Origin of the sequence: Micromonospora sp. CA-263727 (assembly GCF_050942455.1) — a bacterium.
Lineage (GTDB): Bacteria > Actinomycetota > Actinomycetes > Mycobacteriales > Micromonosporaceae > Micromonospora.
Genome location: NZ_CP192031.1, coordinates 3,840,625 through 3,955,967 on the forward strand (window position 1 = coordinate 3,840,625; position 115,343 = coordinate 3,955,967).

General features: G+C 72.2%; 98 protein-coding genes (2 of these 98 only partly in view). 41 read left to right on the forward strand and 57 right to left on the reverse strand.

The genetic code is table 11. The annotated features are described in order from the left end of the window. Window positions 1-891, reverse strand: partial view of a D-alanyl-D-alanine carboxypeptidase family protein gene (locus ACQPYA_RS16900; protein ID WP_433528043.1) — the 5' portion only. It extends 402 nt beyond the left edge of the window; 891 of the gene's 1,293 nt are visible here — the first part of the coding sequence; the start codon lies at window positions 889-891; the stop codon falls past the left edge of the window. Window positions 892-1,207: 316 nt separating this feature from the next. Between ACQPYA_RS16900 and ACQPYA_RS16905 the strand changes: the two genes are divergently transcribed. The 3 genes from ACQPYA_RS16905 (at window position 1,208) to ACQPYA_RS16915 (ending at window position 5,840) form a co-directional block, all read left to right on the forward strand. Beyond that, window positions 1,208-2,470, forward strand: coding sequence for a hypothetical protein (locus ACQPYA_RS16905; RefSeq protein WP_433528044.1), 1,263 nt, complete (start codon window positions 1,208-1,210; stop codon window positions 2,468-2,470). Between the two features lie 159 nt (window positions 2,471-2,629). Then, entirely contained in the window at window positions 2,630-3,361 is a 732-nt protein-coding gene (locus ACQPYA_RS16910; protein WP_433528045.1) for a class I SAM-dependent methyltransferase, read from the forward strand. A gap of 205 nt (window positions 3,362-3,566) precedes the next feature. After that, window positions 3,567-5,840, forward strand: coding sequence for an ATP-binding cassette domain-containing protein (locus tag ACQPYA_RS16915; protein WP_433528046.1), 2,274 nt, complete (start codon window positions 3,567-3,569; stop codon window positions 5,838-5,840). 80 nt (window positions 5,841-5,920) lie between these two features. On the opposite strand, the gene ACQPYA_RS16920 is transcribed toward ACQPYA_RS16915, so the two are convergent. Next, a complete protein-coding gene (locus ACQPYA_RS16920) occupies window positions 5,921-6,352 on the reverse strand; it encodes a protein-tyrosine phosphatase family protein (protein WP_433528047.1) in 432 nt (143 codons plus the stop codon). Window positions 6,353-6,407: 55 nt separating this feature from the next. After that, complete coding sequence (locus tag ACQPYA_RS16925; RefSeq protein WP_433528048.1) at window positions 6,408-7,214, reverse strand: DedA family protein; 807 nt, start codon at window positions 7,212-7,214, stop codon at window positions 6,408-6,410. A gap of 83 nt (window positions 7,215-7,297) precedes the next feature. Here ACQPYA_RS16925 and ACQPYA_RS16930 point away from each other — a divergent pair, with 83 nt between their 5' ends. Next, complete coding sequence (locus ACQPYA_RS16930) at window positions 7,298-8,005, forward strand: nitrilase-related carbon-nitrogen hydrolase (protein WP_433528049.1); 708 nt, start codon at window positions 7,298-7,300, stop codon at window positions 8,003-8,005. Window positions 8,006-8,018: 13 nt separating this feature from the next. Here the strand turns inward: ACQPYA_RS16930 and ACQPYA_RS16935 are convergent, their stop codons facing one another. The 6 genes from ACQPYA_RS16935 to ACQPYA_RS16960 all read right to left on the reverse strand — a co-directional run bounded on the left by ACQPYA_RS16935 (window position 8,019) and on the right by ACQPYA_RS16960 (window position 12,500). Next, on the reverse strand, window positions 8,019-8,297 hold the full coding sequence (locus ACQPYA_RS16935) for a hypothetical protein (protein WP_433528050.1): 279 nt from the start codon (window positions 8,295-8,297) through the stop codon (window positions 8,019-8,021). Continuing rightward, window positions 8,294-9,571 carry a protein kinase domain-containing protein gene (locus ACQPYA_RS16940; RefSeq protein WP_433528051.1) on the reverse strand — a complete coding sequence of 426 codons (1,278 nt, stop codon included), beginning with the start codon at window positions 9,569-9,571 and terminating at the stop codon, window positions 8,294-8,296. Before ACQPYA_RS16940 ends, ACQPYA_RS16935 begins: the two co-directional genes overlap by 4 nt. Window positions 9,572-9,820: 249 nt before the next feature. Continuing rightward, on the reverse strand, window positions 9,821-10,048 hold the full coding sequence (locus tag ACQPYA_RS16945; protein ID WP_433528052.1) for a hypothetical protein: 228 nt from the start codon (window positions 10,046-10,048) through the stop codon (window positions 9,821-9,823). A 2-nt stretch (window positions 10,049-10,050) separates the two neighbouring features. Beyond that, window positions 10,051-11,106, reverse strand: a complete 1,056-nt coding sequence (locus ACQPYA_RS16950) for a LacI family DNA-binding transcriptional regulator (RefSeq protein ID WP_433528053.1) — start codon at window positions 11,104-11,106, stop codon at window positions 10,051-10,053. Window positions 11,107-11,241: 135 nt separating this feature from the next. Beyond that, window positions 11,242-12,123, reverse strand: a complete 882-nt coding sequence (locus ACQPYA_RS16955; protein ID WP_433533521.1) for a helix-turn-helix domain-containing protein — start codon at window positions 12,121-12,123, stop codon at window positions 11,242-11,244. Window positions 12,124-12,260: 137 nt separating this feature from the next. After that, window positions 12,261-12,500, reverse strand: a complete 240-nt coding sequence (locus tag ACQPYA_RS16960) for a DUF397 domain-containing protein (RefSeq protein WP_433528054.1) — start codon at window positions 12,498-12,500, stop codon at window positions 12,261-12,263. A gap of 261 nt (window positions 12,501-12,761) precedes the next feature. Between ACQPYA_RS16960 and ACQPYA_RS16965 the strand changes: the two genes are divergently transcribed. Beyond that, the gene (locus ACQPYA_RS16965) at window positions 12,762-13,409 is read left to right on the forward strand and encodes a GGDEF domain-containing protein (protein WP_433528055.1); all 648 of its coding nucleotides are present in this window, start codon (window positions 12,762-12,764) and stop codon (window positions 13,407-13,409) included. A 35-nt stretch (window positions 13,410-13,444) separates the two neighbouring features. Here the strand turns inward: ACQPYA_RS16965 and ACQPYA_RS16970 are convergent, their stop codons facing one another. Further along, complete coding sequence (locus ACQPYA_RS16970; RefSeq protein ID WP_433528056.1) at window positions 13,445-13,927, reverse strand: type II toxin-antitoxin system PemK/MazF family toxin; 483 nt, start codon at window positions 13,925-13,927, stop codon at window positions 13,445-13,447. Window positions 13,928-14,023: 96 nt separating this feature from the next. Then, window positions 14,024-14,404 (reverse strand): DUF2267 domain-containing protein, encoded by a 381-nt coding sequence (locus tag ACQPYA_RS16975; protein ID WP_433528057.1) that lies wholly within the window; start codon window positions 14,402-14,404, stop codon window positions 14,024-14,026. Window positions 14,405-14,867: 463 nt separating this feature from the next. On the opposite strand from ACQPYA_RS16975, the gene ACQPYA_RS16980 reads away from it, so the two are divergent. The 5 genes from ACQPYA_RS16980 (at window position 14,868) to ACQPYA_RS17000 (ending at window position 18,468) form a co-directional block, all read left to right on the forward strand. Further along, entirely contained in the window at window positions 14,868-15,323 is a 456-nt protein-coding gene (locus ACQPYA_RS16980; protein WP_433528058.1) for a hypothetical protein, read from the forward strand. Beyond that, window positions 15,316-15,897 (forward strand): hypothetical protein, encoded by a 582-nt coding sequence (locus ACQPYA_RS16985; protein ID WP_433528059.1) that lies wholly within the window; start codon window positions 15,316-15,318, stop codon window positions 15,895-15,897. The genes ACQPYA_RS16980 and ACQPYA_RS16985 overlap by 8 nt, the downstream gene beginning before the upstream one ends. A gap of 117 nt (window positions 15,898-16,014) precedes the next feature. Continuing rightward, window positions 16,015-16,554 carry a hypothetical protein gene (locus ACQPYA_RS16990; protein WP_433528060.1) on the forward strand — a complete coding sequence of 180 codons (540 nt, stop codon included), beginning with the start codon at window positions 16,015-16,017 and terminating at the stop codon, window positions 16,552-16,554. Then, window positions 16,548-17,816 (forward strand): MAB_1171c family putative transporter, encoded by a 1,269-nt coding sequence (locus tag ACQPYA_RS16995; RefSeq protein ID WP_433528061.1) that lies wholly within the window; start codon window positions 16,548-16,550, stop codon window positions 17,814-17,816. The genes ACQPYA_RS16990 and ACQPYA_RS16995 overlap by 7 nt, the downstream gene beginning before the upstream one ends. Window positions 17,817-17,853: 37 nt before the next feature. Further along, window positions 17,854-18,468 carry a phosphoesterase PA-phosphatase gene (locus ACQPYA_RS17000; protein ID WP_433528062.1) on the forward strand — a complete coding sequence of 205 codons (615 nt, stop codon included), beginning with the start codon at window positions 17,854-17,856 and terminating at the stop codon, window positions 18,466-18,468. Here the strand turns inward: ACQPYA_RS17000 and ACQPYA_RS17005 are convergent. The 8 genes from ACQPYA_RS17005 to ACQPYA_RS17040 all read right to left on the reverse strand — a co-directional run bounded on the left by ACQPYA_RS17005 (window position 18,370) and on the right by ACQPYA_RS17040 (window position 26,116). Then, on the reverse strand, window positions 18,370-19,044 hold the full coding sequence (locus ACQPYA_RS17005; RefSeq protein ID WP_433528063.1) for a hypothetical protein: 675 nt from the start codon (window positions 19,042-19,044) through the stop codon (window positions 18,370-18,372). The genes ACQPYA_RS17000 and ACQPYA_RS17005 overlap by 99 nt on opposite strands. Next, a complete protein-coding gene (locus ACQPYA_RS17010) occupies window positions 19,041-19,790 on the reverse strand; it encodes a winged helix-turn-helix transcriptional regulator (RefSeq protein WP_433528064.1) in 750 nt (249 codons plus the stop codon). The genes ACQPYA_RS17005 and ACQPYA_RS17010 overlap by 4 nt, the downstream gene beginning before the upstream one ends. A gap of 45 nt (window positions 19,791-19,835) precedes the next feature. Next, on the reverse strand, window positions 19,836-20,699 hold the full coding sequence (gene pstB, locus ACQPYA_RS17015; protein ID WP_433528065.1) for a phosphate ABC transporter ATP-binding protein PstB: 864 nt from the start codon (window positions 20,697-20,699) through the stop codon (window positions 19,836-19,838). Window position 20,700: 1 nt separating this feature from the next. After that, window positions 20,701-21,615 (reverse strand): phosphate ABC transporter permease PstA, encoded by a 915-nt coding sequence (gene pstA / locus ACQPYA_RS17020; RefSeq protein ID WP_433528066.1) that lies wholly within the window; start codon window positions 21,613-21,615, stop codon window positions 20,701-20,703. Beyond that, a complete protein-coding gene (gene pstC / locus ACQPYA_RS17025; RefSeq protein WP_433528067.1) occupies window positions 21,616-22,605 on the reverse strand; it encodes a phosphate ABC transporter permease subunit PstC in 990 nt (329 codons plus the stop codon). 86 nt (window positions 22,606-22,691) lie between these two features. After that, window positions 22,692-23,768: a phosphate ABC transporter substrate-binding protein PstS gene (gene pstS / locus ACQPYA_RS17030; RefSeq protein WP_433528068.1), complete on the reverse strand. Its 1,077-nt coding sequence runs from the start codon at window positions 23,766-23,768 to the stop codon at window positions 22,692-22,694. Between the two features lie 202 nt (window positions 23,769-23,970). Next, complete coding sequence (gene phoU, locus ACQPYA_RS17035) at window positions 23,971-24,615, reverse strand: phosphate signaling complex protein PhoU (protein ID WP_433528069.1); 645 nt, start codon at window positions 24,613-24,615, stop codon at window positions 23,971-23,973. 139 nt (window positions 24,616-24,754) lie between these two features. After that, window positions 24,755-26,116 carry an MGH1-like glycoside hydrolase domain-containing protein gene (locus tag ACQPYA_RS17040; RefSeq protein ID WP_433528070.1) on the reverse strand — a complete coding sequence of 454 codons (1,362 nt, stop codon included), beginning with the start codon at window positions 26,114-26,116 and terminating at the stop codon, window positions 24,755-24,757. A 322-nt stretch (window positions 26,117-26,438) separates the two neighbouring features. On the opposite strand from ACQPYA_RS17040, the gene ACQPYA_RS17045 reads away from it, so the two are divergent. Next, window positions 26,439-32,750, forward strand: a complete 6,312-nt coding sequence (locus ACQPYA_RS17045) for a DNRLRE domain-containing protein (RefSeq protein ID WP_433528071.1) — start codon at window positions 26,439-26,441, stop codon at window positions 32,748-32,750. Between the two features lie 230 nt (window positions 32,751-32,980). Next, entirely contained in the window at window positions 32,981-35,758 is a 2,778-nt protein-coding gene (locus ACQPYA_RS17050) for a cation-translocating P-type ATPase (protein WP_433528072.1), read from the forward strand. A gap of 17 nt (window positions 35,759-35,775) precedes the next feature. Here ACQPYA_RS17050 and eccB read toward each other — a convergent pair whose 3' ends face one another. Next, window positions 35,776-37,155, reverse strand: coding sequence for a type VII secretion protein EccB (gene eccB / locus ACQPYA_RS17055; protein WP_433528073.1), 1,380 nt, complete (start codon window positions 37,153-37,155; stop codon window positions 35,776-35,778). A gap of 106 nt (window positions 37,156-37,261) precedes the next feature. Between eccB and ACQPYA_RS17060 the strand changes: the two genes are divergently transcribed. Together ACQPYA_RS17060 and ACQPYA_RS17065 are read left to right on the forward strand one after the other, a co-directional pair. Further along, window positions 37,262-37,981: a spermidine synthase gene (locus tag ACQPYA_RS17060; protein WP_433528074.1), complete on the forward strand. Its 720-nt coding sequence runs from the start codon at window positions 37,262-37,264 to the stop codon at window positions 37,979-37,981. A 26-nt stretch (window positions 37,982-38,007) separates the two neighbouring features. Beyond that, on the forward strand, window positions 38,008-38,265 hold the full coding sequence (locus ACQPYA_RS17065) for a hypothetical protein (RefSeq protein WP_433533723.1): 258 nt from the start codon (window positions 38,008-38,010) through the stop codon (window positions 38,263-38,265). 22 nt (window positions 38,266-38,287) lie between these two features. On the opposite strand, the gene ACQPYA_RS17070 is transcribed toward ACQPYA_RS17065, so the two are convergent. Both ACQPYA_RS17070 and ACQPYA_RS17075 read right to left on the reverse strand, forming a co-directional pair. After that, entirely contained in the window at window positions 38,288-39,436 is a 1,149-nt protein-coding gene (locus ACQPYA_RS17070) for a fatty acid desaturase family protein (RefSeq protein WP_433528075.1), read from the reverse strand. A gap of 16 nt (window positions 39,437-39,452) precedes the next feature. Continuing rightward, complete coding sequence (locus tag ACQPYA_RS17075; protein ID WP_433528076.1) at window positions 39,453-40,544, reverse strand: ferredoxin reductase; 1,092 nt, start codon at window positions 40,542-40,544, stop codon at window positions 39,453-39,455. An 84-nt stretch (window positions 40,545-40,628) separates the two neighbouring features. Here ACQPYA_RS17075 and ACQPYA_RS17080 point away from each other — a divergent pair, with 84 nt between their 5' ends. Further along, entirely contained in the window at window positions 40,629-41,858 is a 1,230-nt protein-coding gene (locus tag ACQPYA_RS17080) for a PucR family transcriptional regulator (RefSeq protein ID WP_433528077.1), read from the forward strand. Window positions 41,859-41,880: 22 nt separating this feature from the next. Here the strand turns inward: ACQPYA_RS17080 and ACQPYA_RS17085 are convergent, their stop codons facing one another. Continuing rightward, complete coding sequence (locus tag ACQPYA_RS17085; protein ID WP_433528078.1) at window positions 41,881-43,455, reverse strand: Na+/H+ antiporter; 1,575 nt, start codon at window positions 43,453-43,455, stop codon at window positions 41,881-41,883. 185 nt (window positions 43,456-43,640) lie between these two features. On the opposite strand from ACQPYA_RS17085, the gene ACQPYA_RS17090 reads away from it, so the two are divergent. Next, complete coding sequence (locus ACQPYA_RS17090; RefSeq protein WP_433528079.1) at window positions 43,641-44,351, forward strand: GNAT family N-acetyltransferase; 711 nt, start codon at window positions 43,641-43,643, stop codon at window positions 44,349-44,351. 9 nt (window positions 44,352-44,360) lie between these two features. Here the strand turns inward: ACQPYA_RS17090 and ACQPYA_RS17095 are convergent, their stop codons facing one another. The 9 genes from ACQPYA_RS17095 to ACQPYA_RS17135 form a co-directional block, all read right to left on the reverse strand. After that, window positions 44,361-45,146, reverse strand: a complete 786-nt coding sequence (locus ACQPYA_RS17095; RefSeq protein WP_433528080.1) for an IclR family transcriptional regulator — start codon at window positions 45,144-45,146, stop codon at window positions 44,361-44,363. Continuing rightward, the gene (gene pcaC, locus ACQPYA_RS17100; protein ID WP_433528081.1) at window positions 45,143-45,523 is read right to left on the reverse strand and encodes a 4-carboxymuconolactone decarboxylase; all 381 of its coding nucleotides are present in this window, start codon (window positions 45,521-45,523) and stop codon (window positions 45,143-45,145) included. The genes ACQPYA_RS17095 and pcaC overlap by 4 nt, the downstream gene beginning before the upstream one ends. After that, window positions 45,520-46,302: a 3-oxoadipate enol-lactonase gene (gene pcaD, locus ACQPYA_RS17105; RefSeq protein ID WP_433528082.1), complete on the reverse strand. Its 783-nt coding sequence runs from the start codon at window positions 46,300-46,302 to the stop codon at window positions 45,520-45,522. Before pcaD ends, pcaC begins: the two co-directional genes overlap by 4 nt. Further along, a complete protein-coding gene (gene pcaB, locus ACQPYA_RS17110; RefSeq protein ID WP_433528083.1) occupies window positions 46,299-47,636 on the reverse strand; it encodes a 3-carboxy-cis,cis-muconate cycloisomerase in 1,338 nt (445 codons plus the stop codon). Before pcaB ends, pcaD begins: the two co-directional genes overlap by 4 nt. After that, a complete protein-coding gene (gene pcaG, locus ACQPYA_RS17115; protein WP_433528084.1) occupies window positions 47,611-48,180 on the reverse strand; it encodes a protocatechuate 3,4-dioxygenase subunit alpha in 570 nt (189 codons plus the stop codon). Before pcaG ends, pcaB begins: the two co-directional genes overlap by 26 nt. After that, on the reverse strand, window positions 48,173-48,913 hold the full coding sequence (pcaH, locus tag ACQPYA_RS17120; protein WP_433528085.1) for a protocatechuate 3,4-dioxygenase subunit beta: 741 nt from the start codon (window positions 48,911-48,913) through the stop codon (window positions 48,173-48,175). Before pcaH ends, pcaG begins: the two co-directional genes overlap by 8 nt. A 14-nt stretch (window positions 48,914-48,927) precedes the next feature. Then, on the reverse strand, window positions 48,928-50,109 hold the full coding sequence (locus ACQPYA_RS17125; protein WP_433528086.1) for a thiolase family protein: 1,182 nt from the start codon (window positions 50,107-50,109) through the stop codon (window positions 48,928-48,930). Window positions 50,110-50,185: 76 nt separating this feature from the next. Next, entirely contained in the window at window positions 50,186-50,953 is a 768-nt protein-coding gene (locus ACQPYA_RS17130) for a CoA-transferase subunit beta (protein WP_433528087.1), read from the reverse strand. 76 nt (window positions 50,954-51,029) lie between these two features. Continuing rightward, window positions 51,030-51,848 (reverse strand): CoA transferase subunit A, encoded by an 819-nt coding sequence (locus ACQPYA_RS17135; RefSeq protein ID WP_433528088.1) that lies wholly within the window; start codon window positions 51,846-51,848, stop codon window positions 51,030-51,032. A 303-nt stretch (window positions 51,849-52,151) separates the two neighbouring features. Between ACQPYA_RS17135 and ACQPYA_RS17140 the strand changes: the two genes are divergently transcribed. The 14 genes from ACQPYA_RS17140 (at window position 52,152) to ACQPYA_RS17205 (ending at window position 68,745) form a co-directional block, all read left to right on the forward strand. Then, a complete protein-coding gene (locus tag ACQPYA_RS17140) occupies window positions 52,152-53,114 on the forward strand; it encodes an ABC transporter substrate-binding protein (protein ID WP_433528089.1) in 963 nt (320 codons plus the stop codon). Next, on the forward strand, window positions 53,111-53,947 hold the full coding sequence (locus ACQPYA_RS17145; protein WP_433528090.1) for an ABC transporter permease: 837 nt from the start codon (window positions 53,111-53,113) through the stop codon (window positions 53,945-53,947). Before ACQPYA_RS17140 ends, ACQPYA_RS17145 begins: the two co-directional genes overlap by 4 nt. A 73-nt stretch (window positions 53,948-54,020) precedes the next feature. Next, window positions 54,021-54,815: an ABC transporter permease gene (locus ACQPYA_RS17150; protein WP_433528091.1), complete on the forward strand. Its 795-nt coding sequence runs from the start codon at window positions 54,021-54,023 to the stop codon at window positions 54,813-54,815. Continuing rightward, window positions 54,812-55,675: an ABC transporter ATP-binding protein gene (locus tag ACQPYA_RS17155; protein ID WP_433528092.1), complete on the forward strand. Its 864-nt coding sequence runs from the start codon at window positions 54,812-54,814 to the stop codon at window positions 55,673-55,675. The genes ACQPYA_RS17150 and ACQPYA_RS17155 overlap by 4 nt, the downstream gene beginning before the upstream one ends. Next, window positions 55,672-57,285: a thiamine pyrophosphate-dependent enzyme gene (locus ACQPYA_RS17160; RefSeq protein WP_433528093.1), complete on the forward strand. Its 1,614-nt coding sequence runs from the start codon at window positions 55,672-55,674 to the stop codon at window positions 57,283-57,285. Before ACQPYA_RS17155 ends, ACQPYA_RS17160 begins: the two co-directional genes overlap by 4 nt. Before the next feature lie 33 nt (window positions 57,286-57,318). Continuing rightward, window positions 57,319-58,779, forward strand: coding sequence for a benzaldehyde dehydrogenase (locus ACQPYA_RS17165; RefSeq protein ID WP_433528094.1), 1,461 nt, complete (start codon window positions 57,319-57,321; stop codon window positions 58,777-58,779). 16 nt (window positions 58,780-58,795) lie between these two features. Next, window positions 58,796-59,602: an IclR family transcriptional regulator gene (locus ACQPYA_RS17170; RefSeq protein WP_433528095.1), complete on the forward strand. Its 807-nt coding sequence runs from the start codon at window positions 58,796-58,798 to the stop codon at window positions 59,600-59,602. Window positions 59,603-59,637: 35 nt separating this feature from the next. Beyond that, window positions 59,638-60,780, forward strand: coding sequence for an MFS transporter (locus ACQPYA_RS17175; RefSeq protein WP_433528096.1), 1,143 nt, complete (start codon window positions 59,638-59,640; stop codon window positions 60,778-60,780). 125 nt (window positions 60,781-60,905) lie between these two features. Then, window positions 60,906-62,075, forward strand: a complete 1,170-nt coding sequence (locus tag ACQPYA_RS17180; RefSeq protein ID WP_433528097.1) for a 4-hydroxybenzoate 3-monooxygenase — start codon at window positions 60,906-60,908, stop codon at window positions 62,073-62,075. Between the two features lie 311 nt (window positions 62,076-62,386). After that, the gene (locus ACQPYA_RS17185; protein WP_433528098.1) at window positions 62,387-63,850 is read left to right on the forward strand and encodes a PepSY-associated TM helix domain-containing protein; all 1,464 of its coding nucleotides are present in this window, start codon (window positions 62,387-62,389) and stop codon (window positions 63,848-63,850) included. A gap of 221 nt (window positions 63,851-64,071) precedes the next feature. Beyond that, the gene (locus tag ACQPYA_RS17190; RefSeq protein WP_433528099.1) at window positions 64,072-65,937 is read left to right on the forward strand and encodes an adenylyl cyclase; all 1,866 of its coding nucleotides are present in this window, start codon (window positions 64,072-64,074) and stop codon (window positions 65,935-65,937) included. A gap of 145 nt (window positions 65,938-66,082) precedes the next feature. After that, window positions 66,083-66,757, forward strand: coding sequence for a response regulator transcription factor (locus ACQPYA_RS17195; protein ID WP_433528100.1), 675 nt, complete (start codon window positions 66,083-66,085; stop codon window positions 66,755-66,757). Window positions 66,758-66,764: 7 nt separating this feature from the next. Beyond that, entirely contained in the window at window positions 66,765-68,357 is a 1,593-nt protein-coding gene (locus ACQPYA_RS17200) for a HAMP domain-containing sensor histidine kinase (protein WP_433528101.1), read from the forward strand. Continuing rightward, window positions 68,350-68,745 (forward strand): PepSY domain-containing protein, encoded by a 396-nt coding sequence (locus tag ACQPYA_RS17205; RefSeq protein WP_433528102.1) that lies wholly within the window; start codon window positions 68,350-68,352, stop codon window positions 68,743-68,745. Before ACQPYA_RS17200 ends, ACQPYA_RS17205 begins: the two co-directional genes overlap by 8 nt. A gap of 97 nt (window positions 68,746-68,842) precedes the next feature. Here ACQPYA_RS17205 and ACQPYA_RS17210 read toward each other — a convergent pair whose 3' ends face one another. Next, window positions 68,843-70,015 (reverse strand): acyl-CoA dehydrogenase family protein, encoded by a 1,173-nt coding sequence (locus tag ACQPYA_RS17210; protein ID WP_433528103.1) that lies wholly within the window; start codon window positions 70,013-70,015, stop codon window positions 68,843-68,845. Window positions 70,016-70,150: 135 nt separating this feature from the next. Here ACQPYA_RS17210 and ACQPYA_RS17215 point away from each other — a divergent pair, with 135 nt between their 5' ends. After that, a complete protein-coding gene (locus ACQPYA_RS17215) occupies window positions 70,151-70,795 on the forward strand; it encodes a TetR/AcrR family transcriptional regulator (protein ID WP_433528104.1) in 645 nt (214 codons plus the stop codon). 283 nt (window positions 70,796-71,078) lie between these two features. Here ACQPYA_RS17215 and ACQPYA_RS17220 read toward each other — a convergent pair whose 3' ends face one another. Further along, window positions 71,079-72,356: an MFS transporter gene (locus ACQPYA_RS17220; protein ID WP_433528105.1), complete on the reverse strand. Its 1,278-nt coding sequence runs from the start codon at window positions 72,354-72,356 to the stop codon at window positions 71,079-71,081. A gap of 131 nt (window positions 72,357-72,487) precedes the next feature. On the opposite strand from ACQPYA_RS17220, the gene ACQPYA_RS17225 reads away from it, so the two are divergent. The 3 genes from ACQPYA_RS17225 to ACQPYA_RS17235 all read left to right on the forward strand — a co-directional run bounded on the left by ACQPYA_RS17225 (window position 72,488) and on the right by ACQPYA_RS17235 (window position 76,389). Then, window positions 72,488-74,143, forward strand: coding sequence for a hypothetical protein (locus ACQPYA_RS17225; RefSeq protein WP_433528106.1), 1,656 nt, complete (start codon window positions 72,488-72,490; stop codon window positions 74,141-74,143). A gap of 80 nt (window positions 74,144-74,223) precedes the next feature. Next, window positions 74,224-75,303, forward strand: a complete 1,080-nt coding sequence (locus ACQPYA_RS17230) for a hypothetical protein (RefSeq protein ID WP_433528107.1) — start codon at window positions 74,224-74,226, stop codon at window positions 75,301-75,303. Window positions 75,304-75,306: 3 nt separating this feature from the next. After that, the gene (locus ACQPYA_RS17235; protein WP_433528108.1) at window positions 75,307-76,389 is read left to right on the forward strand and encodes a hypothetical protein; all 1,083 of its coding nucleotides are present in this window, start codon (window positions 75,307-75,309) and stop codon (window positions 76,387-76,389) included. A 184-nt stretch (window positions 76,390-76,573) separates the two neighbouring features. Here ACQPYA_RS17235 and ACQPYA_RS17240 read toward each other — a convergent pair whose 3' ends face one another. After that, window positions 76,574-78,682: a cellulose binding domain-containing protein gene (locus ACQPYA_RS17240; protein WP_433528109.1), complete on the reverse strand. Its 2,109-nt coding sequence runs from the start codon at window positions 78,680-78,682 to the stop codon at window positions 76,574-76,576. Between the two features lie 318 nt (window positions 78,683-79,000). Here ACQPYA_RS17240 and ACQPYA_RS17245 point away from each other — a divergent pair, with 318 nt between their 5' ends. Next, a complete protein-coding gene (locus tag ACQPYA_RS17245) occupies window positions 79,001-80,077 on the forward strand; it encodes a glycoside hydrolase family 19 protein (RefSeq protein WP_433528110.1) in 1,077 nt (358 codons plus the stop codon). 40 nt (window positions 80,078-80,117) lie between these two features. Here the strand turns inward: ACQPYA_RS17245 and ACQPYA_RS17250 are convergent, their stop codons facing one another. The 6 genes from ACQPYA_RS17250 to ACQPYA_RS17275 form a co-directional block, all read right to left on the reverse strand. Then, the gene (locus ACQPYA_RS17250; RefSeq protein WP_433528111.1) at window positions 80,118-81,746 is read right to left on the reverse strand and encodes an acyl-CoA dehydrogenase family protein; all 1,629 of its coding nucleotides are present in this window, start codon (window positions 81,744-81,746) and stop codon (window positions 80,118-80,120) included. 53 nt (window positions 81,747-81,799) lie between these two features. Beyond that, a complete protein-coding gene (locus tag ACQPYA_RS17255; RefSeq protein ID WP_433528112.1) occupies window positions 81,800-82,681 on the reverse strand; it encodes a bifunctional helix-turn-helix transcriptional regulator/GNAT family N-acetyltransferase in 882 nt (293 codons plus the stop codon). A gap of 87 nt (window positions 82,682-82,768) precedes the next feature. Further along, window positions 82,769-84,022 (reverse strand): MFS transporter, encoded by a 1,254-nt coding sequence (locus ACQPYA_RS17260; RefSeq protein ID WP_433528113.1) that lies wholly within the window; start codon window positions 84,020-84,022, stop codon window positions 82,769-82,771. Between the two features lie 131 nt (window positions 84,023-84,153). Continuing rightward, on the reverse strand, window positions 84,154-85,308 hold the full coding sequence (locus ACQPYA_RS17265) for a glycoside hydrolase family 26 protein (RefSeq protein WP_433528114.1): 1,155 nt from the start codon (window positions 85,306-85,308) through the stop codon (window positions 84,154-84,156). Further along, a complete protein-coding gene (locus ACQPYA_RS17270; RefSeq protein WP_433528115.1) occupies window positions 85,296-87,167 on the reverse strand; it encodes a glycosyltransferase family 2 protein in 1,872 nt (623 codons plus the stop codon). The genes ACQPYA_RS17265 and ACQPYA_RS17270 overlap by 13 nt, the downstream gene beginning before the upstream one ends. 93 nt (window positions 87,168-87,260) lie before the next feature. Then, entirely contained in the window at window positions 87,261-88,433 is a 1,173-nt protein-coding gene (locus ACQPYA_RS17275) for a glycosyltransferase family 39 protein (protein WP_433528116.1), read from the reverse strand. Window positions 88,434-88,647: 214 nt separating this feature from the next. Between ACQPYA_RS17275 and ACQPYA_RS17280 the strand changes: the two genes are divergently transcribed. The 3 genes from ACQPYA_RS17280 to ACQPYA_RS17290 all read left to right on the forward strand — a co-directional run bounded on the left by ACQPYA_RS17280 (window position 88,648) and on the right by ACQPYA_RS17290 (window position 93,770). Further along, window positions 88,648-90,039: a glycoside hydrolase family 43 protein gene (locus ACQPYA_RS17280; protein ID WP_433528117.1), complete on the forward strand. Its 1,392-nt coding sequence runs from the start codon at window positions 88,648-88,650 to the stop codon at window positions 90,037-90,039. A 79-nt stretch (window positions 90,040-90,118) separates the two neighbouring features. After that, on the forward strand, window positions 90,119-92,860 hold the full coding sequence (locus ACQPYA_RS17285) for a beta-L-arabinofuranosidase domain-containing protein (protein WP_433528118.1): 2,742 nt from the start codon (window positions 90,119-90,121) through the stop codon (window positions 92,858-92,860). Between the two features lie 463 nt (window positions 92,861-93,323). Further along, the gene (locus ACQPYA_RS17290) at window positions 93,324-93,770 is read left to right on the forward strand and encodes a non-reducing end alpha-L-arabinofuranosidase family hydrolase (RefSeq protein ID WP_433528119.1); all 447 of its coding nucleotides are present in this window, start codon (window positions 93,324-93,326) and stop codon (window positions 93,768-93,770) included. Here the strand turns inward: ACQPYA_RS17290 and ACQPYA_RS17295 are convergent. After that, complete coding sequence (locus tag ACQPYA_RS17295) at window positions 93,721-94,449, reverse strand: DUF2470 domain-containing protein (protein WP_433528120.1); 729 nt, start codon at window positions 94,447-94,449, stop codon at window positions 93,721-93,723. The two genes, ACQPYA_RS17290 and ACQPYA_RS17295, sit on opposite strands and share 50 nt — an antisense overlap. Window positions 94,450-94,486: 37 nt before the next feature. After that, window positions 94,487-95,197 (reverse strand): DUF2470 domain-containing protein, encoded by a 711-nt coding sequence (locus ACQPYA_RS17300; RefSeq protein WP_433528121.1) that lies wholly within the window; start codon window positions 95,195-95,197, stop codon window positions 94,487-94,489. 48 nt (window positions 95,198-95,245) lie between these two features. Between ACQPYA_RS17300 and rpsD the strand changes: the two genes are divergently transcribed. Continuing rightward, window positions 95,246-95,854 carry a 30S ribosomal protein S4 gene (rpsD, locus tag ACQPYA_RS17305; protein WP_433533522.1) on the forward strand — a complete coding sequence of 203 codons (609 nt, stop codon included), beginning with the start codon at window positions 95,246-95,248 and terminating at the stop codon, window positions 95,852-95,854. 170 nt (window positions 95,855-96,024) lie between these two features. Here rpsD and ACQPYA_RS17310 read toward each other — a convergent pair whose 3' ends face one another. From ACQPYA_RS17310 to chvE, 12 genes are all read right to left on the reverse strand, one after another. Beyond that, entirely contained in the window at window positions 96,025-97,014 is a 990-nt protein-coding gene (locus ACQPYA_RS17310; RefSeq protein WP_433533523.1) for a LacI family DNA-binding transcriptional regulator, read from the reverse strand. 296 nt (window positions 97,015-97,310) lie between these two features. Beyond that, window positions 97,311-98,813, reverse strand: a complete 1,503-nt coding sequence (gene araA, locus ACQPYA_RS17315; RefSeq protein ID WP_433528122.1) for an L-arabinose isomerase — start codon at window positions 98,811-98,813, stop codon at window positions 97,311-97,313. Window positions 98,814-98,840: 27 nt separating this feature from the next. Then, window positions 98,841-99,830, reverse strand: coding sequence for a galactofuranose ABC transporter, permease protein YjfF (yjfF, locus tag ACQPYA_RS17320; RefSeq protein WP_433528123.1), 990 nt, complete (start codon window positions 99,828-99,830; stop codon window positions 98,841-98,843). Beyond that, window positions 99,827-100,888: an ABC transporter permease gene (locus ACQPYA_RS17325; protein ID WP_433528124.1), complete on the reverse strand. Its 1,062-nt coding sequence runs from the start codon at window positions 100,886-100,888 to the stop codon at window positions 99,827-99,829. Before ACQPYA_RS17325 ends, yjfF begins: the two co-directional genes overlap by 4 nt. 67 nt (window positions 100,889-100,955) lie before the next feature. Next, window positions 100,956-102,518, reverse strand: coding sequence for a sugar ABC transporter ATP-binding protein (locus tag ACQPYA_RS17330; RefSeq protein ID WP_433528125.1), 1,563 nt, complete (start codon window positions 102,516-102,518; stop codon window positions 100,956-100,958). Between the two features lie 189 nt (window positions 102,519-102,707). Then, window positions 102,708-103,685, reverse strand: coding sequence for an ABC transporter substrate-binding protein (locus tag ACQPYA_RS17335; protein ID WP_433533524.1), 978 nt, complete (start codon window positions 103,683-103,685; stop codon window positions 102,708-102,710). Window positions 103,686-103,828: 143 nt separating this feature from the next. Beyond that, window positions 103,829-104,509 carry an L-ribulose-5-phosphate 4-epimerase gene (locus ACQPYA_RS17340; protein WP_433528126.1) on the reverse strand — a complete coding sequence of 227 codons (681 nt, stop codon included), beginning with the start codon at window positions 104,507-104,509 and terminating at the stop codon, window positions 103,829-103,831. 156 nt (window positions 104,510-104,665) lie between these two features. Next, a complete protein-coding gene (araB, locus tag ACQPYA_RS17345; RefSeq protein ID WP_433528127.1) occupies window positions 104,666-106,351 on the reverse strand; it encodes a ribulokinase in 1,686 nt (561 codons plus the stop codon). 466 nt (window positions 106,352-106,817) lie between these two features. After that, window positions 106,818-108,062, reverse strand: coding sequence for an ROK family protein (locus ACQPYA_RS17350; protein ID WP_433528128.1), 1,245 nt, complete (start codon window positions 108,060-108,062; stop codon window positions 106,818-106,820). A gap of 149 nt (window positions 108,063-108,211) precedes the next feature. Continuing rightward, window positions 108,212-109,462 carry a multiple monosaccharide ABC transporter permease gene (gene mmsB / locus ACQPYA_RS17355; RefSeq protein ID WP_433528129.1) on the reverse strand — a complete coding sequence of 417 codons (1,251 nt, stop codon included), beginning with the start codon at window positions 109,460-109,462 and terminating at the stop codon, window positions 108,212-108,214. Next, window positions 109,459-110,997 (reverse strand): multiple monosaccharide ABC transporter ATP-binding protein, encoded by a 1,539-nt coding sequence (gene mmsA, locus ACQPYA_RS17360; protein ID WP_433533525.1) that lies wholly within the window; start codon window positions 110,995-110,997, stop codon window positions 109,459-109,461. Before mmsA ends, mmsB begins: the two co-directional genes overlap by 4 nt. A 105-nt stretch (window positions 110,998-111,102) precedes the next feature. Further along, on the reverse strand, window positions 111,103-112,239 hold the full coding sequence (gene chvE, locus ACQPYA_RS17365) for a multiple monosaccharide ABC transporter substrate-binding protein (protein ID WP_433528130.1): 1,137 nt from the start codon (window positions 112,237-112,239) through the stop codon (window positions 111,103-111,105). A 510-nt stretch (window positions 112,240-112,749) separates the two neighbouring features. Between chvE and ACQPYA_RS17370 the strand changes: the two genes are divergently transcribed. Next, window positions 112,750-113,097: a nitroreductase/quinone reductase family protein gene (locus ACQPYA_RS17370; protein WP_433533526.1), complete on the forward strand. Its 348-nt coding sequence runs from the start codon at window positions 112,750-112,752 to the stop codon at window positions 113,095-113,097. A 319-nt stretch (window positions 113,098-113,416) separates the two neighbouring features. On the opposite strand, the gene ACQPYA_RS17375 is transcribed toward ACQPYA_RS17370, so the two are convergent. Further along, window positions 113,417-114,565, reverse strand: coding sequence for a serine hydrolase domain-containing protein (locus ACQPYA_RS17375; protein WP_433528131.1), 1,149 nt, complete (start codon window positions 114,563-114,565; stop codon window positions 113,417-113,419). Between the two features lie 38 nt (window positions 114,566-114,603). Between ACQPYA_RS17375 and ACQPYA_RS17380 the strand changes: the two genes are divergently transcribed. Next, window positions 114,604-114,768 (forward strand): hypothetical protein, encoded by a 165-nt coding sequence (locus ACQPYA_RS17380; protein WP_433528132.1) that lies wholly within the window; start codon window positions 114,604-114,606, stop codon window positions 114,766-114,768. Here ACQPYA_RS17380 and ACQPYA_RS17385 read toward each other — a convergent pair. Continuing rightward, window positions 114,765-115,343: the 3' portion of an NAD(P)-dependent alcohol dehydrogenase gene (locus ACQPYA_RS17385; protein ID WP_433528133.1), read on the reverse strand. The gene runs 375 nt beyond the window's last position; 579 of the gene's 954 nt are visible here — the last part of the coding sequence; its start codon lies off the right edge, out of view — the gene reads right to left on this strand; its stop codon occupies window positions 114,765-114,767. The two genes, ACQPYA_RS17380 and ACQPYA_RS17385, sit on opposite strands and share 4 nt — an antisense overlap.

Consider the following 115,343-nt stretch of genomic DNA (forward strand, 5'->3'; position numbering starts at 1 on the left):
CCCGGGATACCGGAAGATCAGCTGGTTCCCGTTCTGGATCTGGAAGCCCTTGGCGCGCAGCGACTTCTGTGCCGGGATCCTGGTGCGCTCGGTGAGCACGTACCGGCGGAAGGTCGGATCGGCGAAGCAGGCACGGGCGATCAGCGCCAGGTCGTACGCGCTGGTGAACTGGCCCGGGGCGTCCAACCCGGACGGGGTGACCGCGTGGGTCTGCAGGGCGCCCAGCCGGCGGGCCTGCTCGTTCATCTCCCGCACTCCGCCGGCTGTCCCGTCCGGCCCGCCGCCGAGGCGGGCCAACGCGTTCGCGGCCTCGTTGCCGGATTGCAGCAGCAGCCCCAGCCAGAGGGTCTCCACCCGGTAACGGCCGTCCGGGAGCAGCCCGACCGCCGAACTGCCCGGCGCGATATCAAGGTCCTTGCGGGTGATGGTGACGACCTGCTCGGGGTCGAGCCGCGGCAGCATGGTCGCGGCCAGCAGCAGCTTCTGCACGCTGGCCGGGGTGGCGTACTCGTGCGGGCCGCAGCCGCCCAGCACCGCACCGGTGTCCAGGTCGGCCAGCAGCCACGAGGTCGCGGTCACCTTCGGCGGGGTGGGCACGCCCGGCGGAACGACGAGTCCGGGGGTGGCCAGCGCGTCGCCGCCGACCACCTGGTGCTCCGGCACGGACGGCGGCGGGGTCGGCCGGGGCGACCGGACCACCTTCGGCGCGACCGCCTTCGGGCAGCGCAGCGCGGTCGAGGTGGGCCCAGCACCCGGAGCCGGCGCGGCGGCGGGCGGCGGCGTGGCGGGAGGTGTCGGCGCACCGACGGTCACCGCCGCCGCACCGGGAGTCGCGGGCATTGCCGCGATCGCGACGACGGCGGCGGTGACGGCCAGGGCCCGGACTCTCATGAACACGCAGACTAACGGCACGATCGGCGATGCCGGGCGCCCCGCCGGTAGCGCGATCCGGCGTGTTCCGGCAGCGATCCGCACCGACACCGGTTGAACCGATCGTCACTGCCCCCCGTATCCACGGCCGAACCGAGGCAACGTCCGGACCTGGCACGGGAGCGCTCCCGACGCCCGGTCCGACTTCACCGGGAGGGGTCCTCGGCAGACCGGGCCGGGCCCGCGCTGCCGGACTCTTTCCGGGCATCCATGGCGCATCAGCCAGTGTGCAGCCGACGTCGTCGGCCCACCCGGCGGTCAATCATGAGGAGAGAGCATGGTCAGGCGTACGCAAACGCAGCGGAAGCACGCCGCTCTGAAGCTTGGCGGGGTCGGCGTGCTCGCCGTCGTGCTGCTGGGGGCGGGTTTGACGCTGGCCTCCGCCGCCGACGGCGCCGGGGCGCAGACGGCGAACTGCCCGACCGTCCGCGACAAGCTCTCCGGCGTGCCGGCCGCCGCGGTCGCCGGCGTCGAGCAGGAACTGGCCAACCTCGACAAGCAGATCCAGGAAGCCAACGCGCGCCTGGCCGAGCAGGCCGCCAACCCGCAGGGCGGCGCGAACTTCATCCAGAACGCCATCCTCGGCCCGCTGGCCAGCAAGCGGGTCGCCGCCCTCGACCGGATCGGGATCAACATCTCCCGCGTCGGTGGCCAGCGGCCCGACCTGAGCAGCCTGGCCACCTGCGGCCTGAACGCGGCGGGGGTGAGCAGCCAGCTCAACGGCAGCACCGGCGGCCTCGGTGACACGGGCAACGCCGGCAACGGCAACCAGGGCGGCGCCGGCAACGGCAATGCGGGCGCGGCCGGGGCCCAGACGGTGAACTGCCCGACGGTCCGCAACCGGCTCTCCGGCGTGCCGGCCGCCGCGGTCGCCGGCGTCGAGCAGGAACTGGCCAACCTGGACAACGAGATCGCCGACGCCAACGCCCGCCTGGCCCAGCAGGCCGCCAACCCGCAGGGCGGCGCGAACTTCATCCAGAACGCCATCCTCGGCCCGCTGGCCAGCAAGCGGGTCGCGGTGCTCGACCGGATCGGGATCAACATCCAGCGGGCCGGCGGACAGCGGCCCGACCTGAACAGCCTGGCCACCTGCACCCTGAACGCGCCCGGCGTGCCCAGCGCGGTCAACGGCAACGCCGGCACGGGCAACGCCGGGAACGGCAACGCGGGCAACGGAAATGCCGGCAACGGCAACGCGGGCAACGCCGGGAACGGCAACACCGGTGCCGGCAGCGGCGTCGCCCAACGGGTGAACTGCCCGGGTGTCCGGGACCGGCTGCCGGCCGTACCGGCCCAGGCCGCCGCCGAGGTCCAGCGCGAACTCGCCAACCTCGACACCCAGATCGCGGAGGCCAACGCCCGCCTGGCACAGCTCGCCGTCCGGCCCGAGGGTGGCCCGAACTTCGTCCAGAACGCCATCGTCGGACCGCTCAAGGACAAGCGGGTCGCGGTGCTCAACCGGATCGCCACCGCGATCGGTCGGGTCGACGGCAACCGCCCCGCCGACCTGGTCAACCTGGCGCCCTGCTCGGTGAGCTGAGGCTGATGAGCTGAGGCGGGTGGGCGGCGGCCGGGAGTCGCCGCCCACCCGCCCGCGCTGCGCGGTTGTTCACAAGTGGTTGACCGGCGGCTCACTCTCCGACTACAACCGCAGCAACGCTCGACCGGATCCCCCGGCGGCGGTCGCGAGGTGGTGGCCGTGGCTCTGATCTCCTACGACGACACCGATGCCGCCGCGTTCGCCGCCAGCCGCGAGCTGGCGCGGGGCGGCCTGCACCGCTGGCGGTACGCCGTCCAGCAGCACCTGCGGCCCCGGACCGGGTCGACCCTGCTGGATCTCGGCGCTGGCACCGGCGCGTGGGCGGGCGCGTTCGCCGAGTGGTACGGCGTCCGGGTGCTCGCGGTGGAGCCGGCCCCGGCGATGCGCGAGCGCTGCCCACACCGCCCGTTGCTGGCCGGGGACGCCACCGCGCTGCCGCTGGCCACCGCCAGCCTCCACGGCGCCTGGCTGTCGACGATGATCCACCACGTGGCCGACCTGGACGCCATGGCACGCGAGCTGCGCCGGGTGCTCCGGCCGGGCGCCCCGGTGCTGATCCGCTCGCCCTTCCCCGGGCGGCACCAGCGCATCGCGCTGTTCCACTGGTTCCCCGAAGCGGTCCGGGTCCTCGACGCGTACCCCGGTCTGGCCCGGGTCCGGGCGGCCTTCGCGCGGGCCGGTTTCCCGGTCAGCACCGTCGAACCGGTCGCGCAGACCACCGCCGACTCGCTGGCCGACTACGCGGGCCGGATGGACCGCCGGGCACACACCCCGCTCCAGCTGATCACCGACGCCGAGTTCGCGGCGGGGATGGCGCGGCTGCGTGCGGCGGCCGGCACCGCCCCGGGCGGGCCGGTCATCGATCATCTCGACCTGCTGGTGCTGCGCTGAGTTCACCACGCCAGGCGCGCCCGCGCCGGCCAGAGCGTGGCCCCGGGCCGTCCCCGGGCACCTTCTCCTCCCTACGGTTTGAGACTTGCCGTGACATTCCTGCCGAGAATCCAGCGATAACGCTGGAAAAGTCTCCACGGGCAGGTCAATGAGACACTTGAACCCGGCCAGGCCACCCGAAATCCAGTTCTCGCGAAGGGTTCGCATGCAGCAGCCAGCACGGTCCGCCGCCGACAGCCACGACGCGATCGAGGTACGCGGGGCGCGGGAGAACAACCTCGCCTCGATCTCGGTCGACATTCCCAAGCGCCGGCTGACCGTTTTCACGGGGGTCTCCGGGTCCGGCAAGTCCTCGCTGGTCTTCGGCACCATTGCCGCCGAGTCGCAGCGGATGATCAACGAGACCTACAGCGCCTTCCTCCAGTCGTTCATGCCGAACGTCTGCCGGCCCGACGTCGACTCGTTGCGCAACCTCACCCCGGCGATCGTGGTCGACCAGGAGCGGATGGGCGCCAACTCCCGCTCCACCGTCGGCACCGTCACCGACGCGTACGCGATGCTGCGCATCGTCTTCAGCCGGCTCGGTGACCCGCATGTCGGCGGGGCCGGCGCGTTCAGCTTCAACCTGGCCGAGGGCATGTGCCCCACCTGCGAGGGCCTCGGCCGGGTCTCCGACCTCGACGTCAACGAGCTGGTCGACGTGGAGAAGTCGCTCAACGACGGCGCGATCACCGTGCCGAACTTCGCGGTCGACACCTGGTACTGGCAGACCATCGTCGCCTCCGGCCTGTTCGACCCGGACATCAAGCTCCAGGACTTCACCCCGCAGCAGTGGGCGGACCTCCTGCACAAGCCGGCCACGAAGATCAAGGTTGGCAGCGCCAACCTGACCTACGAGGGTCTGATCGTCAAGGTGCGCCGGCTCTACCTGGCCAAGGACCGCGAGTCCATGCAGCCGCACATCCGGGCCTTCGTCGACCGGGCGGTCACCTTCACCACCTGCGCCGACTGCGGCGGCACCCGGCTGGGCGCCGCCGCGCTCTCCTCCCGCATCGCCGGTCACAACATCGCCGAGTGCGCCGCCATGCAGATCAGCGACCTGGCCGAATTCCTCCGGGGCATCGACGACGAGTCGGTCGCCCCGTTGACCGGTAACCTGCGGGACCTGCTGGACTCGCTGGTCGAGATCGGCCTGGGCTACCTCAGCCTCGACCGGGAGTCCGCCACCCTCTCCGGCGGCGAGGCGCAGCGGGTCAAGATGGTCCGGCACCTCGGCTCCAGCCTCTCCGACATCACGTACGTCTTCGACGAACCCACCGTCGGCCTGCACCCGCACGACATCGCCCGGATGAACGACCTGCTGCTGCGGCTGCGGGACAAGGGCAACACCGTGCTCGTGGTCGAACACAAGCCGGAGACCATCGCGATGGCCGACCATGTGGTCGACCTCGGCCCGGGCGCCGGCGCCGCCGGCGGCCGGATCTGCTATACCGGCGACGTGGCCGGCCTGCGCCGCTCCGACACGCTCACCGGCCGGCACCTGGACCATCGGGTACGGCTGCGCGAGCCGGTCCGCACCCCCACCGGCCAACTGCCCATCCGCCACGCCGACCTGCACAACCTGCGCGACGTCAGCGTGGACATCCCGCTCGGCGTGCTGACCGTGGTCACCGGGGTGGCCGGCTCGGGCAAGAGTTCACTGGTGCACGGCTCACTGCACCGTCGCGACGGGGTGGTCGTGGTGGACCAGTCCCCGATCCGGGGCTCCCGGCGCAGCAACCCGGCCACCTACACCGGCCTGCTCGATCCGGTACGCACCGCGTTCGCCAAGGCCAACGGGGTGAAGGCGGCACTGTTCAGCGCCAACTCCGAGGGCGCCTGCCCGACCTGCAAGGGCATCGGGCTGGTCTACACCGACCTGGCCATGATGGCCGGCGTCGCCTCGGTCTGCGAGACGTGCGAGGGCCGGCGGTTCACCGACACGGTGCTCACCTACCGGCTGCGCGGCCGGAACATCAGCGAGGTGCTCGGCATGTCGGTCGCCGAGGCCCGGGAGTTCTTCCCCAGCGGGCCCGCGCGGGTGGTCCTGGACCGGATGGCCGATGTCGGGCTGAGCTATCTCACCCTGGGGCAGCCGCTGACCACCCTCTCCGGCGGCGAGCGGCAGCGGCTGAAGCTGGCCATCCACATGGCCGACAAGGCGAGCACGTACGTGCTGGACGAGCCGACCACCGGCCTGCACCTGGCCGACGTCGACCAACTGCTCGCGCTGCTCGACCGGCTGGTCGACACCGGCAACACGGTCATCGTCATCGAGCACCATCAGGCGGTCATGGCGCACGCGGACTGGCTGATCGACCTCGGCCCGGGCGCCGGCCACGACGGCGGCCGGATCGTCTTCACCGGCACTCCCGCCAACCTGGTCGCCCAAGGCGACACCCTCACCGCCCACCACCTCCGCAACTACCTGACCACCTGATCCCCCCACCCCGCGCCTGGGCAGCGCTGGTCATGAGGTCAGCGGCGGTTTCGAGATCAGACCCGCCGCTGACCTCACGATCAACGGGAGGGTCGGGGAAGGTGGCGCAGCCAGCGGCGTTGCCAGGGTGTCTCGACGGCCTTGGGACGGTAGGCGGCCCGGACCCAGTCGACCGCCCGGTCGGCGGGCAGCCCGTCGAGGATCGCCAGCGCCGCCAGGGCGGTGCCGGTCCGGCCGGTGCCGCCCCGGCAGGCCACCTCCACCCGCTCGCCGGCGTACCCGCGGCGCAGCGCCTCGCGCAGGGCGTCCAGGGCGTCGGCGCGGTCCACCGGCACCCAGAAATCCGGCCATCGGATCCGCCGGTGCGGCCAGGCCGGGGTGGGTCCGGGCGCGAGCAGCAGGCTGAAGTCGGCCGGCGAGGCGGGATCGGCGACACGCCGCCCGCGCACCCGTACGCCGCTGGGCAACTCGACCACACCGACGTCGTCCGCCCAGCCCCCTCCGCCACCCATCGCACCAGTATCCGCCCGCGCCACGATCACCCGCTCGGCAGGGCCACGACGACCGTCAACGGGCCTCGCGGTCGGGGCGGTGCTGGTCGTCGGCCCAGGCGCTGCGGTAGAGGGTGCCACGCCCCTGCGGGTCGGGCACGCCGGCCGGCGCCGACTCGACCAGCGCCTCGCTCGTGTCGTCCGACCGCAGGCCACCGGCGCGCCGCGACCGGCGCATCCGGGTGACCACGAACCAGACCAGACCAGCCACGCACGCGACGATGACCAAATTCTGTAGCACCCCGGCGTAGCCCTCGACCAGATGCCAGTTGTCCCCGAGCAGGTAGCCGGCCAGCACGAAGGTGCTGTTCCAGATCAGGCTGCCCAGCGTGGTGTAGGCCACGAAGGTGAGCAGCGGCATCCGCTCCACTCCGGCGGGAATGGAGATCATGCTCCGGAAGATCGGGATCATCCGGCCGAAGAAGACGGCCTTGACGCCGTGCCGCAGGAACCACTCCTCGGTCCGGTCGATGTCGCTGAGCTTCACCAGCGGCAGCTTGGCCGCGATCGCCCGCGTCCGCTCCCGCCCCAGCACCGCGCCGATCCAGTAGAGCGCCAGCGCACCCAGCACCGAGCCGAGCGTGGTCCAGAAGATCGCCCCGACCACGCTCATCCGCCCCTGCGCCGCGACGAACCCGGTGAGCGGCAGGATCACCTCGCTGGGAATCGGTGGGAAGAGGTTCTCCAACGCCACGGCCAGCCCTGCTCCCGGGCCGCCGAGCCGCTCCACCAGATCGGTGACGAAGCCGACCATCCCGTCCTCGGGGGGCGCGGACTGGCCGACGACGCCGGCAGCGGACGGGGCGTACGGGGACTGAGTCATGTCCACCACGCTACGAACTGAAGCTGGGAGCCGCTCAGCCGGCCGTCGACTTCGTGGGCGCGGAGCCCGTAGGCTGCGCTCTCGTGGGAGAGCAGTCCACGCGGGGTCCACTGAGGATCGCCGTCGCCCAACCGTCCTGCCGGGCGTACGACGTCGCGGCGAACGTGGCGGCGCACGCGGCGCTGGTCCGCGCGGCGGCGGCCCGGGTGGTGGTGTTCCCCGAGCTTTCGCTGACCGGTTACGAGCTGGACGCCGAGCCGGTCGAGGTGTCCGACCCGCGGTTGGCGCCGCTGGTGCGGGCGTGTGCCGAGACGGGGACGCTGGCCCTGGTCGGCGCGCCGGTGACCGGCGAGCACATCGGCACCCTCGCCGTGCGGGGCGACGGCGCGCGGGTGGCGTACCGCAAGATGTGGCTCGGCCCGGTCGAGGCCCGCCGGTTCACGCCGGGCCCGGCGCCGGCCGTGCTGGCCGTCGACGGCTGGCGGCTCGGCCTGGCCATCTGCAGGGACACCGGCGTCGCGGAGCACGCGGCCGGCACCTGCGCCCTCGGGATCGACGCCTATCTGGCCTCCGTCCTCGAGTCGGCCGCCGAGGCGGCGGTGCCCGACGAGCGGGCGTTGCGGATCGCCACCAGGCACCGGGTCTTCGTCGCGGTCGCGAGCTTCGCCGGATCGACCGGCGGCGGCTACGCCGCGGCGGCCGGCCGGTCGGCGGTCTGGGCACCGGACGGTGCGCTGCTCGCCCGGGCCGGCACCGCACCCGGCGAGTACGTGCACGCCACCCTGACCTGACGACGCACGCCGGTCAGTCCTCGTCGTCATTCCCGGACGTCGTCGCTTCGAGCCGGTCGATCAGGTTGCCCAGGCGGTCGGCGAAGTCGGCCGGAACCCGGCCGCGCTCGACCTCGTCGTCGAGGCGTTCCCGCAGGTCCTCGACCCGCTTCTCGCGGTCCTTCGGCTTGCCTCCGGCCAGCTTGGTGAGTTCCTTGCGCAGCTTCTCGGCGGCCTTGCCGTCGATCTTGCCGGCCAGCTGCGCCTCGGCGAGCAGCGCGACGAACTCGGCCGCGGCCTGCCGCAGGCTCACCGGTTCGGGCCGGGCCGTCGACGGGGTGGCGCTGGGTCGCGGCGTGGCCGGTGCGGTGGACGGCGGCGTAACCGGCACGGTGGTGGGCGTGGCGGTGGGCGTCTCGTCGCCCCGGTCGCCGAGGACGAACACCACGCCGAGGCCGATCGCCAGACCGGCCACGACCAGCACGGCGACCGGCGGGCCGGAGCGCCGCGACCGGCCGGGGCGGGCACCGGGCGGGTCGCGCCACGCGGCGGAACGCCGGTACCGGGCCAGACGTCGCCCTCCGCACCGCGCGGCGGAGCGCCGGTCCCGGACCACGGGTCGGCGTCCGCGGCACGGGCCGGAGCGCCGGCCGGCACGACGGCGGCGGCGGACCACCGGCCGGCGCGATCGATGAGGGTCGGTGGCTGCGCGGGTCCCGGCTCCACCGGGACGGGCGCCCCGGCCGGTGTGGAGATGATCGGCAGGACGGCGGTGGAGGACCCCGCCTCGCCGGTCGCGCCGGCCCGGAGCCGGGCGGCCAGCTGCCCGGCGGTGGGCCGCCCGGCCGGGTCGGCGTCGAGGCAGGCCAGCACCAGCTCGGCGATCTCCGCCGGCAGCCCCGGCACCTGCGGCGGCGTCACGGGCGGGCGGTGGTTGTGCACCGCCAGGGCCTCCTCCCAGCTGCTCACCGGCAGCGGGACGGCACCGGTGAGGGTGCGGTAGAGCAGTACGCCGAGGGCGTACACGTCGCTGGCCGGGTTCGGCGCCCCGGCGCCCAACCGCTCCGGCGCGGTGTACGCGGGCGTACCCATCATCGGTTCGCCGGGCCGCCCGGTGCCGGTGTGCTGCGGCCCGGCGAGCGCGGCGATGCCGAAGTCCAGCACCTTGGCGCCGGTCTCGGTGAGCATCACATTGCCCGGCTTGACATCCCGGTGCACCACCCCGATGCGGTGTGCGGCGGCCAGCGCGGCGGCCACCTGGGTGGCCATCCGGAGCGCCGGTGGCCAGGGCAGCGGGCCGTCGGCCAGCCGGTCGGCGAGGTTCTGCCCGTCGACCAGTTCCATCACCAGGTACGGCACCACCGTCCCGCCGTCGAGGGTGGCCTCCCCGTAGTCGTACACCTGGGTGACGTGCGGGTGGGTGAGACGGGCCGCGGCGCGGGCCTCCCGCCGGATGGTGGCCCGCAGATCCGGGTCGACGGCGAACGTTCCGGCGAGGACCTTCACCGCGACCGGCCGGCCCAGCACCTCGTCGTCGGCGCGCCACACCTCGGACATGCCACCGAGGCCGATGCGCTCGTGCAACACGTAGCGACCGTGCAACCGTAGGTGGGGCGTGAACGGCGACATGGCCGCCCAGTCTGCCTGGTCCCCGCCCGGCCCACCACCCGCCCGGTTCCGGTTGTGACCCGCGACGGCTCCGTCGCCTCCGCGCCCTGGGTCGAGGCCCCTGGCCGACCTGCGGCGGGCCCCGCCGACGGCCGGCCGCGCTCCGCCTCGGCTCGACCGAGGACCTCGACCCGGGGCCTAGGCCGGCCAGGGACCTCGACTCAGGACCTAGCAGGCGCGGGCCCGGATGTTGCCGGCGCAGCTGGGCGGGGCGGAGAGCGGGGCGGGCTGGATCTGGTCGGCGAGCCGGCGCAGGGCGCCGGCCGCGAGACGGCGGGAAGCGGCGAGCCGCGCGGTGCGGGGCGGCTCAGCGTGGACCGGCGCGTCCGGTCGGGCCGAGTTGACGTGACGCGTGACCGCGTCGACGGCGATGACGAGGCCGACGGGCTGTTCCATGGTCAACTCCTCAGGACGGGTCCGGAGCTGCTCCGGACGACGAGCGTGGTGGGTAGCAGGATCTGACCCGCCGAGACGTCCGTGGGCGGATCGAACAGGAGATCGGCGGCGGTGCGTCCCTTCGCCTCGCCGGGTTGCCGGACGGTGGTCAGGCCGGCCGACGCGGCCTCGGGAATGTCGTCGAAACCGGTCACCGACACGCTCCGGTCCTCCTCGCCGCTGGCGCGCAACGCGTCGAGCGCGCCCAGGGCAAGGACGTCGGAGCAGGCGAGCAGCGCGGTGCACCGCTCGGGGCCGACGTCCAGCGCACGGATGGCCGCGGCACCGGAGGCCCGGGTGTTGTCGGCGGCGGAGAGCACCGTCAGCTCGGACCAGGCGACACCGGCCGCCGCGAAGGCATCGGCGAAGCCGGCGAGGCGGTCACGGGTGGTGGGATGCGGCACGTCGGTCACGGCGGCCACCCGCGGTCGCCCGACGGTGCCGTCGCACAACACGTCGTCGGCGAGCAGGGCGACCCGCCGATGGCCGAGCTCGACCAGGTGCTCGGCGGCCGAGCGGGCCGCGGCCCGCTCGTCGATGCCGACCCATCGGTCACCCTCGGCAGGACGCGAGGAGGTGGTGACGAACGGCAGCCCCCGGCCGCGGATCGTGTCGATGATCCCCTCCTCCTCGCCTGCGCAGTAGACGCAGAAGCCGTCGACGGCGGCGTTCTCCACCGCCTTGCGCGCGCCGGCCAGGTCGGCGGGCAACGGCACCAGCAACAGGTTGCTGTCGTGCCGCTCGGCCGCCTCGGCGACCCCGGTGAGGAACTGCACCGCGAAGGGGTCGGTGAAGGCGTACGACAGCCGCGAGGTGAACAGCACCCCGATGGCGCCGACGAAGCCGCGCCGCAGCGAGCGAGCGGTCGGATCCGGTCCCGGATAGCCCATCTGCCGCGCGGTGTCGAGAATGCGCTGCCGCAGCTCTGCGGAGAGCTGGTCGGGGCGGCCGTAGGCGTTGGAGACGGTGCTGCGCGAGACACCGACGGCCTCGGCGACGGCCCGCAGAGTCGGCTTCACCGGCCCCTCCCCGTTCTGGATCGATTCAGTCTGGATCGATCCAGAGATTAGCCGCACGGCCCTGAGGGTGTCAATGCCCATGACTTCCGGGCCCGCGCGCGGGCTCCGCCCGCACGCGTCAGCCCCGCCGGCCGGTCACCGGGAATCGAGCTCGACGATCATCCGTTCGAGGATCTCCGGCGTACGCTCGGGCGGCTCGGCCTCGACGCAGAGCTGCTCCATCGCCACCGCGTAGTAGTCGAGGTCGTCCCGCTTGTCCAGGTAGATCGCGCTGGTCAACTGCTCGATGTAGACGATGTCGGGCAGATCCTTGTCGCCGAAGCGCAGGATGGTGAAGGCGCCACCGGCGGCGGCGTGCCCACCGGCGGCGAACGGGATGACCTGCAACCGGACGTTCGGCGTCCGGGTGGCCTCAAGCAACGACTCCAGTTGACCGCGCATCACCCGGGGCCCGCCGATCGGCCGGCGCAGCGCCGCCTCGTCGACGACCGCCCACAGCCGCGACGGGCGCGGTCGGCGCAACACCTCCTGGCGGCGCATGCGCAGGTCCACCCGGCGGTCGATCTCCTCCGGCCCGGCCCGGCCGTGACCGAGCAGCACCACGGCTCGGGCGTACTCGCGGGTCTGCAACAGGCCCGGGACGAACTGGACCTCGTAGCTACGGATGAGCGCCGCCGCGGCCTCCAGGCCGAGGTACGACTGGAACCACGGTGGGAGCACGTCGCCGTAGCGGTGCCACCAGCCCGGATTGTTCGCGTCCCGGGCCAGCTTGAGCAGGGCCATACGCTCCTGGTCGGCAGTGACGCCGTAGAGGGTGAGCAGATCGGCGACGTCGCGCTCCTTGAACCCGACCCGCCCCAGCTCCATCCGGCTGATCTTCGATTCGGAGGAACGGATCTCCCAGCCGGCGCTCTCCCGGGTCACCCCACGCGACTCCCGCAGCCGGCGCAGCTGGGCACCAAGCATCATCCGCAGCACGGTAGGGCCCGCCGCCGGGCCCTCCTCGGCGGAAACCATGGTCACCTGCCGCCCTCCGCATGCCGTCAGCGACCGAACCGGTGGACCGGCGCGGCCGACGTGTAAGCATGCCATGAACCTTCAGTGAGGTGAACCTCCGTCCCGGGCGTGGCGAATCCCATCAATGGGATGGCAGGTCAGCCGATCAGATGATCGAAGTCGCCGTCCCGGGCACCGAGCACGAACGCGGTGATCTCGTCCACGGTGTAGATCAGCGCCGGGCCCTCGGGGTGCCGGGAGTTGCGCATCGCGATCCCCGCTCCCCCGGGCAACTCCGCCAGTTCGACGCAGTTTCCACTGGGATTGCTGCGCCGGCTCTTCTGCCAGGCAAGGGGAGGCAACTGGTGGACGGGTACACCGTTGGGCGGCTGCTGCATGGGGCCTGTTCTCTCCGGGAGGCGCCGGCGCCGTGGGAGGAGCGGTAGCGGCACGAGGGGCGAAGTCAACTAAATCATCCTGCACATGCACGTGCATCTGCTATTGCATCTGCAATGGACAGCGAGCATGATAACGCATGTGCGCGGTGCTGAGCCGCTCACATTCTGTTACGCGAACCTGGCCGCCACCAGGGGAAACGAGGTGTCCGCCAGCGCCCGTCCGCCGGCGCTGGGACGCGCGTCGCAGCGAGGGGAGAGAGCGTGCCGGATCCGCTGACCGTCGCGTCCGGCATCTGCGCCATGGGCGCCCTGCTCTCCTCCTGGCAGTTGGGCCGCCGCGCGGTGCGCGCCGAGGCCGAGATCGGCCGCCTCCAGGCCGAGCTCACCGCCGAACGACACGCCGCCAGCCATGACCCGCTGACCGGCCTGCCCAACCGACGCGCCTTCTACCGCCTCGCCGCCACGCTGCTCACCGACAGCGCCGGCCGCCCACTGATCGCGGTGGTGCTGGACCTCGACGACTTCAAGATGATCAACGACCGGTACGGGCACGCCGCCGGCGACAAGGTGCTGATCAGCGTCGCCGAGCGGCTGGCCACCTTCGCCGGCGACAACCTGGTGGCCCGGCTCGGCGGCGACGAGTTCGCCGGGCTGCTGGCCAGCCCGACCGTCGATCGACGGTGGATCGAGCACGCCACCCGGCGGCTCTGCGACATGCTCGCCGCACCCATCCCGATGGGCCCGCTCACTCTCCAGGTGACCGCCTCGGTCGGGCTGGCGCCGGTGCACGGGACCCAGCTCACCGAGGCGCTCGACCGCGCCGACGCGGCGATGTACCAGGCCAAGGGGCTCGGGACGTCCCGGCCGGGCCGGGAGCTGCGCGGCACCGCGCACCTCGCCGAATGCTGACCCTCACCCGCGGCAGAGCTACCGCGGCGCCGGTGTCAGTGCCAGCCGTAGCCGGCGCGCAACGCCTGGCCGACCCGGTCGAACCGGGCCCGGTCCAGCACCGCGCCCTCGCGCCGGATGCCGTCCTCCCGCATGGTCAGCACCCGGTCCAGCCGCACCCAGCTGGGCCGGTTCTCCCGGTCCCACTCGCCGGGGCCGAGGGCGAGCCAGTGCCGCTCACCATCGCGGTCCCGCTGGCTGGAGAGCATCAGCCCGAACAGCGTCCGGCTGTGCCGGCCCACCACCAGCACCGGCCGGTCCTTGCCCTGCCGGGGGTCGTCCTCGTAGGACACCCAGGTCCAGACGATCTCGCCCGGGTCGGCCTGCCCGTCGGGCTCCGGGGCGTACGACAGCTCGCGGCGCTGCAACGCGGTGACCTGGCGGGTCCGCGCGACCCTGGCCGGGGTCGGCCCGGCACGCCGGGGGGTCGGGATCGCCGCGCCGACGCGGGCCGCCATACTCCTCAACAGACCTGCCACGGCGGCAGCCTATCCGCTGCCGCCGGTCCCGGCGTCGGCGGGGACGCCGGGCGTCCGGGTTCTCCCCGCGCCGCGGGGTGGTTCCGCCGTCGCGCGCTACGGCCGGGGCTCACCCGGGCCGGCGTTCGGGTCGATCATGCCGTCGGCGGCGGTGGGCAGCCGGGCGACCATCTCCCGGAACTCGCCGACGGTGACCGCCTCGCGCAGCGTCGCGAAGACTGCTGCCGCGCCGGCGCCCGCCGTCTGCTGGTCCACCCCGGCCCGCCGGCCCACCTGATACAGGAAGTCCGCGGGCGACGACCCGGTGTCCGGGGCGTCGCTCAACTCGGCCGGCAGGTAGCCGGTCGGGTCGGTCGTCGGATCGCTGGCCATCCGCTCCACCACGGTCTGCAACACCGCGCGCGCGACGGTGGCGGCCTGGTCGGGCGGCAGGCCGGAGCGGCGCGACACCGCGTCGACGAAAAGCGGAAACCGCACGGCGTCCTCCCGTCGTCAGCGCCGCGCTGGTTACCCCGGCCCGTCACCGGTAAACCGGCGCACCACGCGGGCCCGGGCCGGCCACGACCGCAGGAGAGACAAGTTTCCGGCAAACGAGGAGCGCGCGGCGCGCCGAGTTGGTCGGCACGCCGCGCGCCCGGAACGGGCCCGATGCCGACCGGGCGAAGCCGAGGGCTCCACACCGGCGGGCAAGGAGATCGCCCCGAGGTCTTCCGACCGGCGTACGCCGGCTCGCGCCCGCACGTCGCGCCCCCGTTCCACACCACGTGCCCGCGCGGCGGAAGACCGCACTGGCAGCCAGCCGTGCCAGGATCGACCGATCCGGGCACGCGGGTTGCCAGAGTGATCATTATCGTACGCGTACAGTTAGGACTCTTGTCAACGCTTGATTCCAGATCGAGCCCTCGTGTAAATCTGGTGTTCCGCTGCGCGAGGAGTCCCCATGCCTGAGGCCCCCGACCGACCCGGCGAGACCTTCGCCGAGCGCCTCGACTGGCTGTTCCGCACCACCCGGGACTCGACCGGCAAGCCGTACAGCGTCCGACACGTGGCCGGCGAACTGACCCGGCGGGGGTGCCGGATCTCCCACACCCACCTGAGCAACCTCCGGCAGGGGCGGTCGCCGGATCCCCGGCGGTCGGTGGTGGAGGCCATCGCCGCCTTCTTCGGCCGGCCCCCCGCCTTCTTCACCGGCCGGCCCGCCGGCCCGGATCCACACTTCCTGGTCCACGCGCTGGCCGATCCGCACATCGAGCAGGTGGCGATGCGACTGGTCGACGCCCGCCTGTCGCCGGAGGGGCACGCGGCCGTGGTGGCGATGATCGAGCAGGTGCAACGCCTGGAGGCCGCCGCCCGCAGCCGGCGCGACGCAGGCGAACGGCCCGCCAGCGGTGGCTGAGACCGAGCCGGCCCGCCGCGTGGCACCCCGGGCCGCCCCGGGCTGCGTACGCCTCGCCCGGTGGTGGCGGCGGGAGGACGCCACCACCCCCCGGTACGCCCACCAGGTACGCCGCTGCGACCATCTGCTCCACGGCCTGGTCGTGCCGCGCCCCTTCGCCCTGGCCGACTTCGTCGCCGAGTTGGCCCGCCAGCGCGGACGACCGCTGGTGGTACGGGCCGTGCGGACCCGGCGCGCCGAGGCCCGGGCCGTGTGGTGTCGCGGCACCCGCGCCGACCACATCCTGGTCAGCTCGCCCCGTTCCCGGCTGCACCGCGACCACCTCGTGCTGCACGGCATCGGTCACATGCTCTTCGGTCACGTGGGAGGTTCCGCCGCCGACGCCGGTCTCGCTCCGGCGCCCGGCGCGCTCCGGCGCGTGGTCCACACGCTCGACGAGGAGTGGCAGGCCGAGGTTTTCGCCACCCGGGTGCAGCAGTTGGCCGGCCGGCGGGCCGGTGACCCGCCACCGGCCCCGGAGGCCGTCCTGGCCCGGCTCTCCGCCACTCTGGAGGGTCGGCCGACCGCCCGCTGAGCGTCACCGACACCGGGATCACGCTGTTGACGAATCGTGTCAGGTCCGCCACTCTCGGACGTTGCTTCCGGTCGCCGCGACAGCTGGCGGGCCGCCGGAGCGTCCGAGGGGGAAGTGATGCGACGTCATAGCGGTGACAGCCTGAGTGACCTGCGGGATCAGTCGATGCGGTTGCTGGCCGCGCTCAGGCTGCCCGCCACCTTCACCTTCGCCCAGCTACACGAACGGGTCGAGCGGCACCGGGAACGGTCGGTGCACCTCATCCCCCGCCACCTACCGGCACTGGCCCCACACGGCCTCTGGGTGGCCGGCGAATTCGCCGACTACGTCTTCTACGACGCCGACGCCAGCACGGTGCGACAGAGCCTGATCATCGGCCACGAGTACGGCCACATGATGTTCGACGACGCCTCCGTGCCCGGCGACCTCGAACACCTCACCGCCATGCTCATGCCGTCGGTGGACCCGACCGTGCCGCGGGTGATGCTGGCCCGCAGCGCGTACGACGAGCCGATCGAACGCCGCGCCGAGCTCTTCGGGACCATCGTCGTGCAGCGGGCGGAGTCCTGGTCGGAGATCCCGGCCACGGAGCCGGCGGATCCCGAGCTCTCCGCGCGACTGATCGCGACGCTGGAGGGGCGGGCCCCACGGTGGTGAGTGTCGTCCGCGGCGCGATGATCGTGGTGCTCCTGGTCTGCTGGGGCCTGAGCCTGTACAAGCTGCGCGACCTGGCCCGGGACCGGGGCAACCTGTCGCTGCGGGTGCTCTGCCTGGCCCTGCTGACGATCACCGTGTCGATGACGATCCAGCCGTTCATGCCGATGATCGACCAGTTCCTCGGCGTGCTGGACGCCGCCCGGCTGATCTCCAACTGCCTCACCCTGCTGTGCACCACCGCCGCGCAGGCCTTCCTGCTCTACATGACCAGCGACGACGCCGGGACCCGCCGGAGCGTACGGCGCCGGAGCGTGGCCCTGGCCGTCACCGTGGCGACGATGGTCGCCCTGTTCGCGGTGACACCGCCCGCGGCCGGGCTCTCCGATCCCCGGGTACGCGACGGCGAGTACTACGGCGAGCCCTTCTACGCGCCGTTCCTCTACGTCTACCTGGCCTACCTGGGCTGGTCACTGGTGCAGGTGGTGATCCTGGCCAGCCGGTACGCCCGGATCGCCCACCGGCCGTTGCTGCGCTTCGGGCTCTGGCTCATCGTGGTCGGCTCGCTCTGGGGGCTGGCCTACGTGTCGGCCAAGCTGGCCGCGGTCGCCGTGGGCATCCTGCGGCCCGAGTGGGGCCTCGCCGTGGACGGGGTGGTGGTGCTCAGCTTCACCATCTCGATCCTGCTGGTGCTGATCGGCTCCACCATCGGATCCTGGGGGCCGATGGTGGGGCTGGACCGGCTGTGGGAGTGGGCAGGGGCGCTGCGCGACTACCACCGCCTGCACCCGCTGTGGCGGCGCATCCACGAGGTGGTGCCGCAGATCGCGCTGCTCCCCCCGGCGACCGGGTTGCGCGGGGCGCTCGCCGTCGCCCGCGACGCCTCGCTGCGCCGGGTCAGGATCACCGTCGAGATCCTCGACGGGTACGCGAGCCTGCGCCCGTGGATGTCCGACGCGGTCGCCGCGCAGGCCGAGCAGCTGGCCCGGCAGCACGGCCTGGCGGGGCAGCAGCAGGCGGCCGTCGTCGAGGCGGCCGTGATCGGCGCGGCGCTGCGGGCCCGGCGGGACGGTCTGCCCGCCGCCGACGGGGCCGGGCAGCGACCGGACCCGTTCCCCGGCCCCGGCGCCGATCTCGGCGCGGCCGACCAGGTGACCTGGCTGGCCCGGGTCGCCGGGGCGATGTCGACACCCCTGGTCACGATGATCGTCGCGGAGTCCGGTCCGCGCCCCGGAACCGCCCCGGCCCAAACCGCCGAACGGTAGACCCGCCCGCCTGCCCGCGCCGTCGAAAGGTAGATCTGTGCCCACCGCCGTCGACCCGACCACCCGCCCCGCCACCGACCGGCTGGCCCGGGCCGTCACCGAGGTGTTCGCGCCCGCGGTGTTGGCCGCCGTCATGCCCTTGGTGGTCGCCGTGCAGAGCACCGCGCCGGCCGTCGCGGTCGGGCTCGGCTGGGCCGCGCTGGCCGTGCTGTTCTGCTCCGCCGTCCCGTACGGGATCATCTGGCTGGGCGTACGGCGGGGCCAGCTGACCGACCACCACATCGGCGAACGCAGCCAGCGCCGCCGGCCCCTGGTCTACGGTCTGGTCTCCGTGCTGGTCGGCCTGGCGGCGCTGATGCTGCTCGGCGCGCCCGGCCCGCTGGTGGCCATGGTGGTGGTGATGTTTGCCGTCGGGGCCGCCGTCACCGTGGTGAACCAGGTCTGGAAGTTGAGCGCTCACGCAGCGGTGAGCGCCGGTTCGGTGGCCGTGCTGATCATCCTGTTCGGCCTGGTGGCGGCCCCGCTGGTGGCCCTGGTCGCGCTGGTGGGCTGGTCACGGGTCCGGCTGGGCGACCACACCCTCGGCCAGGTGCTCGCCGGCGCGACGGTCGGCGCGCTCGTCGCCGCCCCGATCTTCGTGCTGCTCGGCTGAGCCGGCCACCGCGGTTCCATCGTCCGGGGCCCGCTCCTCGGCCGCCCGCGCCCGGCGGGCCTCCCGCCAGCGGGCCGCCCGACGGGCGTCCACGGTGTAGCAGAGTTCCCGCGGCGCCTCCGGCCGTCCGGTCACCCGGGCGAACGGCAGCCCCCGGCCCGCGTAGTCGTAGTGCGCCTTCAGCAGCCGGGTCAGCCCCGCCATCGCCCCGATGATCTTCTTTCGGGGCCGCCCGGTGGCCTGGGCCAGATCCCGCACGGTGAACAGCCGGTCCGGCTCCGCCGCGAGCGCGTCGAGCACCGCCGCCACCGTCCGGTGGGTGGCGCTGCGCCCCTGGCCGAGCCGACGCAGATCGTCCACCGTCCAGTCCGTCGTCGGCTCGCTGCGCTCCGGCTCTGCGCGACGGCGGGGCGCCGGCGTGACCCGCTGCCGGGCGTCGAGGTCGGCCAGCAGGCGGGCCACGTGCGGGATGTACGCCAGCGGCACCGCCACCAGGACCATGCCCTCCGGGGTGGCGCCCGGGGAGCCGCCCACCACCGCGGGCGGGTACGGCGGCTCGCCCGGCAGCAGCTTCACGAGGTCGTCGGCGAGGCGGCGGCCGGCGCGGGCACGAACCGGTACCCCAGGCCGCGGACGGTCACGATCATCGGCGCCTGGTTCCCGTCCAGCGCGAGCCGCCGGCGCAGCCGCTTGATGTGCACGGTCAGGGTGTTGGAGGTCTCGTCGGAGACCCCGCCCCAGACGGCGGCGAGCAGCTGCTCCCGGGTGACGGTCCGCTCGGCGTGGCTCATGAAGAAGTAGAGGAGCCGGAACTCCTTCATCGGCAGGGCCACCGCCCGCCCGTCCAGGCGCACCTCGAAGGTCGCCGGGTCCACCCGCAGGCCGCCGAGTTCGATCGGCGGGTCGAGCGCGCTGGCCGTCTCCGGACGGATCGCCCGCAGGATGGGCAGCACCTCCTCGGCCCGGTACGGGCGCCGGACGCAGGCCGTCGCGCCGGCCTTGAGCGCGGCCACGGCGACCCCTCCGTCGTCGTCGCCCACCCCGGCCACGGTCGGGATGCCGGCCCGGCGGGCCAGCAGCCGCACCAGCTCCGTGCTGCTCATGGTGGCCAGCCCGGCGGCGACGACCGCGGCGTCCGGCTGGAGGGCGCCCGCGGCCAGCAGCGCCTCGGCGGCGTGCGGGTAGTGGTGTCCGCGTACCCGGTGGTCGGCCAGCTGGGCGACCAGCGCGGCGCCGACGCTCTCGTCGTCGTCCACCACGAGCAGCACGAAACGCCCGTCGGATCGATGGTCACCCCTGGCGGCCTCGACGAGGTTGTTCATCACATACCGGCTCCGGTTCAGGTTCAGGTTCAGGTGCGGTCGGCCTCAGCCGAAGCGACCGGTGATGTAGTCCTCCGTACGCTTGTCGGCGGGGTTGGTGAAGAGCTTGCCGGTCTGGCTGAACTCGACCAGCCGGCCGTGCCGCACCTGCTTGGCGTCCACCTCGGCGGTGAAGAACGCGGTGTAGTGGCTGACCCGGGCGGCCTGCTGCATGTTGTGCGTGACGATCACGATCGTGTAGTCGCTGGTCAGCTCGAACATCAGATCTTCGATCTTCGCGGTGGCGATCGGGTCGAGCGCCGAGCAGGGCTCGTCCATGAGGATGACCTCGGGCTTGACCGCGATCGTCCGGGCGATGCAGAGCCGCTGCTGCTGACCGCCGGAGAGCGCCAGGGCGCTCTTGCGGAGCTTGTCCTTCACCTCGTCCCAGAGCGCGGCCTTGGTCAGCGCCTCCTCGACGTGGTCGTCGAGCCGGCCCTTGATGCCGTTGATCCGCAGCCCGTACGCGACGTTGTCGAAGATGGACTTGGGGAACGGGTTCGGCTTCTGGAACACCATCCCGATCCGCCGGCGGACCTGGATCGGGTCGACGTCCTTGGCGTACAGGTCCTGGCCGTGGAAGAGCACCTCGCCGCTGACCCGGGCCCCGGGGATCGGGTCGTTCATCCGGTTCAGCGCGCGCAGCACCGTGGACTTGCCGCAGCCCGACGGCCCGATCATGGCCGTGACCTGGTTCTGCTGGACCGGCATGGAGGTGCCCCGGACGGCCTCGTAGCTGCCGTAGTAGACGCTGACGTCGTTCAGCTGCATCACCGGTGCGGTGGACGGCACGACGCCGGGCGCGGTGGTGCCGGGGGCGTGGACCGACACGGACGGTCGGGTGGTCAGGTCGGAGTCGTTTCGGGCCATGTCAGCGCTCCTTGATGGCGAACCGGCTTGCGATGAGTCGAGCGATGATCGTGAAGCCGAGCACGATCACGATGAGCGTCAGGGCCGCGCCCCAGGCGCGATCCTGGGCGGCCTCGAAGGGTTGGCTGGCGTTGCGGAAGATCTGCGCGGGCAGCGCCGTGTTGAAGCCGTCGAAGAGGTTCGAGTTGGGCGCGAACACGATGCCCGTGACGATGACGATCGGGGCGGTCTCGCCGGCCGCACGGGCGACGGCCAGCAGCGAGCCACTGGTGATGCCGGAGATCGCCGCCGGCAGCACCACGGTCAGCGTGGTCTTCCACTTGCGGGCGCCGAGCGCCATGCTCGCCTGCCGCAGCTCGTCGGGGACCAGCCGGAGCATCTCCTCGCTGCTGCGGATCACCACCGGCAGCATCAGGCAGGCCAGCGCCAGCGCGCCGGCGAAGCCGGTCTGCTGGCCGACGAGCAGCACCCAGGAGATGTAGATGAAGACGCCCATCACGATGGAGGGCACGCCGGTCATCACGTCGGCCATCAGCCGGATCAGCCGGGCCAGCGGCGACTGCCTGCCGTACTCGTTGAGGTAGATGGCGCCGAAGACACCCAGCGGGATCGCCATCAGCGCGGCCATCCCGGTGATGAGCAGCGTGCCGACGATCGCCGGCGCCATGCCGCCGCCGTCCCGTCGGTACGAGTTGGGGATGTCGTCGGTCAGGAAGCTCAGGCTCATCATCCCGGCGCCCTTGATGACGACCTCGTAGGTCACCAGGGCGAGCGGGACGACGGCGAACAGCACGGCGGCCCAGATGGCGGCCGTGGCGAGGTGGTTGCTGAACCGGCGGCGGCCGGACAGGGCCGCCCGGGTCAGGTCGGGACCGCCGGCTCCGGCGCGGGTGGCGGGTGGTGCGGTGACGGTCATTTACCTGCTTCCCTTCATCCGCGCCTCGGCCCGGCGGACGATCACCTGGGCGAGCACGTTGATCAGTACCGTCATCGCGAACAGCACCACGCCGAGGCCGATCAGCGCGGCCGTGTAGGTGCCGGTGGACTCGCCGAACTGCTGCACGATGACCGCGGCCATCGTGTTGCCGGGCGCGAACAGGTTCGCCGTGATGTTCGTCGAGCCGCCGATGACGAGAGCCACCGCGATCGTCTCGCCCATCGCCCGGCCGAGGCCGAGCATCACCGCGCCGACGATGCCGCCGAAGCTGTGCGGGAAGACCGCGCCGCGGATCATCTCCCAGCGGGTCGCGCCGAGCGCCAGGGCGGCGTCCTTGTCGGCGCGCGGCACGGTGCTGAACACCTCGCGGCTGATCGAGGTGATGATGGGCGTCACCATGATCGCCAGAATGATGCCGGCGGTCATGAAGTTGCGCCCGCTGCTGACCGGGCCGAAGAGGTTGCCGAGCACCGGGATGCCGCCGAAGACGTCGTGGAACCACTGGTAGACCGGGACCAGGGCGGGGGCGACGACCAGGATGCCCCAGAGGCCGAAGACCACCGACGGGACGGCGGCCAGCAGGTCGATCACGGTCACCGCGGGGCCGCGCAGCCGGCGCGGCGCCAACTCGGTGAGGAACAGCGCGATGCCGATCGAGACCGGCACCGCGAACAGCAGGGCGATCAGCGACGAGAGGGCGGTGCCGTACGCGAACGACAGCGCCCCGAAGATGGCGTCGCCGGTCGCCGGGTTCGGGTCCCAGATCCGCTCGGTGATGAACCGCAGGCCCATCGCGTCAAAGGCGGGCCAGGCCTCCCGGACGGTGGTGATCAGGATCAGCCCGAGGATGGCCAGCACCAGCACGCCGGTGCCGAGCGTCCACCAGGAGAAGACCCGGTCGCCGAGGGCGCTGCCGCCACGCTGGGCCAGCGTCGACCGGGAGTCGGGGGACTTGGTAGTTAGGGTCATCTTCACTCCAGCTCAGGTACCCCTCTGGGGACGGGATCGAAGTGATCCCGTCCCCAGGTGGAACGCCCTAGCGATCTTGATCCGGATCAGCCCTGGATCTTGTCGACCTGGGCCAGCGCCTTCTCCTTGAGGGAGGCCGGCAGCGGCGCGAAGTCGATCTCCTTGGCCAGGTCCTGGCCGTCGTTGAGCAGGTACTTGAGGAAGCCCTTGACCAGCTCCGCCTTGGCGGCGTCGCCGTAGGAGGCCTTGACGATGATGAAGGTCGGGGCGGTGATCGGGTACGAGCTGGCGCCGGCGGCGTCGAGCGGGTTGTAGCTCAGGTCCGCCTCGATCGCGGCGCCCTCCAGGCCGGCGGTGGTGCCCTCCAGCGACGGCTCGACGAACTGGCCGTCCTTGTTCTTGATGGCGGCGAAGTTCAGCTGGCTGGCCTTCGCGTCGCTCAGGTCGACGTAGCCCACGGCGCCGTTGGTCTGCTTGATGATCTGCGCGACACCGGTGTTCTTCTCGCCGCCCTGGGTGCTGGCCGGCCAGGCCACGGTGTCACCGCTGCCGAGCTTCCAGGCGTCACCGGCGGCGGCGGTCAGATACTTGGTGAAGTTGTTCGTGGTGCCGGAGCCGTCCGAACGGTGCGCCACGACGATCGGCGTGCTCGGCAGCTCCACGCCCGGGTTGTCCGCCTTGATGGCGGCGTCGTCCCAGGTCTTGATGTCGGTCTGGAAGATCTTGGCGAGCGTCACCGGGCTCAGCTGCAGCTTGTCGACGCCCTGCAGGTTGTAGGAGATCGTGATCGGCGCCGCCACCGTCGGTACGTAGAGGAACGACCCGGCGGCCACGCCGTCGGTCTCCTTCACCAGGCTGTCGGTGCCGGCGAAGTCGACCAGACCCTCACCGAACTGCTTCTTACCGGTGCCCGAGCCGGTCGCGTTGTAGGTGACCGTCACGTTGGAGGCGACGCCCTTGAAGGCTTCGATGACCTCTTGGTAGTACGCGTCGGGGAAGCTCGCGCCGGACGCCTTCAACTCGCCGGACAGGCTCGCGTAGGCGCTGTCGCCGCCGCTTCCGCCCGGCTCCGTGCTGTTGTCATTGCTACCACAGCCGGTAAGCGCGAGCGCGGCAAGCGCGACGCCGGCAAGGACGCGCCGCGAAAGCACGTTGCGGTTCACCAGGTAAGCCTCTCTATCGGGGTGCATCAGCCCGTCCGGGCCGTACGCGAGTCAAGCTAGGAGGCAGAGGTAGCCGGACTCCCGGCGCCAGATGAACGGAAAATGAACTTGGCGGCTCCGGTGATGGCCGACGGGCGACGGGATGTGACGTTCCGGAGGCGAGCGCGCCGGATGCCCGGAATGGGCGGGTGAGACGTGCCTCTCAGAGGCGGATCGTCCCGGTCACCAGGTAGACCACCTGCCGTGCCACGTTCACCGCGTGGTCGGCGTACCGCTCGTAGTACCGGCCGACGAGGGCCAGGTCGATCGCCGACTCCACCCCGTACGGCCAGGCGGAGACGAGCATCGACAGCAGGCGTTCCTGGGCGGCGTCGACCTCGTCGTCGTCGAGGCCGAGTTGCATCGCGTCGAACCGGTCGCGGGTGGCCAGCACGACGGCGGTCTTGTCGGCGATCCGGGCCGCCGCGTCCGCCATCGAGGTCAGCAGCGGCACCGCCGGTTCCGGGACCACCCCCACCGGGTGTCGCATCAGGACGATCTTCGCGACGTGCACCGCGAGGTCGCCCATCCGTTCCAGGTCGCCGGCCATCCGCAACGCGCAGAGCACCAGGCGCAGGTCGGAGGCGACCGGCTGGTGCCGGACCAGCACCTGGGGAATCATCGCCTCCACGTCGGACCGTGCGGCGTCGAGCACGGCGTCGCCGTCCAGCACCGCCTGGGCCGCGCCCCGGTCGACGTCGAGCAGGGCCCCGCTGGCGCCCCGGATCGCCGCGCTGGCGTCCCGGCTCATCGTGGCCAGCACACCGGTGAGCCGGTCGAGCTGCTCGTCGTAGCTGTCCCGACCCATCGCGCCTCCTCCGTCCATCCGGGCCGGTGCCGACCCGCGAGCGGGGCACCGGCCCCGGCGGGCCGGCCCCCGGTCCTGGCCAGCAACCTACCTGCCGCGCGCCCGGCCGGCGGTGCGAGCGACCGGCGGCGGGTCGCTCTCACTCGGCGAGCACGTCGAGCAGCAACGCCGCCGTCCAGCCGAACGCCGGGGAGCCGAGGCCGGCGCCGGTGTCCGGGTGGAAGTACTCGTGGCATCCGGCCGTCTCGGCCAGCCCGATCATCGAGGCGCGCAGGCCGGCGGCCAGCCGGGTCTGCCCGTGCGCGAGCAGGCCGTGCCGGACCAGCCAGTTGATGTTCATCCAGCTGGGGCCGCGCCAGTAGCGCAGCGGCTCGAAGTCGGCCGCGGTGCGGTCGTGGCTGGGCAACGGCCGTTCCATCCCGGCGGCGAGGCCGAACCGGGCCGAGGTGGCCTCCACGAGCACCGCCTCGACCTGCCGTGCCGGCAGGTCGGGCAGGATCAGCGGCGCCAGCCCGAGCACCGTACGGGCCGGCGTCAGCCGGCCGCTGCGCAGGTCACGGGGATGGAAGGTGCCGGTCGTCGGGTCGTGGAGCCGGTCCACCACGGCCGTGGTGATCCGGGCCGCCCGCTCCCGGTGCGGGCCCGGATCGGCGCCGATCTCGCCGGCGATCTCGGCGAGCGCGTGCTCGGCGGCCCCCATCGCCGCGTTGAACAGCGGACACTCCACCAGGAAGGGATGCCGGTCGGCCAGGCCGTCGTCCCGGTAACCCGCCGCGCGGTATGCGGTGACGATCGCGATGTAGCGCGCATAGTCCAGGTCGGTGGGGCGGTGCGCGGCCGCCGCGTGCACGGTGTCCCGCCGACGGTACGCGCGCAGCACCGCCGCCTCGGCGGGCACGGCGGCCAGCGGGGCGTCCCAGGCGGGGCTGTTGTCCAGGCCGGATTCCCACGGGTGCACGATGCTGGCCAACCCGGCGCCGCCGACGTCGCGGCGGGTGGCGAGGTAGTGCTGCTGCGCGACCAGCCGCGGGTAGAGCCGGCGCAGCGCGGCGCGCCCGTCCGCCGACGGCGCGCGGCGGTACGCGTGCCAGGCGGCCAGGGCGTGCACCGGCGGCTGGACCAGCCCCGAGGTGGCCACCCGGGGTGTCCCCTCGACCGTCGCCGAGGCCCAGAACCCGGGTCCCGGGAAGTAGGCCCCGCCGGGCACCACCGGGTTGAAGACGATGTGCGGCACCCGGCCGTCGAGCCACTGGGCCCGGAACAGGCTGGTCAGCTCTTGCCAGGCGTGGTCGGGGCGGACGTGGGCCCAGCCGATCGCGATGAAGGCGGAGTCCCAGCTCCACTGGTGCGGGTACAGGGTGCGCGACGGGACGGTGTGGTCGTGCTCCCAGTTGCCGTCGAGCGTGCTCACCGCCAACTGCCAGAGCCCGGCATGACGCCGGGGCACGCCGCCGCCCGGGACACCGCCGGGCGGCGCCGGTCGGGCAGTCCAGTTCACCATGAGTCACTTTCCGATAGCGCCGCCGCTCCAGGATAGGCCAGGAGCCGGCCGGAACACCGCTTCGCCACCCGGGACCTGCGCGCCGCAGAGTATCCACAGTGGATTTAGACCATGAAGCATGTCAATCTGGACCGACCCGGCGAAACATATGAGCCACATCTATGTGGCTAATTCGCCGGCAAGAGTTCAAGTATTGCTCAAGAAGCGCCCGGAGCAGATTCCCAACCTCCCGGACAGACCACAGACTCGACGCGCCGGTGCGGGGGCAACGGCCCGGATGTCTGAATCGCTGCCCCGGCACCGCCCAGACACGGGAGGAAATTTGACGAACACATGGCGCGTACCCATCGCCCTCGCCATGGCCACGGTGCTGATGGCCGAGACCACGGTGGCCGTCGCGGCACCGGCGCGGGCCGCGGCCCCGCCGGCCCCGACCGCGGCGGTGGAGAACCCCCGCCGAGGACCGGCGGAGGCCCAGGACGAGGCGTCCGCGAGGCTGATGGCCCGCATCCAGGAGCGCCGGATCGAGATCCTGGACGCCCGGACCGGGGACACCAGCAGCTGGGCCAATCCGGACGGCACGGTGACGGTGGAATCCTTCACCGGCCCAATCCGGGTACGCGACGACAAGGGCGCCTGGCACCCGCTGGACATGACGCTGACCGTCGTGGACGGCGTGGTGCGGCCCCGGGCGGCCGCCGCCGAGATCACGTTCTCCGCCGGCGGCAGCCGAGCCGCCCTCGCGCAGGTCACCCGCGGCGGCAGGACGCTCGGGGTCGACTGGCCGGGGAGGCTGCCCGAGCCGGTGTTGGCCGCCAACGTCGCCACCTACCCGAACGCCGTCCCCGGCGGTGACCTGGTGGTGACCGCGCTTCCGGAGGGCTTCTCGCACTCCGTGGTGCTGCGCGAGAGGCCGACCGGGCCGGTCGAGTTCCGGCTGCCGGTCGCCAGCGAGAACCTGGTCCTGGAGGAGGCGGCCGGCAAGCGGCTGCGCTGGAGGGATCACAGGGGCAACGAGGTCGCCACCGCACCGCCACCGCTGATGTGGGGATCCTCCGCGAACCCGGGCTCCGCCGATCCCGAGCACACCGCCGTCATCGACACCACGGTGGAGAAGGCCAAGGACGGCAAGGGGCAGGTGCTGGTCCTTCGACCCAGCCAGAGGTTCCTCGCCGACCCCGACCTGGTCTACCCGGTGACGGTGGATCCCACCAACACCCTGACCGGCCCGACCACCGACACCTGGATACAGCACTCGGCGTACCCGAACAGCCAGCGCGGCTCGACCGAACTGAAGGCCGGCACGTACGACGGGGTGCAGAAGGCCCGTTCGTTTCTCAAATTCAACACCGCCAACTACACGGGTAAGAAAATCGTCTCGACCGAGCTGAGGCTGTACTCCTACTATTCGTCGACCTGCGCCACCACCGGCTCCGGGGTGGAGGTGCGCCGGATCACCGCCAACTGGGACCCGGCGGCGATCTCCTGGTCGGCGCAGCCGGCCACGACCGCCACCGGCGCGGTTACCAGCAAGGCGGCCAAGGGCTACAGCTCCGCCTGCCCGGCCGGGCACGTGTCGTGGAACGTCAACTCGATCGTGCAGGCGTGGGCGGACGGACAGCCCAACTACGGCATCCGGCTGGCCGCGGTCACCGAGACCGACGTGCTCACCTGGCGTCGCTACCGGTCGGCGAACTACGTCCCGGACGCACACGACCCGAGCGTCGAGCCCTCGCTGACGGTCACCTACAGCTCCTACCCGGCCGTGCCGGCCAGCCTGGCCGTCTCGCCGTCCCAGGTCAACGCCTACAACGGCGTACGGTACGTCACCTCGCTGACGCCGAAGCTCTCCGCCAAGGTCAGTGACGCCGACGGCGGCACGGTGCGGGCCCAGTTCGAGGTCACGCCGAACCCGACGTACAACGACACGACCTACACGTACACCGCGACCAGCGGCGCGGTGGCCTCCGGGTCGGCGGCCAGCCTGGCCATCCCGGCAGCCAACCCGTTGCCGGCCGGCAAGCGGCTGCGGTACCGGGTACGTGGCTACGACGGCGCGAACTACGGGCCGTGGTCCAGCTACGTCTACTTCACCATGAACACCGCCAAGCCCGGGGCGCCGACGATCGACTGCGACGCTTACCCGAAGGAGACCTGGGCGGACCGCCAGGCCGCCGGCGCCGAGTGCACCTTCAGCACCACCGCCTCCGACGGCCAGGGCTACCTGTGGGGGTTGAACGACCCGACCACGCCCAAACGGATCGACGACACCGTCCGGGGAACCGGCGGCGAACCGCTCACCGTCACCATCAACCCGGCCGACGGCTGGCACACCCTCTACGCCAGGACCGTCGACTCGGGCGGCAACATCTCCGACGGCACCACCGCCTACAGCTTCGGGGTCGGTGCCGACGGTGCGGCGCTGCTCAGCCCCGGCGAGGGCGACCGGCCGGCCCGCCGGACAAAGCTGGCCGCCCGGGGCAAGCCGACCTACACCCAGGTCACCTACCAGTACCGCCGCGGTGAGACCGACACCTGGACGAACGTGCCGCTCGGCGGCGTGACCCGGGACTCGAACGGTCTGCCGCTCACCGCGTGGCCGGTCGCGCTCACCGGCGGCGTCGCGCCGGACCTGACCTGGAACGTGACCGACTCCTTCGCCGACGACGGTCCCGTCGAGGTCCGGGCCGCCTTCACCGACGGCGCCCGGACCGGCTACTCAGTGCCCCACACCATCACCGTCGACCGCGACGCCGGCACCGCCCCGGACGAGGAGATCGGCCCCGGGTCGGTCAACCTGCTCACCGGCGACTACGGCATCTCGGAGTCGGACGTCTCGCTGTTCGAGCTGTCGGTGACCCGTTCGGCGTCCTCGCGGCGGCCGGATGCGGGGTCGCAGCAGGAGGGCCAGGCGCCGATCTTCGGCCGGGAGTGGACCTCCGGGACCACCGCGGAGATCACCGACTCCGACTGGGTGTACCTGAAGAAGACCTCCGCCACCTCGCTCGTGCTGGTCGACGTCGACGGCGAGGAGTTGGGCTTCGCCGCCACCAGCAACGGTGGCTGGAGGCCGGAGCCCGGTGCGGAGGAGTTCACCCTCACCGGCGCCTTCACCGGTTCCTTCACCCTGAAGGACACCGACGGCACGGTGACGGTCTTCACCCGACCGGACAGCACGGCCACCACCTGGCAGGTCGCCAGCAGCAGCCTGGACGGCCTGGCGAACTCCACCACCACCGTGGTTTCCGAAGTGGTGACCGTGGACGGCAAGAAGCTGGTCCGACCCAGGCGGATCATCGCACCGACCTCGGCGGTGTCGGCGTCGACCTGCACCGCGACGCCGTCCACCAGGGGCTGCCGGGCGCTGGAGTTCACGTACGCGACCACCACCACGGCCACCGGTGGCGCGTTCGGTGACCACGCCGGGCAGGTCAAGGAGATCCGGGCCTGGGCCACCGCCCCGGGGGCCTCGGCCGCGACGGCCAGGACCGTCCAGGTGTACGCCTACGACACGTCCGGCCGGCTGCGGGAGACCTGGGATCCGCAGATCAGCCCGGCGTTGAAGACCGCCTACAGCTACGACAGCGCGGGCCGGGTCACCCAGCTGACGCCCCCCGGCGAACTGCCCTGGACGTTCACCTACGGCAACGCCGGTCAGGCCGCCACCTCCGGCGACGGCATGCTGCTGAAGGCGTCCCGCCCGGGGCTGAAGCGGGGAACGGCCGACGTGGTCGAAGGGGTCGCCGCCACGAGCGTCGTCTACGACGTGCCACTGACCGGCGCGACGGCACCGTACGGCATGGGCCGCGCCGACGTGGCCGCGTGGGGACAGACCGACGTCCCCACCGACGCCACCGCGGTCTTCCCGGTCGATGTCACGCCGCCCGGTCACGCCGGCTCCGCGCTCGCCGCGACGGACTACCGGCGGGCCACCGTCACCTACGCCGACGCCTCCGGACGTGAGGTCAACGCCGCCGCGCCCGGCGGGCACATCTCCGCCACCCAGTACGACCACTTCGGCAACACGATCCGCCAACTGACCGCGGGGAACCGGGCCGTCGCCCTGGGCCTCTCGGCGCAGGACCGCGACGTGCTGATGGACCTGGGCATTCTCGACCTGTCCACGGTCGAACGGGCGGAGCTGCTCTCGACCGTCTCGGTCTTCAACACCACCGGAACCCAGGAGTTGGAGAGCCTCGGTCCGCTGCGCCGGGTCACCCTGACCGCGGATGTCACCTCCGGCGGCGGCGTGCTGCTCGCCGCCGACGAGTCGGTGGTCGCCCGCAGCTGGACGGTCAACAGGTACGACGAGGACCGGCCCACCGACGGCACCGCCAAGGTCGAGGACCAGGTCACCACGGTCACCGAGGGCGCACAGCTGCTGGACTTCCCGCACCTGCACCTCGAAACCCGGGTCACCAGGACCGGCTACGACTGGGTGAAGGGGCTGGCCACCAGGACGATCGTCGATCCGACCGGCCTGGCTCTGACCACCACCACCGAGTACGACGGGCAGGGCCGTACCACCAAGCAGATCCTGCCCGGCGGGACCGGCGCCGACGCCGCGACCCGGGTGACGACGTACTGGTCGGCCACCGGCACCGGCCCGTGCGCCGGCCGACCGGAGTGGGCGGACCTGGTCTGCACGGTCGCGCCGGGCGGCGCGGTCACCGGCGGCGGAGCCAACCCGACCCAGCTTCCGACCACCACCACCGAATACGACTGGTGGGGCAACGACGCCAAGGTCACCGAGACCGCCAACGGGGCCACCCGGACCACCACCACGACGTACGACAACGCCGGTCGTTCGCTCACGGTGACGGTTGCGGGCGGGCTCGGCCCGGCCGTCCCGGCGACGACCACCGAGTACGACCCGGCGACCGGGACCGCGGTCCGGACCGTCTCCGCCACCGCGGGGACGATCACCAAGGTGTTCGACCGGCTCGGTCGGGAGATCTCCTACACCGACGCCGACGGCGGTGTCACGACCACCGAGTACGACCTGCTGGGCCGGACCGTCAAGGTCACCGACAACGCGCCCTCCACGGTCACCTTCAGCTACGACCACAGCGCCGAACCGAGAGGGCTGGTCACCGGGAGCGTCGACTCGCTCGCCGGCGCCTTCTCCGCCAGCTACGACGCCGACGGGTCGGTGGCCACGGAGAAGCTGCCCGGCGGCCACACCCTCACCGTCACCGAGGACACCGACGGCAACACCACGTCGCGGGTCTACACCCGGGACAGCGACGGCGAGGTCATCCTCGCCGACACCGTCGCCGAGTCCGTCCACGGTCAGGTCGTCCACCACGTGGGCTGGTCGGCACAGTCGTACCGGTACGACCGGGCCGGCCGCCTGATCACCGTGCACGACTCGGTCGACGACGTCTGCACCCGGCGCAGCTACGTCTTCGACCGGCGGACCAACCGCACGTCGTCGACCACCGCCACCGACGGGTCCGGCGGGTGCCCCACCGGCGGGGGTGACACCGTCAGCCACAGCTACGACAGCGCGGACCGGCTTGTCGACAGCGGCTACCGCTACGACGCGTTCGGCCGCACCACCGAGCTGCCGGGCAGCGTGCTGAGCTACTACGTCAACGACCTCGCCCACCGGCAGGTAGCCGGCGGCCGGCGTCAGACGTGGCAGCTCGACGCCGCCCACCGCTTCCGCTCCTGGACGGTGGAGAGCGGCGACGGCGACACCTGGACCCGGACCTCGTCCAAGGTCAACCACTACGACGGCGACGGCGACAGCCCCCGCTGGATCGTCGAGGACGTGGCCACCGGCGCGCTGACCCGCAACGTCGAGTCGGCCAGCGGGGAGTTCGCCGCGACCACCGGCAGGACCGGCGACACCGTCCTCCAGCTGTCCAACATCCACGGCGACGTGGCGCTCCAGCTCCCGCTGGATGCCACCAGGCCGCCGGTCGTGCTGGACAACGACGAGTACGGCAACCCGCGGGCCGGGCAGCCGGCCACCCGGTACAACTGGCTGGGCGCCAAGCAACGCTCCGCCGAGACCCTGACCGGTCTCACCCTGATGGGGGTACGCCTCTACCACCCGGTCACCGGCCGGTTCCTCACCGTCGACCCGGTCTACGGCGGCAACAACAACGCCTACGAGTACGCCAACGGCGACCCGGTGAACCGATTCGACACCAACGGTCAGTGGAGCTGGGCCAAGAAGAAGCTCAAGGCGGCCGGCAAGAAGATCAGCAAGACCGCGAAGGCGGTGAAGCGGAAGGTCACCAGCCACATCAAGAAGCACCGCAAGTTCTACGGCTGGGCGGCGGTCGTGGGCGCCGGCATCATCGGCGGCGCCTGTGTGGCCGCCACCGCCGGCATCTGCGCCGGGGCCGGCGGCCTGCTGATCGGCGGGGCCATCGGCGCGCTCGGCGGCGCCGCCCAGTACCGGATCGCGAACAGGCGACGGACGAGGGGCGGCTACATCGGCCACATGGCCCGGGGCGCCGCGGGTGTGGTCGCCGGCGGCGTCTACCTCCGGATCCGGACCGTGGGCGCTCCCCAGACGGCGAAGCGCTGGGCCGACGGATTCCGCCGCGAGTCCAAGTTCGGCAAGCACCGGCGCAAGGTGAACCAGCACTGGAGATTCGGCACCCGCTGGATCCGCTGACCCAGCCGCCCGATCGACGCAGGGGTGGGGCTCCGGGTGACCCCGGCCCCACCCCTCGTCCAGCTGCCGCCGTTGTCAAGGGCCAGGCCCAGTTCGGCCGTTACCAGCGATGACTCCCACGCCCGGAATTACCATCAGTGGATGGGACCAGCAGCGCTTGACGAGCCGCCGCCCCGGATCGACCTTTCCCGGCTGCCGGCTGTCCACGTCTCGGCGCGGCTCGCGCTGCTGTGACGCGTCGCCCCGGCGCAGGGGCCGCGCCGTCGCAGCGGCGGGGCCGGATCCGGCCCACCGGGAAGACGCCCGAGGATCCGGGCGACGGCCGGTGGCACGCGCTCCCCGTCGACGAGGTCGAGCGGCTCCTGGAGACCGGTGGCCGAGGGCTGGCCGCCGCCGAGGCGGCGCGGCGTCGGGAGCGGTACGGGGCCAATCGCCTGGCCGAGGAGCGGGCCACCCCGGCGGTGATCGTCCTGCTTCGCCAGTTCCGCAGCCCGCTGATCCTGATCATGCTGATCGCCTTCGTCATCGTGCTGCTGCTCGGGGAGTATCTGGATGCCGCCGTCGTCGCGGCGGCGCTGGCCCTCAACGCCATCGTCGGCTTCACCCAGGAACGCAAGGCGGAGCGGACGGTGCGGTCCCTGGCCCAGTTGGTGGTGCCACACGCCCGGGTCATCCGGGACGACGGGGAACGCGAGATCGACAGCGCGGACCTGGTGCCCGGCGACGTCGTCCTGCTGGAGTCGGGGGCCCGGGTCCCGGCCGACCTGCGGCTGACCGTGGTCAACGCGCTGAAGGTCGACGAGTCGCAGCTCACGGGCGAGTCGGTTCCGGTGGACAAGGACACCGGGCCGGTCGACGCCGAGGCGCCGGTCGCCGACCGGCGCTCGATGGGATACAGCGGGAGCGTGGTCAGCAGCGGGCGGGGCACCGGCGTCGTCGTGGCGACCGGCGCCCGCACCGAACTCGGCACGATCGCGGGACTGATCCATCACGAGGGCATCCCGGCCACCCCGCTACAGCACGCCATTTCCGGGTTCGCGAAGCTCGTCGGGGTCGCCGTGCTGGCCGCCTCGGCGCTGGCGTTCGTCAGCGGCCTGCTGTTGGGCGAATCCGTCCGGGACATGTTCACCGTGGCAGTGGCGCTCGCCGTGGCCACCGTGCCCGAGGGGCTGCCGGTGGCGGTCACGATCACCCTGGCCATCGGGGTCCGGCGGATGGCCCGACGCAACGCCATCATCCGGCATCTGCCGGCCGTGGAGACGCTGGGTTCCACCACCGTGATCGGCTCGGACAAGACCGGGACGCTCACCGAGAACCGGATGACGGTCCGGGAAGCCTGGGCCGGTGGCCGACGCTTCCAGTTCGGCAGCGTCGGGTTCGAGGGGAGGTCCGACCCGGCGACCGTGGCGGCGATCGGTGACTCCCGGGCGCTGCGACTGACCCTGCTGACCGGCGTGCTGAGCAACGAGGCCGATGTGGCCCGCCGGGACGGCCGGTTGGCCACGGTCGGCGACCCGACCGAGGTGGCGATGCTGACGGTGGCGCTGGCAGCCGGCTTGGACCCCACCGTCGTACGGCGCGAGCACCGGGTGCTCGCCGATCAGCCGTTCGAGCCGGCCCGGCGCTACTCCGCCAGCGTCCGCACCGAGGCCGGCCGCGACACGCTGTACGTCAAGGGCGCACCGGAACGGATCGCCGGCATGTGCGCGCGGATGCTGACCGCCGAGGGCACGGCGCCGTTCGACGAGGGCGCGGTCAGCCAGGCGGCCCGGGACTTCGCGGCCGACGGCCTCCGGGTACTGGCGTTCGCGTACCGGCAGGTGGCGGAGGGCGAACGGCAGGTTCTCGACCAGGAACCCGACGACCTGATCTTCTGCGGCCTACAGGCGATGGCCGATCCGCCCCGGGCGGGAGTGCGTGAGGCCATCGCCCAGTGCCGGGACGCGGGCATCCGGGTACTGATGATCACCGGCGACCACGCGACGACGGCCGGGGCGATCGCCCACCAGCTCGGGATCACCGACAAGCCCACGCAGGTGCTGGAGGGCACCCAGCTGCGGCGGCTGCCCAGCGGGGAGTTGCCGGACGTGGTCGCCGGCACCTCGGTCTTCGCCCGGGTCTCCCCGGAGCAGAAGCTGTCGATCGTCTCCGCGTTGCGCGACTCGGGACAGGTGGTGGCGGTGACCGGTGACGGCGTCAACGACGCGCCGGCGCTGCGGGCCGCCCAGATCGGGGTGGCGATGGGCCGCGAGGGCACCGACGTCGCCCGGGAGGCCGCCGACATGGTCCTGGCCGACGACAACTTCACCACCATCGTCGGGGCGGTACGGGTCGGCAGGGTGACCTTCGACAACATCCGCAAGGTCTCGTTCTTCCTGGTCTCCACCGCCGTCGGGCTGGCCCTGGCGATCCTGATCGCACTCTGGGCGAAGTGGCCGCTGCTGATGGTGCCGGCCCAGCTGGTCTGGCTGAACATCGTGACCAGTGGCCTACAGGACCTCGCGCTGGCCTTCGAGCCCGGCACCGAGGGGGTCCTGCGTCGCCGGCCCCGTGGGGCCCGGGAGGGCATCATGTCCGGGCTGCTCTGGGAACGGACGATCGTCTCCGGCGTGGTGATGGCCGCCGGCACGCTGTGGATGTTCCACCGGGAGCTGACCGCCACGGGCTCGCTGGAGTACGCCCAGACGGTGGCGCTGAGCACGATGGTGATCTTCCAGGCGTTCCAGGCGGGCAACGCGCGCTCCACCTCCCGGTCCCTGCTGCGGATGAGCCCGTTCTCCAACCGGTTCCTGTTCCTCGCAACGGCCGGGGCGGTGGCGCTGCACGTGGCGGCCCTGTACCTGCCGCCCACCCAGTTCACGCTCCGGGTGGAACCGTTGCGGCTGGAAACCTGGGCCATGATTGTCGCCGTGGCGCTGTCGATCCTGGTCGTCGTGGAGGCGCACAAGGCGATCCGCCGCCGGTGGCCGGTCAGGCCACGCCGGGAAGATCGGCCCGGGACGGCCTGAGCCGAGACCGGCCACTCTCAGGCCGCCTGCCGGGCCGCCTCCGGGTCCAGGGTCGCGCCGGCGGGAACCAGGCTGACCAGGGCCGCCGGCAGGCGTACCGGGGTCACCTCGCCGTAGCCGAGCATGGCGGGCACCCCGGCGCCGGCGAGGACGTACCGCCGGCCGAGGTCGGTCACCACGGAGATCGCGCCGCCGGGCGCGCCGGGCGCGGGCGCGGACTCGACCAGGACGCCCCGGCCCGGCGCCACCAGCACGTGGTCTGCCGCCGTCGCCCGGGGCGCGCCGGTGACGGTACGCGGTGCGGCGGTCAGCTCCGGCAGGTCCACGCCGTGCCGCAGCTCGATCGGCCCGCCGTCGTCACCGACCCGGGCGCACAGGGTCGGTGAGTCCACGGTGGCCAGCCGGGGTGGCGCGGTCGGTGGCGCGCCGGGCCCGGTGGGGGCGAGATCGGCCAGTTGGGGCAGGGTGGCGAAGCGTCCGAGGCTGAGCTGCTCCGGCTCCCGCTGGCCGGTGCGGGCGAGCAGCAGACCGGCCTGCAACTCGGTGATGCCGGCGAGCCCGTCGCGCAGCACCACGGCGTGCTGCCGACCGCCGCCGGAGTTGCTCACCAGCAGCACGTCCCCGACCCGGGCGCCGGCGACCCGGGCGGACCGCTCGCCGAGGCCGGGCAGCTCCGGCGGGGCCAGGTCGTCGCCGGCCGGCACCGTGTTGAGCAGGGCGGCGGCGACCGGGACAGCCCGGGCCCGGGTGGTCGCCAGCGCGGCCAGCACCCGGTCGGCGTCGCGGATCAGGTGTCGCCGCTGGTGCCGGAGCAGGTGCAGCCGGCCGTCGGGGTCGCGCAGCAGCAGCGCCGCCTCGCCGAGCGGCCGGCCGCCGGCGCCGTCGACACCGATCAGCAGCGCCGACCGGGACTCCCGCCGGCCGGCCTCCGTCGCGGCGACCGAGCAGACCGTCCACGGTGCGGCGGAGAGCCGGCCCGCCGCCGGCAGCGAGTCCGGCGCGTCGGCGATGCCCAGCGGCAGGCCCCGGGGCACGCCGTCGATCGACCGGCGGGAGACCAGCACGGTCCTCGGCCGCTCGGCTCCGGTGATCAGCAGCGCTGACGCGTAGTTCAGCACCGGGTGCAGTTTCTCCTCGCGGTAGACGAACCGGGCGCCGGACTCCCTCTCCACGATGACCGCGCCGGAGTCGCGCCAGGTGCCGCCGCCACCGGTGAGAAGGCCGTAGAGGGCGGAACCACCCAACCCGATGGCCGCCACCAGTACGCTGGCCAGCGCCGCGCCAGCGAGCCGGCGGAAGGGCGACTGCGCCGGGTCGGTCTCGCGCATCACCAGCGCGGCCACCGCCCGCTGGATGGTGAACTGGTAGGAGTGCAGCTGGTCCTGCCGCGACGGCATGGCGTCCTCTCCGCGAGACGGTCGGCGCACAGGATATGCGCTGTGTCGATGTCCCGAGGACCGTGCGTCGCCGCCGGGCGTCCGGCCGCCCGGTAGCATCCGGCCGGTGAGCGTACGTTTCGAGGAACTGGCCTGGCGGCCGACCCCGATCGGCGAGATCAGCCTGCGCCGACGCCGGGACCCGCGACTCGACCTCGACGTGTACGAGGTCAAGCTCGATGACGAGTTCCTGATGTCCAGCCTTTTCACCGCCGGTGAGATCGAGCTGGCCCGGCTGGGGTTGGCGGCGGTGGCCGGGCCGCGTCTCGACGTGGTCGTCGGCGGGCTGGGGCTGGGCTACACCGCCCGCACCGCGCTGGCCGACGACCGGGTCACCGAACTGCTGGTGGTGGAGGCGGTCGAGGACGTCATCGACTGGCACCGGCGCGGTCTGCTGCCGTTCGCCGCCGGGCTCGCCACCGACCCGCGTACCCGTCTGGTGCGGGCCGACTTCTTCGCCCGGGTGGCCGACGGGAGCGGCCTCGACCCCGACGCCCCCGGGCGACGTTTCCACGCCGTCCTGCTGGACGTCGACCACTCCCCCCGGCACCCGCTGCACCCGAGCCACGCCGCCTTCTACACCGCCGGCGGGCTGCGCCGGCTGGCCCGGCTGCTACACCCGGCCGGGGTCTTCGCGCTCTGGTCGGACGATCCGCCGGACCCGGCCTTCGAGGCGGTCCTCGCCGAGGTCTTCGCCACCCACCGCAGTCACGTGGTGACGTTCGCCAACCCGCTGACCGGCGGCGAGTCGGCGAACACCGTCTACCTCGCGCAGAACCCGGCCTGAACCACGCCTGGGCCGGGCCGTCCGGCATGATCCGGGCGCAGCCGGGTAAGAGCTGGACCGGCAGGCCGCCCGTACCGACCAGCGGGCGGCCGGTACGGGAGGTGGAGATGCGTGCCCTGTTCTGGGTCGTCGGCGTGGTCGCCGGTGTGCTCGTCCTGCTCGGACTGCTTCTGGAGGCGGTCCGCTGGCTGCTCGTCATCGGCGTCATCGCGCTGGCCGCGGTGATCGTGCTGGCCTTCCTGCGGGGCCGCCAGTCCGCGCACAACTACCCCAGCCGGCGCTGACGCGGGCAGCGCACAGGCGGGGTCAGACCCCGGCGGTGGCGAGGGCGGGGGCCGGGCGGTCGTCGGGGGTGGCGGCGGCGGGGCGACGCGGGTTCGGCAGGGCGAGCCGGAAGACCTTCTTCCATGCCGAGAAGACCTGTCGGGGCAGCGACCCGGTGGTGTACTTCAGTCCGTACCGGTCGAAGAGCGCCCGCACCTCGGGGGCGATCTCCTGGTAGCGGTTGCTCGGCAGGTCGGGGAAGAGGTGGTGCTCGATCTGGTACGACAGGTTGCCGGTCATGATGTGCATCAGCCGGCTGCCGCTGATGTTGGCCGAGCCGAGCATCTGCCGCAGGTACCACTCGCCCCGGGTCTCGCCCTCGATCGAGGTCTTCGAGAAGGTCTCCACGCCCTCCGGGAAGTGCCCACACATGATCACCGAGTGGCTCCACAGGTTGCGGATCAGGTTCGCGGTGAACGTGGCGGCCATGGTGTGGAAGAACGACGGCCCGGAGAGCAGCGGGTGGATCACGTAGTCCTTGAGGACCTGGCGGCGGACCTTGCGGCCGGCCGCGCGGAGCCTGGCCCGGAACCCCGGGTCCTTGTGCAGCCCGTCCTTCAGGTACTTGCCCAGCTCCAGGTCGTAGGCGGCGACGCCGTACTCGAAGAAACAGGCGTTGACGAAGTTGTAGAACGGCTGGCCCAGGTAGGCGGGGTGCCAGGGCTGGTCCTCGTCGACCCGCATGATGCCGTAGCCGAGGTCGTTGTCCTTGCCGACGACGTTGGTGTAGCGGTGGTGCAACTCGTTGTGCGACTGCTTCCACTGCTCGGCGGGGGTGGCGTGGTCCCACTCCCAGCTGGTCGAGTGGATCTTCGGGTCCCGCATCCAGTCCCACTGGCCGTGCAGGATGTTGTGCCCCATCTCCATGTTCTCCAGGATCTTCGCCACGGAGAGGCCCGCGGTGCCGAGGATCCAGGCCGGCGGGAAGATCGAGAACAGCAGCACGACCCGGCTGCTGATCTCCAGCTTGCGCTGGGTCCGGATGATCTTCCGGATGTACGCGGCGTCCCGCTCGCCCCGGGAGTCGATCACGCGCTGTCGGATGGCGTCGAGTTCCTTGCCGAGGGTCTCGATGTCCTCGGCGCTCAGGTGGGCGATCGGGTTGTCGGCCTTGTTCTGGATGACGGTCACGGCGGCGGGTCTCCGATCAGATCTCGATTTCGCAGGGCCCGGCGGCGGCCGACACACAGGTCTGCACGCGTACGCCGTCGCCCGGCAGGGCGGTGGTGAGTTGGCCGTTGCGCAGGTCGCGGACCGCGCCCTGACGCAGTGGCAGTACGCAGCCGAAGCAGATGCCCATCCGGCAGCCCGAGGGCATCAGCACCCCGGCGTTCTCGCCGGCGTCCAGCAGCGGGGTCGCGCCGGTGGCCTCGACGGTCACCGACGAACGGGTGAAGGTGACCGTTCCGCCCTCACCGGTGGTGATCACGGTCGGTCGGAACCGCTCGGTGTGCAGCCGCTCGGCCTGCCCGCGGGCGGACCAGTGCGCCTCGGCCGCGTCGAGCAGCCCCACCGGGCCACAGGCCCAGGTCTGGCGGGCCAGGTGGTCGGGGACCAGGGAGTCGAGTTCGGCGACGTCCAGCAGGCCCTCGACGTCGGTGTGCCGCTCCACCAGCCGGATGGCGCCGTCGTCGGCGAGCTGGCGCAGTTCCGCGCCGAAGACCACGTCGGCGGCGGTGGGGGCCGAGTGGACCAGCACCACGTCGCTGCCGGCGAGCGCGCCGGAACGCAGCATCCCGACCACCGGGGTGATGCCGCTGCCGGCGGTGAGGAAGAGCACCTGCGGCGGCACCGGGTCGGGCAGGACGAAGTCGCCCCGGGCCTGGTCGAGCTGCACCACCGTGCCCGGCCGGATGCGCCGGACCAGGTGGTTGCTGACCACACCGTCGGGGATCGCCTTGACCGTCACCGAGATCGGGTCGGTGCGGCGGCCCGGGGGTGAGGTCACCGAGTAGGCCCGCCACTGCCGTACGCCGTCGACGTCGACACCGAGCCGGACGTACTGGCCCGGGCGGTGTCCCCGCCAGCTGCGTCCGGGCCGGATCAGCACGGTCGCCGCGTCCGGGGTCTCCGGGTGCACGGCGACGATCCGACCGCGCAGGTCGGCGCCGGCTCGCAGCGGGGCGACCAGGTCGAGATACTCCCCGGGCAGCACCGGCGTGGTCACCGTCTCGACGAGCCGCCACAGGCGCTGCCGGAGGGACCTCGCCGTGCCCGGTCGCGGGACGGTGGCGGTCATAGGACGATGTTCGCGGCGCCGTGGCATAAAATCTTGGCCAGCGAAGGTAAAGCGATCCATCCCTTTTGTGCGGGGAGAACAACCGTGGCGGAATCCTCCGGAACCACTCATCGGGCGGCCCGCATCGAGCTGGACCAACGGGTGGCCCGCGAACTGCGTGACCGGCTGCCGCTGGTCGCCGAGCGGACCGTCACCGCGATCACGGCCGAGGTGCCCAGCTACTCCGGCACCCTGACCGGCCAGATGCGGGACAAGATCGAGAACGCGGTGCAGATCGCGTTGGGCACGTTCCTCCAGTTGCTCGAACGATCCCAGGGCAGCGACCCCAGCACCCCGCTGGTCCCGGCGCTGGAGGCCGCGTACGCCCTGGGCAGCGGCGAGGCCCGCTCGGGCCGCAGCGTGGACGCGCTGCTGGCCGCGTACCGGGTCGGGGCCCGGGCCTCCTGGCGGGACATGGCCGCGGCCACGGTGGCGATCGGGTTGCCCGCGGCCACCGTCGCCGAGTTCGCCGAGCTGATGTTCGCCTACATCGACGAACTCTCCGCGGCCAGCGTGGCCGGGCACGCCGACGAGCTGGCCAGCGTCGGCCGGGCCCGGCGGCGGAACCTGGAACGGCTCACCCAGCAGCTGCTCGCCGGCGATCCCGAGGACACCCTGGTACGCAGCGCGGAGCGGGCGCACTGGCCGCTGCCGCAGACCCTCACCGTGGCGCTGCTGCCGCAGGCGAAGCTGCGCGGGGCGCTCGCGCTGCTCGACGAGCACACCCTGGAGAGCAGCGAGGAGCTGCCGGCCGGCGACTCCGACGAGGAGACCGCCGTGCTGCTCGTACCGGACGTGCACGGCGACCGGCGGCGGCAGCTCGCCCGGGTGTTGCACGGACGCCGCGCGGTGCTCGGGCCGGCCCGCCCGTGGCTCCGGGCCTGCTCGTCCTACCGGCGGGTGATCCGGGTGGTCGCCCTGGGCATCGCCCAGCCCACCGACGGTGAGCCGCTCGACACCGACCGGCACCTGGCCGAGCTGCTGCTCAGCGCCGACGTCGAGGCCCTCGCCGACCTGCGCGCCCGGGTACTGCAACCACTGGCGGCGCTGCCCGCGGCCACCGCGGAGCGACTCACCGAGACGTTGCGCTCCTGGCTGCTGCACCAGGGGCGGCGCGACGACGTGGCCGCCGACCTGTTCGTCCACCCGCAGACCGTGCGCTACCGGATGGGCCAGCTGCGCCAGCTGTACGGCGAGCGCCTCAACGACCCACGCAGCCTGCTCGATCTCACCGTCGCGCTGGCGCTACCGATCGGCGTCACGCCGGCAGGTTGAGCGGGCCGGACAGGGCGGGGCGTCATTCGAGGGTCGTCGGCCCCAGCAGCCGGATCTCCTCGACGTCGAGTCTGGCCTGCAACTCGCGGAGCACGGCATCGTCGATCTCGCGGTGGTCACGCATCCGGGTGACCTCGCGCCGTTTGTGATCGAGCGCGGCCAGCCGGAGCCGGCGCTCGACCTCGCGGGCCGCCGCCGACTCCTCCTCCTGCTCGGCCTGCACGGTGCCGAGGTGGTCCTCGTACTCCGCCTGGAGCCGCTGCGTGACGTCCGGATCGGCGCCGACCCGATCGGCGATGTCCGGCAGCGCCGTGAGGGTGGCCCGGGTCGCCTGCGCCTGCGCCTGCCTCGTCTCGTCGGCGTGTTCCGGGTCACCGGAGAGCCTGGCCCAGCGCATCACCAGCGGCAGGGTGGCGCCCTGGACGAGCATCGTCAGCAGGATCACCGTGGCGACACAGAAGATGATCAGGTCGCGTTCCTTGACCGGCTGGCCGTTGGCGGTGGTCAGCGGGACGGCGAGCGCCGCCGCGAGGGAGACCGCGCCCCGGAATCCGGCCCAGCCGGCGACCGTACGCACCCGCCAGTTCACCCACCGGGCGCCCCTGGCCCGACGCCGGTCCACCAGCCAGGCGACGGCGGCGGTCAGGTTGATCCAGAGCATCCGTACCGCGAGCAGCACAGCGGCCACCACGAGCGTGATGACGATCGCGCGCATCAGCGAGGTGCTGGTCACGGCCCGGACCGCCCGCGGGATCTGCATGCCCACCAGCACGAAGAGTCCGCCGTTGATGAGGAACGTGGTGAGGTCCCAGAACCCCAGCGCGAGCACCCTCGACCGGGCCCGGATCACCCGGGGGCTGGCCACGACGAGCATCAGCCCGGCCACCACCACCGCGAGCACGCCGCTCTCGTGGATGGCCTCGGCCAGGAAGAAGGCGGCGAACGGGGTCAGCACGCTCAGCGCGCCCTCCCGCAGCGGGTCGTCGAGGCGTTTGCGGACCAGGATCACCACGAGGCCGACCAGTAGGCCGGCCGCGATGCCGCCGAGGAACGACAGTCCGACCCGCCCGACCAGCTCGAAGGCGTTCGGGAACGCACCCCCGCCGAGGAGCCCGAGCGTGACGGAGAACAGCACCAGGGCGGTGCCGTCGTTGATCAGGCTCTCCGCGTGCAGGGTGGTGAGCAGGCGTCGGGGCATCCGCTTGGCCAGGCCGGCCACGGCCGCGGCGTCGGTCGGGGCGAGCACCGCGCCGAGCACCCAGGCCGCCGCCGGGTCGACGCCGAGCCGCTGCACGACCAGCGACACCGCCACCATCGTGACGGCCACCAGCCCGATCGCCAGCAGGGCGATGAAGACGACGTTCGCCCGGATCTCGCGCAGGCTGCTGGTCAGGCTCTCCCGGTAGAGGATGGCGGGCAGGAACAGCAGCAGCACCACCTCGGGTTCGAGCATGACGTGGCTCAAGGCCGGGATCAGCGCCAGCAGCGCGCCGAAGCAGATGAGCAGCACCGGCGGCGCGACCCGGTACCGGCCACCGAGCGTGGTGCCGACGAGCACGGTGATGCCCAGCGTGATGATCAGCAGCAGTTCGCTCACGTCACCCCCGTTCGCCGCCCCTCACATGGTGGTACGCCGGGCGGCCGGGAAATCGCCGTTTGCACAGACCACGGCCATCTGGGCGGCCCGCTGCGGCGGGCGGGACAGGTGGGCGCTCTAGGATCGCCTCGACCATCACGACGAGTCCCGCGCCCACCGGGCCGGACCGGCCGATCGGGAATGAGATGACGGGGACGATCACCGACAGGATCCTGGACAACCCGGTGTGGGCGGCCCTGACCGGCGCGCAGCGGGGGCTCGCCGAGCGGCACGGCGAAGCGGCGCGCTACCACCGGGATGTCTCACCGTTCCACGCGATGGCCGACACCGACGATCCGGCCGCCTGGGCCGACCTCGCGGCGTTGGCCGGTCCGGGGGCCACCGTCTGGATGGCCGGCGGCACCGGATGGCTGCCCGCCGGATGGACCGTGGAGCAGCAGATCGAAGGGGTGCAGTTGGTCGACGTCGCGGCCGAGACCGCCGGCGATCCCGAGGCGCTGCGGCTGACCAACGCCGACGTGCCGGAGATGCTGGATCTGGTCGCCCGCACCCGGCCCGGGCCGTTCCTGGCCCGCACCATCGAACTCGGCCACTACCTGGGCATCCGGCGGGACGGGGTGCTCGTCGCGATGGCCGGCGAACGGATGCGGCTACCCGGGTGGTCCGAGATCAGCGCCGTCTGCACCGCGCCCGAGGCGCGCGGTCAGGGTCTGGCGGGCCGGCTGATCCGGGCGGTCGTGGCCGAGATCCGGGCCCGTGGCGAGCGACCGATGCTGCACGCGGCGGCGGAGAACACCGGCGCGATCCGGCTGTACGAGGCGCTCGGCTTCACGTTGCGCCGGCAGATGCTGTTCTGGTCGGCGCGGACGCCGGGCGCCGGCCCCGCGGCCACCTGACCGGCGTGCCTACCGGCCCGGGCCGGCCCCCAGGTCCTCCTCGATGCGCTTGGCGGTGGCCAGCAACGGGGGCAGCAGCTCCTTGCGGATCATGTCGAACGAGCCGCGGCTGGCGTGGGCGGAGACGTTGACCGCGGCGATCACCGTGCCGTTGTCACCGTGGATCGGTGCGGCCAGCGAGCGCAGCCCCTCCTCCAGCTCCTGATCGACGATCGCGTACCCCTGGGCGGCGATCCTCGTGAACGTGGCACGCAGCTTGGCCGGGTCGGTGATGGTCCGCCGGGTCAGCGGCCGTAGCTGTGCCGCGGCGAGATAGTTGTCCAGCCAGTCGGCGGGCTGCGCGGCGAGCAGCACCCGGCCCATCGACGTGGCGTACGCGGGGAACCGGGTGCCGACGCTGATCCCCACCGTCATGATCCGCTTGGTGGGGACGCGGGCGACGTAGACCACCTCGTCGCCGTCGAGGACCGACACCGAGCAGGACTCGTGGACCTGCGCGACCAGCGCCTCCATGTGCGGCTGGGCGACCTCCGGCAGGCTCAGGCTGGACAGGTAGGCGTAGCCGAGGTCGAGGATGCGCGGACGCAGCGAGAACAGCCGCCCGTCGGTGTGCACGTAGCCCAGCTCGACCAGGGTGAGCAGGAAGCGGCGCGCGGCGGCCCGGGTCAGCCCGGTGGCCCGGGCCACCTCGCTGAGGGTGAGCTGCGGATGCTCGGCATCGAAGGCCCGGATCACGGCGAGTCCCCGCTCCAGCGACTGGACGAACTCTCCGGATCGCGCCGCCTCGTCGGTCACTTGACCTCCTGCCGCAGAGTTTCCTGGGCCACCTTGAACGCCCGGTTCGCCGCCGGTACGCCAGCGTAGACGGCCACCTGGAGCAGAACCTCACCGACCTCGTCCGGCGTCAGTCCGTTGCGCAGCGCGGCCCGTACGTGCATCGCCAACTCCTCGTCGTGGTGCAGGGTGGCCAGCACGGCGAGGGTGATGCAGCTGCGGGTACGCCGGTCCAGGCCGGGCCGGGTCCAGATCTCGCCCCAGGCGTACCGGGTGATCAGGTCCTGGAAGTCGGCGGTGAACCCGTCGGTGTTGGCCACGGCGCGGTCGACGTGCGCGTCGCCGAGCACCTGTCGGCGGACCGCCATCCCGGCCTCGTGTCGCTGCTGGTCGGTCACGGGGTCACCCCGCCTTCCGGGTCGAAGTGGGCCGTCAGCAGCCGGGCGACAGCCTCGGGTTGCTCGACGTTGGCCAGGTGCGCGGCGTCGTCGAGAATCACCAGCCGGGCGGAGGGGATCCGCCCGGCGATGTCCCGGGCGTGCGCCGGCGGGGTCGCCGGGTCGTCGGCCGCGCCGATCACCAGGGTCGGGGCGCGCACGGTGGCCAGCGCCGCGCGCAGGTCCATGTCGGCGATCGCCTCGCAGCAGGCGGCGTACCCGGCCGCTGGCGTGGCGGTCAGCATCTGCCGGTACGCGGCGACGGTGTCGGGCCGGGCGGCGGCGAAGGCCGGGGTGAACCAGCGTTCGACCACCGCGTCGGCGATGGTGTCCAGCCGGCCGGCGCGGACCGTGGCCGCCCGGGTTCGCCACCCGTCGGCCGGGCCGAGCGACGCCGAGGTGCAGAGCAGGGCGAGCCGGTCGATCCGCTCGGGGGCGTGCGCGGCCAGCCACATGCCGACCATGCCGCCGAGAGAGAGCCCGGCGTAGTGGACCCGCCGCAGGTCGAGGTCGTCCAGCAGCCGCAGCACCTCCCGGCCGAGCAGCTCGATCCGGTACGGCCCGGCCGGCACCGCCGAGCGGCCGTGCCCGAGGTGGTCGTACCGGATGACCCGGAACCGGGTGGCCAGCGCCACGACCTGCGGCTGCCACATTGCGCCGGTGGTGCCGAGCGAACTGCCGAGCAGCAGCACCGGCGCGTCCGGCGGCCCGTCCACGGTGGCGTGCAGCAATGAGGTCATGACTCACCACCGTGCAGGTCAAGGGCACGGTCGACCAGTTGGCCGGCCGAGCCGAGCCAGCCGGCCGGGTCCAGCGCCGAGTCGACGTCCCGCTCGGTGAGGTGGGCCCGCAGCTCCGGGTCGGCCAGCAGCGCCGCCCGGAACGGGGGGCGGCCGGCGGCGCGGCGGACCAGGTCGTGGGCGGCGGCGCGGCCGAGCGCCGGCGCGAGCCGGGCGGCGACGGCCTCGGCGAGCAGCAGGCCGCCGGTGGCGTCCAGGTTGGCCCGCATCCGCTGCGGGTCCACCCGCAGCCCGGTCAGCATCCGGGCGGTGCGGGCGGCGGCCCCGCCGGCCAGGTGCAGCAGGTCGAGCAGGGGCTCCCATTCGGCGTGCCAGCTGCCGGCGGCCCGTTCGTGCTCGTGCCCGGCGGCGGCGAACAGGGTGCCGACGAGCCCGGGGCCGCGCCGGGCCGCGGCGGTGACCAGCACCGAGTCGACCGGGTTGCGTTTGTGCGGCATCGCCGAGGAGCCGCCGCGCCCGTCGCCGCCCTCGGCCACCTCGCCGATCTCGGTCTGGGCGAGCAGGCCGACGTCGAGCGCGACCTTGCCGGTGGCGGCGAGCAGCCCGCCGAGGGCCGCGGCCAGGTCGAGGACGGGTTGGCGGCGGGTGTGCCAGGGCAGCGGGCTCGCGGCGAGGCCCAGCTCAGCGGCGAACCGCTCGACCATCGCGGGCCCGGCCGGCCCGTACGTGGCGAGGGTGCCGACCGCCCCGCCGAGCTGCGCGGGCAGGGCGGCGCGTACCCGGTCCAGCCGGGTTTTCGCCTCGACCAGGCCGAGCAGCCAGCCGGCCGCCTTGAGGCCGAAGGTGGTGGGTGCGGCCTGCTGGCCGAGGGTGCGGGCGACCATCAGGGTGTCGCGGTGGGTCCGGGCGAGCCGGGCGGCGGCGTCGGCGGCGGCCTCGACGTGCCGCAGCAGTGGCCCGGCGGCTCGGGCCGCCACCAGCGACAGGGCGCTGTCGAGCACGTCCTGGCTGGTGGCGCCGTGGTGCACCCAGGGTCGGGCCGGTTCGGCGACCGCGGCGGTCAGCTCCCGCACCAGCGGGACGACGGGGTTGCCGGCGGCCTCGGCCGCGACGCCGAGGGCCGCCGGGTCATACCGCTCGGCCCGGCACCGGTCGGCGATCTCGGCGGCGGCCGACGCGGGCAGCAGCCCGGCGTCGGCGGCGGCCCGGGCCAGCGCGGCCTCCACGTCCAGCAGCGCCTGGAGCAGGCGGCCGTCGCCGAGTTCGGCGTCGACGTCCGGCGTGCCGGACAGGTTGCGCAGCAGCCCGTCAGAGGGCGAAGAAGACGGTTTCATGCTCTCCCTGAAGACGGATGTCGAACTGGAAGCCGTCCGGTGCCGGGCGCGCCACGAGCGTGTCCCGGCGGGCGGGGTCGACGGCGCGCAGCACCGGGTCGGCGCTGTTGGCCGCCTCGTCCGGGAAGTAGATCCGGGTGACCAGGCGGTGCAGCAGGCCGCGGGCGAAGACCGACAGGGTCAGATGCGGCGCCTCGGTCTCCCCCTCGGCGGCGGGCAGCGCTCCCGGCTTGACGGTGAGCAGCGCGTACCGCCCCTGCCCGTCGGTCTCGGCGCGGCCGAAGCCGCGGAATCCGGCGACCGAGGGTGGCCGGGCGCCGCGCGGGTCGTCCGGGTGGTCGAAGCGGCCCTCCGGGTCGGCCTGCCAGCTCTCCACCATCGCGTCGACCACCGGGACGCCGGCCCCGTCGAAAATCCGGCCACGAATCCAGAACGCCTGCGGCGTGCCCTCGGGTACGACGTACGGGCCGTCGGGCCAGCGCAGGCCGATGCTCAGGTACGGCCCGACGGTCTGGGCGGGCGTGACGCCCCGGCGCTCACTCATCGTCGTCCTCGTCCTCGAAGGGGGTAGCGTCCCGGCCCCGCAGCACGATGTCGAACTCGTAGGCCAGGGCCCACTCGGGCCGGGTGGCGGCGTGGTCGTACCGGGCGATCATGCGTTGCCGCGCGTCCTCGTCGCGGACCGAGTTGAAGATCGGGTCCTGGAAGAACAGCGGGTCGCCCGGGAAGTACATCTGGGTCACCAGCCGCTGGGTGAAGGCCCGGCCGAAGAGCGAGAAGTGGATGTGCGCGGGCCGCCACGCGTTGTCGTGGTTGCGCCACGGGTAGGCGCCGGGCTGCACGGTGACGAACTCGTAGCGGCCCTGCGCGTCGGTGAGGGCACGCCCGACGCCGGTGAAGTTCGGGTCCAGCGGCGCCGGCCAGTTGTCGACGACGTGCCGGTAGCGGCCGGCCGCGTTGGCCTGCCAGACCTCGACCAGGGTGTGCGGGATGGCCCGGCCGTCGCCGTCGAGGACCCGGCCGTGCACGACGATCCGCTGCCCGAGCGGCTCTCCGTCGTGCTGGCGGGTCAGGTCGTGGTCGAGTGCGCCGAGGCGGCCCTCGCCGAGCAGCGGCCCGGTGACCTCGGTGAGCCGCTGGGGCAGATAGGTCAACGGCTGCTGCGGGGCGCGGATCACCGTGGCGCGGTAGCCCGGGCTGAGCAGGAGCGGATGGGCGTCGACATCGTCGCGCCGGTAGCTCGGCAGCACCAGCTCGCGGGGGGTGTCCTGGGTCATGGCTGCTCTTCCCCTCAGGCTTCCAGTACGACGGCCAGGCCCTGGCCGACGCCGATGCAGATCGCCGCGAGGCCCCGGCCGCCACCCCGGCGGTGCAGCTGCCAGGCCAGCGATCCGAGTATCCGTGACCCGGAGGACCCGAGGGGGTGGCCGAGGGAGATGGCGCCGCCCTGCGGGTTGACGATCTTCGGATCGAGGTCGGGCCACTGGGCCAGGCAGGCCAGCGACTGCGCGGCGAAGGCCTCGTTGAGTTCGACGACGTCAAGGTCACTCCAGCCGAGGCCGGCGCGACGCAGGGCCTCCTCGGCAGCGGCCACCGGGCCGACGCCGAACAGGTGCGGTTCGATCGCGGTGACGGCCCGGGAGACGACCCGGGCCAGCGGCGCGCGGCCGATGCTCTCCGCGCCGGCGGCGTCGGCGAGCAGCAGGACGCTCGCCCCGTCGTTGAGCGGGGAGGAGTTGCCGGCGGTGACCGTGCCGTCGGGCCGGAAGACCGGCTTGAGCCGGCCCAGCGCCTCCAGCGTGCTGGTCGGCCGGATGCTCTCGTCCCGCGCCACGTCGGTGTCGGGCAGCAGGGCGACCTCGTCGGCGTAGCCGCCGTCCTGCCAGGCCCGGTCGGCGAGCTGGTGGCTGCGCAGCGCGAACTCGTCCTGGGCGTCGCGGGTGATCCCGTAGCGCTCGGCGAGGATCTCGGCGCCCTCGCCCAGCGGCACCGTCCACCGCTCAGGCATCCGGGGGTTGACCAGACGCCAGCCCAGCGTGGTGGAGTGCAGCATCTCGTGACCGCGTGGGTAGCCCTGCTCGGGCTTGGCGAGCACCCAGGGCGCCCGGCTCATCGACTCCACTCCCCCGGCGAGGCAGATCGAGGCGTCGCCGAGAGCGATGGCCCGGGACGCGCCGATGACCGCCTCCAGCCCGGAGCCGCAGAGCCGGTTGACGGTGGCGCCGGGCACCGACGGCGGCAGGCCGGCCAGCAGGACGGCCATCCGGGCCACGTCCCGGTTCTCCTCGCCGGCGCCGTTGGCGTTGCCGAGCAGCACGTCGTCGATGCGGGCCGGGTCGAGCCCGGGATTGCGGGTGACGATCTCGCGCAGCACGTGGGCGGCGAGGTCGTCGGGGCGTACCCCGGCCAGGCCGCCGCCGTAACGACCGATCGGGGTGCGGACGGCGTCCAGCACGTACACGTCACGGGTCATGCCGCCACCTCGCTCCGCTCGGCGTCGTCCTGACCCCATCCCGGGCTGAACCGATGATTCGCTCGCCACGGCTCGCTCATGCCGCCGCCTTCATCGTCGCTTCCAGGGCGCGCAGCACGGCGAGTTCGTCGGCGGTGGGCGGCTGGCCGGTGGCCAGTTCGTCGGCGACGGCGAGGGGCCAGCCGGTGGCCGCGCGGGCCTGCTCGACGGTGACGCCGGGATGCAGCCGGGTGAGGGTCAGTTCGCAGGTGCCCGGGTCGGCCTCGAGGACGCCGAGGTCGGTGATGACCGTGCGGGGTCCGCCGCCGCGCAGGCCGAGCCGTGCCCGGTCGCCCGGGCCGGCGCCGTAGCCGACCGAGGTGACGAAGTCGACCCGTTCGGTGAAGGTACGCAGGCTCTGCCGGACGATGACCACCACCTCGCCGCAGGAGGCGGCGATCTCCGGTGCGCCGCCGGCGCCGGGCAGGCGCACCTTCGGGTCGGTGTAGTCGCCGCCGATGACGGTGGTGTTGATGTTGCCGTACCGGTCGAGTTGCGCCGCGCCGAGGAACCCGACGTCGATGCGGCCGGGCTGGAGCCAGTAGTTGAAGACCTCGGGCACGGAGACCACCGCGTCGGCGGTGTCGGCGAGGATGCCGTCGCCGATGGAGAGCGGCAGCCGGTCGGGCTTCGCGCCGAGGCAGCCGGACTCGTAGATGAGCACGAGGTTGGGGGCGTGGGTGGCGCGGGCCAGGTTCGCCGCGGTGCTGGGCAGGCCGATCCCGACGAAACAGGCGGTGCCGTCGCGCAACTGCCGGGCGGCGGCGACGGTCATCATCTCGTCGGCGGTGTAGCTTCCGCTCACGCCGCCACCTCGCTTCGCTCGGCGTCGGCCTGAGCGTTCAACGCGCTGTGCTGCCGGTTCGCTCGCTGACGCTCGCTCACGCCTGCACCTCCGCCGTCATCACGTGCTGGTCGATCCAGTCCCGGAAGGTGTCGCGGTCCCGGCTGATCGCGTCCCAGGCGACGTAGAAGTCGTTGTCGCGGACGGAGTAGCCCTGGGCGTACGACGGGTGTGCGCCGCCCGGCACGTGTGCCACCGCGGTGAGCGCCCAGCCGGGCAGGATCACCTGCCCAGGCACCGGTTCGAGTTCGTCGACCAGCTCCTCGACGGTGACCAGGGACCGCTGCGCGGCCAGCACCGCCTCCTTCTGCACGCCGGTGATGCCCCACATCTGGACGTTGCCGGCCCGGTCGGCGCGCTGGGCGTGCACCACGGCGACGTCGGGGCGCAGGGCGGGGACCGCGGTCAGCGTCTCCCCGGTGAAGGGGCAGTCGATGGTGCGGATGTTGGTGGTGTGCCGGGGCAGGTCGGTGCCGGTGTAGCCGCGCAGCACGGCGAAGGGCAGGCCGGCAGCGCCGGCCACGTACCGGTTGGCCATCCCCGCGTGACTGTGTTCCTCCAGCTCCAACGGCGCCGGCCAGGAGTTCTGCACGGCGTCCCGGAAGCGGTGCAGCGAGCCGACGCCGGGGTTGCCGCCCCAGGAGAAGACCAGGCGGCGCGCGCAGCCGGCGCCGATGAGCTGGTCGTAGATGACGTCGGGTGTCATCCGTACCAGGGTCAGCTCGCGCCGCCCCTGCCGGATGATCTCGTGGCCGGCGGCGAACGGGATGAGGTGGGTGAACCCCTCAAGCGCCACCATGTCACCGTCGCGGACCAGTTCCGCGACGCCGTCGGCCAGCGAGACGAGCTTCGCCATGGGCCTCCCCGCCTCCTGCGATTCGTTGCCCGCAAACGCTGTTCGGTATGCGGACTCACGTACTTATCTCGAACGTAATGCCCCGCAACGCGATCCGTCAACGCGCTCCGGACGGCGGAGTTCGCGGCGACGACCCCGTTGCAGAAATGTTGCGGCGACCCGTTGACGTGAGCCAGGCCACGTGCAAACGTTCTAGATGAGAACAGCCGTTCGGCTTGCGAACAGCTTGGGAAGCTCCTCCCGACCAGCATCGACCACCACCTCCGGTCCCCTCCACGGACCGCCGGACGCGGGAGTACCTGCATGCGCCGTCTAGTCGTATCCGCCATAACCGCCGCCGCCCTGCTCGCCTCCGTGACCGCCTGCGGCTCCGACGCCGACGAGCCCGGCGACGGTGCCGGGGGCACCACGAAGGTCAAGGTCGGCGCCATCCCGATCGTCGACGTGGCACCGCTGCACCTCGGCATCTCGAAGGGCTTCTTCGCCGAGCAGAACATCGAGGTCGAGGTGGTCAACACCACCGGCGGCGCCGCCGCAGTGCCCGGTGTGGTCAACGGCGAGTTCGACTTCGCCTTCGGCAACGTCGTCTCGCTCATCGTGGCCCGCTCGCAGAAGATCCCGCTGAAGGCCATCGCCGAGGGCAACTCCTCCACCGGCGAGCAGGGCAAGGACTTCGGCGGGATCGTCGTACCGGCCGACAGCCCGATCACCAGCGCGTCCGAGCTGGCCGGCAAGACCGTCGCGGTGAACAACCTCAAGAACATCGGCGACACCACCGTGCGCGCCTCGATCCGCAAGGCCGGCGGCGACCCCTCCGGCGTCAAGTTCGTCGAGCTGCCCTTCCCCGACATGCCGGCCGCGGTGAACGGCAAGCGGGTCGACGCCGCCTGGATCGTCGAGCCGTTCTTCACCGTCGCGCAGGACCAGGGCGCCAAGGTGATCGCGTCCAACTTCGTGGACACCGCGCCGAACCTGACCATCGCCGCGTACTTCACCACCGAGAAGACGGTCCAGCAGAAGGCGGACCTCACCAAGCGGTTCACCGCTGCCATCGAGAAGTCCCTGGCGTACGCGCAGGAGAACCCGGCCGAGGCCCGCGCGGCGCTGCTCACCTACACCCAGATCGACCCGGCCGTGGCCGAGAAGATCACCCTGCCGGGCTGGTCCGGCCAGATCAACCGCGACTCCGTGCAGACCATGGCCGACCTGATGCTCGCCGACGGTCTGATCAGCGAAAAGGTCGACATCGCGGAGCTGCTCCCGTGACATCCACCCTCGCCCCGCCGGCCCGCAGCACGCGGGCCGGCGGGGCCGGCCAGACCCGACTGCCCGGCGGCACCGCGCTGCTCGGGGTGCTCGGGTTCGCCACCTTCCTCGCGCTGATCGAGGCGGTGCCGCGCGTCGGCCTCGTCTCACCGGACTACCTGCCGCCGGCCAGCCGCATCGGCGTCGCCCTGGCGGACCTGGTCGGCGAGTCCACCTTCTGGACCGCCCTCGGCGACACCGTACGCGGCTGGTTCCTCGGCCTGGTCATCGCCGTGGCCCTCGGCATCGTCGTCGGATTCGTCATCGGCACCGTGCCGGTCCTGCGCGAGGCCACCGCCTCCACCATCGAGTTCCTGCGGCCGATCCCCTCGGTGGCGCTCATCCCGCTGGCCGTGCTGGTCTTCGGCACCGACCTGCGGTCGGTGCTGCTGCTGGTGGTCTACGCCGCGTTCTGGCAGGTGCTGGTCCAGGTCCTCTACGGGGTGCAGGACGTCGACCCGGTCGCCCAGGAGACCGCCCGGACCTTCGGGCTCGGCCGTCTCGCCCGGGTCCGGCACGTCACCTGGCCGACCGCGCTGCCGTACGTGCTCACCGGCGTGCGCCTCGCCGCCGCCGTGGCCCTGATCCTCGCCATCACCGCCGAACTCGTCATCGGCGCGCCCGGCCTGGGCAACGAGATCGGCGCCGCGCAGTCCGGCGGCGCCGTCGCCCGGATGTACGCGTTGATCGTCGTCACCGGGCTGCTCGGCGTGGCCGTCAACGTGCTGGCCCGCCGGCTGGAGCGCTGGCTGCTGGCCTGGCACCCGTCGGTCCGCCGCGAGGTGACGGCATGAACGAGCGTCAGCGAGCGAATCATCAACGCAGCGGTGTTGCTCAGGCCGACGCCGAGCGAAGCGAGGTGGCGGCATGACCCTCGCCCGCCGGGTCACCCGGGCCAGCGTCGCCGCCCTGGCGCTGCCGATCGTGCTGCTGGCCGTCTGGTGGGTGCTCACCGCCGACAGCGAGAGCTACTACCTGCCGCCGCTGTCGGAGATCCTGGCCAGCATCGCCGACGTCTGGGTGCACTCCGGCCGGCTCGGCACCGACGTGCTGCCCAGCCTGCTGCGGCTGTTCGGCGGCTTCACCCTCGCCGTGCTGCTCGGCGTGGGGCTGGGGGTGGCGATCGGGTCGTCGCCCCGGCTGCGGGCCTTCTGCGAGCCGGTGCTGGAGTTCCTCCGGGCCATCCCGCCACCGGTGCTGGTGCCGGTGCTGATGCTCTTCGCCGGCATCGGCGACACCATGAAGGTGCTGGTGATCGTCTCCGGCTGCGTCTGGCCGATCCTGCTCAACACCGTCGAGGGGGTCCGCGCCGTCGACGAGGTGCAGGTGGAGACCGCGCGCTGCTACGGGGTACGCGGCCCGGCCCGGCTCTGGCACCTGGTCATCCGCTCGGCCAGCCCGCAGATCGTCACCGGCATGCGGCAGGGCCTCTCCATCGGGATCATCCTCATGGTGATCAGCGAGATGTTCGCCGCCAGCAACGGGCTCGGCTTCAGCATCATCCAGTTCCAGCGCTCCTTCGCCGTCACCGAGATGTGGACCGGCATCCTGCTGCTCGGTCTGCTCGGTTTCCTGCTGGCCACCGCCATGCGAGTCTTCGAGCGACGCGTCCTGAACTGGTACTTCGGCCTGCGGCAGGCCCAGCGAGGAGGAAACAGATGAACGAGAGCCGCACCGAGGCGCTGCTGGACGTGCGCGGTGTACGCAAGGTGTACGAGGGGCACGGCCGCAGCGTGGAGGCGGTCCGCGACCTGACCTTCGCGGTCGCCAAGGGCGAACTGGTCTGCGTGGTCGGTCCCTCCGGCGCCGGCAAGACCACCCTGCTCAAGTGCATCGCCGGCCTGCTCGCGCCGACCTCCGGCGAGGTGGTGCTGGAGGGCGAGTCGGTCGACGGGCCGCCGCCGGGCATGGCGGTGGTCTTCCAGGAGTACGGCCGCAGCCTCTTCCCCTGGATGACCGTGCGGGGCAACGTCGAGCTGCCGCTCAAGCAGAAGAAGCTGCCGAGGGCGCGCCGGGCGGAGCTGATCCACCAGGCGCTGGACGCGGTCGGGCTGGCCGACGTGCACGGGGCCTACCCGTGGCAGCTCTCCGGCGGGATGCAGCAGCGGGTCGCCATCGCCCGGGCCATCGCGTACGAGCCACACATCCTGCTGATGGACGAACCGTTCGCCGCGGTCGACGCGCAGACCCGCGCGGACCTGGAGGATCTGGTCCGGTCGCTGTGGCAGCGGCTCGGGGTGACCACGCTCTTCGTCACCCACGACATCGACGAGGCGGTCTACCTGGGCCAGCGGGTGCTGGTGCTCTCCGCCTCGCCGACCGTGGTGATCGACGACGTCACCGTCGACCTGCCCGCCGAACGCGACCAGCTGTCGACCCGCTCGTCGGCCCGCTTCGCCGAACTGCGGGCGCACGTCTTCGCGCAGATCCAGCGGGCGAAGACGTACCACCGCGCCAGCAGCGCGGCGACCGGTGACCCGGCCGTGGCGGTCGCCGACCCGATCCCGACGGTGACCGCGTGACGACCGTCCGGGAGGCCACCCTCGACGTGCTGCGCCAGCTCGGCATGCACCGGGTCTTCGCCAACCCCGGCTCGACCGAGGTGCCCTTCCTCACCGATCTCCCCGACGACCTGGAGTTCGTCCTGGCCCTGCACGAGGGCTCGGTGGTCGGCATGGCCACCGGGCACGCCCTCGCCACCGGGCAGCCGGCCCTGGTCAACCTGCACACCACCGCCGGGCTCGGCAATGCCGTCGGCGCCCTGGCCACCGCCCGGGTGAACCGCGCCCCGCTGGTCGTGCTCGTCGGCCAGCAGGACCGCCGGCACCTGGCACTGGAGCCGTTCCTCGCCGGGCGGCTCGACGGGCTCGCCGGGGCGTACCCGGTCTGGGTCAACCAACCGGTGCTGCCGCAGGACGTGCCGGCGGCGGTGCGGCGGGCCTGGCACGAGGCGGTGGCGCACCGCGGCCCGGCCATCGTGGTGGTGCCGATGGACGACTGGGCGGCGCCGGTCGACCCGTCGCTCGGCCTGGCCGCCCCGCTCACCGTCCGGCGCGCCGATCCCGGCGCGGGTCCGGCCGCCGAGGAGCTGGCCCGGCTGCTCGACGCCGCCGCCAGCCCGGTGGTGGTGGTCGGCGCCGGGGCCGACGACCGGCGCACCTGGGACGCCCTCGTCACGCTGGTGGAGCGGCTGGGCGCGCCGGTATGGCAGGAGCCGTTCGGGGCCCGCGCCGGTTTCCCGCAGGACCACCCGAACTTCGCCGGACACCTGCCGGCCGGCCGGGCCCGGCTGCGCGCGGCCCTCGACGGGCACGACGTGGCCCTGGTGGTGGGCACCGGCGCGTTCCGGCAGTACCCGTTCCAGCCCGGGCCGCTGGTGCCCGACGGGCTCACCGTCGCCGTGGTCTCCGACGACCCGGACGAGCTGCACCACAGCCGGGCCGAGCTGGCCGTGCTGGCCGACCCGGCGACGCTCTGCGCGGCCGTGGCCGAGCAGCTCGGCGCGCGTACCGCGACGGCCCCCCGGTCCGGCTCACTGCCGGCGACCCGGGAAGTGATCGTCGCGCCGCCGGCCGACGGCGAGCCGATGCGGCCCGAACACGTCTTCGTCGCCCTCGCCCAGCGGCTGCCCCGCGACGTCGTGCTGGTCGAGGAGACCCCGTCCAGCCGGCCCGACCTGCACCGGCTGCTGCCCGCCCGGGAGCCCCGGGGCTTCGTCAGCGCGGCCATGGGCGGCCTGGGCTTCGGCCTGCCCGCCGCCGCCGGGCTGCGGCTGGGCGACCCGTCGCGGCCGGTGGTCGCGGTGCTCGGCGACGGCTCCTCGCTCTACGGCATCCAGGGCCTGTGGAGCGCCGCCCGGTACGGCTGCGGCGTGCTCTTCGTGGTGCTCTCCAACGGGCGGTACGCCATCATGGACCGGCTCGCCGAAAGGGCCGGCGGCAAGGCGCCCTGGCCCGCCTTCGACGAGGTCAGCGTGCACGACCTGGCCCGCGCGCTGGGCTGCCCCGCCCGCCGGATCACCGGCCACGCCGACCTGCTGGCCGTCCTGGACGAGGTCGTGCCCACCCTGGCCGACCGCACCGAGCCGCTGCTGCTCGACGTGCCGGTCGCCGACGGGTACGTCGAACCCTGAACATCTCGGCACCACCTGGCAAGGAGGATCACGATGACCCTGCTCGACACCGGCACCTGGCACGGCACCGTCTACAGCGATGGCTGGGTGGAGGCGGCCGGCGGCACGGCGCCCGTCCGCTCACCGGCCACCAGAGAGGAGATCGGCCGGGTCGGCGTGGCGGACGCCACCGACGTGGCACGCGCCTGTGCCCGGGCCGCCGAAGCACAGCGTGCCTGGGCCGCGACCAGCTACCTGGAGCGGGCCGCCGTGCTTCGTCGGGCCGGGGCGTTGTGGGAGCAGCACGCCGCCGAGGTCGGTGACTGGCTGGTCCGCGAGGCCGGGTCGATTCCGCCGAAGGCCGGCGTCGAGACGGCCACCGCGGCGCAGGAGTGCTACGAGGCGGCGGCCCTGGCCGCGCACCCGCTCGGCGAGATCATCCCGAGCGCCCAGCCCCGGCTGAGCCTGGCCCGCCGGCTGCCGGTCGGCGTGGTCGGCGTCATCTCGCCGTTCAACTTTCCGCTGATCCTGGCCATCCGCTCGGTCGCGCCGGCGCTGGCGCTGGGCAACGCGGTGGTGCTCAAGCCGGACCTGCGCACGGCGGTCTCCGGCGGGCTGGCCCTCGCCCGGGTCTTCGAGGAGGCCGGGCTGCCCGAGGGGCTGCTGCACGTGCTGCCCGGCGGGGTGGACGCCGGGGAGGCGCTGGTCGCCGACCCGCGGGTACGGGTGATCAGCTTCACCGGCTCGACCGCCGCGGGCCGCAAGGTCGGCGAGGCCGCCGCCCGCCACCTCAAGCGGGCGCACCTGGAGCTGGGTGGCAACTCCGCCCTGGTGGTGCTCGACGACGCGGATCTCGACCTCGCCGCCTCGGCCGGCGCGTGGGGTTCCTTCCTGCACCAGGGGCAGATCTGCATGACCACCGGCCGGCACCTGGTGCACGAGAGCCTCGCCGAGCGGTACGTCGAGGCGCTGGCCGCCAAGGCCGACCACCTGCCGGTCGGCGACCCGGCCAAGGAGCAGGTGGCGCTCGGGCCGATCATCGACGAGGCCCAGCGCGACAAGATCCATGCCCTGGTCACGGCGAGCGTCGACGCGGGGGCCCGGCTGGCCGCCGGCGGCACCTACGACGGGCTGTTCTACCGCCCGACCGTGCTCGCCGACGTCACCCCGACCACTCCGGTGTACGCGCAGGAGGTCTTCGGCCCGGTCGCCCCGGTGGTCGCCTTCGCCGACCTGGACGAGGCCGCGGCCCTCGCCAACGGCACCGAGTACGGGCTGTCGCTGGGCGTCCTCAGCCGCGACGTGATGAAGGCGATGGCGCTGGCCGACCGCATCCCGAGCGGCATCGTGCACATCAACGACCAGACCGTCGGCGACGAGGCGGTGGCCCCGTTCGGCGGGGTCGGCGCCTCCGGCACCGGTTCCCGGTTCGGCGGGGCGGCGGCGAACGTGGAGGCGTTCACCGAGACGCAGTGGCTGACCATGCAGGGCGACATCACCCGGTACCCGTTCTGAGGGGAGGGAGAGCACCGTGGCGGGCGGGACCCGCTCCCCGGGGGCGTCGGTGACCTCGCGGGTGTTGGCCATCCTCGGCGCGTTCGACGTGGCCCACCCGGCCCTGGCGCTCAGCGACATCGCCCGGCGGGCCGGGCTTCCGCTGGCCACCACGCACCGGCTGGTCGCCGAACTGGTGACCGGCCGGGCGCTGTCCCGGGCCGCCGACGGCACCTACATAATCGGCGTACGGCTGTGGGAGGCCGGGCTGCTGTCACCGCTGCACACCCGGCTGCGCGAGGCGGCGCAGCCCTTCCTCCAGGAGCTGTACGCCACCCTGCGGGAGAACGTGCACCTGGCGGTCCGCGACGGTGACGAGGCGCTGTACGTGGAGAAGGTCACCGGGCACCGGTCGGTCCCCACCATCTCCCGGGCCGGTGGCCGGCTGCCGTTGCACGCCACCGGGGTCGGCAAGGCGCTGCTGGCCTTCGCCCCGCCGGAGGTGATCGCCGCGCACCTGCGTCGTCCGTTGCGCCGCTGCACCGCGTACACCGTCACCGAACCGGGCCGGCTGGCCCGCGAGCTGGCCGGGATCCGGGAGCGGGGCTGGGCGCGTACGCACGAGGAGATGACCCTCGGCTCCTGCTCGGTCGCCGTCCCGGTGCCCGACGCCGACGGTACGATCCTGGCCGCGATCGGGGTCGTCGGGCACAGCCTCGGCGCCGCCCCGCAACGGCTGGTGCCGGCGCTACGGGCCGCCGCCGAGCAGGTGGCCGACCGGCTGGCCGAAACGCACGAAACGATGCCCCCGTACGCACCGGCGCGACGACGGGCGAGCGCGTGAGTGGTTTCCGTGCAGCCCCGGGTAGCGTCGGCACGGTGGCGGGGTCGGGCGCGCTGCTCGGTGTCGTCCTGCTCGCGCTGAACCTGCGGGCCGCCATCGCGGTGCTCTCCCCGCTGCTGCCGGACGTGCAGGCCGACCTGGACCTGGGCAACTTCGCCGCCGGCCTGCTCACCACGCTGCCGGTGCTCTGCTTCGGGTTGTTCGCGCCGCTCGCCGCGCTGCTGGGCCGCCGGATCGGGATGGAGGCCGCGCTGCTGGCCGGGATGCTCGGCATCGTGGCGGGCAGCGTGGTCCGCACCGTGCCCGGCATCTGGTGGATGATCGCCGGCACGGTGGTCATCGGCGCGGCGATCACCATCGGCAACGTGCTGGTGCCCGGCATGGTCAAGCAGGACTTCGCGCGCCGGCAGGGCACCGTGACCGCGCTGACCACGGCGGCGTTGACCGGCGGCGCGGCGGTCGCGGCGGCGGTCGCCGCACCGCTGGCGCACACCGGGATCGGCTGGCGGGGCACCCTGCTGCTGGTGGGCGCGCTCGCCGCGGTCGCCGCGGTGGTCTGGGCGCCGCAGCTGCGCCGACGCCACCGCGCCGGCACGCTCACCCTCGGTGGCGGCTCGGTACGGCGCTCCCCGATCACCTGGGCACTCGCCGCGTTCATGGGCATGCAGTCGCTGACCTACTACGCGCTGCTGGCCTGGCTGCCGACGATCCTGCGGGACGGCGGCGTCTCCCCGGCCGACGCCGGCTGGGCGCTCGGGCTGTTCAACCTGCTCGGCATCGCCACCGCCGTGGCCGCGCCGGCGGTGGCCGGCCGGCTGCCCGACCAGCGCCTGCTCGGCGTCGGCGTGGCGGCGGCGTGGACGGTGGGACTCTCCGGCCTGCTGCTGGCCCCGGCGCTGTACCTGTTGTGGGCGGCCGTGACGGGGCTGGCGCAGGGCGCGGGAATCGGTCTCGCGCTGGCCCTGATCGTGTTGCGGGCCGGTGGCCCGCAGTCGGCCCGGCAGCTGTCCGGGACGGTGCAGTCGGTCGGCTACCTGGTGGGCGCCGCCGGGCCGCTGCTGCTCGGCGGGCTGCGCGACGCCTCCGCCGGCTGGAACGTGCCGCTGGCCGCGCTCTGCTTCGCGGCCGTCACCATGGGCACGGCCGCCTGGTGGGCCGGCCGGGACCGGCAGCTCTGACCAAAATGATCAAGTTGGTTTTCCACTGAGCGGAAACCGGCAGCGGCGGCGTCCGCCGCCGGCGGGCAGGCTGATGACCGGGGCGGCAAGGTCGCCGCCATCATCAGGACGTCAAGGAGGCAGGGATGCGCACCCAGGTCGGCATCGTCGGGGCGGGACCGGCCGGTCTCATGCTGTCGCACCTGCTGCACCGGCAGGGCATCTCCTCCGTGGTGCTGGAGAGCCGCAGCCGGGAGTACGTGGAACAGCGGCTTCGCGCCGGGGTGCTCGAACAGGGCTCGGTCGACCTGCTCCGGGAGACCGGGCTGGGCGCGCGCCTGGACCGCGAGGGGATGCGGCACGAGGGCATCGAGCTGCGCTTCGACGGCGAGTCGCACCGGGTGCCGATGACCGAACTGACCGGGCGGGCGATCACCGTGTACGGGCAGCAGGAGGTGGTCAAGGACCTGATCGCCGCCCGGCTCGCCGCCGGCGGGACGATCCTGTTCGAGGCCGAGGCGGCACGCCTGTCCGGCCTGGAGTCCGCGCCCGCGGTGCACTTCCGGCACGAGGGCCGGGAGGAGGAGCTGCACTGCGACTTCGTGGTCGGCTGCGACGGCTTCCACGGGGTGAGCCGGGGCGCGGTGCCGGACGGGGTGCTACGCACCTACGAGCGGACGTACCCGTTCGCCTGGCTGGGTGTCCTCGCCGCCGCGAAGCCCGCGGTGGACGAACTCATCTACGCCCACCACGAGCGCGGTTTCGCCCTGTACAGCCTGCGCTCGCCGGAGATCTCCCGGCTCTACCTCCAGGTGCCCGCCGACGAGGAGATCGCCGACTGGCCGGACGAGCGGATCTGGGCCGAGCTGCGGACCCGGCTGGAGACGGTGCCCGGCTGGACGCTCAACGAGGGGCCGATCCTGGAGAAGGCGATCACCCCGCTGCGCGGCTTCGTGGTCGAGCCGATGCAGTGGCAGCGGCTCTACCTGGCCGGCGACGCCGTGCACATCGTCCCGCCGACCGGGGCCAAGGGCATGAACCTCGCTCTCGCCGACGTCGCGCTGCTCGGCGACGCCTTCGCCGCCTGGTACGCCGACGGCCGCACCGACCTGCTCGACAACTACTCGGACACGGCGCTGCGCCGGGTCTGGCGGGCGCAGCAGTTCTCCTGGTGGATGACCTCGATGCTGCACCGGCTCAACGCCGACGACCCGTACGAGGCGAAGCTCCAGTCGGCGACCCTGCGCTACGTGACCACCTCCCCGGCGTACGCCACCAGCCTGGCGGAGAACTACGTCGGCCTACCCCAGGTGTGAGGCCGGGCCCCGCCGCGCGGGGTCAACGGGCAGGGGGAGAGCGCCGAGGGGCAGGTCTCCCATCGATGTGATTTCACCGAGAAATATTTATTTCTCGGTGAAATCAGGCTCCTGACGACATCCGCCACCGGCCATGCATCCGCGCCGTGATGGGCCGGGCGAATGATCTCGGGCGGGACTCCGGGAACTGGCGGGGGCCGGTCTGCGACTAGGTGCTCAGGCGGCGGGCATCCGGGCGAACGGCGACAGCACTGACCCGAGGGGCACGGGCCAGCTTCACACGTACACCTCTATGTCGATCGGAAAAGTGCATGTCTCTGACGGAATTGTCCGGCGCGTCGGCGCCGGAGCCCTCCCCCGGCCCGGAACCGGCCGCCGCCGGCGCATCCGCTGCCCGTCCGCAACGACGCCCGTCGCCGCTGGCGGCGCTGCTGGTCCGCCTGCACTTCTACACCGGCATTCTGGTCGCCCCGTTCCTGGTGGTGGCCGCGCTGACCGGCCTGGCGTACACCGTCACACCGCAACTGGACCAGCTTCTCTACGGAGACCGGCTCACCGTGGCGGCCGTCGGCGAGCAGCCGAGGCCGCTGGCCGAGCAGATCGCCGCGGCGCGCGCCGCCCACCCGGACGGCGACCTCACCGCGGTCTCCCCCGGCATCGACGACCGGACGACGCAGGTGGTGTTCGCGCTGCCGGAACTGGGCGAGAAGCAGCACACCGTCTACGTCGACCCGTACACGGGCGAGGTGCGGGGGCAGTTGACCACCTGGTTCGGCTCCACCCCCGCCACCACCTGGCTGGACGACCTGCACCGCAACCTGCACCTGGGCGACCTCGGCCGGCACTACTCGGAGATCGCCGCCAGCTGGCTGTGGGTCCTGGTGCTCGGCGGGGTGATCCTGTGGTGGCGTCGCCGCCGCAACGGCCGTGGCCGGGTCAAGCACCTGCTGGCCCCGGATCTCTCGGCGGCCAAGGGTGTCCGGCGGACCCGGGGCTGGCACGCCACCACCGGCGTCTGGCTCGCCGTCGGGCTGCTGATGCTCTCGGCGACCGGGCTGACCTGGTCCCGGTTCGCCGGGGAGAACTTCGCCGCCGGGTTGGCCGCCCTCGACGCCAGCCGGCCCGGCCTGTCGACCAGCCTGACCGGCGCACCGGCCGACGGCGGCGGGGAGCACCAGCACGGTGGCGCGCCACCGGCGGCGGCCGACCCGGCGACCTTCGACCGGGTCCTCGCCGTGGCCCGCGACGCCGGATTGTCCGGACCGGTCGAGATCAGTCCGGGCGAGCCCGGCACCGCCTGGAGTGTCGCCCAGACCGACAACCTCTGGCCCGTCGGGCGGGACCGGGTGGCGATCGACCCGGACAGCAGCGCGGTGACCGCCCGCAGCGACTTCGCCGACTGGCCCTTCCTGGCCAAGCTCAGCGCCCTCGGCGTCCAGGCCCACATGGGCCTGCTCTTCGGCGTGGTCAACCAGATCCTGCTCGCCGCGCTCGCCGTCGGCCTGCTCTGCGTCATCGTCTGGGGCTACCGGATGTGGTGGCAACGCCGGCCCACCCGCGCCGACCGGCGCGCCCTGGTCGGGGTGCCGCCGGCCCGGGGCGGCCTGCGCGGGCTGCCACTGTGGGCGCTGCTGGTCGGCGTGCCGGTGACCGTCGCGGCCGGCTGGGCGCTGCCGTGGTTCGGCGTGACCCTGCTCGGTTTCCTGGTCCTAGACGTCGTGCTGGGCGTCGCGGCCCGGCGTGGCGGCGGCAGGGCCGCTCCCGCCGGTAGCTGACCGGTCCCGTCCCGGCCGGGTCGCCCGATCCGGCCGGGACGCGCCCTTGGAAATCGATGGTCCGGACCATGGCGCGCGGCGACGTTACGGGGTAGAAACATCTCAACCCAGTTCCTTCACACCGTGATACAAGTCCGCCACGGCAAGAGAGCGCTCTCACACCGTGGTCCACCATGTCGCCGGGCCGGACGAGCACAGGGCCCGACGGGAAGGACGAACGTATGCCGACCCCACCACGATCACGACGGCGACTCGGCCGGGCACTGGCCCTCGGCCTGGTGCTGACCACCACCGCGGTGGCCACGAACACCCCGGTCACCGCCGGCCCGCCACGCCCCACCACGCCCGGCTTCGGGCCCAACGTCACGATCTTCGACCCGAGCATGCCGGTCAGCCAGATCCAGGCGACCCTCGACGCGGCCCACGCCGCGCAGGTCGACAACGAGATGGGCACCACCCGGCACGCGTACCTCTTCCGGCCGGGCAGTTACGGCACCGCCACCCAGCCCCTCCAGATCAGGGTCGGCTACTACACCGAGATCTCCGGGCTGGGCGCCTCCCCCACCGACGTCGTGATCAACGGCAAGGTCGAGGCGTACAACCGTTGCCTGACCGAGGGCGGCACCGGCAACTGCATCGCGCTGGTCAACTTCTGGCGCACCCTGTCCAACCTGTCGCTGCGCATCAACGCCGCGGGCCAGGACGACTGCCGCGCCTCGGCCAACTTCTGGGCAGTGTCCCAGGCGGTGTCGCTGCGCCGGCTCGACATCAGCGGCGGCACGCTGTCGCTGATGGACTACTGCACCAACGGGCCGCAGTACGCCAGCGGCGGCTTCATCGCCGACTCCCGGCTGCCCGCCACCATCAACGGCTCCCAGCAGCAGTGGCTGACCCGCGACAGCGAGGTCGAGAGCTGGTCCAACGGCGTGTGGAACCAGGTCTTCTCCGGCGTGGTCGGCGCCCCCGACGACGCCGGGTTCCCCGACCCGCCGTACACCACGCTGGACACCACTCCGGTCAGCCGGGAGAAGCCGTACCTCTTCGTCGACGCCAAGGGCAAGTACCAGGTGCGGGTGCCCATCGCCCGACCCGACACCCGCGGCGTCACCTGGGCCAACGGCCTGACGCCGGGACGGAGCATCCCGATCGGCGACTTCTTCGTCGCCAGGCCGTCGGACTCGGCGCAGGTCATCAACGCCCAGCTCGCCCGCGGCAAGCACCTGCTGCTCACCCCCGGGGTGTACGGCGTGGCGCGCAGCATCGAGGTGCGCCGCCCCGACACGGTCGTCCTCGGCATCGGGCACGCCACCCTCACCGCCGTGAACGGGGCGGTGCCGCTCGACGTCGCCGGCGTACCCGGCGTGATCGTCGCCGGCGTCACCATCGACGCCGGACTCAAGGAGTCCCCGGTGCTGCTGCGGGTCGGCCAGAAGCACGGGCGCGGCCACAGCACGCCGAAAAACCCGATCACGCTCTCCGATGTGTACTTCCGGGTCGGCGGGCCGCACATCGGCAAGACGGACACCGCGCTGGAGGTCAACAGCGACCACGTGCTGATCGACCACACCTGGGTGTGGCGCGGTGACCACGGCGTCGAGGGCTTCACCAAGGGGGTCAACGGTGACACCGACCGCTGGCGTACCAACACCGGACGCTACGGCGCGGTCATCAACGGCGACCACGTCACCGCCACCGGCCTCTTCGTCGAGCACTTCCAGCGGTACAACACCGTCTGGAACGGTGAGCACGGCACCACGATCCTCTACCAGAACGAGCTGCCGTACGACCCGCCGACGCAGGCCGACTGGCGCAACGGCAAGGTCAACGGGTGGGCCGGCTACAAGGTCGGCGACCGGGTCCGGCACCACACCCTGTACGGCGGCGGCGTGTACGTGTTCAACCAGAACAACCCGTCGATCCGTACCGAGAACGGCTTCGAGGTGCCGGTCCGGCCGGGCATCCGGCTGCGCCACATCATGACGGTCAACCTCAGCGCCGGCACCATCGACCACGTCGTCAACGGCGTCGGCGAAGCGGCCGACATGGACCGCGTCGGCGCCCCCGTCTACCTCACCCAGTACCCGTAGGAAAGGAGGGGCCCCTTCTTAACGCCTCGTGCATAGGAAGGGGCCCCTTTTAACGTCTCAGCTCGGCGGTTGAACTCCCTGCCGGCGCCGCGCCGTACTCCTGCTCGCAACGGTCGGGGGACCACAGGCGTGAGGAGGCCGTGCGATGGACGTGCTGCTGGTGGAGGACGACGACTCGATCGCCGAGCCACTGGTCGACGGGCTGGCCCGCTACGGCATCTGCGCGCGACGGGTGGCCACCGGCGCCGCGGCGCTCGCCGCGGCCCGGGCCGAGATGGTGCTGCTGGACCTGGGCCTGCCCGACATCGACGGCATCGAGGTCTGCCGCACGTTGCGGCACCACGCGGACGTACCAGTGATCATGTTGACCGCGCGGGGCGGCGAGGCCGACCGGGTGCTGGGACTGGAACTCGGCGCGGACGACTACCTGGTTAAGCCGTTCAGCCTGCGGGAACTCGTGGCCCGGATGCATGCCGTCGGCCGCCGGACCACCCCGGGCGCAGGCGGCGGGCACGGCTCGCCGGAAGGCGCGCAGCGGGTCGGCGACCTGGTCATCGACCGCCGCACCCGCCGGGTCCGGTTGCGCGGCACGCCGGTCCCCCTCGCCCCCAAGGAGTACGACGTACTGGTGGCGCTGGCCGCGGATCCGGGTGCCGTGGTCACCCGGCGGACCCTGCTGGAGACGGTGTGGTCACCGAACTTCTTCGGGCGGGGCAAGACGTTGGACTTCCACGTCGCCTGCCTGCGCCGCAAGCTCGGCGATCCGGCCTGCATCGAGACCCTCCGCGGGGTCGGTTTCCGGCTCGCCGTGACGTCCTGACCCGGACATGGTCCGCCGGCTCCTCGTCACCTACCTCACTTTCGCGTTGCTGATCCTGGTCGCGCTCGAAGTGCCGCTCGGCTACGTCTACCAGCGCGGCGAGCAGCAGCGGGTGTTCGGGCACCTCGAACACGACGCCGAGGTGCTGGCCGCATTCGTCGACACCGCGCTCGGTCGCGGCGAGCCGGACCAGATCGACCTGCTGGCCGAGGAGTCGGCCCGGCGTTGGGGAGGCGAGGTCGACATCGTGGACGCCGACGGCCGGGTGCTCTCCGCGACCCGCCGCGACCACGCCGCGTCGGCCGCGCTGGTCGCGACGGTAGATCTCTCGGCGGTCGCCGGTGGCCAGGTCAGCAGCGGGATCAGGAGGTCCGACGGGGTGCCCACGATGTGGGTCGCCGTGCCGATCCACCCGGGCAAGCCGGACCAGGGCGCGCTGTTGTTCAGCGCCCCCACCGCGCCGATGACCACCCGGATCCACCAGTTCTGGTCGGTACTGGCCGGGGTCGGGGTGGTCGTGCTCGCCGCCGTGGCAGTGGTGGCGGTGGCGCTGGCCCGCTGGATCGGCCGGCCGGTCCGGGCCCTGGAACGCGCGACCCGCCGGCTCGCCGACGGCGAGATGTCCACAACGGCGGTACACGGCCCGCCCGAGTTGCGACGCCTGGCGGCCACCTTCAACGCCACCGCCACCCGGTTACAGGAGTTGATCGCCGCCCAGCAGTCCTTCGTCGGGCACGCCTCACACCAGCTCAGGACGCCCCTGGCGGCACTGCGGCTGCGCCTGGAGAACCTCGAACCCGACATCGGTACGGCCGGCCAGCCAAACCTGCGGGCCGCCCTCGTGGAGACCGACCGGCTGGCTCAACTGGTCGACACGCTGCTGGCGATGACCCGCGGCGCCCACCCCACCGATGCGCCCGAGCCGGTCCGGGTGGCCGCCGTGGTGGCGACCCGAACCGAGTCCTGGACCCCGGTGGCCGCCGCACGCGGGGTCACGTTGCGGACGTCCGGGCCGGACCCGACCCGGGCCTGGTCGCTGCCCGGCGCAGTCGACCAGATCCTGGACAACCTGCTGGCCAACGCGCTGGCCGTGGCACCCGCCGGCAGCACCGTCACCGTCACCTGGGGCCCGACGGCCGGCGTCGACACCGCCTCGGGCCCAACGGTGGACGGCGGCACCGCAGCCGGCCCGACGGCGGGCGGCGGCACCGGTGCGGTCGAGCTGCGGGTCACCGATGCCGGCCCGGGACTCAGCGCCGCGCAGCGTACGCAGGCGTTCCAGCCGTTCTGGCGGGCGCCCGGCGCGGCTCCCGGCGGGACCGGGCTTGGGCTCGCGCTGGTCCGCAAGCTCGCCGAGAGCAGTGGCGGGACGGCCCGGCTGGACGCCGTCGACGGGCCCGGTTTGGCCGCGGTGGTGGTCCTGCCGGAGGCGCAATGCCAGGAATCGGCCAGGAAACCGCCAGAGTTCGGCCGAGGGCTGAGCCGGGCCGGCGACCCGGCGCGTACTCCGGGTCGTAGTCAGCCGGCCGACGACGCCGGGCCGCCACCGGCCACCGGCGTCGCGGCATCAGTGGAGACCCTCGGAGGTCAGGATGCGTAGAGCAGTGCTGGTAGCGGTCACCATCGCCGGTGTCGCCGTCCCGTTGGTCGCCGGTACCGCGCTGGCCACCGCCAAGGACTCACGCCAGCGGGTCAGCACGGGATCCGGCGCGGGCTTCGAGATCGAGATCGATCCGAGGCTGGACGCGAAGTTCGGGCCGCGTCCGGTGAACGCGGTGCAGGCCGCCGAGATCGTCACCCAGCGGTTCGTCGGGGCCCGGGTGACCGAGGCCGAGTTGGACGAACGCGACGGCGGCCCGATCTGGGAGGTCGAGTTCGTGCTCGGCGGCCGGGAACGGGAGGTCGACGTGGACGCGGTCACCGGTGCGATCCTCGCCGACGACGATGACGATGACGACGACGACCGGGATGACGACGACCGCGACTGATCTCCCGGCGACCCGGCGACCGGCGCAAGGCCGGTCGCCGGGTCCGGTCAGGATTCCGCCCCCGCGGATCGCGGAGCGTGGTCGGACGCGCAGCGCGTCATGCCAGGTGCCCGCCGAGTTTCGTATAGCCGCGCAGCAGGTCGCGAGAGATGATCAGCCGCTGCATCTCGTCGGTGCCCTCGAAGATGCGGTAGAGGCGCACCTGCCGGTACCAGCGTTCGATCGGCAGCTCGCGGGTGTAGCCCATGCCGCCGTGGATCTGGAGCACCCGGTCCACCACCCGGTTGACCATGCCGGCGCCGTAGAGCTTGGCCATCGAGGAGGCGTGCCGCGGGTCCAGGCCGGCGTCGACCGTCCAGGCGGCACGCAGGATGAGCCAGCGGGCCGCCTCCAGCTCGGTCTCCGAGTCGGCGATCATCCACTGGATCGCCTGGTTGGTGCCGATCTTCGCGCCGAACGTCTCCCGGGTGTTGGCGTGCTCGATCGCCATCCGCAGGGCGCGTTCGGCGATGCCGACGGCGTGCGAGGGGATGGTGTAGCGCCCCTTGCCGATCCACTCCATGCCGAGGGTGAAGCCCTGGCCGAGTTCGCCGAGGATGTTGCGGTGCGGCACCCGTACGTCGTCGAAGACCAGGGACGCCGGTCCCCCCTCGCCCATGGTCTGGATGAACTCCGACCGCCAGCCCATCGCCCGGTCCACCAGGAACGCGGTGGCGCCGCCGTGACGGGCGCCCCGCTCGGGGTCGGTGACCGCGATGACGATCGCGAAGTCGGCGTCGTTGCCGCCGGTGATGAAGGTCTTCTCGCCGTTGAGGATCCAGTCGTCGCCGTCGCGGCGGGCGCTGAACCGGATGTTGGCGGCGTCCGAGCCGGCGCCCGGCTCGGTGATGGCGAAGCAGGAGATCCGCTCGCCCTCGATGGTGGGCAGCAGGAACTCCGCCTTCTGCTCCTCGGTGGCGTGGAAGAGGATGTTGTCGGCCTCGCCGCCGAAGCGGAACGGCAGGTACGACCGGCCGATCTCCGTCCAGATCAGGGACTGGACGACGGCGGGCAGCTCCATGCCGCCGTACTCCTGCGGCGTGGCCAACCCCCAGAAGCCGAACTTGCGCGCCTTGAGCTGCAACTCGCGCAGCTCGGAGCGTTCCAGGCCGGGCTGGTGCGCCCGTTCCCGGCGCAGCAGCTCCTGTTCCAGCGGCATGACCTCTCTGGCGATGAAGTCGCGGGCGGTGTCGCGGATGGCCCGTTCTTCGTCGGACAGCCCGAAGTCCATGTCTTCACCGGCTCCTCTCCGTGGACGCGTGCTCAGCGCGACCCATGGCGCTAAACTAACGCTGGAAGTTTTATGCTGTCCAGACCCCGGTGTGGCACAGTTCCGGGCGGAACACCATGCAGGAGGAGAAGATCCATGCCCCGGCCACGACAGGCGCTGCTCAGCCGGCAGCGGATCGTCGAGGCCGCCGCCACGCTGATCGACGCCGAGGGGCTGGCCGGGTTCTCCACCCGCCGACTCGCCGCCGAACTCGGCGTACGGGGCCCGTCGCTCTACAACCACTTCGCCACGAAGGACGAGATCCTCGACGCGGTGGCCGACAGCATCACCGGCCAGGTCGACGTGTCGTACTTCGGCAGGATCGACTGGCGGGAGGCGCTGCGCCGGTGGGGGCACTCCTACCGGGCGGCCCTGGCCGCCCACCCGAACATCGTGCCCTACCTGGCGCAGGGGCCCGGCCGGCGTCCGGCCGCGCTGGCGATGGCCGACGCCGTCTACGGCGGGCTGGTCGAGGCGGGCTGGCCACCGGCCCGGGCGACCCACATCGGCGCGCTGATGCGGTACTTCGTGGCCGGCTCGGCGCTGGGTTCGTTCGCCCGCGGCTTCGTCGAGGACCCCGGGCTGTACGCCGACCAGTACCCGCACCTGAGCCAGGCCCACCGCCTCGCCGAACACCAGCAACGCGTCGACGAGGGCGCCTTCACCCTTGGCCTGGAGACGCTCGTCGACGGGCTGGCACGCACCTACGAACGCACCGTCGGCCCGCTGCCGTCCCTTTGACAGACGAGTGGGCGGCCTTCGGCGGCGGGGCCACGACCGACCCGGGACCTCGACGCAGGGCTTCAGGGCGCGCCTTAGGAGTAGACGCTGCGCACGGAGTCATGACCTCGGTGAGTCCGGAAACCCGCGCCGGTCGCCGGTTGTCGAGCGCGCCTGCCGTGAAGGCGAGCCGCCGAGCGTCACTGCGTGCCTCGCCTCCACCGGCCTACTGCCGGCCGCTCTCGGATGGCGGGTGTCGGGTGAGGCCGCTGCGACCGGTCCACGGATCTTCGGGCCGGTGCGGTCAGGTGGCGGCGTCGCGTTCGGCGGCCTCGATGGCGGCGTCGGTGACCCGGAGCATGCCGAGCAGCAGGGTGAGCGCCAACCCACCCATGATCGCGAAGACCGCGCGGAGGCCGAACAGCTCGGCCAGCAGGCCGCCGACCACCGCGCCGACCGGCATGCTGCCCCAGGCGAGCAGCCGGTAGCTGCTGTTGACCCGGCCGAGCAGCCGGTCCGGGGTGATCCGCTGGCGCAGCGAGATCGTGATCACGTTCCAGGCCGCGAGCAGGATCCCGCCGCCGAAGAAGACCGCGCCGAGCACGAACGGGTTGGTGCTCACCGCCGGAGCGCCGACGACCACCGCCATGGCCACCACGGACACGCCGAGCGCGCGGGCCCGGCCGAGCCGGCGCTCGATCCACCCGGCGACCAGCGAGCCGAGCACGATGCCGGCGGCGATGGTGGTCAGGAAGATCCCGTACCCGGGCTCGGTGAGCCCGATCGCCGAGCCCGGCCCGACCGCGTAGAGCACCAGCACCGCGAAGACGGCGTTGGTGATGAAGTTGCTAACGCCCACCATTGTCGCCAGGGTGCGCAGCAGCCGGTGTCGCCAGAGGAAGCGCAGCCCTTCGGCGATGTCCGCGCGCAGGGTGCTGCGGCCCGCCCGTTCGATCCGGAACCGGCCGCCCACCAGGAGCAGCACCGCGACCGCGACGGCCCAGAGCCCGGCCGGCCCGGCCAGCGCCACGGCCGTGCCCGCGGCCACCAGCAGCCCGGCCAGCGGCGGGCCGACGAACTGGTTGGCGGCCAGTTCGACGGCGTGCAGCCGCCCGTTGGCCCGGGGCAGCGCCTCGCGCGCCACGAGCTGCGGCAGGATCGACTGGGCCGAGGTGTCGTACAGGGTCTCGGCGACGCCGGCACCGAACGCCACCAGGTAGAGCAGCCAGATCGACCCGACGTCGAGCGCCACCGCCAGCGCCATCGCGCCGAAGAGGGCCGCGCGCAGCGTGTTGGCGACCAGCATCACCCGACGCCGGTCGAGCCGGTCGACGAGCGCGCCGGCCGGCAGCGCGAAGAGCAGCCACGGCAGGCTGAACGCCGCCACCACCCCGGCGACCAGCACCGGCGAGCCGGTGTAGCCGACCGCGACCAGCGGCAGGGCGATCTTGACGATCCCGTCGGCGAGGTTCGACACCGCCGACGCCGACCAGAGCCGCCAGTACCTGCCACCCAGCCGGTCCGGCTCGGGGCGAGGCATCGTCACCGGATCCGTACGCAGTGAGTCCCCGACCCCTGTCATGCGCCCGATCATCGCAAAAGTCGCCACCGACGGTGTTCACCGGCCAGTCACCGGCAGTTTGGCTGGGGTCCGGAAGCCGGCCGTAAAGTCCCGACGCTGGCTCAATCCAGGAAATAAGGACGGTTCATCGGGTGTGGCTCGGGGCTGACAAGAAGGAGTTCGAGGCTTTCCTCGACTCCGCTTCTGTTTACTGGCGCAAGAACCTGGGGTCCACGCCGTCCCAGAGCTACATCGTCGTCGAGGTGTTCCACCAGGACATCAGGGTGGCCATGCGCAACCTGGCGTTCGCGAACGCGATCCGCCGGATCGTGCCCGCCCAGTTGGTGGTGGTGACCGGCGTCGAGGAGATGTGGCACGAGGCGCTCTGGACCGAGTTCGACGTGAAGCTGGTCGAGCAGATCGCGGAGGCTTACGGGGCCAGCCAGGTCATCGACCTCTACCGCCTTGTCGAGGGGCCGGCCAACTCCGCCACGCCGGGCGCGGTGCCGGTGACGCTCTTCGGGCGGCAGTTGACGCCGGGCGACCCGATCAGCGAGGAGACCCTGGCGGAGTTCGTCAGCGCCACCTACTGCCGGGTGACCAAGCGCCCCCGGCCGCCCGAGAATCCCGCCGCCGACCCGCGTTACCGGCGGCGGCAGGCGCTGGCCCGATCGATCTCGTCGGCCTACGACGCGCTGCTCGGTGGCGGATCCGTCGTGGCCCTGGTGACCAGCCACGTCGACTACGATCACTGGGGCCTGGCGGTGGACTCCGCCCGGCGGGCCGGCGTGCCGATCGTGCACACCCAGCAGACCGGCTGCCTCAAGGCGTACGCCCTCTATCCCGAGACCGACACCGGTCAGCACACCTTCCGGGGCGAGCTGACGCACCACATCGGCAGCTTCTTCGAGCAGCGGGTGTGGTCGCGGCGGGCCGAGGTGCGACGCAACGCGGAGCTGGTCGCCTGGCGGTCGAAGGTCAACCTGGGCCGGCCGAGCTGGTGGCGCGGTGGCGCCAGCGCCTCGGTCGACATCACCAACAGCGACGAGCGGGCGCGGTTGCGTACCCACTTCGCGGCGAGCCTGGGCTTCGATCCGTCGCGGCCGATCGTGGCGGTCTTCAACCACGCCGTCTCCGACGCGCCCGGCACCAACCACCAGTCCTTCCCCACGCTGGCCGACTGGTTCGAGGAGACGGCGCAGTTCGCCAGCACCGCCACCGAGGTGCAGTGGTTGTTCCAGGATCATCCGAGCCAGTTCCGCTACGACAGCACCGACTTCTTCGACGCGGTGGCCCGGCGCTACGGGCGGCACCGGCACATGGTGTTCCAGCCCAGCAAGGATCTGAGCAAGAACGGCCTGTGGAGCCTCGTCGACTTCGGCGTGACCGTGCGCGGCAGCGTGAGCAACGAGCTTCCCGCGTACGGCATCCCGGTGCTCCAGGCGGGGTGGTCCGAGTGGAGCGAGTGCGGGCTCTCGACCGTGGTCAACGACCCGGAGACCTACTGGAAGGCCCTCGACTCCGCGATCACCGCCATGCTGAACGGTGAGGAGATCATCTCGGCCGAGCAGGTCGAGCGGGCCCGGCTGTGGCTCTGGTTCTACCGCAGCGCCACCGACCTCTTCACGCCCCAGGTGCCGCACTGGGAGGTCTGGCCCGCCGACTACCTGCTGCGATCGGTGCGGACCGCGTTCCGGCACATCGAGAGCGACGCCGATCCGCTGTTCGAGGCCGTGGAACGGATGTGGACCCGGCGGGAGCCGGTGTTGACCCGCACGGACCTCCGGGTGCCCGGAGATGTCCGGTGAGCCCGTTTCAACCCGGAACACGCGGCGCGTCGACCTTGCCCTCTCCCGAGGCGCAAGGGGAGGTTGGGAAGGGGCCGGCGATGGCGATCGGCGCATGGTTCGCCACCGAGTTCGACGATCCGGTCCCGTCGCGCGACCTGCCCGCGACGTTCACCTCCGGCAGCGACCCGCAGGTGCTGGTGGTCGAGAAGGTGGCCCGGGGCGTCGCGATCGTGGGACGGGTCCAGGACGCGTCCGGCACGGTCGTGCTGAAGGTACGCACCGACGGCCGTCCGGTCCGCGTCCGGGTGAATCTCCACGTCGACGGCGCCTCGCAGGGCGCCTGGTCCCGCGTCGCCGCACCGAACCGGGGCGTGCGCGAGCTGCCGCGCCTGGTCATGGTCCGGGCCCAGGGCACCGCCCGGGCCGCTGCCCTGATCAGCCGCCAGCGGGGTCGGTTGCGGATGGTGGAGGCGCACGCCTGGGTGGAGTTCGACCTGCGCGCCGAGGAGGTGGGCGCGGACGGTCTGCTGATCGTCGAGGTTGCGGACGCCGCGTTGCCGCAGTGGGCGGCCGTATCGCTCAGCCCGCTGGCGGCGATCGGCGTACGCATCAACCAGGTCGAGGTCGTCGCGATCGGGGACGTCGGCGAGGGGAGGGAATCGGGTCGCCTCACCGGCGCGCCCGCGCAGCTCGCCGGCCTGGTCAGCGCCGGCGGGCTGGTCGGCGCTCGGGGCCGTGGCGAGGGTCCCGCCCGGTCGAGGTTCGTCGTGGTCAATGCGGGCCACACCGCGGTCCGGTGCCGGTTGCGCACCACGACCGCCTCGGCGCCCCCGGCCGCGATTCGCCAGCCCAACCAGGCCTGGCTGCGCCGCAAGAAGGGGCAGACCGTGCTGAAGGCCTTCCGGGTGGCCCAGCGCGGGGCGGGCTATGCGCTGTTCGAGGCGTCGCCGTTCACCCGGCCGCCCCACCCGGACGACGTGGTGGTGCGCGCCGCGAGCCTCCTCGACGGCACCGACTGCCCGGTGAGCGCGACGGCACTGGCGGGGGACGCGCTCGACGTGGTGATCGAGCGTACGGCCCCGGGACCTGTGCTGATCGGGCTGGCCGAGCCCGAGGTGACGGCGATGCGGCGACGGGTCTCCGAACTCGTCTGCCAGGTCGTCGAGTTGGAGTGGTGATCGTTGACTGACCTCACGTGCCACGACCTGGTGCTCACCGACGACGCGGCGGCCAACCGGGGCGCTATCGAGCGGCTACTGGCCGCCCAAACGGGCGGGACGATCCGCCTGCCGGCGGGCACCTTCCCGCTGGACCGAGGAGTCGTCCTCGGATCCGGCTGGACCCTGGCCGGCGCGGCGCCCGGCGACGGGCCGGCGACGACCTGGCTGACCTCGTCCGCGCCGGACGGCCAGCCCATCGTCCATGTGCTCGGCTCACGGGTGACGATCCAGGACATCGGTTTCCGCCCACCGCCGTGCGCGCCCGGCGAGCACGGCGGCGACCTGGGCACCGCGATCACCATCGGAAAATATCTCTACCCGGCCGAAGCGGAGTGGATCGAGGGGATCCAGCTCCGGCGCGTCCAGGTGGAACGCCGCGACGCCCGCGACGCCAACTGCATCGCGGTGGTCGGCGCGGTCCGCGACATCGCCATCTCGGACGTGTCGATCGTGGGTGGTTGCACCGGCATCGCCGTGCACTGGGGCGCGGTCGGCGACAGCGTCAGCTCGATCACCGGCCCGTCCTACCACCCGCACCATCTGCGCATCTCCGACCTGCGCGTCTCCGACGCCTTCGAGGGCTTCTACCTCAGCTCGGTGCATGACGTCGAGGTGGACCGGGTCTGCCTGTCGGAGGTCGAGATCGGTTTCCGGCTGCTGCCGGGCGACAACACGGACCGGTTCCACTCGGCGAACGGCAGCTCCGTCGGCGAGCGGATCCGGGTGTCGCGGGCCTGCGTGTCCTGGAACGGCCCGCTGTACGCGATGCGGATCGCGGGCTGGGGCCGCAGCGAGATCGACCACTCGATCCGGGTGCTCGAATACCAGGACGTGGTGGTGGAGGACTGCACCCTGGTGCCGCTGCCGCTGGCCGCGACCGGCTCCGGCGATTCGCGGCGGTCGCGTTCGCCCGTCGTGGTCGAGCAGGCGTCCGGGGTGCTCCTGGACGCGATCCGGGTCGACCTGCGCGGTCCTTCGCGTACCGGATCGGACTGCTGCTCGCTGCGGAGCACCGGCCCCGCCAGTCCTGTTGCCGTTCGCTAACCGATCACCCGGGCCAGCTCGGTGCGGATGGAAGATACGCAGCCCGCGACTTCCCTGATGGTGCTACCTCGCCGCGGGCGGGAGACAGCACCATCCCCGAAACTGCGCGGATCTTCGGGGCGCGGTGGCGAAGCCCCGGTCGGCGGGGCAGCGGTGGCGCCGCCGACCCGCCGACCGGGCAACGTCAGAGGCTGGTGCAGAGCGTGCCGTTGAGCCGGAACACGGTCGGCACCACGTTCGGCCCGCTGTACGCGCCGACGAAGCCCACGCTCGTGCTGGCCCCGCCGGCGAGCTGGCGGTTGTCGTCGTTGCCGGTGACCCGGACGCCGGTGCCGACCTGCTCCCAGTTCGCGCTCCAGCCGCTGCTCACCTGCTGCCAGGTCGTCGGCCAGGTCCAGGTCAGCGTCCAGCCGTTGATCGGGCTCGTGGCGTTGTTGACGATGTCGACGGTGGCCACGTAGCCGTTGCCCCAGTCGGTGGTGTTGGTGAAGCGGACGCTGCACGTGCTGCTGGCCGGGCTGCCGGTGGTGAAGGTGAGCGGCGGCGACGCCCAGGAGACCCGGCCCGCGGTGTCCCGGGTCAGCACGTTGACGGTGTACCGGCTGCCGGGGTCGAGGTTGCCGACCGTGAGGGTGCTGCCCGAGGTCTCGCCGAGTTGCTCGCTGACCGCGCCGTTCTGCCGGTACACCTCGTACTTGGCGATCGGGCTGGCCCCCCGGGTGGCCGCCGGCCAGGAGATCGTCGCGGTCCGGTCGGTGACGCCGGTGGCGGTGGGCTGGCCGGGCGCGCCGGGCTGGCCGGTCACCACGGTGGCCGGGCGGACCACGAGCGTGGTGAGCGAGTACGGCGGCAGCGTACGGCTGGTGGCGCTGCCGCTCTGGCCGGCGGCGATGGCGGCGGCGCCGTTGGTGTGGGTGTAGACCCGCGGCGCGGCGGCCGACGGCGTGAAGCCGGCGTAGTCGATGGTGACCGGGTGGGCGTGGTCCGGGTCCCGGTTCACCAGCAGCACCGCGACCTCCCCGTTGGCCCGGCGTACCGCGTGCGCGCCAACCAGCGGCTGATCCGAGCCGGCACGGATGAACTGGTCGCCGGTCTGCGCGAAGAGGCTCATCATGGACAGCCCGTGGTACGACGCGAACGGTGTGTTCAGCGGCGGCTCGCAGACCGAGCCGTCGGAGGTGCAGGTGCCGCTGGAGAACATGCCGTAGTCGCCGTAGTCGGTCTGCCCGGCCACGGTGGACACCGTGCCGATCCCGTTGCGCACGTTCCACCACTGCACGGTGAAGACACCGTTGGCCAGCAGCCCGCTGTACGCGTCGGCCAGGAACAGCGCGGCCGGCTGGCTGGTCATGCCACCGGAGGTGACGTTCAGCTCGGTGAGGCTGATGCCGATGCGGGCGGCGTTCGGTCCGGCGTACCGGGCGATCTGCTGCCGGAGCAGGTGGATCGCGTCGTCGATGTGGCTGGTGCGCGGCAGCGACTCGGCGGCGGTGCCGCCCGGGTACCAGTGCACGTCGACGAAGTCGATCTTCGGCCCGGCGATGGTGAGCACGGTCTGGTTCCACGGGCCCGGGTCGTTGCCGGCGGTCAGCCCGTCCGGCCAGTTCGCCGGCATGGTCAGCACCGCGCCGACCTTGATGGTGGGGTCGACGGCCTTCATCGCGTCGGCGTACTCGACCACCAGGTTCGCGTAGTAGGTCGCGCTCTTGTCCGGGTGGTGGTCGGCCTCCCAGGCCGACCCGTAGTGGCCGTTGCCGTAGTTCTCGTTGCCGACCGTCCAGTACCGGGCACCGTACCTCTTGGTCACGTTGGCGTACCGCACCCAGTCGGCGGCCTCGGCGGGTGTGCCGGTGCCGTAGTTCGCGATGATCATCGGCTGGGCGCCGGTCCGCCGTACGCCGGCCATGAAGGTGTCGAAGTCGGTGCCCGGCGCGACGTAGCCGCCGGGCGCGGTGTGGTCGCGCCAGTGGTAGATGTCGGCGTACGAGCCGCCCGGGTAGCGCAGCATCTGCACGCCCGCGGCGCGGAGCAGGTCCGACGTCTCGACGCTGCCCAGCTGGGAGTCCCAGATGGCGTGGTTGATGCCGAGTGCGGTGTCGGGCACGGTGGCCAACCCGGCCCGCGTGTTCACGGTCACGGTCACCGGCGCGGTGGCCGCGCCGACGCTCGGCTGGTTGATGCCGACCAGGATGCCCGTGGCGAGCAGCAGGCCCGTCACCAGCGCGGCGCGGCCGCGCCGGGACGGCCGCGATGCCGGGATGTGGCGGCGACCGGAGGTGCTCGGATCTCTCATGGTTGTTTCCTTCGTTGGTCACGGCGGAGTTCGCCCGACCCGGGTCCCCGATGGCGGGTCCTCGGCGGCGCAAGGGACACCCGGACGGTTCAGGCCACCTGCCGTCGCCCCCCGGGGACCGTGCCGGTCCCGGTTGCCCTTGGGCGACGGTCACTCACGCGCGTGACAACGCATCGAGGCACAAGAATCCCACAGCGCTCGGGACGACTCAACGGCGCGCACGAATAGTAAGGTTTGTGAACAGTTGGTGTACGATGATGTCCGTCGATGCGCGGTGCGGCCGTCGACACCCCGTTCCCGATGGAAAGGAGTGATCACATGTCGAGATTGCGCGCCCTGGCCGCGCTCGCGACGCTGACCCTCGCCGGCACCCTGCTGGCGGTCATCCCGTCGACCCCCGCCTCCGCCGCCGCCTGCGCGACCCCCTGGCAGTCCTCGGCGGTCTACACCGGAGGCATGCAGGTCTCCCACAACGGGCGCAACTACCAGGCGAAGTGGTGGACGCAGAGCGAGGCCCCGCCGGGCACCACGGGGGTCTGGCAGGATCTCGGCGCCTGCGACGGCGGCAACCCGCCGCCGGGCGGCAGCTGTAGCCACCCGAACTGGGCCGCCGGCACCTGGTACCCGGCCGGCAGCATCGTGCGCTACACCAACGGCCAGTACTACATCGCCAAGCACGACAATCCCGGCTACGACCCGATCATCAGCACCTGGTACTGGGACCCGTACAGCTGCGGCGGCACGCCGCCCACCACCAACCCGCCGACCAACCCCGGTGGCTTCGTGGTCAGCGAGGCCCAGTTCCAGCAGATGTTCCCGGGCCGGAACTCCTTCTACACCTACTCGGGTCTGGTCGCCGCGCTCAGCGCGTACCCGGCGTTTTCCCGCACCGGCAGCGCCACCGTGCAACGCCAGGAGGCCGCCGCCTTCCTGGCCAACGTCTACCACGAGACCGGCGGGCTGGTGCACATCGTGGAGCAGAACACCGCCAACTACCCGCACTACTGCGACTACGGTCAGCCCTACGGCTGCCCGGCCGGCCAGGCCGCCTACTACGGGCGCGGGCCGATCCAGTTGAGCTGGAACTTCAACTACAACGCCGCCGGCAACGCGCTCGGACTGCCGCTGCTGACCAACCCCTGGCTGGTGCAGAACGACGCCTCGGTGGCCTGGAAGACGGCGATCTGGTACTGGATGACGCAGAACGGCCCCGGCACGATGACCGCGCACAACGCGATGGTCAACGGCGCCGGGTTCGGCCAGACCATCCGCAGCATCAACGGCTCGATCGAGTGCAACGGTGGCAATCCCACCCAGGTACAGAGTCGGGTCACCCGGTACCAGCAGTTCGTCGGCATCCTCGGCGTACCCGCCGGGGCGAACCTCTACTGCTGAGGCCGCGCCGACCGGCGTCGCCGCACCCCGGCGACGCCGGTCAGGCCAGCTTCGGCGTGGCCCGGTCGATGATCGCGGCGAAGTCGACCCCGGCCGGCAGGGTGCCGTACGCGTGGCCGCGGTCACCGCCGAGCCGGGAGGCGCAGAAGGCGTCGGCGACGGCCGGATGCCCGTGGCGCACCAGCAGCGCCCCCTGCAACACCAGGGCCAGTTGCTCGACCACCCGCCGGGCCCGCACCTCCGGTTCGGCCGGATCGGCGAGGGCGGCCTCGACCTGGCGTACCGCGGCGTCCAGTCGCGGGTCGGCGCCGGCGGCGGCGTCCACCTCGGCGCGGAACGCCGCCAATACCTCGGGCTGGCCGGTGAGCGCGCGCAGCACGTCCAGCGCGGCCACGTTGCCGGAACCCTCCCAGATCGAGTTCAGCGGCGACTCGCGGAACAGCCGGGGCATGCCGGACTCCTCGACGTAGCCGTTGCCACCCAGGCACTCCAGCGCCTCGGCGGCGTGCCCCGGCCAGCGCTTGCACACCCAGTACTTGCCGACCGCGAGGGCGATCCGCTTGAACGCGGTCTCGGCCGCGTCGCCCCGGGCGGACCGGTCGGTCGCCCCGGCGAGCCGCATCATGAGTACGGTCGCCGCCTCGGACTCCACGGCCAGGTCGGCCAGCACGTTGCGCATCAGCGGCTGGTCGGCGAGGTACCGGCCGAACGCGCGCCGGTGGGCGGCGTGGTGCGCGGCGGTGAGGACGCCCTGGCGCATCCCGGCCGCCGCGCCGACGACGCAGTCCAGCCGGGTCAGGTTGACCATGTCGATGATGGTGCGGACGCCCCGCCCCTCCGCCCCGACCGGCCAGGCCACCGCGTCGTCGTACTCGACCTCGGCGGAGGCGTTGGAGCGGTTGCCGAGCTTCTCCTTCAGCCGCATCAACCGCATCGGGTTGCGGCTGCCGTCGGGAAGCACCCGCGGGACCAGGAAGCAGGTGAGCCCGCCCGGCGCCTGGGCCAGGGTGAGGAAGAGGTCGCACATCGGCGCGGAGGTGAACCACTTGTGCCCGACCAGCCGGTAGCTGCCGTCGGGCTGCGGGTGCGCGGCGGTGGTGTTGGCCCGCACGTCGGATCCGCCCTGTTTCTCCGTCATCGACATGCCGGCCAGCAGCCCCTGCTTGGCCAGCGGCACCCGCAGCCCGAAGTCGTACGCCCCGGCGGTGAGCAGCGGCTCGTACCGCGCGGCCAGCTCCGGGGCGTGCCGCAGCGCCGGCACCGAGGCGTAGGTCATCGAGATCGGACAGCCGTGGCCGGCGTCGGGACGCCAGGTGTAGAACTTGGCGGCCCGGGCCACGTGCACACCGACCCGGTCGTCCGCCCACGGCGCGGCGTGCAGGCCGTGCCCGACGGCGGTCCGCATCAGTTCGTGCCAGGACGGGTGGAACTCCACCTCGTCGATCCGGTGACCGTAGCGGTCGTGGGTACGCAGCACCGGCGGGTGTTCGTTGGCCAGCCGGCCGTGCTCGACGGCCTGCTCGCTGCCGGCCAGCCGACCCAGCTCGTGCAGCTCGGCGGTGGCCCAGCCGGCGCCCTCGCGGGCCAGCGCGTCGAGCAGGGCCGGGTCGTCCGCGGCGTCGTGGCCGACCAGCGGGGGAACCTGGTTGAACACCTCGTGTGTGGTCACGGCGAAACTCCCAACGCGCGGGTGGATGAGGGCGGTCCGGCCAGCGATCGGCCTCAGTTCAGCGGCTTGGCGAACCAGTGGTGGGCGTACGGATTGGTGTTGTAGCGCGGGATCTCCTGGTAGCCCGCGCTGCGGTAGAGACGCATCGCCTCGGTGAGGCTCCGGTTGGTGTCCAGCCGTACGCTGCCGGCCCCCGCGGCGGCGGCGTGCCGCTCCAGTTCGTCCAGCAGCCGCCGGCCGACGCCGAGCCCACGCACCGACCCGGAGACCCAGAGGCGCTTGATCTCGGCGGGTTCGCCGGGTTGCAGCCGCAGCGCCCCGCACCCCACCGCCTCGGTCGCGACGGTGGCGACCAGGAACAGCCCGGCCGGGGGTACGAGTTCGCTCTCCTCGATGCTGCTGCCGGCCGGGTCGAAGCCGGCGTCGAAGCGCTCGGCGAGTTCCCGCACGTACGCCCGCAGGCAGGCACGGGCACGCGGATCAGCCGGATGGCAGGGGCCGATGGTGACCAGCGAGGCCATGAGCAGGCGCTCCACCTCGGCCATGGCGGTGGTGAGCCGGGTGCGCTGGCCGGTGCTGAGCGGTGCCAGCACCGACCAGGCGAACTCGTCGGACCTGCCGTCGAGCAGGTCCCACTCGGCCCGGCCGGCGTCGGTGAGGCGGGCGGTCCGCACCCGTCCGTCCCCCGCGCCGGGCCCCACCACGACGAGCCCCTCGCCCTCCAGCGTCCGCAGCAGCCGGCTGAGGTAGCCGGCGTCGAGGTCCAGCCGGGTCCGCAGGGCGGCGACCTCGGCACCGGCCGGGCCGATCTCCCACAGCAGGCGGGACTGCGCCAGGGGCCGGTCCCGGGCGAGGTAACTGTCGTCCAGTGCGCCGACGCGCTGGGTCACCGTGCGGTTGAAGCGCCGCACCACGTCGACCAGTCCGCGATTCATGATTACTGACTATAGTCAGGTATTCCATCGCGCAGCCGCACGGCCCCGGCCCGCCGGAAGGAGAGGCCGCGGGCGGGCTTCGGTGGGTCAGGTGGATCGCTGGCGGAGCGCGGAGGAGTTCAGGGCCGCGAGTGCGGCGGCGGCGAGCACGGCCGCGCAGCCGTACAGCACCGCCGGGGCGTGGACGACGTCGGCGAGCCAGCCGAGCGCGTTGGTGGTCAGCAGCAGCGGCAGGCTCTGCGCGAGCACGAGCACGGACTGCACCCGGGCCAGGTGGGTGACCGGTGTGGCGGCCAGGATCAGCGGGCCGACATGGGTGGCGAAGATGCCGGAGCCGACGCCGATCGCCGCCCCGGCCGCCGCCGCCCAGCGCGGCGGCCCGCCGACCGCCAACGCGGTCACGCCGGCGGCGGCCACCAGCAGGCCGGCGGCGGCCGCCACGCCCGGCCGGGCCGACGCGCCGCGCAGCAGCACCGTCAACGCGACGACTGCCGTGCCCAGCGCCACCGCCGCGACGACCGCGCCGGTGGCCTGCGCCGACCACACCCGTTCCCGGGCCAGCAGCGGCACGAGCAGCGACGAGACCGGGAGCAGAAACCCGGCGGCGACGCCGGTCACCAGCAGCGCGGGCCGCAGCACGGACTCCGACGCGGCGAGCCGCAGCCCGTCCAGCGCGGCCCGCCACACCGACGGCGCCGGGCGAGCTACCTCGCCAGGGTCAGACCGGCTCTCGCTGGGGTCGACAGGGCCGGCCGCGCGAAGGCGCAGGAGCAGCAGGACCGCCAGCATCACCAGGAAGCTCGCGGCATTGACCAGGGCCACCCCGGCCAGCCCGGCCGCGGCCAGGATCGGGCCGCCCAGCGACGGCCCGGCGAACACGGCCAGTTGGCCGGCCATCTGGCGGGCCGACATCGCCCGGGCCAGCGCGGCGGGCGGCACCAGGCGTCGGGGCATCGAGCCCGCGCTGGGCAGGTAGAAGGCGTCCACGATGCCGATGGCGAGGGCGGTGAGCAGCAGCGGCAACCGCGGATCGGCAACCGACCACACGGCGACGGCCAGCGCCACGGTGACCACGACCATCGCCGCGTCCGAGATGATCATTACCAGCCAGGCGCCGACCCGGTCGGCCACCGCACCACCCACCAGCAACAGCAGGACCCGGGGCAGGTTTATCGCGGTGAGCACCAGGGCGGCGAAGCCTCCCCCCTGCCCGGCCGCCACCCAGGCCATCGCGAACGCCATCGCCTGCACGCCGAACAGGGACAGCCCCGTGCCGCCCAGCCACGCCCAGTACGCGCCCGGCACCACCGTCCTGCTGCCGGCCACCGCCGCTGCCACCACGGAGTCTCCCCGCCCACCGCCGACCACCCCGGCCGGCGCCGGTGGGACGGCTCCGCTCGGGCTCTCGCGTCGAGCACTGTCCGGCCTCGACCGGGTCGAGGGTCAAGCCGCCAACGTTGCCGGACACCGCGCTAGTCGGCCAGCTCGGTGCGCGGGAGCAGGTCGGGCGACCAGCCGAAGCGGTAGCGGGGAGCGGCCACCCCCTGGGCGAAGGCCGCCGCCACGGCCGGGGAGCTGACGATCCGCCAGTCCTGTTCCTTGGTCACCTCGAACCAGATGAGGCCGATGATGTCCTCGTGCTGTGGCAGCAACCGGAACGTCTCGGTGATCCATTCGGCCTTGCGACCACCGGTGTCGGAGGCACCGGTCTCGGTGATGACCAGCGGCTTGTCGCTGAAGGTGCGGATCTCCCTGCTGGTGTCCTTGAAGATCGCGTCGAAGGACCGGTACTTCGAGAAGGCCCCCATGCCGTAGTAGCCCGAGAGCCCCACCCAGTCGACGTACTCGTCGCCGGGGTAGAGCCCGGCGAGTTTCGGGGTCGAGCCGTCCCATCTGGCGTTCGGGCTCCACACCCAGATGACGTTGCTGGCTCCGGCGGCCTCGAACAGGTCGTGCACGTGACGCCAGGCCCGGACGTAGTCGCCGGGTCTGTTGCCGTTGGCCGTCTCACACCACGGGTACCAGTTGCCGTTCATCTCGTGCGCGAACCGGATCGCCACCGGGTGGTCGAGCGCCCCGATCCCCTCGGCCCAGGAGAGCAGGTAGTCGTCGAAGTCGCCGCGCGCGATGTGGGACAACCGGTAGTCGGGCTGGTGGGAACGGATCCGGTCGATCGTCCGGCGGGCGGCCCCCTGCTCGCGGGCCTTCTCGTCCAGCCGGTAGTCCCACGGCTCCCAGGCCAGCATCGGCAGCATGCCGCGACCGCTGATCTCGTCGAAGAGCGCCCGGTCGAAGGTGTCGGTCGCCCAGCCGGAGCTGAAGAGCATGACCTGCGGCTGGTGTCCCGCCGCGGCGGTGAAGTCGGCGACCGGCGTGAAGTCGTACGGACCCTCCTTGGTCGCGACACCGATGAAGACCTTCTCCGCCGGTGGGAAGACCTCCGGCGGGCGGGACGAGGGGCTCGGCTCGACCGCGGCGGCCGAGGGTTGGGTGGTGGTGTGTTCCGGCTTGCCGGCGGCGCGCTCCGGCCTGCCGGCCGTGGTCCGCGGCGCGATGGCGAAGGCATAGGTCAGCAGCAGCACGCCGACCAGCGCCATCGTCACCCGTGGCACGGTCAGCCTCGCCATGGCACACCCGCCTCCGCGGCCACCCGTGTGGTCGGCCGGCCGCGTTCCTCGCTGCCGGCGCGGGCGGCGATCAGGGCCGGTTCGGTGCCCCGCTCGGCACGGGCCAGGATGCTCGACCCGACCGCGATCAGCGGTGGGCCGAGGCCGGTCAGCAGGGTCAGCAGCGGCCAGACCCGGAGCGGGGTGAGATCGTGGTCCAGCGCGAAGCTCGCGGCGAGCAGGCCGGCGGCGAAGGCCGCCCAGCAGAGGTGCAGGCGGAAGGTGCCGAGCGACTCGGTGCTGCGCAGCGCGCCCTTGGCCGTCACCACGAACCCGAGCCTGCGCCGCAGCAGCGCGCCGATGCCGGCGGCGAGGTAGATGGGGCCGGCGAAGAGCGCCAAGGCCATGCCGACCAGGCCGATCTCCTCCCGTTCGTGCGCCGCGATGTTGAACCGGCGCAGCCAGAGCCAGAGCGCGAACCAGGTGCCGATGGTCGTGCCCCACAGCGCCGACCAGACGGTGACGTCGAGCTGGGCCGCGCTCACGCCGGTGAGCAGGTACATGGCCGTGGCGACGTTGCCCAGCAGCAGGCTGACCGCCACGCTCGGGTAGTAGAACTGGAGCAGGCGGTACTGCCAGCGCCGTCGGGACCGCAGTTCGCGCGGCGCGCCCAGCTCGCGGCGGAGCAGGATCTCGCAGATGCCGGCCGCCCACCGCCGCTGCTGGTTGAAGTAGTCGGCCCAGGACGTCGGGCCCTCCCCGATGGCCACCACGTCCGGGGTGTAGACGCCCTTCCACTGGTTGCCGGTCTGCGGGTTGGCCGCGGCGTGGACCCGGATGCTGGTCAGGTGGTCCTCGATGATCGAGTCCTGGTAGCCGCCGACGCTGCGCCACGCCGCCGGCCGGTAGAGGTGGCCGGTCCCGGTGAGCAGCGGCGCGTCGAGGCCGTTACCGCCGCGCGCGATGAGTCCGTTGTAGAGGTACTGCTGGACCGACGCGCCGTGCGCGACCAGGTTCTGGTGCATGTTGCCGTAGACCTGCGGCGTCACCACGAAGGCGACATCCGGGTCACGGAAGTAGCCGAGGGTGCGTTCCAGGAAGTTCGCCAGCGGTACGTGATCCGGGTCGACGTTGGCGACCACGTCGTACCGGTGCTCGTGCTCGGCCCGCCAGGCGTTGTGGTTTCCCGACTTGGTCCGGGCCCGGAACTCGCCGCTGGGCTGGTTGTACTCCGCTCGGCCCCGGCGGCTGAAGTGCCGCACCCCGAGCCGCGCGGCCATCTCCCGTACCGCCGGGTCGTCTCCCTCGTCGAGGATCCAGACGTCGACCTGGCCGCAGTAGACGATCTGCCGCAGCCTGCGCAGGGTCCGCTCGGCGACGTCGAGCGGCTCCCTGCTCGGCACGATCGTGGTCAGCAGGGCCACCCGGAGCCCGACCGGCGGGTCGACCGGCACCGGGTCCCGGGCGTGGTACGCGAACACCCAGATGACCATGTTCTGCGCGAGGCGGATCAGCTCGACGCCGACGACCACGCAGAAGCCCAGCCGGGCCGCCGTGGTCTGCCAGCTGCCGAGCCCGGCCACCCCGGATCCGGGGACGTGGCCGGGGAGCAGCAGCCAGCCGACGAGCGACAGCCCGGCCGCGCTGTTGACCAGGACGAGCAGCGTCAGGGTCAGCCGTGCCGCGGGCGAGAGGACGTGGCGGAACTCGACCGCCGCCTGCGGGCTCCGCGGCGCGACCAGCGGGCCGGCGATCGCCCCGCACTTCGCGTACGCGAGGCGGGCCCTGATGTTGCGCTGACGACGGTCCGGGCGGGTATCGGCCGCGACGCCCACGTTGCCCCCAAGGGTGTGAATCCTGCCCGCCACGAAGCCGGACACGGCTGATCCTAGGTAGGCAATTCACCCATACATCACTAATTGCCGGATTTACTCAAAGGACCCGAAGGGACGGCCTGCACCCGGTCCGGCCATTCACCGAGTCGGACGACCCACAGCCGCCGGGCGCCCCCGAGACACCCGGTCACGTCGGCGCTGCACCGGCACACCGACCGCGGCGATCGCCGCCAGCACACCCACGGACCAGCGAGCGCGTACCCGGATGAGGGCCGCCGCCCCGAGCGTGGCCCATGCCGGGAGCGTGAAGAGGAGCAGCTGCGGCAGCCAGATCGGCGTCGCCTGCGCCACGAGCAGCAGCCCGAGCGGTGGCACCACCGCCCAGGCGGTGTACAGCGCGGCGGGGTAGCGCAGCGGAAGGCTGAACAGCGCCAGCGCGAGCAGCACGGCTCCCAGCACGGTGACGCCGAACAGCTCCCTCGGGGTCGCGGCCAGCGCGTTCAGGCTCGGGTTCGACAACTGCGCGAGCCGCCCGCCCTGCTGCACGGCATGCCCGAGCACGCCGGCCGCCGGCAACGCACCCACACACCCGGCGACCAGCCACCGGACGGCCACGTCACGCCGGAAGGCGAACACGGTCCAGCCGTGACCGACGAGCAGCAGCAGCGCGACCACGTCGCAGAGGCCGAGCAGCACCACCGAGGCGCCATAGCCGGCGAACCGCCCGGCGCTGGGACGATCGGCCGCCGACCGGAGGAGCCAGGTGGCGAGCACTGCGGCGAGCAGGGTCAGCGCGTACGGCTGGGCCTCCTGCGCGTAGCGGGCGGCGGTCGGCAGCAGGGCGAAGAGCACGCCGGCCAGCAGGCCGGTGCCCGGCGTGAACATCCGGGACGCCAGCGCGCCGACGAGCGCCGCCGCGGCGGTCATGGCCAGGATGGAGGGTCCGCGCAGGGCGAGGTCCGAGGTGCCGAAGACCTCCGCCCAGGCGCGCACCAGCAGGTGGTACGGCGTGACGGCGAGGTCGCCCCGGACGAGCGCCGACCAGTTGTCCGGCCAGGACGGCGCGACCCTGCCCCAGGTGGCGAGCTCCGCCACGCGCAGCCCGGACGCGCCGGCCCCCAGGACGCCGAGCGCGCCCATCAGCAGCGCCGGCACCAGCCAGGCGGCGACCCGCCACCAGGGGGTGTCGGTCACCGGACGGCCGGGGGCGACGCCGTGGCCCTCTCCCCAGGGGTCCTCGTCGCTGGCCTCCGGCGACCCGAGCCGGGGCAGCACCATGGTGTCGGCGTCCTTCATCCGTGTCTCGCGCATCTCCCCCGTGGGCACCCGTCGCCGAGCAGCGTATTGAGCGACATTCACCGCGAGGGCGTTATGCCGCATAAGCCACCAAAACGGTATCTGGTGTTGCGGCCGGATGCCGGCGCCGCGACCCCCGAAACCTGAGGCTTGCGCACCCGTCACGAGAACCGCTATGTTAACGATAACATTGACAATGATCCATACTGCCAGCAGAGAGGTCAGCACGATGGCCCTGAGTCGACGAGCATTCACCCTGGGCGCGGTCGCCACCGCCGGGCTCACCGCCTCCGGCCTGGCGATCAACCCGCAGGCCGCATCGGCAGCCACCTACACCGCGTACCTGAAGACCTACTTCACCGAGTCACCGAACCAGTCGGCGGCCAACTACGGCCTGCACCTCGCGGTCAGCCGGGACGGTCTGAACTGGTCCCCGCTGAACCAGAACAACCGGGTCGCCACCCCGACCGCCGGCGACCTGGGCCTGCGCGACCCGTTCATCTTCCGCAAGCAGGACGGCGCCTTCGTGGTGGTCGCCACCGACCTGTACGGCCTCGACTTCGGGCGCGCCAGCCAGTACCTGCACGTGTACGACTCGACCAACCTGACCAGCTTCACCGGATACCGCCGGATCCAGATGCACACCTACAGCAACGTGCACACCTGGGCGCCGACGGTGTTCTGGGACGCCGGGCGCGGCCAGTACGCGATCGTCTACTCGGCCAACACCAGCACGGACCTGTTCCTGGTGAACTACACCAGCGACTTCCGCACCGTGAGCGCGCCGCAGACCTACTTCAGCCCGGGATTCCCGGTGCTCGACGCCGACATCCACGTCGACGGCGGGGTGACGTACCTGTACTACAAGAACCTCGCCAACGGGAACCTCTACGGCGCGCGGTCGAACACCGGCGCCCCGAACAGCTTCACCACCTACACCGGCGGGCTGCGGCAGGGCAACGCGATCGAGGGCGCGCACCTGGTGCGACGCAACGACGGCGTCGGCTGGTGGCTCTGGGGCGACTCGTTCAGCCCGGTCAACAACGACTTCTACCTCTGGTCCACCGGGAACATCGGCGCCAACTCGTGGTCGGTGCTGAACCAGCGGGACTACACCCCGCCGCTGAACTCCAAGCACGGCTCGATCGTCGGGATCACCGAGGCCGAGTACAACGGCGTGGTCAGCCGCTGGGGCCTGCCGAACTGGGTCCGCCTGAAGTCGTCCAACTTCCCCGACTACTTCGTCCGGCACGCCAACGGCGCCATCCGCATCGACCCGTACCCGTTCGACCCGCACCGCGACCAGTTGTGGCGGATGGTGCCCGGGCTCGCCGACCCGGCCGGGGTCTCGTTCGAGTCGATCAACGTGCCCGGCAGCTTCCTGCGGCACAGCGGCTACGTGGCGCGGCTGGCCCCCAACGACAACAGCGCCACGTTCCGCGCCGACGCCACCTTCTACCGCACCGCCGGGCTCGCCGACAGCTCGTGGTCGTCGTTCCGCTCGTACAACTTCCCCACGTACCACCTGCGGCACGCCGGGTACGTGCTGCGCATCGACCCGCTCAGCGCGTCCTCCAGCGCCGGCGACCGGCAGGACGCCACCTTCCGGGTCACCTCGTAACCACCGCCACCCCGTCAGCGGACGGATGCCGAAATCCGGGTCCGTCCGCCCGCCCCATGCCAGGATTTCGGAGGCTGTGATGCCCTACCCGTCCCTCAACCGCCGGCACGTACTCCAGGCCGCCGGCGCGGCGGCCGTCGCCACCGCTGTCGGCCCCGCCCTGCCCGGCGGCACCGCCAGCGCGGCCATCCCGCCGGCTCGGCCCGACATCGGCGTCTCCGCGTACGCCTTCGACCTGGGCCAGGTACGACTGACCGCCAGCCGCTGGCTGGACAACCAGAACCGCACGCTGAACTATCTGCGCTTCGTCGATGTCAACCGGCTGCTCTACAACTTCCGGGCCAACCACCGACTCTCCACCGGCGGCGCGGCGGCGACCGGCGGCTGGGAGGCGCCGACGTTCCCGTTCCGCACCCACTCGCAGGGGCACTTCCTGACCGCGTGGGCGCACATGTGGGCGGTGCTCGGCGACACCACCTGCCGGGACAAGGCCAACCTCATGGTGGCCGAGTTGGCCAAGTGCCAGGCCAACAACGCCGCCGCCGGGTTCAACACCGGTTACCTGTGCGGCTATCCCGAGTCCGACTTCACCGCCGTGGAAGCCCGCACGCTGAGCAACGGCAACGTGCCCTACTACACCATCCACAAGACCCTGACCGGCCTGCTCGACGTGTGGCGGCACATCGGCAACACCCAGGCCCGCGACGTGCTGCTGGCGCTCGCCGGCTGGGTCGACTGGCGCACCGGCCGGCTCACCTCGGCGCAGATGCAGGCCATGCTCGGCACCGAGTTCGGCGGCATGAACGCCGTGCTGACCGACATCTACCAGCAGACCGGTGACGCCCGCTGGCTGACCGCCGCCCAACGCTTCGACCACGCCGCGGTGTTCAACCCGCTCGCCGCCAACTCCGACCAGCTCAACGGCCTGCACGCCAACACACAGATCCCGAAGTGGATCGGGGCCGCCCGCGAGTTCAAGGCCACCGGCGCCACCCGCTACCGCGACATCGCCAGCAACGCCTGGAACATGACCGTCAACACCCGCACCTACGCGATCGGCGGCAACAGCCAGGCCGAGCACTTCCGGGCCGCCAACGCGATCTCCGGGTACCTGCGCAACGACACCTGCGAGCACTGCAACACGTACAACATGCTCAAGCTGACCCGGGAGCTGTGGCTGCTCGACCCGAACCAGACGGCCTACTTCGACTTCTACGAGCGGGCGCTGCTCAACCACCTGATCGGGGCGCAGAACCCGGCCGACAACAACGGGCACATCACCTATTTCACGCCGCTGCAACCCGGCGGGCGGCGCGGTGTCGGGCCGGCGTGGGGCGGCGGCACCTGGAGCACCGACTACAACTCCTTCTGGTGCTGCCAGGGCACCGGCCTGGAGAGCAACACCACGCTGATGGACTCGATCTACTTCCACAACGGCACCACCCTGACGGTGAACCTCTTCATGCCGTCGGTGCTCAACTGGTCGCAGCGCGGTATCACGGTCACCCAGACCACCAGCTACCCGGCCAGCGACACCACCACGCTCACCGTCACCGGCAACGTCGGCGGATCGTGGACGATGCGGATCCGCATCCCGAGCTGGACGCAGGGCGCCACGGTCAGCGTCAACGGCACCGCGCAGAGCATCGCCACCACCCCGGGCAGTTACGCCGCCCTGACCCGCTCCTGGGCCGCCGGCGACACCGTCACCGTACGCCTGCCGATGCGGGTGATCGTGCAGCCGGCGAACGACAACTCGAACGTGGTGGCGCTCACCTACGGTCCGGCGGTGCTCTCCGGCAACTACGGCAACACCGCGCTCTCGGCGCTGCCCGCGTTGGCCACCGCCTCGGTCAACCGCACCAGCACCTCGGCGCTCACCTTCACCGCCACCGCCAACGGCGCGACCGTCAACCTGATCCCGTTCTACGACGCGCACGGGCACAACTACACCGTCTACTGGAGCGCGAACGGCCAGACCGGCACCGCGGCTGCCACCTTCCGGCTCGTCAACGCCGCCAGCGGTCTGGTGCTCGGCATCGAGAACATGTCCACCGCCGACGGCGCTCCGGCGTTGCAGTGGGGCGACAACGGCACCCTGGACCACGACTGGCAGCTGGTGGTCGACGGTGCCGCCGTGAAGTTCCGCAACGCCAACAGCGCCAAGGTGCTCGGCGTACAGGACATGTCCACCGCCGACAACGCCCAGGTCCTCCAGTGGTCGGACACCGGCACCGCCGACCACCGGTGGACGATCGTCGACCTGGGCGACGGCTCGCACAAGATCCGCAACGGGCACACCGGCAAGCTGCTCGCCGTCCTCAACGGCTCCACCGCCCAGGGCGCCCGGGTGGTGCAGGATCCGGACAACGGCACCCCGGACAACCAGTGGCGGTTCGTGCCGGGCGGCGCGCGCCGGATCCAGAACCTGGCCAGCGGCCTGGTGCTCGGCGTACAGAACATGTCCACCGCCGACGGTGGCCTGGTCCTCCAGTGGGGAGACACCGGCACCGCCGACCACCTCTGGACCGCGATCGTGGACACCAACGGGTACCTGCGGTTGCGCAACTCGAACAGCGGCAAGGTGCTGGGGGTGGAGAACGGCAGCACCGCCAACGGCGCCCGGGTGTTGCAGTGGGCCGACACCGGCGCGGCCGACCACCGCTGGCGGCTGCGGTACGGCGCCGACGGCTACTTCCGCATCCAGTGCGGAAACGGCGGGCGGGTCCTCGGCGTCTCCGGGGGCTCCACCGCCCAGGGCGCGCAGATCGTGATCTCGGACGACAACGGCGCCAGCGACCGCCTCTGGCGGTTCATCTGACCACCGCCGGCCAGCGCCACGGCGGGTCTCCCGACACACCAAGATATCCACCGGCATCACTTGAGATTGTTATCGATAACATGCTGGCTTCGGGCCGAGGAGCGTGGGGCACGCTCCCGTTCCGGGTCACTGGCCATCCGGGCCACGCGGGGCAGTAGCCGACCCCCCCGCCGCCCGCCGACGACCTGTCCGGGCCACTCGCGGTCCATCCCGCAGCCTGCCGCACCAGCGCTGGAGAGGAACCACGATGCGTCCCAGATGGAATGTCAGGGCCACGCTGATCGCGGCCACGGTCGGCCTGATCAAGGGGCCCCTCCGTGGTCTACCACAACGGCCGGTACCACGTGTACGCCAGCACCGCCCGGTCGGCCGGCTACCACCTCGTCTACGTCAACTTCACCGATCCGACGACAACGGACACCTGTACCGGTCGCAGAGCTCCCTGGCGGGCTTCCCCAACGGGATGAGCCAGCCGGTCATCGCCATGCAGGACGCCAACCGCAACCGGCTCTTCGAGGCCGCCAACGTCTACAAGGTCGACGGCGGCGACACGTACCTGATGTTGCACGAGGCGATCGGCAGCGACGGCGGCGCTGGTTCCGTTCCTGGACCGCGCCCGCCATCACCGGACCGTGGCAGGCGCTGGCCGGCAGCGAGAGCAACGTCTACCAGGGCCTGGACCCCAACGCCGGCGGCGACTACGACAGCCTGCCCTGGCGGCTCGGCCTGCTCACGCAGACCAACTCCACCTGCTGAATCCGGTCGATCGCCAGCAACGATAGGCCACCACGCAGTACACGCCGGGTCCGGGCCGGAGGCTTCCGGCCCGGACTCCGGGTGGTCCCGGGCGTGGGCGCGCGTCACGGGTGGTCGCAGCGGTGGTGGAACAACACCGCGTGCAACCGGTTGACCAGGTCCGCCTGCCCGGTCAGCGGCGGGGTGAAGCAGAGCCGGTAACAGGCGGCCGGACCGTCGGTCGGCACCGAGACCAGCAGCCCATGCCGGTCGAGCCGAAGTGGACACGGCAGGCAGTCGGCGGGCACGTCGATGCCGGCGGCGACCAGTTGCTGGCGCAGGAACGGGTAGAACTGCGGGCCGTGGTGGTCGACGAGGTCGACCAGCAACGGTCGTTCCGCGGGGGCGACCGGATCGGGGCTGGCCTGCCGATAGTCGTCGAGATCGACCGGCAGGTCACGGTCGCGACCGACGAGGGTGACGCGCTTCGGGAGCACCTCGACGATGACGCTGCCGTGGCCGACGTCGAGCAGGTCGGGGTCGGGCAGCGTGGCGGCGATCGCGTCGGCGGCGGCCCGCGCGGCGGCTCCGGCCAGCGGGGTGGCCCGGCCACCGACCCGCAGCCGGCCCCAGGTCGGCGAGAACGGCAGCGGCGGCTCGTCGGCAACGTGCACGATCACGGCGCGGGAGGTCGCCGCCAGCGGGTCGTCGCGGTGACACAGCAGCAGGATCCGGCCATCGGTGGTGGCGCCGTGCCGGACCCCGGTGACGGCGGGCAGCCGGCGCGCGACGACGGTGGCGAGCGCCGTGCTGCTGGCGAGGGTGCGGGCGATCTCGGCCCGGCTCGGTCGCATGAGGACTCCGTTCGGAAGAGGGCGTGGTGCCAGCCGGTCAGCCGGGTTCGACGCAGGCCCGGCAGGGCTCGTCGGCGCCGATCAGTTGGGCCAGCCGCCGCCCCGCGTCGTCGGGGGTGGCGAGCGGCGTGGCGAAGGCGATCCGGACGTCCCGGTGGTGCCGGGGCAACTCCAGGCGCAGCACGATCCCGTACCGGTCCAGCCGCAGCGGGTGCACCCGCCCGGCGTCGACCCGACGGGCGGCCGGCACCAGGTGGATCAGCTGTCGCATGACGGCCGGGTGCCGGTCGTGCAGGTGGCGCAGCAGGTCGGCTTCGTGCGCGGCGAGCGGATCGGGCCGCGCGGTGGCCAGCGTGTCCGGGTCGACCGAGACGTCACCGTCGGCGTCCACCAGCTCGGCGGCGGCCAGGTCGAGCAGCGCGGTCACGTCGTCGCCGTCGAGGTCGTCGAGGCTGAGCCAGCCGGTCAGGGTGGCCCGGCCCCGAACCCGGTCGCGCCCGGGGAGGGGGGCCAGGTCGGTCAGCTCGACCAGTGCGGTGACCTCACCCGCCTCGAGCAGGTCACGGGTAACCTCGGCGCGGGCCGGCAGGGACAGCCGCAGCCGGCCGTCGGCGGTCACCGCGTGCCGGCCGACCAGCTCCGCGCAGTGGCTGGGCGTACGCAGGCGCAGCGAGTCCGTGACGGCAAGGATCGTACGCAGCCGCTCGGCCGGTGTGCCGAGCGTCGCCGCCGGGAGTATCTTGCTCAAGGCGCCCACCTCCGTTTAGGTTAGCCTTACCTTACTAGAGAGGTGATGATGAACCAGTCCCGCCCGAAGATCAAGCGCTCCCGCCGTCTCGGCATCCCGCTCACACCCAAGTGCGTGCGGTACTTCGAGCGCCGCCCCTTCCCGCCCGGCGTGCACGGCCGCGCACGGAGCAAGGAGAGCGACTACAAGGTCCGGCTGCTGGAGAAGCAGCGGCTGAAGGCGCAGTACGACCTGCGGGAGCGGCAGCTGCGTCGGGCCTTCGACCGGGCCGTCCGCCGCCCGGGCAAGACGGGCGAGGAACTGCTGATCGACCTCGAAACGCGGCTCGACGCGCTCGTCCTGCGCGCCGGCTTCGCGCGCACCATCTACCAGGCCCGCCAGATGGTGACCCACGGACACGTCAACATCAACGGCCGGCGGGTGGACCGGCCCTCGGCGCAACTGCGCCCCGGCGACCTGCTGGCCGTGCGGGACAACAGCCGGACCAAGACGCCCTTCGTCGTCGCCGCGGCCGGGGCACACGCGCCGGAGCGCCCCGCCGCCTACCTCGACGTCGACCTGGCCGGGCTCACCGCGCGGCTGACCCGGCTGCCCCAGCGCTCCGAGGTACCGGTCATCTGCGACGTACAACTCGTCGTGGAGTACTACTCCCGCTGACGGCCCCCGGGACGGTTCCGTTCCCCACCGGAACGTGACCGTCCCGGGCCCGCGTCATCCTCGTCGCCGCCCGCCGCACCGGCGAGTACGCCGTCGCAGGCGGCGGCGGGGCGCCCGCGACCGCGCTGCGCCGGCGCAGGCCGGCTACGCCCGTGCGCCCGCGGCATCGCTCAGCGGCGGGGCGGCGCGGCGACGCTCTGGCGCGGGACGAGGGCCGGCGCGATGGTCTCACGCAACGCGCCGCCGCTGACCGACTCGATCTGGGTCAGCAGCATCTCCAGGCTGGCCCGGGCAACCGCGTCGAAGTCCGGTCGCACGGTGGTCAGCGGCGGGATGAAGTACGCCGCCTCCGGCACGTCGTCGAAGCCGACCACGCTGATGTCGTCCGGCACCCGGCGACCGTGCTCGTGCAGGGCCCGCAGCACGCCGAGGGCGAGGTGGTCGTTGGCGGTGAAGACCGCGGTGACGTCGGGCATCCGGGCCAGCATCTGCCCGCACCGGTACCCGGCCGCCGCGGACCAGTCCGCCGGCACCAACGGCGGGACCTCGGCTCCCGCCGAGAGCAGGGCCGCTCGCCAGCCCTCGATCCGCCCCGCGCTGTCGAACCAGTCGGACGGCCCGGAAACATGCCAGACCGTACGGTGGCCGGCGTCGAGCAGGTGCTCGGTGGCGGCCCGGGCGCCGGCGGCCTGGTCGACCGTCACCAGCGGCATCGGCCGGTGGGGATCCCCGTCGACGGTGACCAGCGGCACGTCCTTGGGCAGGCGCTCCAACGCCTCTCCGGCCGACTCCACCGGGGCGATGACCACGATGCCGGCGACCCGGTGGGCCAGATGCCGCTCGACCGCCGCGGAGATCGACCGGTGATCGAGGTTGCGCACGCTGCCGACGCTGACCGCGAAACCCGCCTCGGCGGCGGTCTGCTCCAACGCGGCGAGCAGCGACGCCGGACCGTAGAGGGTGGTGTTCTGCGCGACCACGCCGATCACCTGAGAACGGCCGGTGACCAGCGCGCGGGCCGCCCGGTTCGGGCGGTAGCCGAGTTCGGCGATCGCCGCCTGGACCCGCAGCCGGGTCTGTTCCCGCACGTTCGGGTGGCCGTTGAGCACCCGCGAGACCGTCTGGTGGGAGACACCCGCGAGGCGGGCCACGTCCGTCATCGCAGGATCGCGTACGGCCATCTCTGACTCCCCGCATGCCGTCGGTCGCCGCGGCCCGTCGACGCTGACCGGAGCGGCCTTGAACACGATCCTCTCTCGCGGCGCCCACCCCGGACCGTGCCGCCCGGCGTGGATAACGCTAGATCAAGGACAGTCTACGCCAGCACCGACGCCGGTCGACGGAAGGTCAACCAGCGGGTGGCCGCCCGGCCGTCACCGAACGCAACGTGCCGGGCCGCCCCTCCCAGGGCGGCCCGGCACGCCGGCAACAGCGTCGCGGTATCGCGGCGTCGCGGTCAGAACCCCCGGGCGAGCCGGTAGTACGCCTGGTTCCACCGGATCTCGTCGGCGAAGCGGCGAGGGTCGGTGTCGGCGTCGATGACCAGCAGTTCGGTGCGGCTCATCTCGGCGAGGTCGGACAACTCCTCCACGCCCAACGCCTGGGAGAGCACGGTGTGGTGCGGCGCGCCCGCGGTGATCCACGCCTCGGCCGAGCCGGCCAGGTGCGGGCGGGGCCGCCAGACGGCCCGGGCCACCGGCAGCCGCGGCAGCGGCTGCGGCGGCACGACCACGTCGACCTCGTTGGCCACCAGCCGGAACCGCTCGCCCATGTCCGCCAGGCCGAGCACCACCGCCGGACCGGGCTCGGCGTCGAAGACGAGCCGGACCGGGTCCTCCCGGCCACCGATGCTCAACGGATGGATCTCCGCCGTCGGCACGCCGCTGGCGATCGTCGGGCACACCTCCAGCATGTGCGCGCCGAGCACCAGCTCCGCACCGGGGGTCAGGTCGTAGGTGTAGTCCTCCATGAACGACGTGCCGCCCTGCGCCCCGGCCGACATCGCCTTCAGGGTGTGGACCAGCACCGAGGTCTTCCAGTCCCCCTCGCCACCGAAGCCGTACCCGTCGGCCATCAGCCGCTGCACGGCGATCCCGGGCAGCTGCCGCAGCCCGCCGAGGTCCTCGAAGTTCGTGGTGAACGCCCGGAACCCGCCGGCGTCCAGGAAGGCACGCAGACCAAGCTCCAACCGGGCGGCGTACCGCAACGAGTCGTGCCGCTCGCCGCCGGGCCGCAGCTCGGCGACGACGCGGTAGATGTCGTCGTACTCCTTGACCAGGTCGTCCACCTGGGCCTCGGCCACCTCGTCGACCGACCGCACGAGATCGTTGACCCCGTAGGTGTTCACCGACACGCCGAAGCGCAACTCCGCCTCGACCTTGTCCCCCTCGGTCACCGCGACGTCGCGCATGTTGTCGCCGAACCGCGCCAGGCGCAACGAACGCATCGCCGACCAGCCGATCGCCGCCCGGGTCCAGGCACCGACCCGGGAGACCACGCGTGCGTCGCCGACGTGCCCCGCCACCGTCTTGCGGGCCACGCCGAGCCGGGTCTGGATGAACCCGAACTCCCGGTCGCCGTGGGCGGCCTGGTTCAGGTTCATGAAGTCCATGTCGATCTCGGCCCACGGCAGCTGCTGGTTGGCCTGGGTGTGCAGGTGCAGCAGCGGTGTCTGCAACGCGTCAAGGCCGGAGATCCACATCTTCGCCGGCGAGAAGGTGTGCATCCAGGCGATGACCCCGACCGCCCCCCGCACGGCGGCATCCCGACAGAGCTCCAGGATGTCGGCGCTGGTGGTCAGCACCGGCTTCCAGACCACCCGGGCGGGGATGTGCGGCGACTCGTCGAGCCGGGCGGCGATCTGACGGGACTGGTCAGCCACCTGCCTGAGGGTGTCCTCGCCGTACATGGCCTGGCTTCCGGTGAGGAACCAGACCTCGGGTTCTGGGCGTGTTGCCATGGGCGTTGCCTTCCGCGAGAGGGGCGGTTACTTGTAGCGGATGCCGATGAGGCGCTGGAGCAGGATGAACGCGAAGAGCAGGCCACCGATCACGATCTTCGTCCACCAGGAGTTGAGGCTCCCGTCGAACGTGATCAGAGTCTGGATCACACCGAGCACCAGCACACCGAGCAGCGTGCCGAAGACGTAGCCCGAGCCACCGGTGAGGACGGTGCCGCCGATGACGACGGCCGCGATCACGTCGAGTTCCATCCCGACGGCGATCAGCGGCGCTCCGGAGAGCGTGTAGAACGACAACAGGATCCCGCCGATCGCCGAGCAGAGCCCGCTGATGGTGTAGACCGCGATCCGGGTACGCCCCACCGGCAGGCCCATCAACAGCGCCGACTGCGGGTTCCCGCCGATCGCGTAGACGTTGCGCCCGAGGCGGGTGTACGCCAGCACGTAGGCGGCGACGGCGACCACGGCGAACGCGACGAGCACGCTGACCGAGACGAAGTTGCCCCGCGGATCCCCGATCCGGTACTGCGACATCGTGGTCCAGAAGCCGTCCGTGATCGGGATCGAGGCGCCGCTGATGAAGGTGCACAGTCCGCGGGCGAAGAACATCCCGGCGAGCGTCACGATGAACGGCTGGATATCGAAGAAGTGGATCGCGCAGCCCATCAGGAAGCCAAGGGTCGGCCCGATGAGCAACGCGATGACCAGCACCAGCAACGCGGGCAGACCGGACTGGAGCAACCACGCCGAGACCATCGCCGTCATCGCGACCACCGAGCCCACCGACAGGTCGATGCCGCCGGTGAGGATCACGAAGGTCATCCCGACGGCGACCACGAGCAGGAACCCGTTGTCGATGAAGACGTTGAAGATGACCTGGATGTTGGAGAACGCCCGGTACTGGGAAACCCCGATGCCGTACATGACCAGCAGCAGGGCGAGGGTGGCCAGCACCGGCACGTGCCGCCGGGGCAGCCGGACCCAGCCGGGCACAGTGGTCAGCGAGATTCCGCTCATGCCGGCACCTGCTCCTTCTGCCGCTGCGGTGACGCCTCGGGGGGCGTGGCACCGCGTCGGCGGCGGCCGAACTTGGACCGGAAGGCCGGCGCCTGGACGAGGCAGACGGCGATCACGACGACCGCCTTGAAGAGCAGTGCTGTCTGCGGCGAGATGTTCATGGCGTACACCGACGTGGTGAGGGTCTGGATGATCAGCGCGCCGAGGACGGTGCCGCTGAGGAAGAACCGGCCGCCGGCCAGCGACGTGCCACCGATCACGACCGCGAGGATCGCGTCGAGCTCCACCCAGAGCCCGGCGGAGTTGCCGTCGGCGCTGGAGACGTTGGCGGTCATCATGAATCCGGCGATCGCGGCGCACCCGGCGCTGACGACGTAGACCAGGAAGACGACCCGGCCCGACCGGAGACCGGCCAGGCGGCTGGCCTCCCGGTTGCCACCCACCGACTCGATGATCATGCCGAGCGCGGTCCGGCGGGTGAACGCCGCCACGAGCAGGGCCGCGGCCAGCGCGATGAAGATCGCCAGAGGCAGGGTCAGGAAGTGGCCCAGCCCGATCGCCCGGTACGGGCCGGAGTTGATGGTGATGATCTGGCCCTCGGTGATCAACTGCGCGAGGCCCCGGCCGGCCACCATCAGGATAAGCGTGGCGATGATCGGTTGGATGCCGATGACGGAGACCAGGACGCCGTTCCACGCGCCGAGCACCAGCGCCGCCCCGATCGCCATCGCGAGCGCGGTCAGCACCATGCCGAGGCTGTTCTGGTCGGGCGCCTTGCTGATGTACAGGCAGGCGATGGCGCCGCTGATGGCGCAGACCGAACCGACCGAGAGGTCGATGCCGCCGGTGGAGATGACCAGGGTCATGCCCAGCGCGACCAGGATCAGCGGCGCGCTAAGCCGGAGGATGTCGATCGGGGTGCCGTAGAGGTGGCCGTCCTTGACCTCGATGGAGAGGAAGCCCGGACGGTAGAGCGTGTTGGCCGCCAACATGATCACGAGCACGGCGACCGGCCAGAACAGCCGGTGACCGAGCAGCGGCTTGATCCGCTCGCTCATGCCGGCACTCCGCTTCGCTCCGCGCCGCCATGAGGCACCACCGCGCTGAACCCGATGATTCGCTCGCTCATTGGTTCGCCCCCTCCCCCGGGGATCCGCCGGTGTCCCCCTGGGACCCGCTGGCGATGGTCTGCATGACGCGGTCGGCGTCGACGGTGTCGTCGTTGGTGAGGTGCGCGACCAGCTCCCGGTCCCGCATCACGGCGATCTTGTGGCTCAGCCGCAGCACCTCTTCCAGCTCGGCGGAGATGAACAGCACCGCCATGCCACCGTCGGAGAGCTGCATTACGAGCTTCTGGATCTCGGCCTTGGCGCCGATGTCGATGCCGCGGGTGGGCTCGTCGAGGATCAGCAGCCGGGGCTCGGTGATCAGCCACCGGGCCAGCAGGACCTTCTGCTGGTTGCCGCCGGAGAGGTTGCGCACCGGCAGGTCGGGATTGGCGGGGCGGATGCTCAACGCCTTGATGTACATGTCGACGAGTTCGTCCTGGCGACGCCGCGGGATCGGGCGCAGCCAGCCGCGGGCGGCCTGCATCGCGAGGATCATGTTCTCCCGGACCGACAGGTCGGCGATGATCCCTTCCGCGCGGCGGTTCTCCGAACAGAACCCGATGCCGTGGTCGATGGCCTGCACCGGGGTACGCAGACCGGTCGGCTTGCCGCTCACCGCGATCTGCCCCCGGTCGGCCCGGTCGGCACCGAACAGCAGCCGGGCCACCTCGGTACGGCCGGAGCCGAGCAGGCCCGCCAGGCCGACCACCTCCCCGGCGTGGATGGTCAGGCTGAACGGGGCGACCGCGCCCTTGCGGCCGAGCTCCGACACCTCCACGAAGGGGGTGCCGCCCTCCAGCGCCGCCAACTCCCGCCGGGGATGCTCCTCGATCCGCTCGAGGACGTCGAGCTCCTTGCCGATCATCTTCTCGACCAAGGACAGTTGCGGCAGCTCGGCCGTCGGGTACTCGCCCACCAGCGTGCCGTTACGCAGCACGGTGATCCGGTCGGCGATGCCGTAGACCTGGTCGAGGAAGTGGGTGACGAAGAGGATCGCGATGCCCTCGTCGCGCAGCTGACGCATGATCCGGAAGAGTTGCGCCACCTCGCCAGCGTCCAGGCTGGAGGTCGGCTCGTCCAGGATCAACACCCGGGCCTGGACGTCGATCGCCCGGGCGATCGCGACCATCTGCTGCACGGCCAGCGAGAAGCTCGCCACCGGCGCGCTGACGTCGATGTCGAGATCCAGCCGGGCCAGCAGCGCCCGGGCGCGCCGCCGGACCTCACCCCAGCGGACGGCGCCGAATCGGCGGGGCTCGCGACCGATGAAGATGTTCTCCGCCACCGACAGGTTGGGGCAGAGGTTGACCTCCTGGTAGACGGTGCTGACCCCGGCGGCGGCGGCCTGCATCGGCCCGTTGAAGGCCACCTGCGCGTCACCCAGGGTGATGCTGCCGTCGTCGATGCCGTAGACACCGGTCAACACCTTGATCAGGGTCGACTTGCCGGCGCCGTTCTCGCCCATCAGGGCGTGCACCTCACCGGGAAAGAGCCGGAAATCGACATTGTGGAGTGCGCGCACCCCGGGAAAGGACTTGCTGATCCCGGTCATCGTGAGGACCGGACGGCTATCCGTCATCCCATCAGACCTCTTCTGGGTTCTATCGGTACGGAAGGGCCACAGCGCCCCCGTGGCGTCCCGCCCGGCCGACCCTCAGGGCCGGTCGGGCGGCTGCGGCACGGGGGCTACGAATCAGGCGCCCACTCCGTCGGGTAACTGGACGACGCGGCGGGGCCGCCACGTCAGCGCGGCGGCCCCGGGCGTCGATCAGTACTTGCGGTTGGGCAGCGCCTCCTTGGCCTGCTCCTGGGTGAAGGTGGTCTCCTCGGTCTCGATCCGAGCCGGCACCTCCTCGCCGGCGTGGACCTTCTTGGCCAGCTCCATCAGCTGTGGCCCGAGCAGCGGGCTGCACTCGGCGATGAAGTTGAACTTCCCGTCGGCCAGGGCCTGCATGCCGTCCTTGACCGCGTCGATGGTGATGATGGTGATGTCCTGGCCGGGCACCTTGCCCGCCGCGGTGATGGCCTCCAGAGCGCCCAGGCCCATGTCGTCGTTGTGCGCGAAGAGCACGTCGATCTTGGAGTGGGCCTTCAGGAACTGCTCCATGACCTGCTTGCCGCCGGCCCGGGTGAAGTCACCCGACTGGGAGGCGATGACCTTCAGCTTGGGGTCGGCCGCGATCGCCTCGGCGAAGCCCTTCTTGCGGTCGTTGGCCGGCGCCGAGCCGGTGGTGCCCTGCAACTCGACGATGTTCACGTCGCCGGTCGCGTCCTTCTTGTTCTCGATCAGCCACTCGCCCGACAGCCGGCCCTCCTTGACGAAGTCCGAGCCGAGGAAGGTCTTGTAGAGCGACTTGTCCGCCGAGTCCACCGCGCGGTCGGTCAGGATGACCGGGATGCCGGCGTCCTTGGCCTCCTTGAGCACGGTGTCCCAGCCGGACTCCACCACCGGCGAGAAGGCGATCACGTCGACCTTCTGCTGGATGTAGTTGCGGATGGCCTTGATCTGGTTCTCCTGCTTCTGCTGGGCGTCGTCGAACTTCAGTTCGACGCCCGCCTCGACGGCCGCCTCCTTGATGGAGTTGGTGTTGGCCGTACGCCATCCGCTCTCGGCTCCGACCTGGGAGAAGCCGAGGACCAGCTTGCCGTCGCCGGCCCCCTCTCCGGTGTCGCTGTTGCCACAGGCCGTCACGCTGCCGGCCAGCAGGACGGCGGCGGCGACGACCCCGAACGTGCGCCGGGGCATTCGCATTTCTCTCATCGGATCTCCTCAGGTGGGTGCGGTGTCCACGCCCCCCGCCGACGTGCGCGGGCGGCCTGCGCTGGTGGTGTGGATCCTGTGGGTGGTGCGAATCTCAGTCGCGGGCCGCCGGGGCGGCCCGCGTCCGGTCAGGAGGTTGCCGAGGGCGGGGGACGTTGACCGTAGACGTTCTGGTAGCGGTGGTAGAGGGCATCGATGTCGGCCTGCGCCATCGGCACCGGCGGCCCGAGCGCGCGCGCCAGGTGCGCGGTCCGGGCGACGTCCTCGCACATCACCGCGGCCTTCACCGCGGCACGGGCGTTGCGCCCGATGGTGAAGACGCCGTGGTTCTGCATCAGCACCGCGGGCGAACGGTGCCCGGTGAGGGTGCTGACGATGCCCTTGCCGATGTCGTCGCCGCCGATCAGCGCGAACGGGCCCACCGGGATCTCCCCGCCGAACTCGTCGGCCTGTGCGGTCAGATGGCAGGGAATCGACTCGCCACGCGCCGCCCACGCGGTGGCGTACGTGCTGTGGGTGTGCACGACACCACCGACCTCGGGCATGGCGCGGTAGACGTAGGCGTGCGCCGCGGTGTCGCTCGACGGCGAAAGCTCTCCCTCGACGGGCACGCCGTCGAGGTCGCAGAGCACCATGTTGTCGGCCGACAGGTCGTCGTAGTCGACACCGCTGGGCTTGATCAGCATGAGGTCACGGCCGGGGACCCGCGCGGAGACGTTGCCGGCGGTCCAGGCCACCAGGCCGTAGCGGGTCAGCTCGCCGTGCAGGCGGGCGACGGTCTGTCGCAGCTCGGTCAACTCGACGCTCATGCCGTCACCTCGCTTCGCTCGGCGTCGGCCTGAGCGTTCACCGCACCGCACCACCGGTTCACTCGCTGACGCTCACTCACTCCGTCACCTCGCTTCGCTCGGCGTCGGCCTGAGCGTTTACCACACCGCACCACCGGTTCACTCGCTGACGCTCACTCATACCGCCACCTCCAGCGGGGCCTCGTGCTGCGACGCGGCCGACCCGACGGCCGCGTTCCGGATCGCCCGCAGGCGCAGCATCACGTCGTTGGCGCCCCGGCCGAAGTGGTCGTGCAGCGTCCGGTACTCGGCGTAGAGGGCGTCGTAGGCGCGGGCCCGGTCCGGGTCCGGCCGGTAGACCGCCTCGTCCACCCGCCCCATCGCCTGCGACGCCTCCTGGATCGAGGGGTACGCGCCGGCGGCGACCGCGGCGTGGATGGCCGAACCGAGCGCCGGTCCCTGTGCCGAGCCGATGATGCCCAGCGGCCGGTTGGTGACGTCGGCGTAGATCTGCATCAGCAACTCGTTCGAGGTGAGGCCGCCCGCGATCACCAGGTCGTCGACCGTCATGCCCGCCTCGACAAACGCCTCGATGATCATCCGGGTGCCGTACGCCGTCGCCTCCAGCAGGGCCCGGTAGACGTCCTCCGGCCGGGTGGCCAGGGTCAGGCCGACGATCAGTCCACTGAGGTCATGGTTGACCAGCAGCGAGCGGTTGCCGTTCCACCAGTCCAGCGCGACCAGTCCGTGGGCGCCGACCGGTTGGGCGGCGGCCAGTTCGGTGAGCCGCTCGTGCGAGGCGACGCCGGCCGGGGCGGCGTGCTCGACGAACCAGCCGAAGATGTCACCGACGCCGCTCTGCCCGGCCTCGTAGCCCCACGCGCCGGGGCTGATGCCGCCGTCCACGACGCCGCACATTCCGGCCACCTCGGCGACCTTCGCGCCGTTGACCACGTGGCAGGTGGAGGTACCCATGATCGCCACCAGCCGGCCCGGACTGATCGCCTGCGCGGAGGCCGCGGTGACGTGGGCGTCGACGTTGCCGACGGCCACCGCGATCCCTTCCGGCAGGCCGGTCCACGCGGCGGCGTGTGCGGTCAGCTCGCCGGCCCGGTCGCCCAGCGGCATCAGCGGACCGTCCAGTTTGGCGGCGAAATCGCCGAAGCCGGGGTTGAGCGCGGTCAGGTAGTCCGCCGAGGGGTACCGGCCGTCCTGCCGGATGCCCTTGTAGCCGGCCGTACAGACGTTGCGGGTCTCGACACCGCAGAGCTGCCACACGATCCAGTCCGCGGCCTCGATGAAGCGCTCGGCCCGGTGATAGACCTCCGGGTCCTCCTCCAGGATCTGTAGCCCCTTGGCGAACTGCCACTCGGCGGAGATCTTGCCGCCGTAGCGGCCGATCCACGGCTCGCCGCGCTGGTGGGCCAGCGCGTTGATCCGGTCGGCGTGCGGCTGGGCGGCGTGGTGCTTCCAGAGCTTCACCCAGGAGTGCGGGCGCTGGCGCAGCTCCGGCACCTCGCAGAGCGGGGTGCCGTCGGCGAGCGTGGGCAGGACGGTGCAGGCGGTGAAGTCGATGCCGATGCCGACGACGTCGGCGGCGGCCACCCCGGCGGCGGCCACGGCTGCGGGTACGGCGTAGCGCAACACGTCGCGGTAGTCCTCGGGATCCTGCAACGCCCAGTCGGGGGGCAGGGGCGTGTCGCCGTCCGGCAGAGCGGAGCTGATCACCGCATTGCGGTACTCGTGCACCGCCGTCCCCAACTCGGCGCCGTCGCTGACCCGGACCACCAGGGCCCGCCCGGACAGGGTGCCGTAGTCGACCCCGACGACGTACCGGTCGCCCGCCTCGTCCACACCGCTCATGTTCAACCTCCGCCGATGACGAATCTCAGTGTTAACGCTCACATCCTGCACCGTCAAGACACCTACCGGCAACAGCTCCGTAACGGAGCGCGCCGCCCGACCCGGCATCCGCGCCCGGAGCCGGCGACCGGCCCGATCCGGGCCCTGCGCCACAGTTCGGCGTGGACTGGAATCGTAGCCGCCACACCCCGGTCAGGGACACCACCCGCACGCCGCCGGCCGGCGACGGCCGGCACGAGGTACCCGCCGGCGCCGCACGCGCCGCTCGACCCCCGGATGAGGTCCGGAATGAGCGTTAACAGGCGCGACCGCGAGACGGGATCGACCCCGACCCGCCCCGACGCGCCACCACAGGCACGACGGCAACTCCCCCGACCGCCGCTGACATGCCCATCCAGGGGCCGACGGGAGATCGCCGGGAGATCGCGAAGACTTCCATGGCGATCGATACCCGCCCGCCGTCCGATCAGCTGCCCGACATGTCAGCGATAACATGACGGCCATCGATACGTCGACCGGCGAGCCGGCCCAGCGGGTCGGCGAGCAGCGGGGCAAAGCCGAGTTCGGCGGCACCGACCAGGGTGGCGTCGTCGCCGAGCGCCGCGGTGCGCAGCCGTACGTGCTCCCGGGCGACCGGCAGCACGTTGCGGGCGATCCGGCCGCGCACCTGAGCCGCCGCGCCGGGATACAGGTCGCAGAGCATCCCGCCGAAGACCACCATGCCCGGGTTGAACAGGTTGATCAGATTCGCCACCCCGATGCCGAGCCAGTCGCCGATCCGGCGCAGCGCCTCCCGGGCCGCCGGGTCGCCGCGGTCGGCGTCGTCCGCCACCGACCGGATGGCCGCCCGGCCGAACAACTCGGGGGGCCGGCCGGCGACGTCGAGCAGGGCCCGCTCGCCGACCTCCGCCTCCAGGCAGCCGGACGAGCCGCAGCCGCAGGGCCGCCCGTCGTACGGGTTCACCACCATGTGTCCCAGCTCGCAGCCGTAGCCGCCGTCGCCACCCAGCAGCCGTCCACCGACGATGATCCCACCGCCGACGCCGACATCCCCATGCAGGTAGATGAGGTTCTGGAAGCCGACGCCCGCGCCGCGCTGCTGCTCGGCCTGCGCGCCGAGATGCGCCTCGTTGCCCACCGACACCGGCAGTCCGAGACCGAGCCGGCGGCCGAGTTCGGCCCCGAACGCCTGATCCACCCAGCCCAGATCGGGCCCGAAGCGGACCATCCCGTCGCCGGGTCGGATCATGCCGCAGTACGACGCGCCCACCCCCACGCAGGTCGCATCGGGCGGCGCCGCGTCGTGCAGCTGACGGCCGAAGCCGGCGAGCACCTCGACCACGCGGCGCAGGTCGGGCCCGGCGCGCGGGCGTACCGCCGTCCGGCGGTCCAGGATGGACCCGCCCAGGCCCACCCGGGCCGCCACCAGCCGGTCCACGGCGACATCGAAGGCCAGCACGTAGAACCGGTCGGCGGCGGGCCGGACCATCAGCGAGGGGCGCCCGGCCCGGCCGGTGTCCGTGGGCAACTCCTCGTGGACCAGACCCACCCGGTTCAACTCGGTGGTCAACGCCATGATGGTGCTGCGGTTGAGGCTCATCCGCTCGGCCAGATCGGCGCGGGACACCGCGCCGTCCAGGTGCACGGTGCGCAGCAGAGCACCGGCGTTGCGCCGACGGATCTCCTCCTGGACCAATCCGACCTCCGGCATCAGCCTCGACGGTGCGGGACAGCTGACGCGAGGGAGTCTTTCCCAGGTCGTGAGACGGCGTCAAGCCGGCCCCGCGGCCGGGGCCGTCGCCGTGCGACGCCGCCGCCGACGGTGTGGGCCGGCCATCTCGGCCAGCCCACACCGCACGGTCAGCGACCCGCGCCGGCGCGCCGCTTGTTGTAGACGTCGAAGGCCACGGCGACGAGCAGCACCAGGCCCTTGACCACCGACTGCAACGACTGGTCCACGCCCATCAGCTGCATGCCGTTGCTCATCACCGCCATGATGAGACCGCCCACCATCGCGCCCACCACGGTGCCGACGCCACCGGTGACCGCCGCGCCGCCGATGAAGGCCGCGGCGATCGCGTCCAGCTCGAACATGTTGCCGGCCGCCGGCTGGGCGCCATTCGACCGCGAGGAGAAGATGATCCCCGCCACGGCGGAGAGGAAGCCCATGTTGACGAAGATCCAGAAGTTGACGGTACGGACCTTCACCCCGGACAGCATCGCCGCGGAGAGGTTGCCGCCGATCGCGTACACCTGCCGGCCGAAGACGGTCCGGCGGGTGAGCAGGCCATAGACGAGCACCAGCGCGGCGAGAATGATCAGCACGATCGGCAGGCCGCGGGCGTGGGCCAACTGCCAGGCGAAGTACATGACCACCGCGCCGACCAGCGCCATCCGCGCGACGAAGAGCGCGAACGACTCGACGGGCTGCTGGTAACGGATCCGCGCGACGCGGGTACGGAAGCAGCTGACCACATAGCCAGCCACCGCGATGGCGCCGATGAGCAGGGTGAAGGCGTCGTAGCCGTCGCCACCGATCAACCCGTTGAGGAAGCCGGCCGCGATCTTGTTGTACTCGGCCGGGAACGGCGACAGCGAGATGTTGTCCAGCACCCGGAGGGTGAGGCCACGGAACAGCAGCATGCCCGCCAGGGTCACGATGAAGGCGGGGATGCCGACGTACGCCACCCAGAAGCCGTGCCAGGCGCCGACCGCGAGCCCGACGGCCAGCGCGGCCAGCACGCCGACCCACCACGGTTGGCCCTGTCTGATGACGACCACGGCGGAGACCGCGCCGGTGAGCGCGACCACCGAGCCGACCGACAGGTCGATGTGCCCGCCGATGATCACGATGACCATGCCGATCGCGAGCACCAGGATGTACGAGTACTGCAAGACGATGTTGGTGATGTTGCCCGGACTCAGCGAGAGGCCGTCGGTGAGGAACGCGAAGAGCGCGACGATGACGACGAGGGCGACGAAGATGCCGCTCTGCCGCAGGTTGTTCATGATCAGCGTACGAGGGTCGCTGGTGCCCACGTGCAGTGCGGCGGCGGGAGCGCTCTCGGTCGGCGTGCCCGGCGCGGCCGAGGAGGGCTTGGTGCTGGTCATCCGACGGGTTCCTTCTCCTTCGCCATGAGTTCCATGAGCTTCTCCTGGGTCGCCTCACCGACCGGCACCACACCGGTGATCCGGCCCGCCGACAGCGTGTAGATGCGGTCGCACATGCCGAGCAACTCGGGCAGCTCGGAGGAGATGATGATGACCGCCTTGCCGTCGGCGACCAACCGGTTGACGATCGTGTAGATCTCGAACTTCGCCCCCACGTCGATGCCGCGGGTCGGCTCGTCCAGGATCAGCACGTCCGGGTCGGTGAACAGCCACTTCGACAGGACGACCTTCTGCTGGTTGCCACCGGAGAGCTTGCCGACCAGGGACATCACGCTCGGCGCCTTGATGTTCATGTCACGCCGGCTCATCTCGGCGACCTTGATCTCCTCGTTGTCGTGCACCCAGCCGAATCGCGCAAGCTTGCGCAGCCCGGCGGAGGAGACGTTACGGCGGATGTCCTCGATGAGGTTGAGCCCGAAGCGCTTGCGGTCCTCCGTCGCGTACGCGATGCCGTTGCCGATCGCCTCCGCGACGGAGCGTGCCTTGATCTCCCTACCGTGCATGTACAGCCGGCCGGTGATGTCCCGGCCGTACGACCGGCCGAAGACGCTCATGGCCAGCTCGGTGCGCCCGGCCCCCATCAGCCCGGCGATGCCGACCACCTCGCCGGCGCGTACGTCGAGGCTGGCGCCGTCCACGACGAACCGGTCCTGGGTCGGGTGCCGCACCGACCAGTCCGCGATTCGCAGCACCTCGTCGCCCGGCGCGGAGACCCGGTCGGGATAGAAGCTGTCCAGGTCGCGCCCGACCATGCCGCGGATGATCCGCTCCTGGGTCACCTCGCCGGAGCCCATGTCGAGCCGCTCCACCGTCCGCCCGTCCCGCAGCACCGTGGTCGAGTCGGCGATGGCGGTGATCTCGTTGAGCTTGTGCGAGATCATGATGCAGGTGATGCCCTGGTCGCGGAGCCGGCGCATCAGGTCGAGCAGGTGCGCCGAGTCGAGGTCGTTGAGCGCGGCGGTCGGCTCGTCGAGGATGAGCAGCCGGACCTTCTTGGAGAGCGCCTTGGCGATCTCCACCAGTTGCTGCTTGCCGACACCGAGCTGGACGACGGGGGTGACCGCGTTCTCGTGCAGCCCGACCGACGAAAGCAGCGCCGCCGCTTCGGCGTTGGTGCGGTTCCAGTCGATCAGGCCGCTGCGGCCACGGCGCTCGTTGCCGAGGAAGATGTTCTCGGCGATCGACAGGTACGGCACCAGGGCGAGTTCCTGGTGGATGATGACGATGCCGTGGTCTTCGCTGTCCCGGATGCCGCGGAAGTGCACCGGCTCGCCGTCGAAGAGGATCTCGCCGTCGAAGCTGCCGGACGGGTAGACGCCCGACAGCACCTTCATCAGGGTGGACTTGCCGGCGCCGTTCTCGCCGCAGATGGCGTGGATCTCCCCGCGGCGCACGGCGAGCGAGACATCCTGGAGCGCCGCCACCCCGGGGAACGTCTTGGTGATGTGACGCATCTCGAGGATGTTGTCGTCCATGCTCACCGTCCTGAGCGTCTAGTTCGTCGTGTCTGGAGGGTAGTCAATGCGAGGCGGGCGCCGGGCCCCGCGACGGCCGCCGCAGCCGAGCCCGGCACCGCGCCGTCAGCTCTTGGCCTGGCCGGCGGCGACTTCCTCGGCGGTGTAGTAACCGGAGTCGATCAGGATCGGCTTGATCTCGTCCTTGAACACGGTCTGCACCGGCAGCAGGTGCGACGGGACGACCTTGACCCCGTTGTTGTAGGTGCTGGTGTCGTTGGCCTCCGGCGTCTTGTCCTGGAGGAACGCCTCGGCGGCGACCACGGCCTGGTCGGCGAGGAGGCGGGTGTCCTTGAAGATGGTGGAGTTCTGGACCCCGTCGTTGATCAGCTTGACCGACGCGATCTCGGCGTCCTGCCCGGTCACCACCGGCATCTTGTTGGCTCCACCGTAACCGGCGTTCTGTAGGGCGGTGAGGATGCCGCGGGACAGGCCGTCGTACGGCGACAGCACTCCGTCGACCTTGCTGCGGTCGTTGTAGCTCGACGTCAGCAGGTCCTCCATCCGCTTCTGCGCGCCCTCCTGCTGCCAGCGCAGGATCGCCACCTGCTCGATCTTGGTCTGCCCGGACTTCACCTTCAGCGTGCCGTCGTCGATGAAGGGCTTGAGGGTGTCCATCGCGCCGTTGAAGAAGAAGTGCGCGTTGTTGTCGTCGAGCGATCCGGCGAAGAGCTCGATGTTGAACGGCCCGGTCGCGGTGCCCTTCGAGCCGTCCTTGTTCTGCACACCGAGGCCGACCAGCAGTGCGCTGGCCTGCGCGACGCCCACCTTGTAGTTGTCGAAGCTGACGTAGAAGTCGACGTTCGGGCTGTCCCGGATGAGCCGGTCGTAGGCGATGACCGGGATCTTCGCGTCCGCCGCCGCCTGCAACTGTCCACTCAGGGCGGTGCCGTCGATCGCCGCGATGATCAGCACGTCGGCGCCCCGCGTGATCATCTGGTCGACCTGCTGGGACTGGGTGGGGATGTCGTCACCGGCGTACTGGAGGTCGACCTTGTAGCCCTTGGCCCCCAACTTCTCCTTGACCGCGTTGCCGTCGGCGATCCACCGCTCGGAGGTCTGGGTCGGCATCGAGACACCGATGGTCAGGTCGGCGGGCTTGTCACCGCCGTTCCCACCGCTGCCGGCCCCATCGCCACTGCAAGCCGCCATGCTCAGCGCCAGCACGGCGCTACCGAGAACGGCCAGGACTCTTCTGCTCACTGGCTTCCCCAATCTGGAACTAGCGCCGTCAGACGCCTGCGCGGGTCGCACTTGGACGCCAAACGTTAGCGCTCACATAGCCAGCGTCAACACCGCGATCGAAATCCGGCGGTCACGGTCTCGTAACGAACAAACCGCTCCTCCGATCGGCCAGGTTGCCGCAGGTCAGAGCGGTGGAAACGCAGCGACATCAATGGGTTGCCCGGGCCGGATCGTCGACATTCATCGACAGGCACGGATTGGTCGGGGTCGGGCGTCGACGACGGACCGCAACCGGACCGGCACATCCCGCGACACCCACACCGGACCGCCCCGCGCAGCCCGACCGTCCTGACGCACCACCGTGTCCCCGGCCCGGCGGCGTCGGCCCGGAAGCCGACCGGCTCGGCCGGCGGTGTCGGAGCCACCCACGGCCGCGGGGCGCGGCGGATCCCCGGTAGGGTCGTGGTGTTGCCGTGGCCGGCTCTCACCGGCAACGGTCCGTCGCCTGTGGAGGCTCTGTTGGAACGAATGGGACCGCGGACCAGGCGGGTCGTCGACCGGGTCAACTCCGCCGTCGTGGCGCTGCGCTCCGCTCCGCTGCTGGGCCGTCTGCTCAGCCGGGGCCTGACGGTCGTCACGTACACCGGCCGCCGCTCGGGCCGCACCTTCAGCACGCCTGTCGGCTACCGACGCACCGGCGAGACCATCACGATCAAGGTCATGATGGCGGACTCGAAGAACTGGTGGCGGAACTTCCTCGGCGACGGCGCTCCGATCGCCCTGCAACTCGACGGCGTCAACCGGACCGGGCACGCGGTGGCTCGACGCGACGGACAGGGACGCGTGAGCGTCACCGTACAACTGCACCAAGCCTGAGCCGGGCCAGTATCGGCGACGTTCGCCGCCGCGACCACGCTGACCTCTCCGATCCAGATCCGGCACCACGAGGGAACAGCACCCCGCGCGGCGCCGCTCCCACGATCTGAGCGAGCGTCCGGGAATCCGGTGAGACAGCTACGCCGCGTCACCGGTACCGGACGACGGCGCGGTTGCCCTCGGCCGTCCTTTGCGCTGCCTCAACCCACGCAGCAGCAGCCGAGCAGCACCAACCCGCCAGCCCCGGCCCACGGAACCAACGCCCACTGAGGTGCGCACCCGGGATCGTGGACAGTCACCATTCGCCCACGGAACAGCACTACTCCCCCAGGCAGTCCCGGACCGCTGCGCTGAGCCGGTTGGCGCGCTCGTCGTCGATGCCGCCCATCTGGTTGACCACGTAACCGAAACCGACCTGGTGGGTGTCGTCGCCGAAGGCGAGGTGCCCACCGGCGCCGTCGTGGCCGAAGCTGCGTACGCCGAGCATCGGGCGCGGCACCGAGTGGACGAGGAAGCCGGTCCCCCACCGGTGTCCCGCATCCGGGTCCCCGTACACCTGCTGGCCGGCGGCCCGGACCACGATGGCGTCGTCGACGTGCGCGGTGGCGAGCCGGCGCGGGCCGTCCACCTCGGAGACGCAGGCGGCGTAGAGGCGGGCCAGCCCCTCGGCCGTGCTGACCGCGCCCGCGCCCGGGATCTGGGCGGCCTGTATCGCCGGGTCGTTGAAGCTGACCAGGCCGTCGTCGTCGGCGGGGAAGGCGAACGCGCCGCCCATGGTGATCCCGCGTTCGGCGACCGGGTGGCTGGCCGGGCCGGGGTCGCCGATCGGGGCCAGCATCCAGGCGACCGCGCCGCGTTCGGCGGCCGGCAGGCCGATCCAGGTACGCAGGCCCAGCGGCTCGCCGAGGGCCCGGGCGAAGTAGACGCCGGGCAGCTCGCCGGTGATGCGGCGGATCACCTCACCGATCAGCCAGCCGTAGGTGATCGGATGGTAGCTGTGCGCCGTGCCGGGCCGCCACAGCGGGGTCTGCGCCTCGATCGCCGCGATCACCGGGTCCCAGGCGAGCACTTCCTCCCGGGTGAAGGGCTTGTCCAGGGCCGGCAGTCCGGACTGGTGGGTGAGCAGCCACCGTACCGGGATCTCCGCCTTGCCGTGCTGGCCGAACTCGGGCCAGTAGCGGACGACCGGGGCGTCCAGGTCGAGCCGGCCCTCCTGCACCAGCCGGTACGCGCAGATCGCCATGATCCCCTTGGTGACGGAGAAGACGACCGCGGGCGTGTCGGCGGTCCAGGGGCGGCCGGACCGGGGATCGGCCAGCCCGCCGTACAGGTCGACGACCTTGCGGCCGGCCCGGTAGACGGAGACCGCCGCGCCCACCTCGCCGTGGTGGGCGAAGTTGTCCCGGAACACGTCGGCGACCCGGCCGAAGCCGTCGTCGGCGACCCCGTGGATCTGACTGTCGATCAACCCGCTATCCCTTCACGGAGCCTTGGCGGAGGGCCTTGATGAACTGCCGTCCCCCACTGACCCTGGAACGCGCCGAGCGCACCGGCCATCGTACGTCTGGTGGCATCGCCGACCATAACTATGGCGAGCTGGTCGGCGAACCCACCGGCCCGATCACGGTCCACCACGACCGCACCGCCGGCCCGGTGACGGCCACTCCCTAGCGCGTTACGCGTACCACGACGTTGCCGACCTTGTGGCCGGTGTCGACGCGGCGATGGGCGTCGGCGATGCCCGCCAGGTCGTAGATCTGGTCGAGCACGACGGTGATCTCGCCGCGGGCGACGAGACCGAGCAGGAGGTCGAAGTCGCTGACCCGTTCGGGCGCGGCTCCGGCCACCACGTTGCCGCGCGCCCGCAGGGTCTCCCCCAGGCCCGCCACGACGAGCAGCAGCACGCCCCGGGTGCTGAGCAGCCGCCGACCGGAGTCGATCGGCAGGTTGCCGACCGCGTCCAGCACGACGTCGAACCGTTCGGTGGTGGCGGCCAGGCCGCCGTCGGCGTAGTCGATGACCCGCTCGGCGCCCAGCTTGCTGACCAGTTCGGCGTTTGCCGCGCTGGTCACCGCGGTCACCGTCGCCCCGAAGTGCCGGGCGAGCTGGACGGCGTTCGTGCCGATCGCACCGGACGCGCCGTTGACCAGCACGGAGGCGCCCGGGCCCAGGCCCGCCTTGTCGCGCAGGAAGAACAGCGCCGTGCTGCCGCCGAAGAGCAGCCCGGCGGCGTCCTCGTGGGTGAC

Coding starts and splice junctions, on each gene's coding strand:
- ACQPYA_RS16925 (WP_433528048.1), bottom strand. CDS start 7,214: ATGACTCAGTCCCCGTACGCCCCGTCCGCTGCCGGCGTCGTCGGCCAG.
- ACQPYA_RS17090 (WP_433528079.1), top strand. CDS start 43,641: ATGACGGGGACGATCACCGACAGGATCCTGGACAACCCGGTGTGGGCG.
- ACQPYA_RS16920 (WP_433528047.1), bottom strand. CDS start 6,352: ATGGGTGGCGGAGGGGGCTGGGCGGACGACGTCGGTGTGGTCGAGTTG.
- ACQPYA_RS17290 (WP_433528119.1), top strand. CDS start 93,324: ATGAGCCAGCCGGTCATCGCCATGCAGGACGCCAACCGCAACCGGCTC.
- ACQPYA_RS17265 (WP_433528114.1), bottom strand. CDS start 85,308: ATGGCGAGGCTGACCGTGCCACGGGTGACGATGGCGCTGGTCGGCGTG.
- pcaB (WP_433528083.1), bottom strand. CDS start 47,636: ATGAAACCGTCTTCTTCGCCCTCTGACGGGCTGCTGCGCAACCTGTCC.
- ACQPYA_RS17010 (WP_433528064.1), bottom strand. CDS start 19,790: ATGAACAACCTCGTCGAGGCCGCCAGGGGTGACCATCGATCCGACGGG.
- ACQPYA_RS17140 (WP_433528089.1), top strand. CDS start 52,152: ATGCGCCGTCTAGTCGTATCCGCCATAACCGCCGCCGCCCTGCTCGCC.
- ACQPYA_RS16915 (WP_433528046.1), top strand. CDS start 3,567: ATGCAGCAGCCAGCACGGTCCGCCGCCGACAGCCACGACGCGATCGAG.
- ACQPYA_RS17325 (WP_433528124.1), bottom strand. CDS start 100,888: ATGAGCGAGCGGATCAAGCCGCTGCTCGGTCACCGGCTGTTCTGGCCG.
- ACQPYA_RS17230 (WP_433528107.1), top strand. CDS start 74,224: ATGGCGATCGGCGCATGGTTCGCCACCGAGTTCGACGATCCGGTCCCG.
- eccB (WP_433528073.1), bottom strand. CDS start 37,155: ATGCCGTCGCGGCAGGACCAGCTGCACTCCTACCAGTTCACCATCCAG.
- araA (WP_433528122.1), bottom strand. CDS start 98,813: ATGGCAACACGCCCAGAACCCGAGGTCTGGTTCCTCACCGGAAGCCAG.
- pcaG (WP_433528084.1), bottom strand. CDS start 48,180: ATGAGTGAGCGCCGGGGCGTCACGCCCGCCCAGACCGTCGGGCCGTAC.
- ACQPYA_RS17340 (WP_433528126.1), bottom strand. CDS start 104,509: ATGAGCGTCGAGTTGACCGAGCTGCGACAGACCGTCGCCCGCCTGCAC.
- ACQPYA_RS16905 (WP_433528044.1), top strand. CDS start 1,208: ATGGTCAGGCGTACGCAAACGCAGCGGAAGCACGCCGCTCTGAAGCTT.
- ACQPYA_RS17205 (WP_433528102.1), top strand. CDS start 68,350: ATGCGTAGAGCAGTGCTGGTAGCGGTCACCATCGCCGGTGTCGCCGTC.
- ACQPYA_RS17350 (WP_433528128.1), bottom strand. CDS start 108,062: ATGCCGGAGGTCGGATTGGTCCAGGAGGAGATCCGTCGGCGCAACGCC.
- ACQPYA_RS16990 (WP_433528060.1), top strand. CDS start 16,015: ATGCGACGTCATAGCGGTGACAGCCTGAGTGACCTGCGGGATCAGTCG.
- ACQPYA_RS17135 (WP_433528088.1), bottom strand. CDS start 51,848: ATGGCGAAGCTCGTCTCGCTGGCCGACGGCGTCGCGGAACTGGTCCGC.
- pstC (WP_433528067.1), bottom strand. CDS start 22,605: ATGACCCTAACTACCAAGTCCCCCGACTCCCGGTCGACGCTGGCCCAG.
- ACQPYA_RS17075 (WP_433528076.1), bottom strand. CDS start 40,544: ATGACCGCCACCGTCCCGCGACCGGGCACGGCGAGGTCCCTCCGGCAG.
- ACQPYA_RS17185 (WP_433528098.1), top strand. CDS start 62,387: ATGTCTCTGACGGAATTGTCCGGCGCGTCGGCGCCGGAGCCCTCCCCC.
- ACQPYA_RS17310 (WP_433533523.1), bottom strand. CDS start 97,014: ATGACGGACGTGGCCCGCCTCGCGGGTGTCTCCCACCAGACGGTCTCG.
- ACQPYA_RS17180 (WP_433528097.1), top strand. CDS start 60,906: ATGCGCACCCAGGTCGGCATCGTCGGGGCGGGACCGGCCGGTCTCATG.
- ACQPYA_RS17125 (WP_433528086.1), bottom strand. CDS start 50,109: ATGACCCGTGACGTGTACGTGCTGGACGCCGTCCGCACCCCGATCGGT.
- mmsB (WP_433528129.1), bottom strand. CDS start 109,462: ATGACCAGCACCAAGCCCTCCTCGGCCGCGCCGGGCACGCCGACCGAG.
- pcaD (WP_433528082.1), bottom strand. CDS start 46,302: ATGACCTCATTGCTGCACGCCACCGTGGACGGGCCGCCGGACGCGCCG.
- yjfF (WP_433528123.1), bottom strand. CDS start 99,830: ATGAGCGGAATCTCGCTGACCACTGTGCCCGGCTGGGTCCGGCTGCCC.
- ACQPYA_RS17200 (WP_433528101.1), top strand. CDS start 66,765: ATGGTCCGCCGGCTCCTCGTCACCTACCTCACTTTCGCGTTGCTGATC.
- pstB (WP_433528065.1), bottom strand. CDS start 20,699: ATGGCCCGAAACGACTCCGACCTGACCACCCGACCGTCCGTGTCGGTC.
- ACQPYA_RS17285 (WP_433528118.1), top strand. CDS start 90,119: ATGCCCTACCCGTCCCTCAACCGCCGGCACGTACTCCAGGCCGCCGGC.
- mmsA (WP_433533525.1), bottom strand. CDS start 110,997: ATGGACGACAACATCCTCGAGATGCGTCACATCACCAAGACGTTCCCC.
- rpsD (WP_433533522.1), top strand. CDS start 95,246: ATGAACCAGTCCCGCCCGAAGATCAAGCGCTCCCGCCGTCTCGGCATC.
- ACQPYA_RS17220 (WP_433528105.1), bottom strand. CDS start 72,356: ATGACAGGGGTCGGGGACTCACTGCGTACGGATCCGGTGACGATGCCT.
- phoU (WP_433528069.1), bottom strand. CDS start 24,615: ATGGGTCGGGACAGCTACGACGAGCAGCTCGACCGGCTCACCGGTGTG.
- araB (WP_433528127.1), bottom strand. CDS start 106,351: ATGAGCGGTGTGGACGAGGCGGGCGACCGGTACGTCGTCGGGGTCGAC.
- ACQPYA_RS17215 (WP_433528104.1), top strand. CDS start 70,151: ATGCCCCGGCCACGACAGGCGCTGCTCAGCCGGCAGCGGATCGTCGAG.
- ACQPYA_RS17240 (WP_433528109.1), bottom strand. CDS start 78,682: ATGAGAGATCCGAGCACCTCCGGTCGCCGCCACATCCCGGCATCGCGG.
- ACQPYA_RS16955 (WP_433533521.1), bottom strand. CDS start 12,123: ATGGTTTCCGCCGAGGAGGGCCCGGCGGCGGGCCCTACCGTGCTGCGG.
- ACQPYA_RS17255 (WP_433528112.1), bottom strand. CDS start 82,681: ATGAATCGCGGACTGGTCGACGTGGTGCGGCGCTTCAACCGCACGGTG.
- pstA (WP_433528066.1), bottom strand. CDS start 21,615: ATGACCGTCACCGCACCACCCGCCACCCGCGCCGGAGCCGGCGGTCCC.
- ACQPYA_RS17190 (WP_433528099.1), top strand. CDS start 64,072: ATGCCGACCCCACCACGATCACGACGGCGACTCGGCCGGGCACTGGCC.
- ACQPYA_RS17280 (WP_433528117.1), top strand. CDS start 88,648: ATGGCCCTGAGTCGACGAGCATTCACCCTGGGCGCGGTCGCCACCGCC.
- ACQPYA_RS17165 (WP_433528094.1), top strand. CDS start 57,319: ATGACCCTGCTCGACACCGGCACCTGGCACGGCACCGTCTACAGCGAT.
- ACQPYA_RS17380 (WP_433528132.1), top strand. CDS start 114,604: ATGAACTGCCGTCCCCCACTGACCCTGGAACGCGCCGAGCGCACCGGC.
- ACQPYA_RS17195 (WP_433528100.1), top strand. CDS start 66,083: ATGGACGTGCTGCTGGTGGAGGACGACGACTCGATCGCCGAGCCACTG.
- ACQPYA_RS17065 (WP_433533723.1), top strand. CDS start 38,008: ATGATCCGGGCGCAGCCGGGTAAGAGCTGGACCGGCAGGCCGCCCGTA.
- ACQPYA_RS17275 (WP_433528116.1), bottom strand. CDS start 88,433: ATGCGCGAGACACGGATGAAGGACGCCGACACCATGGTGCTGCCCCGG.
- ACQPYA_RS17370 (WP_433533526.1), top strand. CDS start 112,750: ATGGGACCGCGGACCAGGCGGGTCGTCGACCGGGTCAACTCCGCCGTC.
- ACQPYA_RS17335 (WP_433533524.1), bottom strand. CDS start 103,685: ATGCCCCGGCGCACGTTCGGGGTCGTCGCCGCCGCCGTCCTGCTGGCC.
- ACQPYA_RS17040 (WP_433528070.1), bottom strand. CDS start 26,116: ATGGTGAACTGGACTGCCCGACCGGCGCCGCCCGGCGGTGTCCCGGGC.
- ACQPYA_RS17330 (WP_433528125.1), bottom strand. CDS start 102,518: ATGACGGATAGCCGTCCGGTCCTCACGATGACCGGGATCAGCAAGTCC.
- ACQPYA_RS16960 (WP_433528054.1), bottom strand. CDS start 12,500: ATGCAGCAGCCGCCCAACGGTGTACCCGTCCACCAGTTGCCTCCCCTT.
- pcaH (WP_433528085.1), bottom strand. CDS start 48,913: ATGACCCAGGACACCCCCCGCGAGCTGGTGCTGCCGAGCTACCGGCGC.
- ACQPYA_RS17155 (WP_433528092.1), top strand. CDS start 54,812: ATGAACGAGAGCCGCACCGAGGCGCTGCTGGACGTGCGCGGTGTACGC.
- ACQPYA_RS17245 (WP_433528110.1), top strand. CDS start 79,001: ATGTCGAGATTGCGCGCCCTGGCCGCGCTCGCGACGCTGACCCTCGCC.
- ACQPYA_RS16945 (WP_433528052.1), bottom strand. CDS start 10,048: ATGGAACAGCCCGTCGGCCTCGTCATCGCCGTCGACGCGGTCACGCGT.
- ACQPYA_RS16980 (WP_433528058.1), top strand. CDS start 14,868: ATGCCTGAGGCCCCCGACCGACCCGGCGAGACCTTCGCCGAGCGCCTC.
- ACQPYA_RS17210 (WP_433528103.1), bottom strand. CDS start 70,015: ATGGACTTCGGGCTGTCCGACGAAGAACGGGCCATCCGCGACACCGCC.
- ACQPYA_RS17150 (WP_433528091.1), top strand. CDS start 54,021: ATGACCCTCGCCCGCCGGGTCACCCGGGCCAGCGTCGCCGCCCTGGCG.
- ACQPYA_RS17295 (WP_433528120.1), bottom strand. CDS start 94,449: ATGCGACCGAGCCGGGCCGAGATCGCCCGCACCCTCGCCAGCAGCACG.